The organism is Cognatiyoonia sp. IB215182, assembly GCF_033963905.1.
In the GTDB taxonomy this organism is placed as follows: domain Bacteria; phylum Pseudomonadota; class Alphaproteobacteria; order Rhodobacterales; family Rhodobacteraceae; genus Yoonia.
Window position 1 is genome coordinate 392,504 of record NZ_JAXBMB010000001.1, and the last position, 113,611, is coordinate 506,114.

A 113,611-nucleotide genomic window follows, 5' to 3' on the forward strand; every position below is an offset into this window, starting at 1 on the left:
TGACCGTTCACCGTGAACTGCATAGCTCAAAGCGCATTCGGCTGGTCTACGACCATCTGGCGCAGGTGTTGGGGCAGCGGACCCTGCCGGGTCCGCGGCAAACGCAGAAAATCATGGGTGATCAGAGGTTTGGATAGATCGGGAAGCGGTCGCAGAGCGCCTCGACCTCGGCTTTCACCTTTTCCTCGATGGCACCGTTGCCGTCTTCGCCGTTGGCAGCCAGCCCCTCGGTCACTTCGACGATCCAATCGGCGATCTGGCGGAACTCAGGCTCTCCGAAGCCACGTGTCGTCCCCGCAGGAGAGCCGAGGCGAATGCCCGATGTGACCATGGGCTTTTCCGGATCAAAAGGAATGCCGTTCTTGTTGCAGGTGATATGGGCGCGGCCAAGTGCCTTTTCAGTGGCATTCCCTTTCACGCCCTTGGGCCGCAGGTCGACCAGCATCACGTGGCTGTCTGTGCCGCCTGTGACGATGTCCAGCCCGCCTTTCATCAACTGATCGGCCAGAGCCTGTGCGTTCTTGATGACCTGTTCCTGGTAGGTCTTGAATTCGGGGCGCAGCGCCTCACCAAAGGCAACGGCCTTGCCTGCGATCACATGCATCAGCGGACCGCCCTGGATGCCGGGGAAGATGGCTGAGTTGAATTTCTTCGCCATCGCCTCGTCATTGGTCAGGATCATGCCGCCGCGCGGGCCGCGCAGCGTTTTGTGCGTGGTGGTGGTGGCGACATGGGCGTGAGGGAAGGGCGAGGGGTAGAGACCCGCCGCAACGAGGCCTGCGAAATGGGCCATATCGACGAGTAGATACGCGCCAACGGTGTCGGCAATCTCGCGCATCTTCGCGAAATCGATGATGCGGGGGATGGCCGAGCCACCGGCGATGATCATCTTGGGCTGATGCTCTGCCGTCAGCCGGGCGACCTCGTCATAATCCAAAAGGCTATCCTGACGGCGCACACCATATTGGATCGCGTTGAACCACTTGCCTGACTGGTTGGGCTTGGCGCCGTGGGTGAGGTGCCCACCGGCATCGAGCGACATGCCAAGAATCGTATCACCCGGCTGGAGAAGCGCCTGAAACACGCCCTGGTTGGCCTGAGACCCGGAGTTCGGCTGCACATTGGCGAAACCGCAATTGAAAAGCTGTTTGGCGCGGTCGATGGCGAGGTTCTCCGCCACATCCACATGCTCGCAGCCACCGTAATAACGACGCCCGGGATAGCCTTCGGCATATTTGTTCGTCATCACGCCGCCCTGCGCCTCCATCACGGCGGCAGAGACGATGTTTTCCGATGCGATCAGCTCAATCTCTTTGCGCTGGCGTTTCAGCTCGGCCTGCATGGCCGCATGCAGTTCCGGATCGCGGGTATCGAGTGTTTCGGTGAAAAAGCCGTTGTCGCGGACGGTGATATTCATGATGCATCCCCCTTCAGGTGCCGGACTTCTCAAAAATTGCGCTCTGATACCCCAGGATCGCGGCGTTCTAAAGCATCAAAACGACCAAGATGTTTATGAGCACGTCACGCAGGTTTCATATGCGCGTCTTGCGTTTCGGGTGCGATCACCGCACAACGTATCGGAACTGAAAGGTTTTTGCCCAATGTCGCGCCCCAAGATCGCTTTTGTCGCGAGCCCCGTACCGATTGCACAAACCGCACAAAGCGAACTGGCCGCAGCCTATGGCGATGTGGAGGCGCATGAGGCGGATGTGATCGTGGCTCTTGGTGGTGACGGGTTCATGTTGCAGACGCTGCATGCGACCGAAGGGCTGGATGTGCCGGTTTACGGGATGAACCGGGGGACGGTCGGGTTTCTGATGAATGAATTCGCCGCAGACGGCCTGCGAGCCCGTTTGCAGGAGGCTGAGGAAGAGGTGATCAACCCGCTCGCCATGACAGCGCTGACTGCGGATGGCGAGATGTATGAAGCGCTTGCGATCAACGAGGTGAGCCTGCTACGGGCGGGGCCGCAAGCGGCAAAGCTGCGGATCACTGTAGATGGCAAGCTGCGTATGAGCGAGCTGGTTTGCGACGGGGCGCTTGTGTCCACGCCAGCTGGATCCACCGCCTACAACTACTCCGCCCATGGGCCAATCCTGCCCATCGGGTCGGACGTGTTGGCATTGACGGCAGTCTCGGCCTTCCGCCCCCGCCGCTGGCGCGGGGCGCTGTTGCCAAAACGTGCCGTGGTGCGGCTCGACGTGATAGACCCAAACAAGCGGCCTGTCATGGCAGAGGCCGACGGCAAATCCGTCCGCGATGTGGTGAGTGTCGAAATCCGTTCAGAGCCATCGGTGCGGCACCGGATTCTGTTCGATCCGGGGCATGGGTTGGAAGAACGATTGATCAGGGAGCAGTTTGTTTGAGGTGCGGATTTTGGGTCCCGTTTTCACACTTGTGAGACCGGGCCCCCGGCCCGGGCCGCGGTCGTCATTTTCGCGCCATTGGTCCGAGCGACAATGGCGACACCCTCCCACCGGGAGGGCGCATCTGCGATGCCCCCTGTGCTACCGCACCCTTCGGCCTCAAAAGGTCCACTGGACCTTTTGCAAGACGGCCTCCGGCCCAGGGTCGGGGGCGGCCCTCAGTCCTCGAAATCGGAGTCGTTTTCTAAAGCGCGGATTCGAAGTATTTTTGATTTTACTCTACTTCTGTCGCTTCCTGATCATTTGGACCATCTCTATGAGGCTTAGAGTGAGAAAGACGATTGCTCCAATGCGGTAACTTTCACGATTCCAATCGTGAAAAATCACCATGTAGGTACCACCGATCAAAATCATGATACGGAGCACCCAGCCGACATGTTCTTTAATACCCTGTGCCATAGCTCAATCCATTTACACGTTGCTTTTGTGCGGTAGCATGGCAAGCGATGCTCTTGACACTCCAGAGTGTCAGTCGGCGGCAAAACTTAGCTGCCCGCATACCCCAACGGCATCAGCGCCTCTCGGATCTCCTCCAAGATCGCCGGATCATCAATCGTCGCGGGCATCTTGAAATCCTCGCCATCGGCGATTTTCACCATCGTCCCACGCAGAACCTTGCCGGAGCGGGTTTTGGGCAACCGGTCGACGACGGTGACCAGTTTGAACGCGGCGACTGGGCCGATCTGATCGCGGACGCGGGTGACGACCTCTTTTTTGATCTCCTCATGGGGACGATCACATCCTGCATTCAGGCAAATGAGGCCCAAGGGCAATTGACCCTTCAACTCATCTGTCACGCCAATCACCGCGCATTCACCCACATCCGGATGCGCGGCGAGGACTTCTTCCATTGCACCTGTCGAGAGCCTATGCCCGGCCACGTTAATCACGTCATCGGTGCGCGCCATGATGTAAAGGTAGCCGTCCTCGTCGATCATCCCCGCATCCCCGGTCTCGTAATAGCCAGGGAACGTGTTGAGGTAGGATTTGATAAAACGCTCTTCCGCATTCCACAGCGTGGGCAGGGTACCGGGGGGCAGGGGGAGCTTCACGGCAATGGCGCCCAACTCACCAGCGGGAATCGGGTGCCCCGCCTCATCGAGGATCTGCACGTCATATCCGGGCATCGCCACGGTGGGTGAGCCGATCTTGACCGGCAGAGCCTCAATCCCAGCTGGATTGCCGGCGATGGTGTAGCCTGTTTCGGTCTGCCACCAATGGTCGTAGACCGGGACGCCCATGACGCGCTGCGCCCATTCAATCGTGTCGGGGTCCGCGCGTTCGCCTGCCAAATAGAGCGCGCGCAGGCCGGAGATGTCGTAATCCTTGATCATCTCACCTTTCGGGTCCTCACGCTTGATCGCGCGGAAGGCGGTCGGCGCGGTGAAGAAGGATTTGACGTTATGCTCTTCGATAACGCGCCAGAACGTGCCTGCGTCGGGTGTGCCGACAGGCTTGCCCTCAAACACCACGGTCGTGTTGCCGTGGATCAGAGGGGCGTAGCAGATGTAGGAATGGCCCACGACCCAACCCACGTCAGAGGCGGCCCAGAAGACCTCACCCGGATCGACGTTGTAGATCGATTTCATCGTCCAGTTCAGCGCCACAAGATGGCCCGCCGTGGGGCGCACGACGCCTTTCGGCGCGCCGGTGGTGCCGGATGTGTAGAGGATATAGGCGGGATGGTCGCCCTTGACGGGCACGCATTCCGCGGGCGCCACGTCGGCCTGAAAACCGTGCCAGTCGTAGTCGCGACCGGGTGTGAGTGCGGCGACCTCTTGTTCGCGTTGGAAGATCACACAGAAATCGGGCTTGTGGCTGGCCAGATCGATGGCCTCATCCAAGAGCGGTTTGTAATGCACCACGCGCCCCGGCTCGATTCCGCATGACCCCGCGATAATCGCCTTTGGGGTTGCGTCGTCGATCCGCACTGCCAGTTCATTCGCAGCGAAGCCGCCAAAGACAACGGAATGGATCGCGCCGAGCCGGGCACAAGCGAGCATCGCCTCCAAAGCCTCGGGGATCATCGGCATATAGATGATGACCCGGTCGCCTTTTTCGATGCCTTTGGCACGCAGCGCTCCCGCGAGTGAGGCCACGCGCGTCTGAAGTTCAGCATAAGTAATCTGGCGTTTCGTGTTGGTGACGGGGCTGTCGTAGATGATGGCCGCCTGATCGCCCCGGCCATTTTCAACATGACGATCCACAGCATTGTAGCAGGTGTTCACCTCCGCATCGGTGAACCAACGGTAAAGCGGCGCCTTGCTGTCATCCAGAGCCTTGCTGGGCGGTTTCACCCAATCGATGGCTTTGGCCTGCTCCAACCAGAACCCTTCCGGATCATTCTGCCAGCTTGCGTAAACGTCCGCGTAACCCATACATGCCTCCCGTCATCTTCAGACGAAAGTGTTACGCGCAGCCGGTCGGGGCGGCAAGCCGGACCGTGCACTAACCGTAATGCGTGACCGGTGTGCCAGCGACTGCCGACATATTCAGCAAACCGCGTGCGGTGATTGAGGGTGTCACAATATGACAGCGGTTGCCCATCCCCATCAGGATCGGCCCGACCTCCAGCCCGCCGCCTTTCATCTTCAGGATGTTGCGCACGCCAGAGGCGGCATCGGTATTGGCAAAGATCAACGTATTTGCCGCCCCGTCCAGATGCGCGCCGGGAAAGACGCGGTTGCGAAGTTCAACATCCAAGGCTGCATCGATATGCATCTCGCCTTCATAGGCGAAGTCGCGCGGCCGGCTGTCGAGAATTTCCATCGCCGCGCGCATCCGCCGCCCGCTATCGCTGTCGAGATTGCCGAACTGGCTGTGCGAGCAGAGTGCGATCTTGGGTTCAACACCAAACCTGCGCACGTGGCGGGCAGCACCGATGACCGTTTCGGCGATCTGCTCAGGGGTAGGTTCAGGGTGAACCTGCGTATCGGCCAAAAATAGTGGCCCGTCTTCTAGGATCATCAGCGAAAGTGCGGCGACCGGGTGGTATTCATCTGTGCCGAGGATCTGGCAGACATAGTTGAGATGCCACAGGAACTGGCCGAATGTGCCGCAGATCAGGCTATCCGCCTCATCCCGGTGGACCATCACCGCACCAATGGCAGTTGTGTTCGTGCGCATGATGGCTTTGGCCAGATCAGGCGTGACACCCTTGCGGGCCATCAACTCATGATATGTGCCCCAATAGTCGCGGTAACGCGGGTCGTTTTCGGGGTTCACAATACTGAAATCCACACCGGGGCGGATATTCAACCCGGCACGCTCGCAGCGCAGTTCGATTACTTCCGGGCGGCCAATCAGGATAGGTGTGTCGGTGGTCTCTTCCATGATGGCCTGAGACGCACGTAGCACCCGCTCATCCTCACCTTCCGCAAAGACAATTCGCCGGGCAGAGGTGCGGGCGGCGTCGAAAACGGGCCGCATGATCATCGCCGATTTGAAGACGGAGCTGTCGAGGTTGGCTTTGTAGGCTTTCATATCCGTGATAGGGCGCGTGGCGACACCCGTTTCGCAGGCGGCACCTGCAACGGCACTGGCGACCACACCCATCAGGCGGGGATCGAATGGTTTCGGAATCAGGTAGTCAGCGCCAAAGGTGAGTTGTTCGCCTTTATAGGCCGCCGCTGCCTCCGCGCTGGTCGTTGCGCGGGCGAGGGCCGCGATGCCTTCGACGCAGGCGATCTTCATCTCGTCATTGATATCGGTCGCACCAACATCCAGCGCGCCACGAAAGATGAATGGGAAACAGAGGACGTTATTGACCTGATTGGGAAAATCGCTGCGACCCGTGGCGATGATGGCCTGCGGATTCACCTTGCGGGCTTCTTCCGGTGCGATTTCGGGCGTCGGATTTGCCAGCGCAAAGATGATCGGACGGTCGGCCATCTTGGCAACCATGTCGGGCTTCAGCACGCCCGGTCCCGAAAGCCCCAGAAAGAGATCAGCCCCAGCGATCACATCATCAAGTGTCGCGGGTGTCGTCCCTTGGGCGTACTCGGCCTTTTGCGGGGTCATGTCCTTTTCGCGGCCCCGATAAACGAGGCCTTCGATATCGCAGAGCCAGACATTCTCGCGCTTCACGCCCAGTTTCAGGAGCATGTTCAGGCAAGCGATGCCCGCCGCGCCGCCGCCGGTTGAGACGATCTTGATGTCTTCGAACTTCTTGCCCGCAACCCTCAGCGCGTTAGTGGCCGCCGCGCCGACAACAATTGCTGTTCCGTGCTGGTCATCATGAAAGACGGGGATGTTCATCCGCTCGCGGCAGAGTTTTTCGACGATAAAGCAATCCGGGGCCTTGATATCCTCCAGATTGATCGCGCCGAAGGTCGGTTCCAACGCGCAAACGATCTCGGCCAGTTTCTCGGGGTCGGGCTCGTTCAACTCGATATCAAAGCAGTCGATATTGGCGAATTTCTTGAAGAGAACCGCCTTACCTTCCATCACAGGCTTAGACGCCAGCCCGCCGATATTGCCAAGGCCCAGCACCGCCGTGCCGTTCGAGACGACTGCCACAAGGTTGCCCCGCGCGGTGTAATCGCGGGCCACGCTGGGGTCGGCTTTGATCTCTAGACAGGCTTCAGCCACGCCGGGCGAATAAGCGCGCGCCAGGTCGCGTCCATTGGCGAGCGGTTTGGTCGCGCGTATCTCCAACTTGCCGGGTTTGGGGAACTGATGATAGTCCAGTGCGGCCTGTCGCAGGCCCTCTTTCGCGTCGTCTGGCATCTGGTCCTCCCAATATGGTTTAACATTAAACCATTTTCTTTCCGCAGGGGAAAGCGCCCTTGTGGTTAAACATGCTTTGGCGCCTCTTGCAAATCATTCCATGGCCTCACAGGGTGCGTTCTATGACACAAGACCATGACATCCGGGCCGAAATCTGCTTGCCCACGACAGACTTGCGCGCCGATCTAAGTTTCTTCGGCAATGTGCTGCGGATGCGGCTGGACATGATCTACCCGGCGGATGATCCCACAGTCGCGGTCTATTCGGGGCACGGGCTGCGCGTGCGTCTGGAGCAAGGGACAGGCCCGAACCCCGGATTGCGGATCCTAACGGATGATCCCGACTTCGCGGATGGGACCAAGGCGCTCACTTCGCCGGGCGCAATACCGGTCACAATCCTCCCGCTGCACCCGCCGCTGATCCTGCCCGAAACCGATCACGCTTTTGTAGTGCGGCGCTTGGCCGACCAAGCGCCCTGGGTGATCGGCCGCGCGGGAATGCACTACCGCGATCTGATCCCCAGCCGTCTCGGTGGATCGATTATCGCCAGTCACATTCGTATCCCGGATGGCGGGCCGGTTCCGGATATGGTGCATTTCCACAAGGTCGGGTTCCAGCTCATCTTCTGCTATCGCGGCTGGGTTGATGTGGTTTACGAGGATCAAGGCCCGCCGATCCGTCTCACCGCCGGAGATTGCTTTATCCAGCCGCCTGAAATCCGGCACCGGGTGCTGGAGGCGTCCGACGGCATCGAGGTGATCGAAATCGGTGTGCCTGCCGAGCATATCACCGAAATCGATCACGAGATGGAGCTGCCCACGCCTCATCTTCGCCCAGACCGGGAATGGCAGGAGCAGAAGTTCGTGTTCAATCAGGCAGCTCACGCCGACTGGCAGCCGTCGCGCCTGCCCGGTTTCATCGCGCGCGATACGACGATTGCCGAGAACACCAAGAATGTCGCAGGCGTGCAGGTTCTGCGCCGGGGTCAGGGGACGCCCGAATGGATGACCCATGACGCGGATATCCACTTCACCTTCATGATGCAGGGGACCATGACGCTCGAAGGCGAGGGGAAGGCACCCTACACCTTGGAGCCCGGCGACGCATTCGTGATCCCGCCGGGCATGGCGACCCGCTATGCAGCACCTTCCGACGATATCGAACTGCTTGAGGTCACCTTGCCCGGCGCCGTCAGCACCCTTGCATCTGGCCCCATCCCGGATCACTCTGCCTGAAACAAAAAGCGGAGCTTCCATGTCCCTGATCGATGCCGCCCGCGCGGTCCGCGAAAACGCACATGCCCCCTATTCGAAATTCAAGGTTGGTGCGGCTTTGCGCGCGACGTCCGGCAAGGTTTACACGGGCTGCAATGTCGAAAACGTGGCCTACCCTGAAGGGACCTGCGCCGAGGCCGGGGCCATTGCCTCCATGGTCGCCGGTGGGGACACGGAGATCGCCGAAATCGCCGTCATTGCCGACAGCCCCAAACCGATTAGCCCTTGTGGTGGGTGTCGTCAGAAGATCGCAGAATTTGCGAAGGGCGATGTCAAAGTCACATTGACGACGCTGGACGGCGTGACGCTTGAAACGACCGTCTCCGAATTGCTGCCCGGCGTTTTCGACGCCGACTACATGAGCCGCGTCTGAGAAGATGGACGCCCGTGCGATCATCGCCAAAGTGCGAAGGCACCAAACCCCCAGCCGGGAGGAACTGACCTGGTTCGCAAACGGCCTGGCCGATGGCGATGTCAGTGACGCCCAAGCCGGGGCCTTTGCCATGGCAGTGGTGCTGAACGGGCTCTCGGAGGAAGGTCGTGTCGCACTGACGCAAGGGATGCGCGACAGCGGTGACGTGTTGCAATGGGACCTGCCGGGGCCAGTGATCGACAAGCATTCCACCGGCGGCGTAGGCGATTGCGTCTCGCTGATCCTCGCACCTGTTCTGGCGGCCTGCGACACCTACGTGCCGATGATCTCGGGCCGGGGGCTGGGCCATACCGGTGGCACCCTCGACAAGCTCGAAGCGATCCCTGGCGTCAACATCAACGTCACAGAGGCGCGGTTGCGCCAGATCACGCGCGATGTGGGCTGTGCCATCGTGGGTGCAACGGGCAAGATCGCCCCGGCAGACAAGCGGCTTTATGCAATCCGGGATGTGACCGCGACGGTCGAAAGCGTGGACCTGATCACCGCCTCGATCCTGTCGAAGAAGCTGGCAGCCGGTTTGGAGAGCCTGATCCTTGACGTCAAATGCGGGTCGGGCGCATTCATGAAGACGCCTGATGAGGCCCGAACCCTCGCCCGCGCTTTGGTGGACGCGGCAAACGGGGCGGGCTGCAAGACCGAAGCGATGATCACCGATATGAACGAGCCTCTGGCACCGACTTTGGGCAACGCGGTTGAGGTGGCGATCTGTATGGAAGTGCTGGCAGGCAACAAGACAGCCGCCCCCCGGCTTTATGATCTGAGCTTTGCTTTATGTGTTCGGCTGCTCGTCATGCAGGGCGAAAATGAGGACAAGTCCATCGGACGGGTCAGTCGCGCGATTGCCTCTGGCGCAGCGATGGAGCGCTTTGCCTGGATGATCGCCGCTTTGGGCGGACCACCTGACATGGCGCAGGACTGGCATACGCATCTGCCAAAGGCGCCTGTTGTCGGGGCCGTAACTGCTCCGGAAAGCGGGCAGGTTGCCGCGATTGACGGTGAAGCGCTGGGCCTTGCGGTTGTGGGTCTGGGCGGCGGTCGCCGGGTTGAGACGGACACTGTTGACCCTTCGGTGGGATTGACCGAGATGGTGGGCCTTGGCGATCAAGTTACGCGCGGTGATCCGCTTTGCATCCTGCATGCCGCTGATGAAGACAGCGCCGAAGCCGCGGCGCAGGCGGTGCGTGCGGCGATTACAATTGGCGAAAGCGGCGCACGCGGCCCCTTGATTATCGAAAGGGTGGAATGATGCCCCGGGCCTTTCTGATCGTGATTGACAGCGTTGGAATTGGCGGCGCGCCCGATGCGGACCAATTCTTCAACGGCGATTTGCCGGATACCGGGGCGAATACGGTGGGGCACATTGCCGAAACCGCCGGGCTGGATGTGCCGACACTGGATGCGCTGGGCCTCGGTGCCGCAGTCAAACTCGCCTCTGGCGTGGATGCCCCTGGCCTTGGGCAGACGCCGACCGGCGCTTGGGGCGCTGCGACCGAAATCTCGCCGGGCAAGGATACGCCGTCCGGCCATTGGGAACTCGCAGGCGTGCCGGTGCCGTGGGACTGGCATGTTTTTCCTGAACAGATTCCGGCTTTTCCCGATGATCTGACGGAGGAGATTTGCGCCAAGGCCTGCACCGAGGGGATCCTCGGCAATTGCCACGCCTCCGGGACCGCGATCATCGTCAAATACGGTTACGAACACCTGAAAACCGGCTGGCCTATTTGCTACACCTCCGCCGACAGCGTCCTTCAGATCGCGGCGCATGAAGAGCATTTTGGCCTCGACCGGCTGCATCAGCTTTGTGCCGATCTGGCCCCGACCTTGCATGCCATGAAGGTAGGCCGCGTGATCGCCCGGCCGTTTGTCGGCGAGCCTGGCAACTTCACCCGCACCGCAAACCGCAAGGATTTTGCGATAGCGCCGCCTGCTTCGACGATCTGCGACGATGTGCATGATGCGCGGCGGAAGGTCTATGCGGTGGGGAAGATCGGCGACATCTTTTCGATGCGGGGCATCGATGACCTTCGCAAGGGGCGGGACGCGGTGCTGATGGGCCACCTTTATGACCTCGCGGATGAGGCTGATGACGGCACCTTCATCTTCGCCAATCTCGTGGAATTCGACAGCGAATATGGGCACCGGCGGAACCCGCAGGGCTACGGTAAACAGCTCGAATGGTTCGATGAGGCATTGGCCAAACTGCTGCCCAAACTGCGCCCGGATGACCTGCTGATCGTCACTGCCGACCACGGCAATGACCCGACGTGGCGCGGCACGGACCATACCCGCGAACGGGTGCCTGTCTTGGTGCATGGTATCGGGGCGAGGGCGCTTGGGCATCTGGCCTTTACCGACGTTGCCGCTAGCGTCGCTGACCATCTAAAAGTGCCCTATCGCGGCCAGGGAAAAAGCTTTCTATGACATTTCAATCCACACCCAAGATCGAGTTGCACACCCATCTTGAGGGTTGCGCGCCACCCGCTTTCATCCGGGGGCTGGCGGCAGAAAAAAGCATCGATCTAAGCAAGATTTTCACGCCCGATGGCGGCTATGCTTTCCGCAACTTTGACCATTTCCTGCAGGTCTACGAAGCTGCCTGCACCACCTTGCAAAGCCCTGAAGACTTTCGCCGCCTGACCATGGCCGTGCTGGAGGAAACGGCGTCACATGGCGTCGTCTATATGGAAACCTTTGTCTCGCCCGATTTCTGTGGCGGCGGGGACCTCGCGGCCTGGCGCGAATACCTCGCAGCCATCGAAGATGCGGCCAACGAGGCGGAAGAGAAGCTGGGGATCACCCTGAAAGGCATCGTGACCGGCATCCGCCATTTCGGACCGGAGGCTTGCAAGCCTGCCGCCAAATGCGCGGTCGAAACCTTCGGTAGCTTCATCACCGGCTATGGCATGGCAGGTGGAGAAATGGTGGGCCGCCCCGGCGATTACGCCTACAGCTTTGACATGGCGCGCGAGGCGGGGATGCCGTTGACCTGCCATGCGGGCGAATGGGGCGGGGCCGATATGGTCGCCGACACGATCCGCGATCTTGACGTGGTCCGGATCGGCCACGGGATCGGCGCGGCCAGTGATCCGGCACTGGTTGAGGAAATCGCCGAGAAAGGGATCGTGCTTGAGGTTTGCCCCGGCTCAAACGTGGTGCTCAACGCTGTGGGCGGCTGGGCCGATCACCCGATCGTCAAGCTGCGAGACGCGGGTGTCAAAGTCACCGTCTCCACTGACGACCCACCTTTCTTTCACACGACGATGACCGCCGAATACGACACGCTCAACAAGACCTTCGGCTGGGGTGAGGATGACTTCAAAGCCATCAATCAAACAGCCCTTGCCGCCGCCTTTTGCGATGATGACACCCGCGCCCGCGTGGCCAAACGACTGGAGCCTGCCACATGACCGACCACGTCACCCATGTCACCCACCCGCTGGTGCAGCACAAGCTGACGCTGATGCGAAAAAAAGACACCTCGACCGCCAGCTTCCGCCAACTTCTGCGCGAGATTAGTCAGCTTCTGGCCTATGAGGTGACGCGCAATCTGCCCATGACGACCCGCGCCATCGAAACCCCGCTGGAGCCAATGGACGCGCCCGTGATCGACGGCAAGAAGCTGGCGCTCGTCTCGATCCTACGGGCGGGGAACGGGCTGCTTGACGGGATCCTGGAACTGATCCCCTCGGCCCGTGTGGGCTTTGTGGGGCTTTATCGTGACGAAGAGACGCTGAAACCCGTGCAATACTATTTCAAGGTGCCAACCGAGTTGGACGACAGGCTTGTCATCGCCGTAGACCCGATGCTGGCCACCGGCAATTCCTCGGTCGCCGCCATCGATCTGCTCAAAGAGGCTGGGGCCACGAATATCCGGTTCATGTGCCTGCTTGCTGCACCTGAAGGGATCGCACGGATGAAGGAGGCGCATCCCGATGTACCCATCGTGACGGCGGCGATTGACAGCCATTTGAACGAGCACGGCTATATCGTGCCGGGCCTCGGCGATGCGGGCGACCGGATGTTCGGGACGAAGTAGCCGCTCATGCGGGCTCGGTCTGCGCAACCAGTAAGTATGCTGTCGCCGCACTCAACAGCGACAGTGCGACGCCAGCCCAAGCGGCAGCAGCGAAGCCCGCGATCAGATCATCTGCGGCCCCGATCAACACAAGCCCCAGAAATGCGGTGGCAAGCAGTCCTGCAATGCGCGAGATCGCATTGTTGATGCCCGACGCAACACCCGTATAGCGGGCACCTGCGCTGTTGAGCACCGCAGTTGTCAGCGGCGCGACCGAGGCCGCCATGCCAAGCGCCATCACGATCAAGCCGGGAAAAAGGTGCAGCCAATAGACCACCTCATTTGAGGGGATCTGTGCGAACAAGGCAAAGCCCAGAGCCACTAGAGCGGAGCCTGTGACGAGCAGCGTCCGGGTTCCATACCTTTCGGTCATCGCGCCACCCACGAAGCGTGACAACAGCCCCATCACCAGCGGAAATGGCAAGATGGCCGCACCGGCGGCGGTGGCGCTATAGCCTAACTCGCGGATCAACACGTAGGGCAGCAGGACAAGCAACCCGCCCAAGGCAGCGTAAAGGCAAAGCGTCAGCAACGACAGGCCCGAAAAGGTTGGGTTCTGAAAAAGAACAAGCGGTGTCATGGCATCGTCGCCCAGCCGCCGCTCGACCACGACAAAGGTGAAGAGCAGTGCGGCGCCGATGACCAGTGCGGCAAGGACGGGCGTGGTCGGACCTTGATCCGGCAACGCGATCAACCCCCAGATCAGCGCAAACAGCCCCGCTCCGGACAAGGCGGCCCCGGTCCAGTCGAGCGCCGGTGCATCCTCGCGCGCTTTGCTTTCGCGCACCGACTTTCTAGCGACGATCATTGCATAGATGGCTATTGGCGTGACGGCGACAAAGGCCCAACGCCATCCGGCGAGGTCAACGATTATGCCTCCCAGCAATGGGGCCGCTGCGCCTGCGGCTGCACCGGCCGCCGCCCAGGTGCCAATAGCAGCACCCCGCGCGCGTCCGGAAAAACCATCGGCAATAATGGCGAGCGAAGTAGGGGCGAGCATCGCGGCCCCGATCCCTTCCAATGCACGGCCAAAGAGCAAGACAGGCAGGGACCATGCGACAGCACAGATGATGCATGCCACGGAAAAGATGCCCAACCCCCACTGAAAGATCAGCTTGCGCCCATAAATGTCGCCCATTGCTCCGCCAATGAGAACGAGTGCGCCTAGAGGCAGAAGATAAGCATTCACGATCCATTGCAGGCCCGTTGGGCCAGCATCAAAGGTGCTTTGCATCTGCGGCAGGGCCACGTTGATGATCGAGCCGACGATAAAAGCAAGGCTTGAACCAAGGATCGTGGCGAGAAGAGTGCCTTTGGGATCGAGGCAATCGCCTTCCCTGCCTTGCGCGCGCGCGGCCTGAGCTGTGCAGGGAAATGGCAGAGCATTTGTCATGGCGTATCAACGCATTGGTGACGGAGCGGCGGCATGTGGGACCTCTGCTGTTCGTGCTTAGACGCGACCTTAGTGCCTTGTATATGACATGTCTGCCTTCAACGCGGCAGTGATGACATTCAGTATCCAGGTGCGCGTTTTTGGAAACCGGTCTTGGTCTGCAAGAAGCCCGCATTGGCGTAAAACCGCAAGGTTTCAGGGCGTTTGGAACCAGTCATCAGCATCACCTTGTAGCAACCTGCCGCCCAGGCGCGATCACAGGCGGCATCGAGGACGTGTGTCGCATACCCCCGGTTTCGGTGATCTTCATGCGTGACGACATTTTCGATCAGCGCATATGGGTGGCCAGAGCGCGAAAGGTTCGGAATAACGACCAGAACACAGGAAGTGACGAAAATGTGGTCCTTGGTCCCGACAAGGATTGCATTGCCGTCATAGCGCAGAAAACGAGCAAAATTGTCCTCCGCACAGGTGGGCGAACAGGGCGGATCATCCGGGCTAAGATGTCCATAGAGTTCCAGCAGTTGCGGCAAGTCGTCTGCTGTGATCGGCCTAATGGTCAGCTCGGTCCTCTCATTGCCTGGCATCAGAAGCTCTAAACATCACAGATGTTCTGCAGGCTGACCCAGTCGCTGTCGGTCAGAAGCGCGGGAACATCGGCGCCTTGCAAAGGATCGCTGCCCAGATCAGGCATCGTGCCGGTGCGTTCATCCGCGACAGCCAGAAATGGCGCCTGAGGTACTTGCGCATTGGCGAGCGCGTCGCGCAGCAGGTCTGCTGGCGCGTCTTGCGCGTTTTCCGTTAGCAGCGCCGCAGCAGCGTCTTGCAGAATGGTCGCGGGGATCTCTCCGGTGGTCAGCAGCCGAAATGTGACGCCAAGCCCGGCGTTGTGGAGTAATTCCTCTAGCGGGTCCATATGGGTCAACGCGGCACGACTGCCCAGAATGAAGCCTGCGGCTGCGGCCGGGTCGTCAGACGACCGCAAGAGCGCGTAATCCACAACGACCAAATCGCCGGGGAGGGCCAACGCGCCGGCGGGCAAGTCCGGCACTACCAAGATCTGGGTGGGTGTCTGTGGACCAAAAAGTTGCTCTGCCAGCCGTTTGCTGGCGTCATTGGCGCGGGGTTCATTGCACACAGCACCAGTTTGCACTTGCAGATACCCCAGCATCGTCGCCCCGATCTCCACGCGTTTGGGAAAGGGCACGACAGCCAGCGTTTGCCGCGTCAGGGCGCCGGGCAACCAGAAAACAGCGAGCAGCAGAGCGCCAACAACGATCCCGCCGGTAATCCAATGGCGCAGTTTGCCCGGTTTGGGCCGTGCTTTGTCCAGTGCCGCGCGAACCTCTTCAATTGCGTCGATCATCAGATCGTCGGAAATCTCGACAAGCTCGCCGCCATCGTCGTCCGGTGCATAGAGGGCCGGGTGCTCTCCGGGGTTTCGGCGCACAATGGCAGGCAAAGACCAATGCGCCAGCGGTCGTGCAGTGCCATCGGCGATCACCAAGGTCGCATCGCCAAAGGAAATCACCACATCACGACGCTGCGCCTCGGCATCAGCGCGCCAGATGCCACCACTCTCAAGCCGCTGATACTTATCAAGCGCTGTCATTGCCCAAGCTGCCCCTTTTTATGCCAGATTATCTGGTCAAGAGGCGCTTGTCATGTCGGGTTTGATGAAGACCGTTCCCTACTTCATGTCGCGCAAGCGAAATTGCAATGAGCGGTCTTCTGTTACCTGGGAGTGCTATCTGAGCTAGAAAGTTCTCGTTCAAACACGAATTCGGACACGTCCTTGGCGGAGTTCGACATCCAAATCTTCCAGCGCGACGCTGCCACTGGCCAGGCCGGTTGATCTGCAGCGCGTTTCGCTGCCAACAAGACCAGCGTCCAGCAATTCATCGGAAGCCTTCTGGAAATAGGCTAAGTTCCGCATCACTGCTTCGCCGTTCACAGTGACAGCAGAACGCCGCAATAGCTCACGGTTGAATTGCGGGGTATAAGATAGGCCCTCACCAGAATATGCGCCGCAGACAAAAATTTCGCCAGCGCGCTCAATCGCGGTAAACCGATAGACCATGACGCTGTCGTCATTCCAACGGACACTTCCGCCATCAAAACTTGCAGCGACCACCGGATCGCTTGCAGCAACTACGCCTGTAGTTGCATTGCCCGAGGCGACGCCCTGTGATGCCGTGTCGGCAGGGGTACACGCAGAGAGCGAAAGCCCGACGGTGATTGAACAGAGTGTTTGTAAAGCTTTGAGTGCCACAGATCGTTTCCATTTTTTGTCAATGTGTTGGGTGGTTAGCGGTGACGGGTTTCATTGCCAAGGCGAATTTGAACAATAACATCCATTTCTTTCAAGGTGGTGCGAAGGCGCCAGATTGAGAACCCTATTTCCGTCTTAATGAGGCTTCAGCGTCGAAATTCTCGTGCGCAATGCAATCGCGCTTTCGAATATTCGGTTCTCTCAAAAGTAGATGAGAAGTGTCTTTTTCAGCTATCGATATCGGTCAATCACTTGCATCTGAAGGTTGTGCACCAGGTGTATCCAACGGAGACATGACGCCGCATGATCGGGATCTGCCATGTCGGAAACAGACTTGACCGGGCGCAGCGGCGGCGGGCCAACTGAACTGAGTACGTTTGCAGAGGTGTGCCGATGTCCAGCGATCCATTGCTTCAGCCCTTTCAGTTGAAGCATCTGACCTTGCGCAACCGGGTCATGACCACCAGTCATGAGCCCGCCTATCCTGAAGATGGGATGCCGAAAGAACGTTACACGGCCTATCATGCGGAGCGGGCCAAGGCCGGCGTGGCGCTTACGATGACTGCGGGCTCTGCCGTTGTGTCGCGTGACAGCCCGCCATCGTTCAACAATGTGCTGGCCTATAAGGATGAGGTGGTGCCGTGGATCAGGCAGTTGACCGACGCCTGTCATGATCACGGCTGTGCCGTCATGATCCAGTTGACCCATCTGGGGCGTCGGACGGGGTGGAACAAGGGGGATTGGTTGCCCTCCATTTCGTCCGGCCCGCATCGGGAACCGGCCCACCGCGCTTTTGCGAAGATCGTCGAGGATTGGGATATCGCGCGGGTGATCGCCGATTTTGCCGATGCTGCCGAGCGGATGAAAGAGGGCGGTATGGATGGGGTAGAGATTGAGGCTTACGGCCATCTGATCGATCAATTCTGGTCGCCCCTGACCAACGCGCTCGACGGCCCCTACGGGGCCTCCTCGCTTGAGACCCGGATGCGGTTTGGCCTCGATATCATCGATGCCGTGCGGGAGCGGGTGGGGCCGGATTTCATCGTCGGCATTCGCTATACGGCGGACGAGGCTGCGAAAGGGGGGATCACGCCTGAGGTGGGGCTTGAGATGGCGCAAGTCCTGACGGCCACGGGCAAGATCGACTTTTTCAACGTGATCCGTGGGCGAGTGCATTCTGACCCGGCGCTGACAGATGTGATCCCGTTACAGGGTATGGCTTCGGCGCCCCATCTCGATTTTGCAGGGGCCGTGCGCGCGGCGACGGGTCTGCCGACCTTTCATGCAGCGCGCATTCCTGATGTGGCGACAGCGCGCCATGCGATCTCAGCCGGGTTGCTGGATATGGTGGGGATGACGCGCGCCCATATGGCCGATCCGCATATTGTGCGGAAGGTGATGGAAGGGCGCGAGGATGATATCCGGCCTTGTGTGGGCGCCACCTATTGCCTCGACCGGATTTATCAGGGGGGCGAGGCGCTTTGCATCCACAACGCCGCTACGGGCCGCGAATTGCAGATGCCGCAGGTGATCACCCCTTCCGGGACGCGCAGGAAGGTTGTGATTGTTGGTGCGGGCCCCGGCGGGTTGGAGGCCGCGCGGGTCTGTGCCGAACGCGGGCATGATGTGACGGTATTTGAGGCTGCGGATCAGCCCGGCGGGCAGATTCGGCTAACAGCGCAGTCGCCGCGCAAACGTGAGATGATCGGGATCATTGATTGGCGCATGGCGCAATGTGCCGCGCGTGATGTGCGTTTTCGTTTCAACACCTACGCCGAGGGGTCGGATGTCACCGCTCTTGCTCCGGACGTGGCGATTATTGCAACCGGTGGATTGCCGAACCTTGAGCTCTTCGAAACGTGTGGTGAGGCTGCGCATGTGATCAGCACCTGGGATATCCTCTCTGGCGATGTGAAGCCCGCCGGGCGCGTGCTGATCTATGATGAAAGCGGCGACAATCCGGGGCTGCAGGCGGCTGAGATGGCGGCAGAGGCGGGGGCCGATGTTGAGGTGATGACGCCCGACCGCAGCATCGCGCCTGAGGTGATGGGGATGAATCTGACCCCTTACTTGCGCAATTTGCAGAGATTTGGGGTGCGTTTGACGGTGGCGGAGCGGCTCTTGGGCGTGTTGCGTGACGGGAACCAGTTGGCGGCCACGATCGGGACGGATTACAGCGATTTCACCAAGGTTCAGCATTACGATCAGGTGGTGGTGAATTACGGGACGCGGCCTTTGGATGATCTCTATTTCGATTTGCGGGACGGGTCATCCAATGGCGGGCAATTGGATCACGACGCTTTCATTGCGGTCAGGCCGCAGGCCTTGCGGGTGAACCCGGATGGGGCCTATCAGCTGTTTCGGATTGGCGATGCGGTGTCGTCGCGCAATACGCATGCGGCGATTTATGATGCGTTGCGGTTGTGTCATGTGATGTGATGCCGGGTGTCGCTGTTTCGCTCTCGCGAAAGGCGCCCCACCCGCCATCCCGCAGCGTTTGTCACAACTCTTTCGCGCGTTTGCGCAGCTCGAATTTCTGGATTTTGCCGGTCGATGTTTTGGGCAGTTCTTGAAACACCACTTTTTTCGGCGTCTTGAAGCCCGCCAGACGTTCGCGGGTGAAGGTGATGATTTCGGCCTCATCGGCATCGGCGCCGTCTTTCAACTCGATAAAGGCACAAGGCACCTCGCCCCATTTCTCATCGGGCTTGGCGACCACGGCGCAGAGGTTGACGGCGGGGTGGTGCATCAGCGCGCCTTCCACCTCGACCGAACTGATGTTTTCGCCGCCTGAGATGATGATGTCCTTCGCGCGGTCGGAAATCTGGATTGAACCGTCAGGATGCTGGATTGCCAGATCCTCGGAATGGAAGTAGCCGCCGGCAAAAGCTTTCTCTGTCGCGTCGGGGTTTTTCAGATAGCCTTTCATCACTGCATTTCCGCGCATTACAATCTCGCCTTGCGCGGTACCATCCATGGCCACTTGCGCCATCTGATCATCAACGACCGTCACATCCTCCATCATCGGAAATGCGACGCCCTGGCGGGCCTTGATCGCGGCTTGTTCCTCACCCGGCAGCGTGTCCCACCTCGCATCCCAGATGCATTCGGCCACGTGGCCATAGGTCTCAGTCAGCCCGTAGACCTGTTTGACGTTGAAGCCGAGTTTGCCGATCGCGGCGAGTGTGGCCGGGGCAGGGGGTGCGCCTGCCGTGAAGACCTGAACGATGTGGTCGAACGCGCGGCGGTCTGCGTCGTCGGCATTGACGATCATGTTCAGCACAATCGGCGCGCCGCCGAAATGGGTCACGTCCTCATCGGCGATGGCGTCATAGATGGCCTTGGCGCTGATATCGCGGCAGCAGATGACCGTACCGCCAAGGCTCGGCATCATCCAGGTATGGTTCCAGCCATTGCAGTGAAAGAGCGGCACGATCTGCAGATAGCGCATGAAAAGCGGCAATTCCCATGAGATCGGTGTGCCCATGGTCATCAGGTACGCCCCGCGATGGTGGTAGACGACACCTTTGGGGCGGCCTGTGGTGCCGGAGGTGTAGTTGAGCGCGAGGCTTTCCCATTCATCTTCTGGCATGATCCATTTGAAATCCGGATCGCCGGTGGCCAGAAAATCCTCGTAATTCTGCTGTTCGGCCATGGCGTGTACGCCCGCCTCGTCATCGGGAACTTCGATGATCAGGGGCGCGGGCCCTTCCATCAGATCAATCGCGGCCATGGCGAGCGGCAGGAACTGGCTGTCGACCAGGGCCACCTTGGCCTCGCCATGATCGAAGATATAGGCGACCGTATCCACATCGAGCCGTGTGTTGATCGTGTTCAGCACCGCACCGCAGGCGGGCACGCCAAAGGCGGCCTCGGACTGGGCTGGGACGTTGGGCAGGATGGTGGCGACCACGTCGCCGGGTGTAATGCCCACCTTTGTAAGGGCAGAGGCAAGTTGCGAGACACGTTTGTAGTACTTTGCATAGGTCCGGCGAATGCTGCCGTAGACCAGAGCCTCGCGCTCTGCAAAGACCAGTGCAGCCCGTTGCAAATGCGAGAGCGGAGTGAGCGGAACATAATTCGCCGCCCGTTTGCCGAGGCCCGTTTCATCACGCATCCAACCCATCTGTCGATCCTCCCAAATCTTTCGCCATAAGAGAGGATGTTAGGCGGGTCTGACAAGTCTCAATTGTCAGACATTTGCAGGTGAGCGGTGATATCTTCTCGCTCATTACGCCTATTCTTTGCCGAAGGGGGCTTGGGATAAGGCCACCGAGAAACTTAGCCGATTGGGTAAGCATTTCGACAGCCTAGAGATTTGTTGCGCGCCGAGATGGAAAAAAGCGGGCAAGGATATTGCCCGCTTTGAGTTCAGCTTGGATTGCCGGCCCTAGGCGGCTTTGGCTTCTTGTCCGAAGCGACCATAGAATGTCTGACCCTTCTCGGCCATCTCGCGCAGCAGGTCCGGTGTCTTGAACCGCTCGCCAAAGGCTTCTGTCAGCTGATCGCAGCGTTCGACGGCATAAGGCGCGCCGATGATGTCGAGCCAGCTGAACGGCCCACCCGACCAAGGGGCGAAGCCCCAGCCGAGGATCGCGCCCACGTCGCCTTCGCGGATGTCTTCCAGCACGCCTTCTTCCAGCGCACGGACGGCTTCGAGCACCTGCGCGAAGAGCAGACGATGCTGCACGGTGGTCAGGTCGGGCTGCTCATCGGCGGCGGGATACGGCGCGGCGAGGCCCTCCCACAGACCCTGGCGTTTGCCTTTTTCATCATAGGCATAGAAGCCGGAGTTGGATTTGCGGCCCAGACGCTCCTGGTCGAACATCCAGAACAGCACCTCGTCCACAGCCTCGTTCGGGTAGGCGTCGCCCATCGCGGCTTTGGTCGCTTTGGCGATTTTCACGCCAAGGTCGATGGAGGTCTCATCGGTCAGTTGCAGCGGACCCAAAGGCATTCCAACGAGCTTAGCGGCGTTCTCGATCAGCGCAGGCTCGACGCCTTCCTTCACCATCCGAATGCCTTCGTTGATGTAAGGGATGATGCAGCGGTTGGCGTAGAAGAACCGTTCGTCATTGACGACAATCGGGGTCTTCTTGATCTGGCGGACATAGTCGAGCGCTTTGGCCACGGCCACAGGGCCCGTCTCATTGCCCTTGATGATCTCAACCAGCAGCATCTTGTCCACGGGGCTGAAGAAGTGGATGCCGATGAATTTCTCGGGATCGTTTGACGCCTTGGCGAGCTCTGTGATCGGCAGGGTTGATGTGTTGGTCGCGAAGATGCAATCGGGGCCGGTGACGGCCTGCACCTTGGCGGTGACGTCGGCCTTCACGCCCACATCCTCGAACACGGCCTCGACGATCAGGTCGCAGCCTTTCAACGCGTCGTAGTCGGCAGTCGCATTGATCAGGCCCAGCACGGCCTCTTTCTTTTCCTCGGTCGCTTTCTTGCGGGCGATGCCCTTATCCATGTAGGCGGTCGTGTACGACTTGCCCTTGTCCGCCGCTTCCTGGCTGGAGTCGATCAGCACGACCTGAATGCCGGCCAACGCAGAAACCAACGCAATCCCCGCGCCCATCATACCGGCGCCAATGACGCCAACTTTGCTGACCTTCTGGTCTGGCGCCTCGGGGCGGTTGGCGCCCTTCTCCAAGGCCTCCTTGTTAATGAAGATGCTGCGGATCATGGCGCTGGACGATGGGTTCATCAGCACATTGGTGAACCAGCGTGCCTCGATCTTCAGCGCCTGATCGAAGGGCACAAGCGCGCCTTCGTAGACGGCGGAGAGAAGCGCCTTGGCCGCCGGATAGACTCCTTGGGTCTTGCCGTTGACCATGGCCGACGCGCCGACAAAGGTCATGAAACCTGCAGGATGGTAAGGCGCACCGCCAGGCATCTTATAGCCCTTTTCGTCCCATGGCTTGACGATCTTGGGCTCAGAGAGAACCCATTCCTTGGCTTTGGCCAGCAGCTCATCCGCTGGGACAACTTCGTCAATGACACCAGCAGCTTTCGCTTTCATCGGGTCGTTCAGCTTACCTTCCAGCAATAGGGGCGAAGCGGCCATCGCACCCAGTTTGCGGACCAAACGGGTCGTGCCACCTGCGCCGGGGAAGATGCCGACCATGATCTCAGGCAGGCCGATCTTGGCCTTGGGATTGTCGGCGGCAAAGATGCGGTGACAGGCCAGCGGGACTTCCAGACCGATGCCGAGCGCCGTGCCGGGCAGGGCGGCGGCAATCGGTTTGCCGCCTTTGTTGGTCTTGGGGTCCATGCCCGCACGCTCGATCTTACGGAGCATATAGTGACCCGCCATCGTGAAATCGAACAGACCTTGCGCCGGGTTCTCACCGCTTTCATCGCGGATGCTGGCCAGCACATTGAGGTCCATCCCGCCAGCAAATGTATCCTTGCCAGATGTGATGATGATGCCCTTAACCGCATCATCGGCCAGTGCCTCATCTACAAGCTTGTTGAGAAGCTGCATGGAATCACGGCTCATCACGTTCATGGATTTGCCGACAGTGTCCCAGGTGATTGTCGCGACGCCATCCGCGTCGACGGCCATGGTGAAATCAGTCATTGGAGGTCCTTTCAGGATCGATAACAAGATCGGGCAGCGTCGGCGTTTCCGCCACTTCAGCCCAGAGATGGAAGCGACCTTCGCCATTCATCATGGCGTTGGTCGAATGAGTTTCGCGCCAGAGGCCGTCAGCACAACGCTTGAGCCGAACGCGGTTCGGATAAGGTGGGATCAGGCGCGTGCCGTTGCGGATGAGATGGCTTTCGTGCACGCCGCGAATGTCGTCATCGGCATGAAAACAAGCCTCTTTCGCGATGCGCACGAAGTCAGTGACGCCGATGCCCCGATATTTGTCCGCGAATTTGTAGAATGTGCGTTCCATATCCGCGACATCTGTGACGAGCTGCGTCGCGGTCTCAGTTTGCATGCTGTGTGGCAAGGAGATGGTCATCCGAAACGCGTCGAAATCCGCAGCCATGAGAGAGGCCGTCGTGCGGTCAAGATGCTCTTGATAGATCAGCATCGCCCGTTGGTTCGTCTTTTTGTGCGGATCAAGGGCTTTCGCCTGAGGCTGATCACCGGCAAGGGCGTAGTCCGAGCCGGTGATTTTCCACTGTCCATCCAGCCGCTCAAGAACAGAAAAAACCGGATAGGGCGGCACGATGTCTTTGCCATGTGCGAGCACGTGGCTGGTATGTGTGGCCTCGACCCGATCAGGGCCGCAGAAGGCGGCAGCTTCGCAAACCCGCCGCAATTCCGTCATACCCATGGATTGGAAACAATCGCACATCTGTTCAAACGCCATTCGCAGATCATCACGCGTCAAAAGCCGGATTTCGCTTTCGATCGTGGTCATGGTCTGCGGCAATCCGAAGGCTGAGGCGAAGCTTTCAAAATCGTGCTGCATCAGAGCGTCGGCCGTCACTTTCAGCAAGTGCTCTGAGATTTCCTTGGCCGTCTTCAGTTCGGGTTGCCGCATACAAAACCTACACGCGTTCGATAATCGTTGCCGCCCCCATACCAGATGCAATGCAGAGTGTCGCGAGGCCTGTGCCCTGACCGGTGCGTTCTAGCTCATCAAGCAGCGTGCCGATGATAATTGCACCTGTCGCGCCCAAAGGATGACCCATCGCGATAGAGCCGCCATTGACGTTGACCTTGCTGTCATCGACGTCAAAACGCTGCATGAAGCGCAGGACGACCGACGCGAAGGCTTCGTTGACTTCGAAAAGGTCGATGTCGCTGATCGACATGCCTGAATCGGCCATGATCTTCTCAGTCACGGGGACCGGGCCGGTCAGCATGATTGTTGGGTCCGTACCGATCTTTGCTGTGGCCTTGATCCGCGCGCGGGGTTTGATGCCATGCGCCTCGCCCCATTCCTTATTCGCGATCAGAACGCCAGCGGCGCCGTCCACGATGCCAGACGAGTTGCCCGCATGGTGGATATGGTTGATCTTTTCCAGATGCGGGTACTTCATAAGGGCGACCTTGTCGAAGCCGGGCATGACCTCACCCATCTGCTGGAACGACGCGTTGAGCGACCCCAGCGCCTGCATGTCGGTTCCGGGGCGCATGTATTCGTCGTTGTCCAGAATGGTCAGGCCATTGACATCTTTGACCGGCACGATGGATTTTTCGAACCGGTTGTCTTCCCAAGCGGCAGCAGCGCGCTTTTGGCTTTCAACGGCCAGCGCGTCGGCGTCATCGCGGGTGAACCCGTATTCGGTGGCGATGATATCCGCTGAAATCCCTTGTGGGACGAAGTATGTCTCCATCGCGATGGACGGGTCAACGGCAATCGCAGCACCGTCAGAGCCCATGGCAACACGGCCCATCATCTCGACCCCGCCAGCGATATAGGCCTGACCGGCCCCGCCTTTGACCTGGTTGGCGGCGAGGTTCACGGCTTCCATGCCAGAAGCGCAGAAGCGGTTGATGGCGAGACCTGGAATGCGCTCATCCAAGTCAGAGGCCAACACAGCCGTCCGCGCCAGACAACCACCCTGTTCGCCAACCTGCGTGACATTCCCCCAGATCACGTCTTCGACGACATGGCCTTCCAGATTGTTACGCGCTTTCAACTCGTTCAGCACGCCAGCAGACAGGCGCGCGGACGTCACCTCGTGCAGACTGCCATCCTTGCGGCCCTTACCGCGCGGCGTGCGCACGGCGTCATAGATATAGGCTTCGGTCATGAACTCCTCCGTTCAATTAAATCAGAATTCGTGTTCTTTGCGTTTGGGTAGCCGCTAGCCGCAACTGCAGACTTCACAACCGCTAGCGGGACAATCGCCTGGGCTGCAATCGGTACCCCCTTTGCCAGCGCCGGGCCGGAAATCTCCTGTCGAGCAACCGCCGCCACAGCAATCGGTCCAATGCAACCAGCCCTCTTTCTTGCGGCGTTTGCGGTTCTTTTCCGGTCCTTCGTCACGCAGTGTGAAATGCGCAGCCTTGCAGTCGCGGAATCTGTTCCGGATATGTGGTATTGCCCCAAATGCGCCATGCTCTTGAATGGCCTGTTTGGCGTATCCTGAGCAGCCGGTTCCACCGTGCAGGACAGAATAGGCGCAGCGGAACCCTTTGCGCGGCGATATATAGGTTTGATATATCCAGATGCCGCCCAGGGCTGCTCGTCCAAGCATAACTTTCGTCCTTTCAAACGAGACGCAGCTTTTACCAACCGAGATTTTTTGGAAGGCCTTGATATGTGTCTACCTTCATTCATGCGGGCAAGGCACGCGGCATCAGATCATAAGGGTGTTTCCAGCCGGGCTGGGCCGCGATGCGGTCGAGCCAGGCGTCGATATTCGGATACTGTTTACGGTTGAAGGCGAAGTCTTCTTCGTAGAACAGGTAACCACAGCAGGCGATGTCGGCGATCGTGATCTCGTCGCTGGCGAGCCAGTCGCGGCCCGCAAGCTGGGCCTCAAGAACCTTGAGAGCTGAGGCGAGGCGCATGGCCATGAAGGCATTCACATCCGCATTGCGTTTCTCTTCAGGTAGGAAGTTCATGTTGAAACGCAATGGGCCGGCGACACCCGACACTTTATGATTGTCAAAGAACATCCAGCGCAGCACCTCACGCCGTTCCGCAGCAGATCTCCCGCCGAGCTTGCCGGTTTTTGAGCTGACATAGTCCTGAATGACTCCGGACTGGGTTAGCACCGTATCTCCATCTTCCAGTACCGGCACTTCGGCCATGACGGTCAGCGCCTTGAACTCCGGCGACCTTGTGGCGCCTTTGAAAAAGTCCACGAAAACGGGCTCCCACGCCTCGCCGGCGAGGGTCAGGGTCAAAGCGGCCTTGTAAGCGTTTCCGCTTTCGCCAAAGCAATGCAGTTTCATGGACATGTGAAAGGCCTCCCCAACCAATCAGTGACGCAAGGCGCGTCGGCAGAGGGCGCGATTGCCGCGCCCTCTCGATCAGCTTAGAAGTTTGCCGCTTCCAGCGCCATCACAGTATCGGCACCGGTGTTGATACGGGCCAGATGCATGGATGTGGCAGGCAGTTGGCGCGCCATGTAGTAGCGCCCGGTCGCGATCTTGGTTTCGTAGAACTCGGTGTCGGACGCGCCGCCCTCCAGTGCTTCCATCGCAGCCTTCGCCATGCGTGCCCACATCAGGCCAAGGCAGACATGGCCCATCATGTGCATGAAGTCGTAAGAGCCGGAGAGGGCGTTGTTGGGGTTCTTCATGCCGTTCTGCATGAAGTACATACCAGCGGCCTGCAGGTCTTTGGATGCGGCTTTCAGTGGCTCGAGGAAGTCAGCCTTCAGCGCTTCATTGCCTTCGTTTTCCTTGATGAAGGTCTTCACCATTTCGAAGAACGCCATAACATGCTTGCCGCCGTCCTGCGCGAGCTTGCGGCCCACGAGGTCCAGCGCCTGAATGCCGTTGGCGCCTTCATAGATCATCGCGATCCGGGCGTCGCGGGCGTACTGCGACATGCCCCATTCCTCGATATAGCCGTGGCCGCCATAGACTTGCTGGGCCGCCGTGGCATATTCAAAGCCCTTGTCGGTCAGGAAGCCCTTGATGACAGGCGTCATCAACGAGATCAGGCCGTCCGCGTCTTTGTCTTCGTTCTTATGCGCCTGGTCGATCAGCATCGCGCCCCAATAGGTGAAGGCGCGTGCCCCTTCGACAAAGCTTTTCTGATCCATCAAGTTCCGGCGGATATCTGGATGCACGATCAGCGGATCGGCAGGCCCGTCAGGGTTCTTGGCACCCGTCACATCGCGCCCTTGCAAGCGGTCATTGGCATAAGCCACAGCGTTCTGGTAGGCGCTTTCGGCCTGGGCATAGCCTTGCAGGCCCACACCCAGACGCGCCTCGTTCATCATCGTGAACATCGCACGCATGCCCTTGTGCTCTTCGCCCACAAGGAAACCGGTGGCTTCGTCATAGTTCATCACACAGGTCGAATTCCCGTGGATGCCCATCTTTTCTTCGATCTTGCCGCAGGCGACGCCGTTGCGCTGACCCAGTGAACCATCATCGTTCACCATGAACTTCGGCACGATGAAGAGCGACACGCCCTTAATCCCCTCGGGCCCGCCCTGAATCTTCGCCAGCACCAGATGGATGATGTTGTCGGCCATGTCGTGTTCGCCAGCCGAGATAAAGATCTTCTGGCCCGAAATTTTGTAGGACCCATCACCGTTTGGCACAGCCTTCGTGCGCATCAGGCCCAGATCGGTGCCGCAATGCGGCTCGGTCAGGTTCATGGTGCCGGTCCATTCGCAGGTCACCATTTTGGGCAGGTATTTTTGTTTCTGGTCTTCAGAGCCATGCGCATAGATCGCCGAATAGGCGCCATGGGTCAGGCCCTGGTACATATTGAACGCCATATTGGCGGAAACGAACGGCTCCTGAGCGGCGGTATGCATGACATAGGGCAAGCCTTGACCGCCATACTCAGGGTCGCAGTCCATGGCGGTCCAGCCGCCGTCTTTCATCTGCTCGAATGCTTCTTTGAAGCCTTTGGGAGTGCGCACAACGCCGTTTTCCAGCACACACCCTTCCGTGTCGCCCACAACGTTCAGCGGGTGCAACACTTCGGTCGCGACCTTGCCGGCTTCTTCTACAACAGCGCCTGTGAACTCGCGATCGAGGTCGTCAAAACCTGGGATATCCTGTTCGCTGACCTTTAGAAGGTCGTGCAGCACGAATTGGATGTCTTTGACAGGGGCGTGGTAGATCGGCATCTGGTGTCTCTCCGTTTCAACATTTGGGCGTCGCGCCCGCGTTCTTAGGCCGCGACGGTTTTTGCCTTGGCCAGTTGGTCCAGCTTTTCAGCACCCCAGGCCATTTGTTCTTTCAGTTCGGTGATCGCCTCTTCGAGCTCAGCCTTCTGGGCTTCCATATCGGCGAGGTGCTTTTCGGCGAGTTCATAGGTCTTGGCGAGCTGCGTCTCTTGCCCGTCATCCATATGATAGAGGTCAAGCAGCTGACGGATTTCTTCCAAAGAGAAGCCAAAGCGCTTGCCGCGCAGGATCAGCTTCAGGCGGGCGCGGTCGCGCTTGGTGAACAGGCGTTTCTGCCCTTCGCGAATGGGGAACAGCAATTCCTTGGCTTCATAGAAGCGCAGGGTGCGTGGTGTTACTTCAAATGCGTCACACATTTCGCGAATATTCAGCGTCTCAGTCGTCATTGTTACATTCCTTATGCGTGTTTCGAATGGCCCGCACTTGAGGAACTTGGACGCACCATACAAGCAAAGCTGACGTTAACGTAAACGGAACGTGGCGTCATTTTTCGACTGACGAAAGGTCAGCAAATGTAACGCTAGGTCAGGCGCAATAAAAAAACGGGGGAAAATTTCATTTTGTCACCACAAACGTTTTGAAACGCACCTCAAAGCGCTTTGAGTCGGGAGTCCAGATGGCGAGAACGATGAGAGATTGGTCGCAATCGTGATGTGTCCAGAGGTCCAACTGGTGCGGATGTCAGGCTGAATCCGCGAAGGACCTTACGTAAGCTTAGCTTCACCACCTGGCAGATTGCCACCAAGCTGCTGTCACGCGCTGATAATTGTCACAACCATTGCTTTATCTTTCTAGATCTCTTGCCACTCGAAAACCAATCATTGGAAGTCTTACATCGGTTGCAATCCGGACGCGGACCGCCACACGAGACTGATCCATCAATAAGTTGAATGAACCACCTTTCGAAATGCGAAATCTGCAAGACATCTCGCCAGTCACTTCATCAAGGTAATCACTCGATCTGGCCCATCCCTTGTGCCTGTTGGACCAGCAGGACGAAACAACTTCCCTAAGATTTCCAGACATATGCTGGAAACCCCAGGCATTTGCAGCGTCAAGCGCATCGACAGGCACGGTCATCCATCTCTGAACATAGCCTAAATCGGGAATATCCAGATTTTCTGCAGTGGCTTTGCCATTGAAATTAACCTGCTCAGGTGTGACCCAATCGCCTTGAGCAAAGGGCGTTTGTGTACCCGCACGCGCTGCATACTCCCACTCCGCCTCGGTCGGTAGGCGGTAGACGTCAATGCCAAGTTTTTCATTGAGCCATGTGACATAGGCTGATGCATCTTCAATGGAAACGCGCATCACAGGATGGCGCCCGACGGCGTCAACTTTATGAATTGAGCCGTCGTCTAATAGGACACGTGCTGTGGGGTCAGGCACATATCCGTTGCATCCCCCATCATCCACGCATGCCATCCATTCATCATAGGTGACTTCGTTCACGCCCAGTGCGTAGGGCACATCTATTTCGACCCGGTGAACTGGGCCTTCGTGGTAAGCGATGTAAGGGTTTTCTTCATTTGCGCGCTGCCACTCTCCATCAAAGAAGTGGAATTGCTGACGCGCCTCTCTTTCAGGCGCACCCATCATGAGTTCGCCCAAAGGCAATTCGATCATCTCGGGGCAAACATCGCAGTCCCGAAACCGTTCAAGAGGCTCCGACCAGACCGGGGCGGCAAAAAATGCCAGCAGTAAAATGAGGAAAAAAGGCGGTTTCATGCGCGTTCTCGCCTGTCATGGAATAGGGATTATTTTTGCCTATTGTGACACGGATTTGACGCTGGGTCCGAGAGCGACCTTACGTCAGCCGAGTGTCTTGGCCGTCTCGTCGCGCAGGGTCCGCAGCTCTTGCATGGTCTCTTCCAGTTGCTTTTTCTGCTCGCTCAGTTCGATCATCTGACGATCGGCGAGGCTGATCCACTCGCGCATCTGCGCCTCGGTCCCTTCTTTTTCGTAGATCATCAACCATTGGCGAATGTCTTCGAGCGCGAAACCAAAGCGGCGGCCACGCAGGATCAACGTCATCCGCGCCAGTTCACGCGGGCCATAAAAGCGGGAGCGTCCTTCCTTTTCGGGTTGCAGCAATTCGATGTATTCGTAATAGCGCAAGGTCCGCGGGGTCACATCGAATTCCGCGCACATCTCTTTGAATGTCAGACGTTTTTCAGACATTGCGACCTCCCTTTTCGTAGCGTAGCGCCAACAGAAGTGCGGGGCAACCGCAGGATGTGGCATGCATTCACACAATGTCACACAGGCGGGTGCCTTTGCCGTGGTCAGCGGCTGATCAATATGGAATACCCTAAGAAAAGTGCCGTTCCGGCACCGCCAAAGCTGATAAGGATCGCCATGGCAGATGATCAAAAGACCCGTCGCGACAAGATTGCGCGCCAGTTTATTGCGGCCATTCCGCATGCGCAGGAGCTTGGCATGCAGATGACCGAAATCGGGGATGGCAAGGCGGTGATCGCGATGGATTATGATAGCCGCTTGGTCGGCGATCCGGAAACAGGTGTCATTCACGGCGGCGCGGTTTCTGCGCTGATGGACACATGTGCAGGTGCTGCCGTGATGGCGCACCCTGCGGCTGCAGTTGCGACCGCAACACTGGATTTGCGCATTGACTACATGCGCCCCGCGACGCCGGGAGAGCGGATTACGGCGACAGCCGAATGCTATCATGTGACGCGCTCGGTGGCCTTCATCCGCGCAACTGCGGTAGATGCCGACCCGGACCGGCCCGTAGCAACGGCAACAGGTGCGTTTACAATCGAAAGGGCCACAAGATGAACCGCCCCGAACCTGTCCAGGTGATCAAGCAGCGGCGGGATGCAATGCTGGACCGATTGATCGGCGGCGTGCCCTACATCCAGTTCCTCGGTATCCGCTTTGACCGCCGGGGTGATGAGCTGACCGGTGTCCTGCCTTATGCGGATAAGCTGATCGGCAATCCTACATTACCGGCTCTGCATGGTGGCGTTACTGCAGCCTTTCTTGAAGTGACGGCCATTATCGAACTCAGTTGGGCTATGATCTGGGAAGATATGGAGAGCGGAAAGCTCGACCCGGATGCGGAGCTACGCCCGAAGCTGCCCAAGACCATCGACTTTACCGTGGACTATCTGCGCTCCGGCCTGCCGCGCGATGCCTATGCGCGTGCACGGATCAATCGCTCTGGTCGGCGCTATGCCTCTGTTCATGTGGAAGCATGGCAGGACAATCGCACACGCCTTTTCGCGCAAGGTACCGGTCATTTCCTGATGCCGCAACGCAATGGCTGAGACCGCGATGACCCATCGCAGGGTGCTGGCTATCGCGCTGCCGATTGTGCTGTCCAATGCGACGGTGCCGATTCTTGGGGTGGTCGATACAGCAGTCGTCGGGCAATTGGGCACAGCGGCGCCAATCGGAGCGGTAGGCATCGGCGCGATCATTCTGTCGGCCATCTATTGGGTCTTCGGGTTTTTGCGCATGGGGACCACCGGCCTTACGTCTCAGGCGGCTGGTGCGGGAGATGCGGATGAGGTGCAAGCGCTCTTGTCGCGCGCGCTATTGATCGGGCTGACGGCCGGTGCGGTGATTATCGCCGCACAAATCCCGCTTTTCGCGGGTGCTTTCTGGGTGTCACCCGCCAGTGCCGAGGTGGAGACACTCGCCCGCGACTACATGATGATCCGCGTTTGGTCGGCCCCTGCGACCATCGCGCTTTACGGGATCACCGGTTGGCTGATCGCGCAGGAGCGCACGCGGGCGGTGCTGGCCATTCAAGTCCTGATGAACGGGGCCAATATCGCTCTCAGCTTTTATCTGGGTCTGGAGCTTGGCTGGGGTGTCGAGGGCGTTGCGTGGGCCACATTCATTGCCGAATGGGGTGGCCTTCTGCTGGGGCTCTATCTCTGTCGGGATGTATTTGCCGGGGCCGCCTGGCGCTCGGCGGCGCGGGTCTTTGATATGGCCCGCCTGAAACACATGGCAGTTGTGAACACTGACATCCTGATCCGCTCGGTGCTATTACAAGCGATCTTTGTCAGTTTTCTGCTTTACGGCTCAGACTTTGGTGATGCGCAACTGGCCGCGAACCAGATCTTGATGCAATTCCTGCATGTGACCGCCTATGCGCTGGATGGTTTCGCTTTCGCGGCCGAGGCGCTGGTGGGACAGGCGCTGGGCGCACGGGCGCGGGCCGCATTGCGGCGCAGCGCATTGCTCAGTTCGCTTTGGGGGGCGGGGATTTGTGCTGTCTTGTCGCTGTCATTTGCCCTCTTCGGCCCCGCGATCATCGACGTGATGACCACGGCACCCGAGGTGCAGGAGACGGCACGCATTTACTTGCCGTATATGGTGGCCGCCCCGATCATTGGTGTGGCGGCCTGGATGCTGGATGGGATTTTCATCGGGGCAACGCGGACCACCGATATGCGCAATATGATGATCCTGTCGACGATCATCTACTTTGCAACAGTCATTCCGCTGATGGCGGCCTATGGCAATCACGGGCTTTGGCTGGGGTTGCTGATCAGTTTTGTGGTGCGGGGTGCCACGTTGGGGTGGAAGTATCCCGCGCTTGAGGCGGAGGCTGACACGCCGTCAAAGCCACTCACTGCGACCTGACCCGACCGCTTCGCCGACATTTGCAAATCCGTCGCGCGCGAGCAGTTCGTCAAGCCCGTTGGCGATCTCGCCGACCAGCGACAGGCCCCCATAAACGAGCGCGGTGTAAAGCTGGACCGCTGAGGCGCCCGCGCGGATCTTCTGATAGGCCTGTTCCGCGTTGCCGACGCCACCCACGCCAATGATCGGCAGATCGGTCAGGGTCGAGAGTTGCGCAAGCACCCGCGTTGATTTCTCAAAAAGCGGTTGACCGGACAGGCCACCGGCCTCGGCCCGATGCGGGCCATGCAGGCCGCCGCGGTCCAAAGTCGTATTCGTCGCGATGATCCCGGCAATTGTGGCGGCATTCGCGACCTGGGCCACTTCTGTGATTTCGTTACCCGTCAGATCAGGCGCGATCTTCAGGAATACCGGGATCGGATTGGTCAGTGCTTCACATGCCTGCATGACACCGTCAAGCAGTGCCGCCAATGCCGCCTTGCCCTGCAGATCGCGCAGCTTTTCCGTGTTGGGGGAAGAGACATTGACCGTGGCAAAATCGACCTCAGCGCCGCACCGCGCCAGCACTGTCGCAAAGTCTTGCGCCTTGTCGGTGCTGTCCTTGTTCGCACCAAGGTTCAGGCCGATAACCGTACCTTTGGGTCGCGCGGCGAGACGACCCGCAATCGCCTCCATCCCGTCATTGTTGAAGCCAAAGCGATTGATCGCCGCCTGATCTTGCGTCAGCCGAAAGAGGCGCGGTTTCGAATTGCCCGGTTGCGGGCGCGGGGTAGCGGCGCCGACCTCCAGGAAACCGAAACCCGTTTTGGCCAGAGCATGCAGTGCGGTTGCGTTCTTGTCGAACCCTGCAGCGAGGCCCACTGGGTTGGGCAGGTCGAGCCCGGCCAACTGCGTGCGCAACCGATCTGATGTCACAGCCCCGCCGCGCGGCCCTAGCCCGGCATTCAGCGCCTTTAACGCCAGCCCGTGGGCCGTTTCCGGGTCAATCCGGCGCAGGGCCGTCAGGCCAACCCGTTCCAGGGCCTTCATGCTAAATCGGGAAACTGATGCACGCCATCCACCAGCGGCAGCGTCATGCTCCAAACCACGTCATCCATCTGTAAATTACGATAAAGATGAGGGAAGAGCACGCCGGCGCGCGCAGGCTCCCATTTCAATGGCTCCAGCCCATCGGCTTCCACGGCCAGTAACATTAGGCCGTCGACCCCGGCAAAGTACTTTGCCGCCGTCTCAGCTACCGTCTCAGCAGTTGAAAAGTGGATATAGCCGTCGGTCACATCAATCGGCGCGCCGACAGTTTCGCCATCGGCCTGCAGCGCGGCCCATTCATCCGAACGAAAGATCTTGTAAATCAGCATGGCCGCGTCATGGCGGCTCCACAAAAGATGGTCAAGCGGTTGCGTGCGGCAAAACTGACGTAAGGTCGGCCAACCGGTGCTGGCTAGCTGTTTGACTCTGTCAAAGTACGCCGCCAATCTTCAAGCATTCCAACCTGGGGGACCCCATTCCATGAAAACAAGAATCCTGACAACAACCTGCGCGCTGGCCATGACGGCGGGCATGGCGCAGGCCGACTATACATTGCACATCATTCACATCAACGACCTGCACAGCCGGATCGAGCCGATCAATCGCTTCGATTCCACCTGCAATGCCGAAGACAACGCCGCTGGCGAATGCTTTGGCGGCGTCGCGCGTGTGATCACCAAGATCAACGAATTGCGCGAAGAGCTGGCGGGCGAGAATGTGATCGTGCTGGATGCGGGCGACCAGTATCAGGGCAGCCTGATGTACACGACTTACAAAGGGGATGTCGAAGCCGAATTTGCGGAACTCATCGGCTTTGACGCGATGGCCGTGGGCAACCATGAGTTTGACGACGGCGACGAGGGGCTGCGCAAGCTGGCCGACAACGTCTCATTCCCGATCATTTCGGGCAATATCGACGTGTCGCAGTCGAACGTGCTCGCGGGGCATGTTGAAAACCATGTGGTGCTGGAAGTGGGTGGTGAGCGGATTGGGATCGTCTCGGCCCTGGCGGCTGACACGGTCGAAACCTCCAGCCCTTCTGATGCTGTGATCTTCACGAATGAAATGGAAAGTCTGGCCGCCGATGTCGCCACGCTTGAGGCGGAAGGTGTCACCAAGATCATCGCCTTGAACCACGTGGGGGTGGACAAGGATCGGATGATTGCCGCCGAGGTTGCCGGCCTTGACGCCGTTGTCGGTGGGCATTCCCATACGCTCTTCTCCAATACGGATGAAGACGGTCTCGACTACCCGATGATGGTGGGTGATGTGCCTGTCGTGCAGGCCTATGCCTATTCCAAATATGTCGGGCATCTGACTTTGGAGTTCGACGCGGATGGCAATGTGACATCTGCGACCGGTGACACGATCCTGCTTGATGCCAGCGTCGCCGAAGATGCCGCCGCCGTGGCCCGTGTTGCTGAACTCGCCGGACCCATCGAAGAGATGAAGACGCGTGTGGTTGCTGAAGCAGCCGCCCCAATTGAAGGCGACCGTTCGGTGTGCCGCGCGATGGAATGCCCGATGGGTAACCTCGTGGCTGATGCGATGCTGGACCGTGTGAAGGATCAGGGCATTCAGATCGCGATCCAGAACGGTGGCGGCTTGCGTGCCTCCATCGACGCAGGTGAGATCACGATGGGCGAAGTGCTGACGGTGCTGCCGTTCCAGAATACGCTCTCCACCTTTGAGGTGAAGGGCGAGGCGATTGTCGCGGCCCTTGAAAATGGCGTTGGCCAGATTGAAGAGGGCGCAGGTCGCTTCCCGCAAGTCGCGGGCATGACCTTTACGGTGGATACGGCCGCCGAACCCGGCTCTCGCGTATCGGATGTGATGATCGGTGATGCGCCGATTGATCTGGCTGCGGTCTATGGTGTTGTGTCGAACAACTACGTGCGCAATGGCGGCGACGGCTATTCGATGTTCGAAGATGCGATGAACGCCTACGATTATGGTCCTGACCTGGCGGATGTGACGGCTGAGTTCATTGCCGCGAATGCGCCTTACAGCCCCTACACGGACGGTCGCATTACGATGAAGTAAGCCGCAAGGACCTCACAAAGAACGCGCCGCAATTCTGCGGCGCGTTTTCTATTAATGCGGATTTGCGGTGTAGTCGTGTAACGGTGTTGTGGACCAGTCTATGAGGCGTGAACCGATTTTCGCATCCGGGCCAGATGATCATCCCAACCCTCATCAAGCGCGAGCATGAGCCCGAAAGCCTCTTCCCCTTGCGGAAGGCCCTCGTGGCGCAGTGATAGCCGGGTGCCTCCGGCCACCTCTTCCAATGCCCACTTCACCGTGCTGATCCGGTCACCCATCGGGGCAATTGTGAAGGTATACTCCAGGCGGTGGAACGGCTCTGCCACCAGAACCTCGCCCCACATCAGCCTGTCACCGCTTTCAACGCCGAACATTTCGTAAGGCCCATCAACCAGAACGCTATTGGGTTTGTGAAACCAGATCGCCAGTTTCTCCGGCTCTGTCAGATAGGCCCAGACCTGCGCGGGCGTGGCTTTGAGGTAGATGGATTTTTCGAGCGCGTTGTCGGTCATTGTGTATCTTTCTCAATTTCGGATTTGAGGGTGTCGAGGCGGCTATCCCAGAACGCATCGAAGTAGCTGAACCAGTCGAAGACGCCTTTCAGGCCGATTGGATTGAGCCTGTTGATGCGCGATCTGCCGTCAGTCTCGACCGAGATCAGATTGCCTTCGTCCAGAATTGTCAGGTGTTTCTTGACGGCGGCCCTGGTCATGTCGAAGTTTTCGGCCACTTCGGCAATTGTCATGTCTTGGCTTGCAAGCAGGCGCAGAATGCTACGTCGGGTCGGGTCAGCCAGTGCGCGAAAGCCCAATTGCTCCGGCTCTGTCATTGCTGAACCGGCAGAAAATCAAAGGCACCGTCCTGATAGAGATAGGCAATACAGGGCGTATCCGACACGCAGGCCGACACATGCGCGGTGCCCGCCGCAATGCTGTAGTAAGAGCCGGGGCCTATCTTCCGCGCCGTGTCGGGATCAGTGTCGCTAGAGTAATGGACCATTTCGCCCTGCAGCATGACACCGTACATATTGGCGGTTTTGATATGGGGCGGGCTGACGGTGCCAGCAGGAAGCCTGACCAAAGCCTGATACGGTTCGGTGAGCCGATCACCTTGCAAAGCGGCGAAGGCAACGCCTTCCGGGGTTGTGTTCCAAGCAAAATCATCCGTGTCCAGCAGTTGAATTGGATCGGCCCAAGCCGCCGTCGCTGCGGTCAAGGCGGCGATGATTGATGATGTAATTGATCGTCTCATTGGATGCTCCAGTTGTGATACCTTTTGGTATCATATAGATATGAAACCAAAAGGTATCATGTCAAGCGCCAAGATGAATGTGGCTGTGCATCATCCTTGTGGATGCCAGTCCAACGGCTTGCAGGTTTCGAAAGCGCATGCGCCCTGGGCATTCAAGGGGCAGTTGCACATTTTTTCAGCTTGTGAGTGATGCGCATGAATGATCAGCGGCGTCATCCATGCAGCCAGTCGGATGACCTGACAGATACGGGGCATGAGCGCGAATTTACGTATCCTTGTTGTTGAACCCGACCAGAACCGCGTGCGCGAGATTGTGGACGCACTGGGGGAAGCCGGCTGGCGCGACGTGAAGGCACTGGGCAATGTCTCGGCCCTTGATCGGACCGTCAAAGACTTTGCCCCCGATATCGTGCTCATCGATCTGGCCAACCCGGATCGCGACATGCTGGAACACATCTCTTATGTGACCGAGACCGAAAAGCGCGCGGTCGCGCTCTTCGTCGATCAGACGGATGAGAACCTGACGCAAGCTGCGCTGAACGCGGGCGTCAGCGCCTATGTGGTCGACGGGCTGCAGATGAACCGGATCAAGCCGGTGCTGGAAACGGCTATCGCGCGGTTCAAGATCATGCGCCAGATGCAGTCGGAACTTGATGCCGCCAAACAGGCGTTGGAGGATCGTAAGACCATCGACCGCGCCAAGGGCATCCTGATGCGCCAGCGCGGCCTGACGGAGGATGAGGCCTACACGCTCTTGCGCAAGGCCGCGATGGATCAGGGCCGCAAGGTGATCGAAGTGGCGCAGGCGCTGGTGACGGCGGCGGATCTTTTGTCATGAGTGGGACAGTCTTGAATTGCGGCTATGTCCCCCTGGTGGATTGTGCGCCGCTGGTGCTGGCGAAAGAGTTGGGGTTCGCGGCGGAAGAGGGGCTTGACCTCAACCTTGTCCGCCAACCCTCCTGGTCGGCTTTGCGCGATATGCTGGCACTTGGGCATCTGGATGCGGCGCAAATGCTCTCGCCCATGTCGGTTGCCATGTCGATTGGACTGGGCGGGCTGGCTGCGAAGATCGACACGCTGATGGTGCTGTCCGTCAATGGCACTGTCTTCGGGGTGTCAAACGCGGTGGCGGAGGCGCTTGGCCCCGTGCCGTTCGGCGATGCCAGTGCAGTTCTGAAAAAGATCGCCGCGCGCGATGGGACCCCGCTCCGCATTGGGGTGCCGTTTCACTATTCCATGCACCGGTTACTCTTGTCCTACTGGACCTCTGCTGCGCCGGATCTGCAGATTGAAGAAGTAACCGTGCCGCCGCCCCGCATGGCCGATGCGGTGGCAGATGGCCATGTCGATGCATTCTGGGTGGGCGAGCCATGGGGCAGCGTTGCCGTGGGCCGCGATGTGGCGCAATTGATGATGACGGGCCGCGATGTCTGGCAATTCGCGCCTGAAAAGGTGCTCGCCGCCCGCCACGATTGGGTGCGTGAGAACGATGATACGGTCCGCCGCCTGATGCGTGCGGTCTTCCATGCCGCCAAATGGCTGGACGTGAAACGCAACAAGCCGCTCGCGGTAGAGATCTTAAGCCGCAGTGAGCATCTGAGCCTGCCTGCCGACCTGATTGATCCAGCCGTGAGCGGACATCTTTTGCCGCAAATCGGTGGACACCCGGTTGAGGTCGAGCGTTTCCTGCAATTCCACAGATATGCCGCCAGCTTCCCCTGGCGCAGCCAGGCGGCATGGATCGCGCATCAGTTGGGGGCTGAAGGCGAAGACCTCGAAACGGCCAAGGCCTGCTTTCGGACCGATCTTTATCGCGCGAATCTGGCGGCGGTTGGGGCGGATATGCCCGGCGCATCTGAAAAAGTGGAAGGTTCCTTGCAGTTTGAAACGGCTGTCGCTTCCTCTCGCGGGCATATGATTCTTGCCCCTGATGCCTTTTTCGACGGCAGAACCTTTGATTATGCCGGGAAAGAGCGATGAATTTTTGGGCGTTCTCTGCATCGCCGCATGAAAAAATGCGGCAGCGCAGAATAACCATTGTCTGATCTGAACTCGCTCGCAATGATGTTTGTGAAGGGCAATGTAGCCCGGTTTTCAGTATCCGCCGATGAAGGCGATACGACTTTAAGAGCAAAGCCGCTCGTATGGATCACGGACCTCCTCCCCCGTGGCACATGCGTGCGGCTTTTTTGTTTTGCCCGGGTACCGGGCCCGAGAAAGGAACCAACAGATGAAGACAAAACTTTCCTTGATGCTGGCAACGACCAGCCTGCTTGCCACAGCCGCCTCGGCGGAACTTCTCGATCTTGAGAAAGACGAGCTGACCCTTGGCTTTATCAAGCTGACCGACATGGCGCCCTTGGCCGTTGCTTATGAGCTGGGCTATTTCGAGGATGAAGGCCTGTTCGTGACGCTTGAGGCGCAGGCGAACTGGAAGGTTTTGCTTGATGGCGTGATCAGCGGCCAGTTGGACGGCGCGCATATGCTTGCCGGTCAGCCGCTCGCCGCGACCATCGGTTACGGGACCGAGGCGCATATCATCACGCCCTTCTCAATGGACCTCAACGGCAACGGTATCACCGTTTCCAACGAAATCTGGGAAGAGATGAAGCCCAACGTGCCATTGATGGACGATGGTCGCCCGCAGCACCCGATCAGCGCCAGTGCATTGGCCCCGGTCGTTGAGGATTACAAGGATCAGGGCATCCCCTTCAATATGGGTATGGTCTTCCCCGTATCGACCCACAACTACGAAATCCGCTATTGGCTCGCCGCCGGTGGTTTGGAGCCAGGCTATTATTCGCCGCAGGATATCTCGGGCCAGATCGGTGCCGATGTTCTGTTGTCTGTGACGCCACCCCCTCAGATGCCCGCCACGATGGAGGCTGGCACAATCTTCGGCTACGCTGTGGGTGAGCCGTGGAACCAGCAGGCCGTGTTCAAGGGTATCGGTGTGCCGGTGATCACCGATTACGACATGTGGAAGAACAACCCTGAAAAGGTCTTTGGCATCACCGCCGAGTTCGCCGAAGAAAACCCCAACACCACGCTGGCGCTGACCAAGGCGCTGATCCGAGCCGCGATCTGGCTGGATGAAAACGACAACGCCAACCGGCCTGAAGCAGTCGAGATCCTGTCCCGCTCTGAATATGTGGGTGCGGATTATGACGTAATCGCCAACTCCATGACTGGCTTCTTCGAGTTCGAAAAAGGCGATGTACGCCCTGCGCCGGACTTTAACGTCTTCTTCCGCTACAACGCGACCTATCCGTTCTATTCCGACGCTATCTGGTACCTCACCCAGATGCGCCGCTGGGGCCAGATCGCGGAAACCAAGCCCGATGAGTGGTATTTTGAAACCGCTGCCGAGGTATACCGCCCCGATATCTATCTCGAAGCGGCACGCATGCTGGTCGATGAGGGCATGGCGAACGAAGCTGACTTCCCATGGGACAGCGACGGGTTCAAGGAACCGACCCCTGCCGCCGATATCATTGACGCCATTCCTTACGATGGCCGCCAGCCCAACGCCTATATCGACAGCCTGCCCATTGGCCTGAAGAGCGGTCAGACCGTCGTGGGCAGCGAAATCCAAGGCTGACCCTGATCGGCGGGGCGTCGCTCGCGCTTGCGCGCATCGCCCCGCCCGCCGTCCCGTCTTTTTCAAGGAACCTGACCATGACCGCAATTGATCCTGACACACTTGATGCCGAGGCCCGCCGGGCCCGGCTTTTCACCCGTATCAACAAGGCTGACACTTGGTTCCGGGTCCTTGGCCTGTCCTGGGTCACGCCGATCCTGAAGGCGATTGCGGGCGACAATCCGCGCGCGCAGGTCAAAGAGATCTGGCAGCTTCTGGGCGTGCCGGTTTTCGCGATTATCGCGTTTCTTCTGGCCTGGGGCACGCTGGCCCCACAGGTGCAGACGTCACTTGGCGCAGTACCCGGCCCGGCGCAGGTGTGGGAGCAGGTGGGCAACCTGCATGCCGATGCACAACGCGAGAAAGAAAAGGAAATCGCGTTCTACGAACGACAAGACGCGCGCAATGCGGAACACATCGCGAATGGCGATACCGACCGCGTGCGCGAACGGACTTACACCGGCAAACCAACCTATTACGACCAGATCTGGACCTCGATCAAAACCGTCTTCTTCGGGTTCCTGATCGCTTCTGTCGTGGCCATCCCGCTCGGCATCGCCGCCGGCCTCTCGGTCACCGCAAATGCCGCGCTGAACCCGCTGATCCAGATATTCAAACCGGTCTCACCGTTGGCCTGGTTGCCGATTGTGACGATGATCGTCTCGGCCGTTTACACCAGCAATGACGGCATGTTCTCAAAGTCGTTCCTGATCTCGGCCATCACCGTGACGCTCTGCTCGCTTTGGCCCACGCTTATCAATACCGCACTGGGTGTGAGCAGTATCGACAAGGACCTCGTCAGTGTCAGCCGCGTGTTGAAAATGAACACATGGACCAAGATCACCAAATTGGTGCTGCCCTCGGCGCTGCCGCTGATCTTCACCGGTTTGCGCCTGTCGCTCGGCGTTGGATGGATGGTGCTGATCGCCGCTGAAATGCTCGCGCAGAACCCTGGTCTTGGCAAGTTCGTCTGGGATGAATTCCAGAATGGCTCCAGCCAATCGCTCGCCCGGATCATGGTCGCCGTCTTTACCATCGGGATCATCGGGTTCCTTCTCGACCGTGTGATGTATGCCCTGCAATCCATGTTCACATTCTCGAACAATCGGTGATCGTGATGAGCTTTCTTGAACTCAAAAACGTCTCGAAGAGCTATGGTGAAGGCACAAGTGCCGCCCATGTCCTGAATGACATCAATCTGAGCGTAGAGGAGGGCGAGTTCCTCGTGCTCCTCGGCTTCTCGGGCACGGGCAAGTCAACACTGATCAACCTGATGGCAGGGTTGGAGATGCCTACGAAGGGGCAGGTCACGTTCAAAGGACAGCCGGTCAAAGAACCAGGGCGCGAACGGGGCGTGATCTTTCAGAGCTATTCGCTGATGCCCTGGCTGACGGTAAATGGGAATGTGGGGCTCGCCGTCGATACGATCTACCCGGATCTCAGCAAGGCCGAGCGCGCCGCGAAGGTGGCGCATTACGTCAAAATGGTGGGGCTGAGCCACGCTACGACGCGCCGCCCGGCAGAGCTGTCGGGTGGGATGCGGCAGCGGGTGAATGTCGCGCGGGCACTCGCGATGAACCCGGAAATGCTGCTGCTGGATGAGCCACTGTCGGCGCTCGACGCGCTCACCCGCGCCAATCTGGCCGATGAGATTGAGCGGATCTGGGAGGCGGACAAGAAGACCTGTGTGCTGATCACCAACGATGTGGACGAGGCGATCATTCTGGCTGACCGGATCATCGCGCTGAACCCTGACGGGACGTTGGGGCAAGAATTCAAGGTGGATATCGCCCGCCCGCGCGACCGGATGGCGATGAACCACAACGAGACGTTCAAGCGGTTGCGTGCGGATGTGACCAACTACCTGATGGATGTGGGCATCGCGGCGAAGGTCGAAGGGACACGGCAATTGCCAGATGTCACCCCGATCCATGGTGTGCCGACCGCCGTGGCCGAGGCACAGAAGGGCATGATCGAGGAACGCTTCCTCGACTTCTCGCAACTTCACAAGGTCTATCCGACGCCCAAGGGGCCGCTGACGGTTGTTGAAGACTTTGATCTGAAGATCAACAAAGGCGAGTTCATCAGCCTCATTGGTCATTCGGGCTGCGGCAAGTCTACGGTGCTGACGATGGCGGCGGGTCTGAATGAGATCAGCAAAGGCGCGATCAAGCTGGATGGCCGCCATGTGGAAGGGGCTGACCCGGAACGCGCGGTGGTGTTCCAGTCGCCCAACCTGTTCCCGTGGCTAACAGCCAAGGAGAACGTGGCGATTGGTGTGGACAAGGTCTATCCCAAGGCCAGCCAGGTCGAGCGGCAGGACGTGGTCGAATACTACCTTGAGCGCGTCGGGCTGGCGGATGCGATGGATAAGGGCGCGGCTGACCTCTCAAACGGGATGAAACAGCGCGTCGGGATCGCCCGCGCATTCGCTCTGTCGCCGAAACTGCTGCTCTTGGACGAACCCTTCGGCATGCTCGACAGCCTCACGCGGTGGGAATTGCAGGAAGTGCTGATGGAGGTGTGGTCACGTACCAAGGTCACAGCCATCTGTGTGACCCATGATGTGGATGAGGCGATCCTGCTGGCCGACCGTGTCGTGATGATGACCAATGGACCTCAGGCGACCATCGGTAAAATCACGGATGTCAATTTGCCGCGGCCGCGCAGCCGCAAGGCGCTGCTCGAACATCCGGATTACTACAATTACCGCCAAGAGGTGCTTGATTTCCTTGAGGAATACGAGCACGGCGCGAAGCCAAAATCCGCAGCATCCAATGGTGATCAGGCTGCAAAGCCCAAAGCAATTGCGGCGGAGTAAGAAAATGGAAAGAAATTCTCAACACTCTTGCCCCACTCTGCGCCCGACAGCGCAGGAGCAGTGGCATGACACCCAATCAGATCGAAACGGTGAAGGACAGTTTTCAGCGGGTCGCACCAGTTGCGTCTTCGCTATCGCTGACCTTTTATGCAGAGCTGTTTCGGATCGCGCCCAGCGTCCGGCCCTATTTCCCGTCAGAGATGCATTCCCAGCGGGTCAAACTGGTCGACACATTGTCGGCGGTGGTTTTGAACCTGCACCAGCTGCACGCGCTGAACGACACAATCGCGGGTCTTGCGAAACGTCACGTGGAATACGGGGCGCGGCCAGAGCATTTCGCGCCGGTCGGGCACGCCCTGATCTACGCGCTCAAGCAAACAACGCCAAATGGTCTGACGCCCGTCGAGACAGAGGCATGGGTGGCTGCCTACGGCGAAATCACCGACATGATGGTGGATACGATGGTCAATTCCGCCGCATAGACCAAGCGGCATCCCCGCGCGTTGGGGGTTGCCATGACTGAGAAACTGATCGTCATCGGCGCTGGCATGGCCAGCGGTCGCGCGCTGGAGCATCTGTTTGAGGCGGGGGGTGATTATGACGTCACGCTCTTTAACGCGGAACCGCGCGGGAACTACAACCGGATCATGCTGTCGCCGGTTTTGTCCGGGGAAAAGACTTATGAAGAGATCGTTACCCATGATGCTGAATGGTACAACGCCCACAGGGTGACCTGCCGCTTTGGGGAGCGCGTGGCGCAAATTGACCGGGCGGCGAAGACCGTTACCGCTGAGAACGGTGATGTCCTGCCTTACGACAAACTGCTGTTTGGCACCGGCTCGAACCCGTTCATGATCCCTCTGCCTGGCCATGATCTGGAAGGTGTGATCGCTTATCGCGACCTTGAAGACACCGAGTGCATGATGGCGCTTGGCCCCGACAACAAGGTTGTCGTCATCGGCGGTGGCCTTTTGGGGCTGGAGGCGGCTGCGGGCATGGCGGCACGCGGCGTAGATGTCACGGTCGTCCATATCATGGGCCACCTGATGGAGCGGCAATTGGACGAGGCCGCCGGATATCTCTTGCGCAAGGCGCTGGTTGATAAAGGCATCACCGTCAAGTGTTCCGCCAATTCCAAGGAAATTCTGGGCGATGAGGGCCATGTTAAGGCGCTCTTGTTGGATGATGGTACGGAACTGCCCTGCGATTTGCTGGTCATGGCGGTGGGCATCCGGCCCAATGTGCAGCTCGCGCAAGAGGCAGGGCTGGCCGTGTGCAAGGGTATTCATGTGGATGACCAGATGGTGACCTCTGACCCGGATATCTTGGCCGTCGGTGAATGTGTTGAGCATGACGGTGCCATCTTCGGCCTCGTTGCCCCGCTTTACGATCAGGCCAAAGTGGTTGCGAAAACACTGATGGGCGAGGACGACACATTCGTTCAGAAGGAACTCTCAACCAAGCTGAAGGTCACTGGCTGCGACCTCTTTAGCGCTGGCGATTTCGCCGACGGGGAAGGCCGGGAAGACATCGTCTTCCGCGACCCGGCGCGTGGCGTCTATCGCCGCCTGATCATCGAAAACAACGTGGTCATCGGGGCCGTCATGTATGGCGATACCGCTGACAGCAACTGGTTCTTTGGGCTGATCAAGGACAAGACCGACATCGCCGAGATGCGCGACACGCTCATCTTCGGGCCGGCCTATCAAGGGGGGACCCCCCTGGACCCTTTAGCAGCTGTTGCAGCCTTACCGCGTGACGCGGAGATCTGTGGCTGCAACGGAATCTGCAAGGGCCAAATCGAAGACGCAATCGCGGCGGGCGCCTCTGATCTGGGTGCTGTGCGGGCGGTGACGAAGGCGTCGGGGTCTTGTGGTACTTGTACGGGGTTGGTCGAACAGGTGCTGGCGGTCACGCTGGGAGATGACTTTGTCATGCCCACCGCGCAACCGATGTGTGGCTGCACTGATATGACGCATGAGGATGTGCGGCGCATGATCAAATCCCGAAGACTGACCTCAATGCAGGCGGTGATGCAGGAATGCGGCTGGAAAACCTCTTGCGGCTGCCATGTCTGCCGCCCGGCGCTGAACTTCTACCTGCTCGCCGATTGGCCGCTGGAATATCAGGACGATCCACAAAGCCGATTCATCAACGAACGCAAGCACGCCAATATCCAGAAAGACGGCACCTTCAGTGTGGTGCCCCGCATGTGGGGCGGGATCACGACACCGGATGAGCTGCGGGCGATTGCCGATGCCGCTGACAAATACATGGTGCCGACCGTCAAGGTCACCGGTGGTCAGCGGATCGACCTTCTTGGTGTGCGCAGTGAAGATCTGCCGAACATCTGGGCCGATCTGAACAAGGCAGGCATGGTGTCGGGCCATGCCTATTCCAAGGGGCTGCGGACGGTGAAAACCTGTGTGGGCACCGATCATTGCCGGTTTGGGACGCAGGACAGCACCGGGCTGGGGATCAAGATCGAGAAAGAGATGTGGGGGTCATGGACACCGCACAAGCTGAAAATGGCGGTCTCGGGCTGCCCGCGCAACTGTGCGGAGGCGACCTGCAAGGATATCGGCGTCGTCTGCGTCGATAGCGGCTATCAGGTGAGCATAGGCGGCGCCGCGGGCATGGATGTGAAGGAAACTGAGCTTCTGGTGCAGGTCGCGACCGAGGAAGAGACGATTGATGTGATCAAAGCGGTCACGCAGCTTTATCGCGAAAATGCCAAGTATCTCGACCGTATCTATAAGTGGATGGCGAAGGTTGGTCTGGACTGGATCAAGGAACAGATCGACGATCCGCAGACCCAGCAGGCACTGGTCGACAGGTTCGAACTGAGCCAATCCATCTATCGCAAGGACCCATGGGCCGAGCATGCGGCGAAGAAAGCCGAGAGTTATCAGCCCCTTGCAAATCTCTCCTTGGAGGCTGCGGAATGAACAACTGGATCGATATCGCGGCCCTTGATGACATCCCGAAACGCGGCGCGCGGGTGGTAAAGACCTCTGAAGGGTGCGTGGCTGTCTTCCGCACAGCCGAGGATGAGGTGTTCGCCCTCAACAATGCCTGCCCGCACAAAGCCGGGCCCTTGGCCGAGGGCATCGTGCACGGCAAATCGGTGACCTGCCCCCTGCATAATTGGGTGATTTCGCTGGAAACGGGCGAGGCGCAAGGGGCGGATGAGGGGCGGGTCGCGACGTACCCCGCCCGGGTCGAAGCGGGCCGCATCCTGCTCGACCGGTCGTTTCTGCGCGCAAGGGCCGCTGCATGACCCTGACCCGCACCACCTGTCCGTATTGCGGCGTCGGGTGCGGTGTGCTGGCCGGGCCTGACGGCACGATCAAGGGTGACCCGGACCATCCGGCGAACTATGGGCGGCTCTGCTCAAAAGGGTCGGCCTTGGGGGAGACCATTGATCTCGAAGGGCGGCTTTTGCACCCGAAAGTGGGAAGCCAGCGCGCCAGCTGGGATATGGCACTTGATCTGGTGGCCGACGAATTCAACGCCGCCATCGCCGAATACGGCCCTGACAGCGTGGCTTTCTATGCCTCAGGCCAGTTGCTGACCGAGGACTACTACGTCGCCAACAAGCTGATGAAAGGCTTCATCGGGTCGGCGAATATCGACACGAATTCAAGGCTTTGCATGGCCTCATCCGTGGCGGGGCACAAACGCGCTTTTGGGACGGATACCGTGCCGGGTACGTATGAAGACCTGGAAGAGGCTGATCTGATCGTTCTCGTCGGATCAAACCTCGCCTGGTGTCACCCTGTGCTGTTTCAGCGCATCGCTGCTGCAAAAGAGGCGCGGCCAGACATGCGGATCGTCAATATCGATCCGCGTCGGACGGCCACAACCGATCTGGCTGATGTGCATCTGCAGATCGCGCCGGATGGGGATGTCGCCCTATTCAACGAGCTTTTGACATACATCGCCGATCACAATCGCATTGATGCAACGTACACCCATCATCACGTCAACGGACTGGCCGATGCGCTTGCGGTCGCACGTCAGTCGAACCCGGCGGATTCGGGCCTTTCACAGCAGGAGATCGCCAGTTTCAACGCCATTTGGTCCGGAACTGAAAAGGTTGTCACGATCTATTCCCAAGGCGTGAACCAGTCCCAGTGCGGGACGGATAAGGTCAACGCGATCCTGAACTGTCATCTGGCAACGGGTCGGATCGGCAAACCCGGGATGGGCCCGTTTTCGGTCACTGGCCAGCCCAACGCCATGGGTGGGCGCGAGGTTGGTGGCCTCGCCAACATGCTCGCCAACCATCTGGAGCTTGGCAATGCCGATCACCGGCAGGCTGTGCAGGATTTCTGGAAGAGCCCGACGATCTGCATGCGACCTGGGCTGAAAGCGGTCGATCTCTTCAAGGCCTGTGCGGAGGGTGACATCAAGGCCTTGTGGGTCATGTCCACCAACCCTGCCGTGTCGCTCCCTGATGCAGACGGGGTCGCAGCGGCCATTCGGAACGTGCCCTTCGTCGTGACATCCGACATCATGGATCGTACCGATACGAGCGATCTGGCGCATGTCTGCCTGCCCGCAACAGGCTGGGGCGAAAAGGACGGGACGGTCACGAACTCCGAACGACGGATTTCGCGCCAGCGGGCGTTTTTGCCTGCGCCGGGATCAGCCCGTCCTGACTGGTCGATCATCAGCGACGTGGCCACCCGTATGGGCTTTGGCGCTGCCTTTGCCTACGAAGAGCCTGCCGATGTGTTCGCCGAATACGTGGCGCTGGATGCGGCAGTCTCACATTTCCCGCGCGATCTGGACCTGAGCATCTTTGCTGACGCCGACTACGCGAACCTGATCCCGACCCAGTGGCCCCACAATGACAAACGCTTTTTCGCGGATGGCCAATTCTATCACCCGGACGGCAAGGCGCGGATGATCCCGGTGACCGCACCGGCATTGACCAGCCCGCGCTTTACCCTCAATACAGGTCGCAATCGCGATCAGTGGCACACGATGACGCGCACCGGCAAATCCGCGCGCCTTGGTCCGCATCTGGCCGAACCGTATCTCGAAATCCACCCTGCCGATGCCGCGTCACTCAAGGTTGCCCCCGGTGATCTGATCGAAGTTGAGAACATCTACGGCAGCGCAGTCTTGCGCGCACTGGTAACGTCGCGGGTAGCACCCGGCCAGCTTTTCGCGCCGATGCACTGGACGCGGCAGCGGACCAAGCACGGGGTGATCAACGCAGTGACAATGCCTGTGACCGATCCGTTTTCGGGGCAACCGGCGCTCAAGGCCGGGGCGGTGAATGCCAGTGTCTATCGCCCGAAATGGTACGGGTTTCTGGCTGCGGCAGCCTCCCTGACCCCGCAAACGCCTTACGCGGCCATTGCCCGGACACAGACAGGCTGGCAGGCGGAACTGGCCGGGCGCAAGATCCCGGATGATTGGGTGGCGGCAGCACGCGAGCTGAGCGGTTTAACCGCGGGCGAGGTGGCGTTGCAAACCGATCCGGCCACCGGTGATGTCCGCGTTGCCATTGAGGTGGACGGGAAGGTCGCGGCCTTGTTCTTTGCTTCGCCCAAACCCGTCATCCTCTCCCGCGCGGCGGTCGTCGCAGTGATCGGGACGACGACCGCACCGCTACAGGCGCTTGCGGGGCGCACGCCCGCCGATCAGCCTGATCCTGGCCCGACGGTCTGCGCGTGCTTCAATGTGGGCCGTAACACATTGCTCGTGGCCGCAGCCGAGGGTGCGCGCAGTGTTGCCGTATTGGGGGAAGTCACATGTGCGGGTACCAATTGTGGGTCCTGCAAGCCCGAACTCGCGGCCCTATTGGAGGAGGCATCGGTTCCGATGGCCGCCGAATGAGCCTCGCGCCCTTTGTCCAGATCGTTGCACGCGGCAAAGGCCGCGCCCGGTCCATGACGCTGGATGAGGCGCAGCAGGCGATGACGCTGATCCTGCAAGGGCAAGCCGCGCCTGAGGCCGTTGGCGCACTCTTGATGGTCATGCGTTTGCGTGGGGAAACAGCAGAAGAGATCGCCGGCTTCACCGCCGCCTTGCGCGCGCATGTGCAAGGAAAGCTCACGCAGGCTGATCTTGATTGGCCGTCTTATGCCGCCGGGCGCAGCCGGGGTGCCCCGCTCTTTCTGCTGGCCGCGCGGCTTGTGGGGCAGGCGGGCTATACGATTTCGATGCATGGCTGGAACTCTCATCAATCCGTCACCGCATCCGTCCGCGACGCGTTGGCACTCGCCGGGCCGCATGTGCGCTACACGCCACTCGAAGCGCTCAGCCCCGCCGCGTTTTCGCTTCTGAAGCTGCGCGACACGTTTGGCCTGCGGTCCTGCTTCAACACGGTTTTGCGCATGTGGAACCCGTCAGGTGCGCCGGCGACGGTGCAAGGCGTGTTTCACCCCTCGTACCGTAGCCTGCAGGCGCAAGCGGCTGAAATGCTGGGGCAGCGCGATCTGAGCATCATCAAGGGCGGCGGCGGCGAGTTCGAACGGCATCCGGGCAAGGCCATTCAGGTGTTTGGCCTGCGGGATGGCGCGCATATCGAAGCCAGCGCGCCACCCATCTTGGACGCCACGCGCCGCCTGCACGAAGTGGACCACAAAGTCGATCTGCGCGGGCTCTGGCGCGGGACGGTCAATGATCCTTTTGCCGTCGCGACCGTTACGGGAACTGCGGCGTTGGCCTTGTGGACCTTGAAAGCCGCGCCCGATTTTGCCGCCGCACAAGACATGGCCGATGACCTTTGGGCCACCCGCCACCAACAAGAAAGCCTGTCCGCATGAAAACCTTTCCGATGTTTCTTCAGATGGCCGGACGCCGCGTGGTGATCGCTGGCGGAGGCGAGCAGGCCGCGCAGAAGGCGCGACTGATCCTGAAGACCGAAGCCAATGTGACGATTCTTGCGCCTCAGCTTGACGATGAATTGGCCAGTCTGGTGGCCGAGGGCCGCGTCACGCATATGACCGGCCCGATAACGCCCGCGCTTTTCGCTGAAACTGCTTTGGTTTTCGTAGCGACCGGTTGCCCTGGTGCCGATATGGCACTGCATACGCTGGCAAAGGCGGGCGGGGCTACGGTGAATGTGGTCGACCAGCCAGGTCTTTGCGACGCGATCACGCCATCCATTGTGGACCGCGATCCGGTGGTTGTAGCCATTGGCACGGAAGGCACGGCACCGGTTCTTGCCCGGCAGATCAAAACAAAGCTGGAGGAGGTGCTGGAGCCGCGTCTGGGCGATCTGGCCAATCTTGCGGGGCGCTTGCGTAATGCCGCTGCCGCCCGACTTGCCCCGCGCGCCCGACGGGATCTCTGGCGCTGGGTGTTCAACGATGCCCCTCGCCGGGTCTTTGCCAGCGGAGCTGAGCGGGACGCGGCCAAGATGATCAAGGCGGCCATCGAAACCGGTGAGTTCGGCACAAGGCAAGAAGGCAGCGTCAGCCTCGTCGGCGCGGGGCCGGGCGCGAAAGACCTGATCACCCTGCGCGGCGTCCAGCGCCTGCAAGAGGCGGATGTGATCTATTACGACCGGCTCTTGGAACCTGAGATCCTCGAACTGGCCCGCCGCGATGCGGAGCGGGTCTATGTCGGCAAGGCCCCCGGATGCCATAGCTGGCCGCAAGAGAAGATCAGCCAGACACTGATGGCGGCGGCGAAACGCGGACAACGGGTTGTGCGCTTGAAATGCGGCGATCCCGGCATCTTTGGTCGCAGCAATGAAGAGATGCGCCCACTGAAAGAGGCCGGAGTTGCGGTGGAGGTCGTGCCCGGCGTAACGGCCGCCTGCGCCGCCGCTGCCGCGATGGGCGAGAGCCTGACCGAGCGGGATGAGATCAACACGCTGACATTCAGCACCGGACATCTGAAGAACGGCTATGTCGTTCCGGAGGCCGTTCGCGATCTCAAACCCGGCGGCTGTGTGGCACTTTATATGGGGGTAGGTGCCGCGGCGGATATCTCGGACCAGCTCGCGCGAAGCCATCGCGGTATCCCGCTTGAGGTGCAGATTGTTGCCAATGCGCAGCGGCCCGGACAGGTGACTGCAACATGCGGCGTTGCGGATATCGCCGCAACGCTTGCTGCACATCAGATCACGGACACTGCGATCCTGTTCATCCGCTGGCCGCTCAGCGTGGCCAGCGCAGGGGTGAGTACCGCGCCAGCGCCAGTGGCGCTGCTCGCATAAACCGCGACATCTCTGACGCTTGAAACCGTGTCCAAAGGGCTAGCTTGTTGTCCGGGCAAGATGAAAGCGCGAAGATGGCAAACCCGGAGCGGAACAATCTGGCAATCTATGATGATGTGGCCGATCAATGGTGGTCGGACGATATCCGCTGGGTTCGCACGCTGAAGAACATGGTGCCGGGCAGGCTCGCCTGGTTTGATCGCTTCATCGATTGGCCCGGCAAGGACGTGCTGGACCTTGGCTGCGCAGGTGGTTTCATGGCAGAGGCGATCCATGACCTTTGTGCGAAGGTTACTGGAATAGACCCCGCCGCAGATGCAATCGCAGCGGCGCGGGCACATGCAGCAGCGACGGGCCGCGAGATCACCTATGATGTCGGTGTGGGCGAGGCGCTGCCTTACCCGGACGATGCATTTGATGCTGTTGTCTGCGTGGATGTGTTGGAACATGTCAGCGACCTGACGCAGGTCATCTCTGAGGTCGCGCGTGTCCTCCGCCCCGGTGGTGTCCTCCTTTTCGACACCATCAACCGCAATCCTCTTGCCCGCTTTGTGACGATCACGATGGCCGAGGATATCCTGCGCATCCTGCCCAAAGGCACGCATGACCCGGCCATGTTCATCAAACCTGCTGAGTTGCGCCGTGAGTTGGAGAATGCGGGCCTGAGCCCCGGCAAAACCGTTGGACTTGGGCCGCGCGGGATCAACCGGCGCGGAGATTTCCTCTTTGGCAGGTTGCCGGGCACGATGGTGATTTTCATGGGGACGGCACAGAAACCGGCCTGAGAAAGGGAACAAATGACCAAGCGCGTGCTGATTATGGGAGCGACCTCGGGGATTGGGAAATGCGCTGTTGAGGTGGGGCTCGCCAGGGGACTGATCGTGCGCGCCTTTTCCCGTCGCGCGGGCGAGATGGCACCGCGCGACAATCTAGAGAGTGTGGCGGGCGATGCGCTGGTCGCTGCCGATGTGGCGGGTGCGCTCGATGGGGTGGATGCGGTGATCTACGCTTTGGGCGTTGAAAAGACGCTCGGCAAACTGTGGAAAAAGGTGACGCTCTTTTCCGCCTCTACTCAGGTTCTTCTGCCGGAGATGGAGAAGGCCGGCGTCAAACGGCTTCTTGCCGTCACCGGTTTCGGCGCGGGCCGCAGCCAGTCCGCGATGAGCACGATTGAGCGAATGGGCCACCGTGCGATCCTTGGGCGGCCATATGCGGATAAGGATATTCAGGAAGAGATGATCATGCAAAGCGCACTTGATTGGACTATCGTGCGGCCCGTGATCCTGACCGATAACCGCGATGCGCTCAGCTATCAGGTGTTGTGCGACTCCGCCATATGGCGCAACGGCCTGATATCGCGCTGGGCGGTCGCCAAATATCTGATCGCTGCTGCGACAGAGGCGCTAAATATCCGCGAAGACGTCGTTCTGGTCCGTTAGAGTCAGGACCCATTGAATTCCGATAAATGGCATGGTTGACGGCTCGCAAACGAGCGCTGAATTTGTCTGATCTTTTCTGGCTCACAGATGCGCAGATGGCTTGCCTTGAGCCCTTGTTCCAGGGGGCCCATGGGTAAGCCACGCGTCGATGAGCTGCGTGTTCTGAGCGGGGTTATCTTCACCCCCGATCGAAAGCGACTCAAGACAACTGCGAAATACGGTTGGCGGCGGTACAAACGTCGCAACCGGATCGGGATCATGTTCGGCAGGCTCAAGGACTGGCGGGGCGTGGCAACCCGATATGCTAGATGTCCGAAGGTCTTCCTGTCTGCCATCGCACGCGCAGCAAGCGTCGTCTACTGGTCTTTAGGGCCGCCCGTGCAGGCGCCCCACTGCAGCCCTTGACCATATCCCGCGGGTGCTGAGGCAGCGTGATCGACGGCTGAACGACTGCAACCCCTGGGGACGAAGCTCACCCCTGTGTGGATGGCTATCGCGAGTGTAGTAAGCGCTCGAATGTGCGGCAGCTGTCATGCTGCGATGGAATGCAAATCACCGAAACAGTCGTTCGAGATCATGGAGAACGTTAAAACTGAACCGCCCTTGCGCCCATTTCGGCATGATTAATTCTCTAGTACTACACCAAAATTTCCGATAGGAGACATATAGCCCACACGTCGGGAGAACCAGATCGCTGGTGCCGAAGGAGCAACCGCCTCGGAATCTCTCAGGCCACAGGACCGACGCAGTGGGGAATAACTCTGGAGAGTGGTGCAAGCGCACCCGCCGAAGGGATAGCGATCTCAGGCAAATGGACAGAGGAGGCACCAAAGCGGGGGCTAAGCCCTCGGACCAACCGGTGCCGCTTGATGTGAACAATCGCGCGGACCTGCGAAAGGTGATGGTGCGCGATGTCAGATTTGCTTCACACTCCCCTGCATGACCTGCACAGGTCGCTTGGCGCGAGGATGGTGCCTTTCGCTGGCTACGAAATGCCTGTCCAGTATTCCCTAGGGGTGATGAAAGAACACCTGCACACCCGCACCAAGGCGGGCTTGTTTGACGTCAGCCACATGGGTCAAGTGGTCGTGTCGGGCGAAAGCTATGCGGATGCGGCGCTGGCGCTGGAGAGTTTGGTTCCAGTCGGCATTTTGGACTTGCCTCAAAACCGTCAGCGCTATGGGTTTATCACCAACGATCAGGGCGGGATCGTGGACGATTTGATGCTGGCCAATCGGGGCGACCATGTGTTTGTGGTTGCGAATGCGGCCTGCAAAGCAGCGGATATCGCGCTGATGCGAGCGACGCTGGAGCCAGATATCACTGTCACCGAGCTCACCGATCGGGCGCTTCTTGCGCTGCAGGGGCCTGCCGCCGAAGAAGTGTTGGCAAAGATGGATCCACGCGTGCGTGACATGGCATTTATGGACGTGGCCACCCTAACACTGAACGGGGCCGTGGCGTGGGTGTCCCGGTCTGGCTACACCGGAGAAGATGGTTTTGAAATCTCGGTGCCGGCGGGGGATGCTACAGCGCTAGCACAAGCTCTGCTCGATCATCCCGACGTTGAAGCAATTGGTTTGGGTGCGCGGGATTCCCTGCGACTTGAGGCGGGTCTTTGTCTGCATGGGCATGACATTGACGCGGAAACGACACCGGTTGAGGCGACCTTGCATTGGGCCATCCAAAAGGTGCGCCGGTCTGGCGGCGCCCGCGCCGGGGGCTTTCCGGGCGCCGACATCGTTCTGGGCCAACTCGCAGCGGGAGCGCGCAAAAGGCGGGTTGGCCTGATCCCGGAAGGCCGCGCGCCGATGCGTGAAGGTGTCGTGCTTTTTGCAAATGTGGATGACGAAACTCCGATTGGCGTCATCACCTCTGGTGGGTTTGGGCCTACCGTGGGGGGGCCGGTCGCCATGGGATATGTGCCTGCCGCACAGGCCGAGGTCGGCACCACCATCTTTGGAGAGCTACGCGGTAAGCGACAGCCGCTGCGTGTGGCAAAGCTCCCATTCACACCCGCGAATTTCAAACGATAAAAGGGAGATATGCCATGAAATACACCGAAGAGCACGAATGGCTCAGGGCTGATGGGGATGTCTACATCGTCGGCATCACCGATCATGCGACCACCCAATTGGGCGATCTGGTGTTTGTGGAACTGCCGGAAGTGGGGACAAGTGTCACCAAAGATGACGAAATCGTCGTAATCGAAAGTGTAAAAGCTGCATCAGACATTCTGGCACCGGTGGACGGAGAGATTACCGCGGTGAACGAAGCCTTGGCCGAAGACCCGAGTCTGGCCAATTCAGACGCGTTTGGCGATGGCTGGTTCTTCAAAATCAAACCGTCTGACCCCTCGCAACTGGACAACATGATGGATGAAGCCGCCTACAAAGCGATGATCGGGTAACGGAGACGCGCCATGACTTTCACACCCACAGACTATCTGCCTTATGATTTCGCCAACCGTCGCCATATCGGCCCGTCGCCGTCGGAAATGGAAGAGATGCTGGCCGTCGTGGGGGCAAAAGACCTTGGCGCATTGATTGACGACACATTACCGCAACGGATCCGCCAACAAAAACCGCTCGCCTTTGGCAAGGCCAAGTCGGAAAGGGAGCTCTTACACCACATGCGTGTCACGGCCTCCAAGAACAAGGTCCTGACCTCGCTGATTGGGCAGGGTTATCACGGCACGGTGACGCCACCGGTTATCCAACGCAACATTCTAGAGAACCCTGCGTGGTACACAGCCTATACACCCTACCAACCTGAGATCAGTCAGGGGCGACTTGAGGCACTTTTGAATTTTCAGACGATGGTGTCCGACCTAACCGGTCTTGAGATCGCAAATGCGTCCTTGTTGGACGAGGCGACGGCCTGCGCTGAGGCGATGACCATGGCCCAACGCGTGAGCAAATCAAAGGCCACGGCCTTCTTTGTGGACGCGAATTGCCACCCGCAGAACATTGCAGTGATCCAAACGCGCGCCGCACCTTTGGGGATTGAGGTGGTAGTTGGCGCACCTGACGATCTGGATGCCAGCGTGGTCTTTGGCGCGATCTTTCAGTTCCCAGGCACCCACGGCCATCTCCGTGACTTCACCGATCAGATCACGCAGCTTCATGACAACAAAGCGATTGGGATCATTGCAGCCGATCCGCTGTCCCTGACCCTGTTAAAAGAACCGGGCGCGATGGGAGCGGATATTGCCGTTGGCACAACGCAACGGTTTGGCGTGCCCGTGGGTTATGGCGGCCCGCATGCTGCCTACATGGCCACGAAACTGGCATTTGCGCGCTCCATGCCCGGCCGGATTGTCGGGGTTTCAATCGACAGCCACGGCAACCGCGCTTATCGCCTGTCGCTGCAAACCCGCGAGCAACATATCCGACGGGAAAAGGCCACATCCAATGTCTGCACCGCACAGGCCTTGCTGGCGGTGATGGCCGGATTCTATGCTGTCTTTCATGGGCCTGAAGGGCTGAAAGCCATCGCGCAACGCATCCACCGCAAAACCGCGCGTCTGGCCGAAGGTCTGAAGCAGGGCGGGTTTGATGTACGCCCCACGACCTTCTTTGACACAATCACCGTGGATGTTGGGCCCTTGCAGTCAGCGGTCATGAAATCTGCAGTTGATGAAGGGATCAACCTGCGCGCGGTTGGCACAACCAAAGTCGGCATCACGCTGGACGAGCGCACACGGCCCTCAGACATCGAGGCAGTCTGGCGGGCGTTTGGCATCGACCGTGAGGATAAGGACTATACGCCGCATTATCACATGCCGGAAAAGCTGATCCGCACCACGCATTTTCTGACCCATCCAGTATTCCACATGAACCGGGCTGAAACAGAGATGATGCGCTACATGCGGCGCCTTTCTGATCGCGACCTGGCGCTGGACCGTGCGATGATCCCGTTGGGCTCTTGCACGATGAAGCTGAATGCGGCCGCAGAGATGATGCCGGTCAGCTGGCGCGAGTTTTCGCTGTTACATCCTTTCTGTCCCAAAGATCAGGCGGCGGGCTATACTGAGATGATCGATGACCTGTCCGCCAAGCTCTGCGACGTGACGGGGTACGACGCAATCTCAATGCAGCCGAATTCCGGGGCGCAAGGTGAATATGCAGGGCTTCTGACCATCGCGGGATACCACCGTGCCAACGGCGAGGCGCACCGCAACATCTGTCTCATCCCGATGAGTGCCCATGGCACGAATCCGGCCTCTGCCCAAATGGTCGGCTGGAAGGTTGTCCCGGTCAAATCAGATGCGAATGGCGATATCGATCTGGATGACTTCAAAGAAAAAGCCGCACTGCACAAGGATAATCTCGCTGGTTGCATGATCACTTATCCTTCGACCCACGGCGTCTTTGAAGAGACAGTGACTGAGGTTTGCCAGATCACCCACGACGCGGGCGGGCAGGTCTACATCGACGGGGCGAATATGAACGCCATGGTGGGCCTCAGCCGTCCGGGCGATCTGGGCGGCGACGTGAGCCACTTGAACCTGCACAAGACGTTCTGCATTCCTCACGGTGGCGGTGGCCCCGGCATGGGACCGATCGGCGTCAAGGACCACCTGATTGCACATCTGCCCGGTGATCCGAATGGTGGTGAGGGGGCTGTAAGCGCCGCGCCATTTGGCTCGCCCTCATTGTTGCCAATCTCGTGGGCCTACTGCCTGATGATGGGCGGCGAAGGCCTGACGCAAGCGACCCGTGTCGCCATCCTCAGCGCGAATTACATTGCCAAACGGCTCGAAGGTGCATTTGAGGTGCTCTACAAAGGGCCCTCGGGCCGCGTAGCGCATGAGTGCATCATCGACACGCGCCCCTATGCAGAGACCGTAGGGGTGACAGTGGATGACATTGCCAAGCGTCTTTCAGACTGCGGCTTTCACGCGCCCACCATGTCCTGGCCCGTTGCAGGTACACTGATGATCGAGCCTACGGAATCTGAAACCAAGGCCGAACTAGACCGGTTCTGCGATGCAATGCTGGGCATCCGGGAAGAGATCCGCCAGATCGAAACCGGCCAGATCGACGCCGAGAACAATCCGCTCAAGAATGCACCACACACGATGGAGGATTTGGTGAAGGACTGGGACCGGCCCTATAGCCGCGAAACCGGATGCTTCCCACCGGGCGCCTTCCGCGTGGACAAATACTGGCCTCCGGTCAACCGCGTCGACAACGTCTGGGGTGACCGCAACCTGGCCTGCACCTGCCCACCCATGGAGGAGTACCTGGACGCAGCGGAGTGATTTGCCCCAGGTGGCAGCCACATTTGATGAGTATTGGGCTGGGTCCAACGCCCGATGAGGCCAACAAGTTCCGAACGTCCGACGTTTAGTGTCGCGACTCAAATGGCATAACCGAAGCGCATTCCAACTGGGATACTCGGTTCCAAGCATCTGATAAGAAGTGTTTCTGGCAAGGTGGATAGTGCGTACCGGAGACACTGTTTCCTGTTCTGACGGCGTCACAACTATATGCCAAGTTCGAAGCCTGAAAAGTCCTCTGGTGCCTTGGTCTTGTCTGCGGAATCATGATGCAGCCTCTTTGCAACTTCAACGTCTGCTTTGCGGCTAAATCCAAATCCACCAATAACGCAGCAAAGGTCCAGAACCAGCCCTTAAAGCATGTCAGTTGCCGTCTACACCAAAGCGTCTCTTGACCTTGGTTAGAAGGTTCAATATTTCCGCTGTGTCGGTGCGGGCGTTGTGTAATGGTAAGACCTCAGCCTTCCAAGCTGATGATACGGGTTCGATTCCCGTCGCCCGCTCCAGTCTTTCATGTTCATAAACGAATAACGCGCATACGCAGACTTGGCTTGTCTATGTGGCGCACCAGTTTTATGTCAGGCCACCAGATCACAAAGGACGCTTGATGGCAGACCCACAGACGCAAAGCCCAGAGGACCGGCCCGTTGGAAAAAGGGTCAGTGCCTTGCGCGCGCTGTGGCCATATATGGTGCCTTACAAGCTGAACATGTTTGCAGCAGGCTTTGCGCTGGTCTTCACCGCGATGGTGTCGCTGACATTGCCCATTGCGGCAGGACAGATCGTGGATGCGTTTGGCGTGTCGTCGGGGGATATCGAACGGCATTTCACGACGATGCTCACCATCGCCGTCCTGCTCGCCTTTGGGACGGCGTTTCGTTACTACCTTGTGACCCGCTTGGGCGAACGGGTCGTGGCCGATATCCGCAAGGCTGTGTTCAAGCGCATGATCGGGATGAGCCCGGCCTTTTACGAAAGGATCATGACCGGAGAGGTGCTGAGCCGGATTACCACCGACACGACATTGATCCTGTCGGTTATCGGCAGCTCCGCCTCAATCGCGTTGCGCAATATCTTGTTGTTCATCGGCGGCGTGATCCTCATGCTGATGACCTCGGTCAAGATGAGCATCATGGTGCTCTGGCCGATCCCGGTCGTGCTCTTTCCGATCATCTTTCTGGGCCGCCGTGTGCGCAGCCTGTCGCGCGAAAACCAGGACCTGATCGCCGAATCGAGTGGCGGGGCGTCAGAACAGCTCCTCTCGGCCCAAACCGTGCAAGCCTTCACGCATGAAGACCTCAGCCGCGTCAAATTCGACGAAGTGACGGAGCAAAGCTATCGCTCGGCAAGGCGTCGGATCATCACGCGGGCTTTTTTGACGGCCATCGTGATCTTCATGGTGTTTGCGGCAATCGTGCTGTTCTTGCGCATGGGCTCGCAGGATGTCACAGCCGGGGTGATCACCGAAGGGGGGCTCGTCCAGTTCCTGATCTATACGATTATGGTCGGGGGCGCGGTCGCAGCCTTGTCTGAAGTCTGGGGCGAATTGCAGCGCGCGGCTGGCGCCACGGAGCGGTTGGTCGAACTTCTGACGATGGAAGACAGCGTGCAGGATCCTGTGGACCCGCTCCCAGTGCCAAGCCCGGTCAAAGGTGCGCTGACCTTTGATAATGTTCAGTTCAGCTATCCGTCACGTCCAGATATCTCGGCGCTCGCAGGCGTTGATCTGGCGATTGAACCGGGTGAGACAGTGGCTTTGGTCGGGCCATCCGGTGCGGGCAAAAGCACGATTATCCAGATGGTGCAGCGCTTCTATGACCCGCAGGAAGGGGCTGTAATGCTTGATGGCGTTGATCTGCGCCATATGCTGCGAACGGATTTCCGCCAGCACATCGCGCTGGTCCCTCAGGACCCGGTGATTTTTGCTGAAACCGCCCGCGAGAACATCCGCTTTGGACGGCCTGATGCGACGGATGCCGAGGTTGAGGAAGCTGCTAAAGCCGCTGCCGCCCATGATTTCCTGATCGCCTTGCCCGACGGCTACGAAAGCTATGTCGGCGAACGCGGCGTGATGCTGTCAGGCGGGCAAAAGCAGCGGATAGCCATTGCCCGCGCGATCTTGCGTGACGCACCTGTCCTGCTCTTGGACGAGGCGACAAGCGCGCTTGATGCCGAAAGCGAATATGCAGTCCAGCGCGCCGTCGAGGACCTGGCAAAAACCCGTACCACGCTGATTGTGGCACACCGTTTGGCGACCGTGAAAAAGGCCGACCGCATCATCGTCTTCGATGAGGGGCGGATCGTGGCGCAAGGCACGCATGACGCTCTGGTGGCCCAGGGCGGGCTCTATGCGCGTCTCGCACGTCTGCAATTCACCGAAGGATTGGCCGCAGAATAGAATATTTCGTAGCGTCAGCCTTGTGATTGCCTGCAACTTTGCCCAACTTGCGCCGTCAGAGGAGCGCCGCATGTGGGGACGATGCGGCGGACAATAAAAAAGGGGAGGAGACGCCATGACCTACGCGACAATTGCGGACCGCAACGCTATTGAGGACGAAATGCCGTGGGAGGCGCGGCAATTGCCCACCACCACCTACGAGATGGTGAGCCAGACAGCCGCAAAATACGGGGACCGCAAGGCCACGAGTTTCAGCCTTCTCTCTGACCCTGAGGCAAAATGCGAAACGCTGACCTGGAACGAATTGCGCGGTCAGGCGGCGCAGGCGGCGAACATGTTTCGTGCGATGGGCGTCGGTGAAAACGATGTTGTCGCCTACCTCATGCCCAATGCGACCGAGACGATCCTGACCTATCTGGGCGGGCAGATCGCGGGGATCGTCAACCCGATCAACCCGCTCCTCGACGCTGAACAAATTGCCTCGATCCTGCGCGAGACGAATGCGAAGGTGCTTGTCACGCTCAAGGCTTTCCCCAAAACGGATGTGCCGCAAAAGGCGGCTGAGGCTGTGCGCTTTGCGCCGAATGTCAAACATGTCGTTGAGGTGGACTTGCTGCGGTACCTCACCGGCCTCAAGAAATTCATCGTCCCCCTGATCCGCCCGAAGAACCCCACAGATCACGACGCGAAGGTCTATGACTTTCAGGCCGAACTGGCCAAGCACCCAAAAGAGTTGACGTTCGAAGACAGTAAGGCTGACCGTGTGGCGGCCTATTTCCACACTGGCGGGACGACGGGCATGCCGAAGGTCGTCCAGCATCGGTATTCCGGGATTGTCTATAATGGCTGGCTGGGTGCCAATCTGCTGTTCACTCAGGATGACGTGCAGATTTGCCCGCTGCCGCTCTTCCACGTTTTCGCGACAATCGTGTCGCTTGGTGCGTCGCTCGCCTCTGGCGCGCAAATCGTCTTTCCGACGCCGCAAGGCTATAGGGGTGAAGGTGTTTTCGACAATTTCTGGAAACTGGTCGAAAAGCACAAAGTGACTTTCATGATCACCGTGCCCACGGCCATGTCTGCCCTGATGCAGCGCAAGGTGGATGCCGATATCTCGACCCTGCGTCTGGCCTTCTGCGGTTCTGCGCCTCTGCCACTTGAGCTTTATCGGCGCTTTGAAGAGGCCGCTGGCGTCACCATCTGCGAAGGCTATGGGCTCACCGAGGCCACCTGCCTCGTCTCGATCAACCCGCCTGACGGGGAAAAGCGTGTGGGCTCCATCGGCCTGCCATTCCCTTACACCGATGTGCGGATCATTGATCCGGCCACGGGCAAGGATGTTCCTACGGATGAGATTGGCGAGATCTGTGTTTCGAATCCCGGTGTCTACGGTGGCAAGACCTATACCGAGCCGGATAAGAACGTTGATCTGTTCTATGCCGGGGCGATTTCGAACGCGCAATATCTGCGCACCGGCGATCTGGGCCGCAAGGACCCTGACGGCTATCTCTGGATCACCGGCCGGGCGAAAGATCTGATTATTCGTGGCGGCCACAATATCGACCCGGCCGAGATTGAAGAGGCACTGGCCGGACACGACGCCGTGGCCTTTGCCGGTGCCATTGGCCAGCCCGACAAACATGCTGGCGAGGTGCCATGCGCCTTTGTCGAACTGGTCGACGGGGCGTCGGTGTCTGAGAAAGATCTGCTAGAATACGCCAAAGAGCATATCCACGAACGCGCCGCCCATCCCAAGCACCTGCAGATCCTGCCAGAGCTGCCGAAAACCGCCGTCGGCAAAATCTTCAAGCCCGACCTGCGCAAGCACGCGATCACGCGCATCTATAACGAAGCGCTGGCCGATACCGGGGCCGAGATCAAGGAAGTCACCGAGGATAAGAAGCGTGGCCTTGTCGCCCATGTTGCAAAATCCGGCGCGGTGACCGATGAAGTGATCGGCAAGGCGTTGAACGAATACACCATTCCGTGGGAGTTGGCCGACTGATCGTTCCCCGCCCATGAATTTGGAGGACGATGAGACATGGCGAAACTGGCGTTTTTGGGTCTTGGGGTCATGGGCTACCCCATGGCCGGGCATCTGCAAGCCGCAGGGCACGACGTAACCGTCTATAACCGCACAACGGCCAAGGCCGAAAAGTGGGTGGGCCAGCATGGCGGCGCATTGCGTGTGACACCGCGCGAGGCTGCCGAAGGCGCCAGCATGGTCATGTCCTGCGTGGGTAATGACGATGACCTGCGCGCCGTCTGTCTGGAGGATGACGGAGCCTTCGCTGGTATGGCCGAAGGGTCGATTTTTGTGGATCACACGACCGTCTCGGCCGCTGTGACGCGCGAATTGCATGATGTGGCCGCTTCCAAGGGTATTGCCTTTGTCGACGCACCTGTTTCTGGCGGGCAAGCGGGCGCTGAAAACGGCCAGCTATCGGTGATGTGTGGCGGCGCGCAGGAAAGCTACGATGCCGCTGAGAAAGTCATCGACTCCTATGCCAAGCTCTGCCGCCGTCTGGGCGACAGCGGCGCGGGCCAGATGACCAAGATGTGCAACCAGATTGCGATTGCGGGACTAGTGCAGGGGCTGTCAGAGGCGCTACATTTCGCCCAGAAGGCCGGGCTTGATGGCCGTGCAGTGGTTGAGGTGATCAGCCAGGGCGCTGCAGGAAGCTGGCAGATGTCCAACCGCTACGAGACCATGTTGGATGATCATTTCGATCACGGTTTCGCCGTGGACTGGATGCGAAAGGACCTTGGGATTTGCCTGTCAACCGCCAACGAAAACGGGGCCAGCCTGCCGGTCACCGCGCTGGTCGACCAGTTCTACAAAGACGTGCAGAAACTGGGCGGCGGGCGCTGGGATACGTCCTCGCTGCTCAAGCGCTTGCAGGCCATGGGTTGACGGTCTGGTCAATAGTGCCAAAGATGTTCTGACCCTTGGCATCCTCCATCCAGATCTGCACGCGATCTCCCGGCTGCATGAATGGCGTGCGCGGGGCACCTTCGACAATGGTTTCGACCATCCGCTGTTCGGCGATGCAGGCATAGCCCGCGCCGCAATCTGCGATGGTCTTGCCCGGTCCGCCATCCAGCTTGTTGGATACGGTGCCAGAGCCGATGATGGTGCCTGCGGCCAGGTTTCGGGTCTTGGCGGCATGGGCGATCAATTGGCCGAAATCGAAGGTCATATCGACACCGGCATCCACCCGGCCAAAGGGCTGTCCGTTGAGGTCGATCCGCAAGATGCCATGCAGCTTTCCGTCCTGCCATCCGGGCAACGCGTCTGGGCTGACGGCCACAGGCGAAAACGCGCAAGCCGGTTTTGACTGCACGAAGCCAAAGCCCTTGGCCAGCTCATCCGGGATCAGGTTGCGCAGTGAGACATCGTTGCAGAGCATCACAAAGCGGATCGCTTCCAACGCCTCTTCCCGGCTGGCGCCCATCTGCACAGGGCCGGTAATCACGGCGATTTCGCCTTCGAAGTCGATGCCCCAAGCGGGGTCGCCGACAATCGGGTCCGTGGGCGCAAGGAAACTGTCCGACCCGCCCTGATACATCAGCGGATCAGTCCAGAAGCTTTCGGGCATTTCTGCTCCGCGCGCTTTGCGGACCAGTTCGACATGGTTGACGTAAGCCGATCCGTCGAGGAATTGATAAGCGCGGGGCAGGGGCGAATGGCAGGCGGTTTCGTCAAACGGGCCGTATGCGTCGGGCTGTGTAGTCGGGGCACCATCAAGCAAGGCCTGACAGGTCTCTGGTCCCGCAGGCCACATCTCTTTCAGATCATTTGAAACGCAAGCTAACGATCCGTCCGGCCTGCCGTTCTTGAGTGTCGCCACCTTCATTTCTTGCCCGGCGTCCCGTCGAATTTCTTCTCAAGGTCAGCCCAGCAATCGATGTAGTCGTCCTGCAGCGGTGCCTCTTGCGCGGCAAAGGCAGTCAGATGCTGGGGGAAGCGGGTTTCGAACATGAAGGACATCGTGTTCTCAAGCTTCTCAGCTTGCAGATCGGTATTGGAGGCACCCTCAAAAGCCTGCCGATCGGGGCCATGCGGCAGCATCATGTTGTGCAGGCTCATCCCGCCAGGGATGAAACCCTGGGGTTTTGCGTCATAGACGCCATGGATATTGCCCATCAGCTCGGACATGACGTTCTTGTGGTACCAGGGCGGGCGGAACGTGTCTTCGGCCACCATCCAGCGGTCGCGAAATAGCACAAAATCAATATTTGCGGTGCCTTCCACCCCCGATGGCGCGGTCAAAACTGTGAAAATCGAAGGATCGGGGTGGTCGAACAGGATCGCGCCGACCGGACAATAGGTGCGCAGATCGTATTTGCACGGCGCGTAGTTGCCGTGCCACGCGACCACGTCGAGGGGCGAATGTCCGATCCGGGTTTCGTGAAACTGACCGGCCCATTTGACGGTGACGGTGCTGGGCACCTCGCGGTCCTCAAAGGCGGCGACAGGCGTCTTGAAATCACGCCGGTTCGCCATGCAGTTGGCCCCAATCGGGCCGCGACCGGGCAGATCGAACTTCTGGCCGTAATTCTCGCAAACAAAGCCGCGACAGGGGCCGTCCAGCACCTCAACACGGTACACGAGACCGCGTGGAAGAATGGCGATCTCTTGCGGTTCCAGATCGATCACGCCGAGTTCCGTGCAAAATCGCAAGCGCCCCTCTTGCGGCACAACAAGCAACTCGCTGTCCGCGGAATAGAAATAGGCGTCAACCATGCTTTCCGTGACCAGATAGATATGCGAGGCCATGCCTACTTGGGTGTTTACGTCCCCCGCCGTGGTCATCGTGCGCATACCTGTCAGCCAGGTCAGCGGCGTGTCGCTATGGGGCGCCGGATCCCAACGATACTGGCCGAGCGAGACGATATCGGGGTCAACATGCGGCGCTGATTTCCAATAGGGCAGATCGATCTTGGTAAATCGGTGCGTGTGCTTCACTGACGGGCGGATGCGATAGCACCATGTGCGTTCGTTCTGATGGCTGGGCGCGGTGAATGCGGTTCCCGAAAGCTGCTCCCCATAAAGCCCGTAATTCACCTTCTGCGGTGAGTTCATGCCCTGTGGCAAAGCACCCGGAAGCGCCTCGGTCTCAAAGTCATTGCCGAAACCGGGCATATAGCCTTCGGCGGTTCCAACAGGCGTTGCTGCACGCTGCAACGTACCAAGAGAAGTATCCTTGTTCATGTCGCATCCTTTCGGTTGGCCATATCTCGGATATTAGTTGTTTTTGTAACTAACAAGGCCTAACGAGACCTCATGAATGACACTTTCGAGATATCTGACTTCCTGCCATACCTCCTCAATCAGGCGGCCGACGCAGCCGCGCTGGAGTTTCAAGACTATTACAAGTCGCGCTACGGGATGCTTCGCACCGAATGGCGTGTCCTGTTTCATCTGGGCCATTATGGGACGATGACGGCCAAAGATATCTGTGCCCATGCGCGACTGCACAAAACCAAAGTCAGTCGGGCGGTCACGGCACTGGACACGAAGCGGTTTCTGACACGGAGTATACTGCTACAAGACCGGCGACACGAAAACCTGACACTCACCAAGGCCGGGCGCCGCGCCTTTGACGATCTGGCCGCCGAGGCGCAAAGTTTCGATGCCGCGATCATGGAGCAGTTCGACAACAATGAGCGCGACACGTTGCGCAAATGCCTGCGGCAGCTTGCCAAGCTTTGAGAGGCCAGTTTTAGAACACTGAACTGAGTGTGAAACCCACCGAAAACGTATCGCGCTCGAACCGGCTGATATTGCTGTCGGCCGTTCGGGCAGTGATCGCGACGCCGGGGCTGAAGCCAAAATATTCAACCTCTGGAAACCCGACATTCGCGCCAACAAAGACAGTCGTGTCTTCGCGTCCGCCTTCCACCGCATCAAAGACGCTGTATTTCGGGTAATCGCTGATCTGAAGACCGCCATTAACAGAAAGCGAGACCGGGCCAAACGGCTCTGCCCAGGCATAGCTGGCCTGCAGGGTCCAACTATCGAACGTGAAGTTTCCGCTCTCGGCCTCTCCATCGCTATTGGTAAATGATAAATTCGCACTCACACGATCATTGTTATCCAATTGGTAGCTGAGCGTGCTGCTCAAGAACGTGCGATCCACGCGGCCAATACCTATCGCCGAGTATTCCAGCCTTTCGCGCTGCGCTGTCAGAGACATCGTGAGGTCGTCGGAAAGCGGGAACTGCCGGTCGACGCCGATGCGCACAAAGTCGTACTTTTCAAATTCCACATCTTCGGTCGATTGCCGATAGTTGCGGTAGTCGAGCGTGCCCGTCGCAAGTCGTCCCGTGATCAAGCCATTCTCCAACGCGCGATCGTGGCGCAGGAACAGTTCTGCATAATTTGATGTTAGCGCCTCGTCGGGTACCGATACATCGTCTGTGATATGGGCGCGATTGGCCGTGTATTGCAGGCCAATTGCGGTGCGGCTTTGGCTGTTTTCCTGAAACCGATATTGCGTCCGCACACCTAGCGCGGTGCGCCAGCCGGCCAGTGCCACCGCATCCTCTGACAATGTGCCGCCATCCGTCTCACCATTGATGCGTTGTTCTTCGTCGTCGGCGCCACCATTGATGTTGTTGGACGGTACAATGGAAAAGGTCAGTTGAGTGGACCAAGGATTGCGCCGCGCCACGGTGCGCGCATCGCGCAGCGTTTGTGTTCGCGCGGCCTCGTTCGGGGTGTCGTTGAGGGCGATCCGCAGCCAGATCGTCGACAAAGTAAACCGCTCACCATTCGCGGCGGCCAGTGCCGTAACGCGGGCGGCCTCGTATCGTTCGGCGGACGTTTCTGACAGCCGCCAGGCCTTGGCACCCGCCTCCCACCCGGCATCGGCATCGCCCAGTTGCGGCGCGGCCACCGCCAGGAACAGATGCGCGTCACGATCATCCGGGTTCACCTCGATCAGCTTGCGGGCAATCTCGGCGGCCAGCGCAAACTCCCCCGCCGCAATCGCCTGCCGGGCCAGCAGGCGCGCATCGTCCAGCGACAGGTCCACCGGTTGCGCGGCCACGGGCGCCGCCCACAGGGTAAGCGCGACCAGCACCCATCTTATCCATGCTCTCATCGCCTCTTGCGCCCTCGCTTCATCGGCATTGGGCTTTGCCCTGCCGCACCATCCTCTATAGTCGGGCGCACCCGAATCCAAGCTGCCGGAGAAGCATATGCCCATCACCCCCGAACAACAGGCCGAGATCGACGCATTGCGCGCAAACCCGCAACCCACCTTGCGCGTGGTCGCTCCGGGGATGGAGCAGCACCTCTACCATGCATATGACGTGCTGGATCACGGGTTTATTCGCGTGATCGACTATATGGGCGACGATGCGGCGATCTGTCAGGCGGCGCGTGTCAGTTACGGCAAGGGCACCAAGTCGGTCTCCAACGATGCCGGCCTCATCCGCTATCTTATGCGGCACTGGCACTCGACCCCGTTCGAGATGTGCGAGATCAAGCTGCACGTCAAGCTGCCCGTCTTCGTCGCCCGACAATGGATCCGGCACCGGACGGCGAATGTGAACGAATACTCCGCCCGCTATTCGATCCTCGACCGCGAATTCTACATCCCCGCGCCCGAACACCTTGCTGCGCAATCGGTGATCAACAATCAGGGCAGGGGCAAGGCGCTGACGGGCGAGGAAGCCGCGCGCGTGCTCGAATACCTCAAAGGCGACGCTGCGCGCTGCTATGACCATTACGAAGAGATGATCGGGCAGGAGGATCAGCAAGGCCTCGCCCGCGAACTCGCCCGCATGAACCTGCCTGCCAATATCTACACCCAATGGTACTGGAAGGTGGACCTGCACAACCTCTTCCACTTCCTGCGGCTGCGCGCGGACAGCCACGCGCAATACGAAATCCGGGTCTATGCCGAGGAGATTTGCAAAGTCGTCGCCGACTGGGTCCCCGCAGCCTATGGTGCGTTCGAGGACTACCGGATGGGCGGTGCCACACTCTCGTCAAAGGCGATTGACTGCCTGCGCCGTATGCTCAAAGGTGAAGAGGTGACGCAGGAGACCTCCGGCATGAGCAAGGGGGAATGGCGGGAGTTTGAAGGGGTTTTGAACGGCCCCGCATAGCGGGGATGAAACGCTCCAGTGGAGCGTTTCAAGTTCAAAACGGGCGCGCCGTAAGGCGTGGCCAACTCAGAAGGCATTTTCATGTCAGCAAGTGAGATACTTTTAGCGATAATTACAGCCGGTGGGGGCGGAGCAATCGTTGCATTCGCCGCCTTTAGGTTCCTTGCCGTTTCTTGGTTGGAACAAAAGTTTACTCAACAGCTTGAAGCGAACAGGCATGAAAACGCTAAGGAACTTCAAGCTCTCAGCGCAAGTATCGAGGGCTCCCTAAGTAAAACTCTAAAGTCGCAAGAGAAAGAGTTTGAAGTGCTCTCTGAACTTTGGCGGCTTGCAAACGTTGCATTTGGTTTGACCGCTGAGTTTACCAAGCCTGGGCATAGCTACCCAGACCCTCGCAAACTAAGCGAGCAGCGATTTCGCGAAGTCTTGGAAGACTATGGCTTTCGCCCCGTCCATGCTGAAGAGATCATTGCCTCACCGGAGAGTGATCGGGCACTCATAGAGGCGATGTTCTGGACTAGAAGAAACAAAGCTTCATCGGCCCAAACTGATTTTCAGAATTATCTCTACCTCAACGAAGTGTTTGTTGAGGAACAAACTTTCACGGAATTTGAGTCCATATCAAAGGGACTCAAAGAGGTAATTCTTAGTCACGAGCTCGAGCATGAATCTTTTGATCCAAAGTCACCCGCGACTTCGAATGAAAAGGTTCAGGAAGAGATTAGACCAAGGCTGGAAGAAATAGCCCCAACTCTGAGGAAAAAATTCTTTGAGAGGCTATAGTGATCGCCCGGCATCGCCGGGCAGCGCCCTCGACGGGGCTCCGCCCGTTCGCGCCTCAAACGATCCCCCGGATCGTTTGCGAGACGGCGCTCACCCCCCTCACTCCGGGCGCTGCCTTTACGTCATGTGCCGGCATGGCTGCCGCTGCCCCTACGTCAAGCGGTGCGATTAACGATTCGTTAAGTGTCATCGCACAACCTAGGGGCGTTGGCTGGCGGGTGGTCTGGACCATCCAGTGGCCGAAATCTGGTCTGTTTTCGGTGAAAATGAGACCAAAATCTTCATGACCCTACGTCATCGGGGTAAAGGTGACCCTAGGTTCCCCTCTGAGCAGAGGGCATGTTCCAGTATAAAACGTTTTGAGAAACACATGCCGGGGGCCGGACATGACGATCAAGACACAACAGACGAACCAAAGTGACGACACCAAAAGACGGGCATTTGCACCTATTCGGCGTGACCTGCTCGAACGTTTGACCCGCGAGTGTGAAAGCCAGGCGGGCGCGCCCTGGCATCAACCAACACTTGTGGCCTCACCCACTTCTCGGACGCTGCGCACAGGCTGATTTCCCAGTCCACACCACTCACGACAAGACACCCCGCTTGCGGGGTGTTTTGCGTTTTGGCCCTCGTCTTCCACGGCGCAGCGAGACCGGCATCGCTGTCTTAGACGCGCGAAATGACGCGAGCCGGGCGATGAAGGATTTCTGAGAGGAATACTGTGCGGCATGCGACATGCCTGCGAGAACAAGCAGGCCAAGTCCTGGCCTGCTCTGTTGTCTGGTGATGTGGGGTCAGTCGGCCTTGGCCAGGTTTCCCGCCATCTTGCGGCCGTCACGGCCCTCGACGAGGTCGAAAGTCACCTTTTGGTCGTCGGCCAGTCCGGTCATGCCGGATTGTTCCACTGCCGAAATATGTACAAAAATATCCGATCCACCATCGTCAGGTGCAATGAAGCCATAGCCCTTTGTCGTATTGAACCATTTCACGGTACCACTTGGCATGCTCCGCTCTCCTTGTTGTCGCGCCCCGGTTCAGGGGCAGGGCAAGTCTTGGGCCCCGCGACACGCGGTATTCCCTTCGTCTTGTACTTCAACACTTATGTGTTTTAAGCAAAAGGCAAATGACAGTTCGTCGCACACGCGCGATCTGCCGCCTATTTGCTCAATCAGGAGGCATTATGCGTTTTTTTGGTCTGAAAGCCTGCGACACTTGCCGCAAAGCGCTGAAATCTTTGGCAGAAGCGGGATACACGCCGGAGGTGATTGATGTCCGCGCGGATGGGATAGCGGCAGAGGACTTGAAAGAGATCATCTCACAATTCGGTGAAGCGGCGATCAACCGGGCCTCAACCACCTGGCGCGGCCTGACGGAAGCCGAAAAACAAGGTGATCCCGCTGCCTTGCTGGCGGCCTATCCGACGCTGATGAAACGCCCCGTCATCGCTGCAGATGGCGGCTGGTCCATCGGTTGGAAAGCTGACGTGCAGGCAAAATATCTTGGCGGATAGGCTGCGCGCGCTTAAGTGATCTTCAGAGCAGTAAGGAGAAACACCATGCGCAACGCCGCATTGATGCTGGGAATAATTGCGGGCCTCATGGGCATCTTTGTGGGGCTTTTCGGCTATGGCTATGCCGAATTGTCCGAGCGGCAGCCTGAAGTGGGCGAGATTTTCGGGGCCTTTGAAAACCCCGCATTTATCCGGTTGGCGAGTTTCCTGGCCCCCCTTCTGGCGATTGCCGGCGGGGCGATGGCCAAGATGCGCGCGCTCTGGGGCGGCGGGCTGATGCTGATTGCCGCCGCACTCTTCTACACTGCCTTTGGCTTTAACGTGGCCACCATGTTCCCCATCGGCTTTGCGGCACTGGGCGGCTTACTTGCGATTGCCGCAGGTAAGCCGGATGAGCCTAAGGCGCACTTTTGAACAGGAACCGGTCAACGGAAAGCGCACCTGCACCTTTGAATACGAGGATCAGCAGGCACAGGACCCAGAAGGCGCGCTGATCAAGGATCACGCCATCAGGGAACCGGTCAAACCACGCGCCGAGGACGCCATTTGCAAAGCCGTTATGGCCGTAGAGATCGGTCAGTGATTGGACAACGATAAAGCCGATCATGCCAACCGCCGCCAAGCGGGTGAAGAGTCCAATGATGATCAGAAGCGGCAGAACGAATTCTGCGACTGTGCCACCAAACACAACAGCCCAGTGAAAAAAGCTCAACTGCGAGACGTCAAAGCCGACCGCCTCCATCGCTTTGGGCCAGATCTGGGCATAGGCACCAAGAGAGGGATTGAAAATGCCGAAGATGCCGTCGCCAAGTTTTGTGACGCCTGATTTCCAGAAATAGTGGACGAGGACTCCGGCAAACACCAGACGTGCCAAAAGGGGGAGCAGTTCATCACCCGCCTTGTTGATGGGGTTGGTCATGCGGTGCAGCGATGCAAGGACGGTATTCATGTCTTCTGCCTTTCAGTAAATTTCCGTGACCGCGCCCTGTGCCAGAAGCAGCCCAAGCACAGCGCCAAGGTCAAGTGTGTCGTCGGTCACGGCCATGGCCTGACCCAATGGTTTGCCGCCTTGCAGGGCGGTGATGCACTCCGCCGCTGCCGAGTTGATCAGATGGAGTTGCGGATCAAAATCCGCGCGCGTGATCAAGACTGCCTCCGCCTGAATCATAGGCTTTGGGGCGTCCGTTTCGGTGTTGGCGCGGTAGATCGCATGGATCGGGAATTGCGAGGTTATCGTGTGCACTGCCGGGGCGATGCGCAGCTTCGCTGACATCAGCGCGTCGGGTGCAAACGCCGCAAGCGTCTGTCCATCGATGCTCGCGACGTCCGCTGCGTGATAGGCGTGGCGCAGGGCCAACTCGACCTTGGCGATATCCGGCAGGTACGGCACGGATTTGGCCGGTTCGAACCGCGCCAGGAATTGCGGCATGGCATCGCCATAAAACATCATCAGCGGTGAATTGGGGGGATGCTTTCGCAGGTAAACGCCCGCCATTGCGCGGAAAAACTGGTCGCCGACCAGTTTGCGGACCACCGGGAAGGCGGTTTCCAACGCGTCCGACAAGCTTACCGCGACATTGTTCCGGTAGACGTCGAACCGCTTGCCCGCGGTTTGGCCGTCAGGATTGATCAGGCCTGCAGGCACCGGGGCTTGCGGATCAAGGATCGTGTCTTTGAAGGCGGCTTGACTGACGGTCATGACATCACCAACGCCAATGCCTGCTGTGCGCGTTCGGTTTCGGCGGCCAGAACCGGCCATTCGGGAACATCCGTATCCCATTCAATCAGCAATGGCTTCGGACCAGATTTGGCCAGCGTGTAGTCAAGCAGTGCCCATACCGGGTCGACAACGGCTTTGCCATGGCTGTCGATCAGGAGTGGTGCGCCGGTTTCATCCTCATCCTCGTCATGGCCGCCAAGGTGGATTTCACCGACCGCCTCAAGGGGGAAAGCATCGATGTAGGCTTGCGGCGATGTCTTGAGGTTCGTGGCGCTGACAAAGACGTTGTTGACGTCCAGAAGCAGGCCACAGCCGGTCCGCGCAGTGATCTCGCGCAGGAAATCTGTTTCGGACATCGTGGATTCCGCAAAGGCGAGATAGCTTGACGGGTTCTCAAGCAGCATCTGACGGCCCAACATGTCCTGGACCTGATCAATGTGGGTCGCAACGCGGTTTAGCGTCGTCTCGTTGTAGGGCAGCGGTAGCAGATCATTGAAGAAATGCGCGTCATGGGTGGACCACGCCAGATGCTCGGAAAAGCTGGCTGGGTTCAGCCAGCCGACAAGATGTTTCAGGCGCGCCAAGTGATCCGGGTCGAGATCACCCTCGCCGCCAATGGACAGACCAACGCCATGAACGGAAATGGGGAAGCGTTCAGCAAGATGGCGGAGTTGCGCAATCGGGCGGCCACCATCGCCCATGTAGTTTTCAGCATGGATTTCGAGCCACGCCACAGGGCCGGGATCGGCCATGATCGCGCTGTAATGCTGTGGTTTGTAACCGACGCCAGGACGGGAGGGGAGCGATGAGCGGTGCGTTGCGTCAAGCATGAAACTGTCCCTTCGTCGGTGGTGGAAGGTGGGCTTGCACCCACCTTACCATAGTTTGGCTTATGCAGGCAGGTCGCGGTCCAGCTCTTCCAGCGAACCCTGGCGTGGTGTGCCGTCAGCCTGTGCAGGCAGTTCCATGGTTTCGCATGTCCCTTCAGGCACCAGCGTCCAGGCGTTGCCCTGATAGTCAACGGTTGATGTACCGGCGCAGGTTGTGCCTGGGCCCGCAGCGCAGTCATTTTCGCCAGCCAGCGATACGCCAAAGCACTTAACATTGCCTTGCGCGGCGGCAGTGGACGTCATGCCAGCAACAGCAGTTGCAACAGCGCTTGCGAGGATGAGGGTCTTGGTTGCAGTAGACATCGGAATTTCCTTTTGGTTGAGTCAACGTTATCCGTCACCGTTGATCGGCGATGCCCAGACCCTAACGAGTGCGGCCACCTCTGCGCCAGTCACAGACCTGTGCATCGCATTTCCGTGAGGTGAGTTTAGCGACTTGTTGCATGCGGCAGCCTGTCGCGGGCCCAAACCACTGAAAAACAATGGCAAGAGCCCGCATCCGTATGTCTAATGTTACAGGTTCCAGCGCTGGAATGTTACAGAAGATCCGGCGGTGTCGCGGCTTTTCCGAGTTCTGAAACAATCTCATCAAGTGATGTTACAGATGTCTTGTTTTCGCCAAGACGCCGCACTGTCACGGTTTTCTCGGCGACCTCGCGCGCACCCAGCGCCAGAATGACCGGCACTTTGCCCACGGAATGCTCGCGGACCTTGTAATTGATCTTTTCGTTACGGATATCCACTTCGGCCCGCACGCCAGCCGCCTTCAGTGCCGCAACAACTTCACGCGCATAATCATCCGCATCTGACACGATGGTCGCCACGACCACCTGCCGCGGGGCAAGCCAGAATGGCAGTTTTCCTGCATGTTCCTCGATCAGGATACCGATGAATCGTTCGAATGATCCCAGCGTGGCACGGTGCAGCATGTAGGGGCGATGTTTGCCGCCATCCTCGCCAATATAAGTGGCACCCAGCCGTTCGGGCAGGTTGGGATCAACCTGGAACGTACCGCATTGCCATACCCGGCCAAGGGCGTCAGTTAGGTAGAAGTCGAGTTTGGGGCCGTAGAATGCGCCATCACCTTCTTCCAATCGGAAATCGCGGCCCGTCGATTTGATCGCACCTTCCAGCGCCCCCTCGACATGGTCCCAGCTTTCGTCAGAACCGACACGCTTTTCGGGGCGCGTGGCAAAGGCAATCTCGAATTTCTCAAAACCGAGGTCTTTGTAGATATCCGCGAGAAACTCGATGAACTTAGCGCACTCCGCCTGGATCTGATCCTCGGTGCAGAAGATATGCGCGTCATCCTGCGTAAAGCCGCGCACGCGCATGATGCCGTGCAGCGCGCCCGAGGGTTCGTAGCGGTTGCACGATCCGAACTCGGCCAGCCGCAGCGGCAGATCTCGGTACGATTTCAGACCCTGATTGAACACCTGCACATGGCAGGGGCAGTTCATCGGTTTTAGCGCGTTGATCGCCTTTTCCTTGGCATGTTCTTCCTCGACCTCAACGATGAACATGTGTTCCTGGTATTTGTCCCAGTGGCCCGAAGCCTCCCACAGCTTCCGTTCAACCACCTGCGGAGTGTTGATCTCCCGATAGCCACCGGCGCGCTGTTTGCGGCGCATATAATCTTGCAACGTGGTGTAGATCGTCCAGCCATTCGGATGCCAGAAGACCTGACCGGGGGCCTCTTCCTGCATGTGGAAAAGGTCCATCTCACGACCCAGCTTGCGGTGGTCGCGCTTGGCGGCCTCTTCCAGCATGTTGAGGTGCTTGCGCAAGCCTTCCTTGTTGGTGAAGGCGCAGCCATAGATCCGCTGCAACATCGCGCGGTCGCTGTCGCCGCGCCAATAGGCGCCGGCGATGGACATCAGTTTGAAGCCGTCCGCAGGCACCTGACCGGTATGTTGCAGATGCGGCCCGCGGCACAAATCCTGCCAGTCGCCGTGCCAATACATCCGGAGCGGTTCATCACCGGGAATGCTCTCGATCAGTTCGACCTTATAGGGCTCGCCTCGGTCCCTGTAATACTGAATGGCCTTTTCGCGTTCCCAGATTTCGGTCGTGACCGGTTCGCGCTTGTTGATGATTTCTTTCATCTTCTTTTCGATCAGCGCGAGGTCTTCGGGCACGAAGGGCTCGGCCCGGTCAAAGTCGTAATACCAGCCGTCCTTGATGACAGGGCCGATAGTCACTTGTGTGTCGGGCCAGATCTCCTGAACCGCGCGCGCCATGATGTGGGCGAGGTCATGGCGGACCAGTTCCAGCGCGGGCTCTTCGTCTTTCATGGTGTTGATAGCGATGCTGCTGTCGTCCTCAATCGGCCATTGCAGGTCCCAGTGCTGGCCGTTTACGGTCGCGCTGATCGCCTTTTTGCGCAAACTGCTTGAGATATCGGCAGCGACATCGGCAGGGGTGATGCCAGCCGCATAATCGCACGCATTGCCATCAGGAAAAGTCAGGGAAATCTGTGCCATTGGTGGCAAGCTCCTCGTCGGTTTGGCGCCTACGGAACGCCCGGTTGCGGGTTGTATGTGGGCCGCTATCTCGCCGGAGTATGGCCCTTTGTCAAGCTATGTTGTTGCGATGGAAGGGGTTTTATGCAGTATCTAGATTAGGCAGGACTGGGAAACGGCACATTTCCCAAAACCAATCGAGAAGAGGTATCCAAAGATGATACGAACAACGGCTATGATTGCAGTGGTTGCCGGGCTTGCAGCTTGTGGTGATGAACCTGGTGATGATGAATCGCTGGCTGGTGGCGGTGGTGGTACACCCGCACTCACTTTTGACCAGTTAGTAGATGTTGACTCAAACCTTCGAGCGGAAATTGGCTCGGCAAGCGTGACACCCGAAGACGACATTCCCGATAGCGGTTCGTCGATCTATCGCGGTGCACTAACGCTGACATTGCAGGATGGCAGCGGGGATGGCGTAATCGGCGAGGCCCAATTGAATGCGAATTTCGGCACCAATGTCGTTACCGGTGGGGCAGATAACTTCTTTAACCTCGACGGCAGCGCCACAGCCGGCAGTGTAACGATTTCAAACGGTGTCATTTTACCTAGTGTGGGTCAGGTTAATGGTGATATCAATGGCACAGTGACGTTTGACGGCACGCCATTGGCCTTGGATACCACATTGTCTGGAACAATTCTGGGCAATGACGCGGACTATATCACGGGCATTGTATCGGGCACGGCTGCGGATAGCAGCACTGCGACAACGGTCGGCGTGCAGGGTGGCCTTGTCACCGAACGTTAGGTTTTACGCGGTATACCGACATATACGTTGACTGCGACATCTTATCGGCTAAATACGACAGTGTTTCCGATAAGAAACCAACATGTTGGGGAAAGTATATGCCGCGCTACAACCGGAGCTTTGATCTGAGCATCAATGATATCGATATGATCGAAGAGGCCTTGCGCGCCCGCGGGCGTGAGCTTTCCGGGATGCGGCTGGCCCTTTCGGAAGAAAACCCTGCCCATCTGGAATCGATCCGCGTGATTGAGCAGGACCAGCGCGCGAATGAGGAATTGTTGGGGCGTCTGCACGACCAGAAGATTTTTTATCGTCCCAAAACTGCTGTTTACGTCAGCGGTTAGGGTGTCAGACGGATGGCACGCACGCCCCTCATGAGGCGTGCGTCGCATCGTACATCAATGCGCGGCTGCGAACACGGCGTAGGCCATGATCAGGCAGCAAATCCAACCGGCAGAGAAGATGATCGGACGCAAAGGCATGCGTGCCCAGCCTGAGATATACCCGATCGCGTGCGCCACCCTGATCCAAAAGAAAGCGATGGCCGTCCAGTAGGTCAACGCGGTGAACCCGTCAAAGCGGTCCACCAGCAGAACGAGAATTGCGAAGGGCACCAATTGTTCAAGCAGGTTCAGATGCGCACGGTGCGCGCGATGGATCCATTCCGGCAGCAGATGAGGATTTGCCGGGCGGATAAAGCCATCGGGGACGCCCTCTGTTTCGGGCAGCCGCGCGACGCCGATGATATAGGGAAGCCACATCGTGGCGGCGAAAATACCCAGGCATGTCAGAACGCCCAGCTCTGTTGGAAAGCTTCCCATCACGCAGCGCTCCCGAAATTGGCAGGTTCGCCGGTTTCAAGCCAGGTCTTGAGGCCGGACATCATGCGGGCCCAGCCGTCAGCCACACCTTCCTGACCTTCGGGGATGTCGTAATGCTCGACAGTCAGCTTGCATTGTGGCCCTTCGGGTTCGATCAGATAGACGAATGAGGACGTCGCCAGCGGGACATCGGGGCCGGCCCAATGGGGTTCAAACGTGCTTTCAATCCGGGATTTGGGTGTTTCTTCGATGCTGGTGCAGACCAGCATCTTGTTGTCGTCGGGCGTGTAGTAGATCAGTTGATTGCCCTCCAGCTCAATTCGGTTGGCCATGAAATGATAATTGGCCATCCCGTCGGGCTTGGTCAGCGCGTCCCACAGGGCGTCCTGTGAGCAGCGAATGAATGTCTGCATGACGAAATCAGGCTTCTTCGACATCGGTTTCTCCAGTTCCTGTTTCAAATCTGCCATGGCCCTTGCAGCCGAGCGGGCGAGGAGTGGTTCGACCCAACGGTCGATCACCTCCTGCAGGGGCATGGCGTTCAGATAGTGATATTTGAACCGCCCCACCTTGCGCGGGACGATCAGGTTTGCGTCCTCAAGAACCTTGAGGTGTTTCATGACCCCGAACCGGGTCATGTCCAGTTGCTCTTCCAATTCCATCAGGCTTTGGCCGTCCTTGGCGCGCAGACTGTCAAGAAGCGCGCGGCGGGCGGGGTCGTTGAGGGCTTTGAAAATCGCATCCATGGCTGTCTTATACGTGACTAAATACTCACGTGACAAGATAGTCACTTAATAAATCTTGCGCTCGGCGCCTGGCTGTGATCCTGTAAGTGCATGGAAAACAATGGTGAAATCCCGTCATTCATCTCGCCAGAAGGGCGGCGTATTGCCTATCATTTGACGGATGGAACCGGCCCTGCGGTGGTCTTTCTGGGCGGATTCAAGTCCGATATGGGCGGGACCAAGGCCGTTTTTCTGGAAAAATGGGCCCGCGATTCGGGGCGTGCCTTTCTACGTTTCGACTATTCCGGGCATGGGGATAGTGGAGAGGCCTTCACCGATGGCTGCATCGGTGACTGGTTCGCGGATGCCTGCGCCGCGATTGGGCTGCTCGCTGGAAAGGTCGTGCTGGTCGGGTCCAGCATGGGCGGGTGGATATCGCTGCTGGTTGCGCGCGCGATGCCTGAACGCATTGCTGGCATGGTGACCATCGCCGCCGCCCCGGATTTCACCGAGGACAGTATGTGGGCCGGGTTTTCAGACGCGCAGAAGGCGGAGCTGCAAAGCGCGGGGCAGGTGGCCCTGCCGTCAGAGTATGGAGAGCCATACATCATCACCAAACGCCTGATCGAAGAGGGGCGGCAACGCCTTGTCCTGCGCGACCAGCTTTCTTTGCCATTTCCCGTGCGGTTCCTGCAGGGGACGGCGGATGCGGATGTGGATATGTCCGTCGCGCTGCGCCTGCTGGATCATGCGGAAGGGCCGGATATGCGCCTGACGCTAGTCGACGGCGCGGATCATCGGTTTTCGAATGAGACCTGCCTCGATCTGATCAAAGCGTCGGTCGAAGATGTGCTGACAGCACAAGATGGGTGAAATCATCCTTCCTACGCCACGTTTTGCTTTTCTCTGCGGGTCAGCGCGCGTCTAATCGCCCGGAAGGCCGTGGGAGGAATGGTGATGGCGTTGTCGATGGGTCAAAAGGCCGGCTGGGGCCTCGCGGATGCGGGGATCGTTGTCTTTGTCATCGTCAAGCAATTGCTGATTGTCAGCTATCTGACGACATATCTCGGCATCCCCGTTGCGATTGCGGGTTTTGTAACCACCATCGTCCTGATCTTCGACATGATCACCGATCCGTTGATCGGCTATTTCAGTGACCGGACGCAAAGCCGTTTTGGTAGGCGCGCGCCGTGGATGTTTGCTGGTGCCATCGTCATGGCTTTGGGCATGGTGGGGCTGTTCATGGCGCCGGTTGAGGCGGCGATGGGCGCGAAATTGACCTGGGTGATCGCGGCGTTCGGGATGGCCACGATTGGGTTCACCATGTGCGCGATCCCCTATGGCGCGCAGGCGGGTGAGATCACGCAGAACCCGCGCGAGCGGTCGACGATGACCGGCTGGCGGATGGCATTCGCGACAGTCGGCATTCTGGTCGGTGGCGCTGTTTTGCCCGGTCTTGCCGGGGCCTTTGGGTTTCCGATAGCGGCGCTCTATGTGACACCGCTGATGATTGGGGCGATCTGGCTTTCGCTCTGGTCGACGCGGAACGCACCACGTATCGAGACGGCTGCAAAGACCGGGTTTGTCGCCGCATACCGCCTTGTGTTTTCGAACCGGACCTTCGTCGTGCTGGCGCTCGGCTATGGCGTGATGACCTTGGCGGTGGCGCTGATCACCGCCGGGCTGCCCTTTGCCGCCGCTTATCTTGTTGTCGATGACGGGCAAAATGCGCTTTCAGGTGCCGCAGAGGCGCTGACGGTGCTGAGCGTGCTTTTCGGTGCATTCTTTGTTGGTGCCATTCTCAGCCAAGTCTTCTGGGTGCTGATCTCGCATCGTCTGGGCAAGCTTTGGGCGCTGGTCATTGGATTGTCGGGCTATGTGGCGCTGCTTTACGGGCTGTCGGGCATTTTGCCGTCCACGAATGTGACGCTGGTCGCGGGGGTGTTTGTGATCGCCGGGATTACCAATGGCGCCTATCAGCAGATCCCGTGGGCGATGTATCCTGATTTGATGGATGTGACCCGCGAGGAAAGCGGGATCGCGATTGAGGGTGCGTTTTCTGCTGTCTGGTTGTTTGGCCAAAAGCTCGCCAATGCGATTGCGCCAGCACTGTTGGGGCTGATCCTCGCCCGCGCTGGGTGGCAGGAAACGACAGAAGGCTTCGTTGCGCAAATTAATGCGGCGCTGGAGGCCCTGCAACTGGCGATCACACTGATCCCGGCGGGCATTCTGGTGGTGGCGGTTTTCGTCTTGCTGATGGTCTATCGCCCCATGGCGGTGCGCGCCCTTGCCTGAACTTGACCGCATAGAGGCTCAGATCGCCGCAGAAGAGGCGCAGGTGCCAGGGTTGCGACCGGGTTGCGCGCGGCGGATTGTCTGGGCGGGCGAACCGGCAGTGAAGACGTCTGTCGCATTTCTTTACATTCACGGGTTTTCGGCATCGCCGGAGGAGTTGCGCCCGCTGCCTGATCTGGTCGCCAAAGGGCTGGGCGCGAACCTTTATTTCACGCGATTGACCGGGCATGGGCAAGATGGGGATGCGATGGCCACGGCGACGCTCGCCGCTTGGCGACAGGATGTGGCCGACGCGGTCGCTGTCGCGCGGTTCCTTGGGGATGAGGTGATCCTGATGGGATGCTCCACCGGCTGCACGCTCGCCACGCTGGCCTTGGCGGAGGGGCTGGAGGCCAAAGCGGTGATCCATATCTCGCCCAATTTCGGCCTGCGCAACAGGGCGGCGCAGATGGTGATGGACATGCCCTTTGCGCAGCATTGGGGGCATCTTCTGGCGGGCAAAACACGGTCATTCGAGGTGATCAGTGAGGCGCATGCCGCCTATTGGACAACGGAGTATCCGACCGCCGCAGTCCATCCGATGGGGGATGCGGTGCGCGCAGTGCGCCAGGCTGATCTGGGGCAAGTCAAGGTTCCTGCCTTCTTTGCTTACAACCCGGCTGATCAGGTTGTGCATGATGCCGACACACGCAAGGTGATCGCCCGTTGGGGCGGGCCGGTCACGACATTGCTGCTGGAGCAGGGGCCTGGGGATGACGTGATGGGGCATGTGATGGCCGGTGATATCTTCAGCCCCAGGCAGACGGGGTCCCTTGCCGAAAAGATACTCGCATGGGTGAAAAGCGCTTAGTCCGGCCTAAACCCTTGCGGTAATGACCATTGCGGGCCACACTTCAGCAAAATCTCCGTCAGAGAGAGTTTGCGCATGTCCGCCGAGCAGGCCCCCGATGCCCAGTGAAACGCTGGTGATGATTCCGCCCATCCTGAGCGATGCGCGGGTCTTTGACGCGCAAATTCGTGCGCTGTCGCGCCAGCACGCGGTATTGTTTGCACCGACCTGCCGGGGCGAGCGGATGGAGGAAATCGCAAGCCAGATCCTGAGCTGGGCCCCGACGAAATTCGCGGTTGCGGGGATGGGGATGGGCGGCATGGTGGCGATGGAGATCCTGCGCCGCGCGGCGGATCGGGTGACGCGTATCGCGCTGATCAGCACCAGCCCGCAGGCTGACACCCCTGAGGCAGCCGCTGCGCGAGAGCCGCATATCATCGCCGCCCGCGCCGGGCGTTGGGCGGACGTGTTGCAGCATGAGATTAACTCCACCTGGATGGCGCCCACTGCCGACAAGGTCGGGCTGGTGCGGCAATTGACCGAGATGGGCCAAGACATGGGTCCCGAGACCTACGTCAAACAAGCTCGTGCGCTGCAGCGCCGCAAGGACCAGCAAGCCACGATGCGCAACATCACGCAACAGACCGTCGTGATCTGCGGCCGGCACGACGGTCAGTTCCAGTTGAAACGTCATGAATTTCTAGCGGAACTCATCCCCTATGCACAACTTCAGGTCATTGATGAGGCTGGTTATCTGCCCACGTTGGAAGCGCCCGATGAGGTCACTGCATTGCTGCAAGAGTGGATGAAAGCACCGTTGATGCTGCGCTCATAGGTTGACTGGCATGTTGCGCTTCCATACTTTTAAGCGAGGCATGGACCGCCTGCCGCGCGCGCCCGGACAAGGGTTTGGTGAAGGTCTCTGGAAGAAATCTGATCTGCTTTGAACGGGATAAGCCCGTCAGCAATGCGCGCCCTGATGATTTGGTTTGTCCCTGATCAAGGAGATCATGATGAACGCTTCACGCGACCCAAAGGCTATGGCCAAGACCCTGCGCAGTGATGTTGCCGCATATGGGCTGCAGTTGAGTCACAGCCAAAGCTTGGAAATCGTGGCCCATCAACTGGGTCACGCGGATTGGAACACGGCAGCTGCGGCGTTGGCCGGAGGTAACTTCGGACCGCTGCAGTTGCCTCTGGGTTGGCAGGTGGCCGGATCGAACGCCACTGATTATCGGATTGGGATTGATCCGGACGCGCCCGGCGCGCCTGCAACAATCCAGTCGCTCGAGCATCGTGGACCGCATACCGGCTTTGCGACGCTCGTACAGATGGTCGAAGCGGCGCCGTTTCGTGGGAAGCGGCTGCAGCTTTCGGTCGAATTGTCCAGCGCCCATGTCACAGGCGCTGCAACGATCTGGATGCGGATCGATGATGCTGTCGGGCGCAATATTCGCTTTGACAACATGGAGGATCGCCGGAGTGACGGTGTATTGGTTGGTACAAAAGACTGGACCGAGCGGCAGATTGTGCTGAACGTGCCAGAAGGTGCCGACACGCTGCATTACGGGTTTTACCTGCGCGGGGAAGGGCAGTGCTGGTCGCGCGGCTTCAATCTGCGCGAGGTCGATGAAAGCGTGCCGGTTACATCGGATGGACGTAAGGTTCTCGAACAGCCTATGAATCTGAACTTTGCGGAGAAGTCTGTAGTGGCTTGACTGGGTTGGGGCGGCTCTATGCCGCCTCTACTTAAGGCTGACGACGTTGGCTGATTTGCTTTTGGCGGCACCGGAATTCGCATCAATGAAATCAAGCACCAGTGGCCGGATATTGTTGCGCCAGCTGCGGCCCGCGAAAATGCCGTAATGGCCCGCGCCCGGTTCCACATGTGAGGCCTTTTTGTCATCGGGCAGGCCCGTCAGCAGACCGAGTGCGGCAAGGCATTGGCCGGGGGCGGAGATGTCGTCTTCTTCGCCCTCAACGATCTTGACGGCGACAGTCGTTACCTTGCTGAAATCGACCTTGTGGCCCGCGACCGTGAAGTCGTTGCGTGCAATCTCGCGGCCTTTGAAGATGCGTTCGACGGTGGAGAGATAGAACTCTGCCGTCATGTCCATCACGGCAAGGTATTCGTCGTAGAAGTTGTTGTGGCGATCATGCTCTGACGCTTCGCCTTTGGCGACGCGGATGATCTCGTCCCGGAAGGAATTGGCGTGCATCTCGGCGTTCATGGAAATGAATGACGCAAGCTGCAAAAGGCCGGGGTAAACCATGCGGCCTACGCCCGCATATTTGAAGCCTACCCGCTGGATCATCGTTTCTTCCAGCTGGCCCATTGTGACGGTCCGGCCGAAATCCGTGACTTCGGTATGGTTCGCCTCTGGGTCCACGGGGCCGCCGATCAGCGTGAGCGAACGTGGCTGTGCATCGGGGTCGAGTTCCGCCAGATAAGCCGTTGCGGCCAGCGCGAGCGGGACTGGCTGGCAGACCGCGATCACGTGAACGTCAGAGCCGAGCTCGCGCATGAAATCCATCAGATAGAGGGTGTAATCCTCAATATCGAATTTGCCTGCGCTCACGGGAATATCGCGCGCATTGTGCCAGTCGGTGATGTAGACATCGCAGTCGGGCAGCAGGCTGATCACTGTCTTGCGCAGCAGCGTCGCATAATGGCCCGACATCGGGGCGACCAAGAGAACCCGGCGCTTGCTGGGTTTGCGGCCCGGCATTGTGAAGTGGATCAGATCGCCGAACGGTTTTTTGACAACCGTTTCAATCTCAACCGGGTAGTCGCGTCCCTTATCACCGGGAACTGGCGGGATGTTCCAGTCCGGCTTGGCGATCATCCGTTCAAATGTGCGTTCGGTCACCTCGCCCCAGGCTTTCAGCCAGTCGATCGCCGGATTAGCCCCCCAGGACATCACTGGATAAGACGCCAAAGCACGTGCCGATGCGCCCAGCCATTGATTGGTGTTACGCATGGTTTCCATCAGGTCATAGGTCATCATATACTTCATGTACTCGGTCTCCGATGGTCAGCGCGCGGCGGAATGCTGCAGCTGCAGCATACGCCAAGGAAGGTTAATATGACAACAAACGATTCAATTGAGGCGGCGAATGTTAGCCCAAATGTTGCAAAACTTGAGGCAAACCTCGCCCGAGTTGAAGAGTTAACACAGCGTTTGTTGAAGGTTATGGGCCACGGCCGCCATATTGCACTGGCGCTGCAGGGGCCGAGCCAGGAACTCTATCTGAAGGCTGCCACTGCCTACATGACTGAAATGATGCACAATCCTGCCAAGCTGCTTGAGCATCAACTGGAATTCTGGGGCAAATCCGTCAAGCATTATGTCGAAGCGCAGCATCTTCTCGCGCAGGGCAAATTGCATCCGCCTACGGACGAAAGCCCAAAGGATCGCAGGTTTGCGCATGAGTTGTGGGACACAAATCCATACTTCAATTTCATCAAGCAACAGTACCTGATGAACGCTTCTGCAGTGCAGCAGGCCGTGGAGAATATCGAGACGCTTGATTCTGAGGAAAAGAAGCGCCTGCGGTACTTCAGTCAGCAAATCGTAGACATGGTCAGCCCGACGAATTTCCTGCCGACCAATCCCGAAGCATTGGCACTTGCCGCTGAGACCGAAGGCGAAAGCCTTGTGGCGGGCCTTGAGAACCTGATTGCGGATCTGGAGGCGAATGATGGTGATCTGGTGGTCACCTTGGCGGACAAATCAGCCTTCAAACTGGGCGAGAACCTGGCCACGACGCCCGGTTCGGTCGTGTTCCGTAACCACCTGTTTGAGCTGATCCAATATGCGCCAACGACGGACAAGGTCTATACCACGCCGCTCATCATCTTCCCGCCCTGGATCAACAAATTCTACATCCTCGATCTGAAACCGCAGAACAGCCTGATCAAATGGGCGGTTGAGCAGGGCTATACGGTTTTTGTCGTCTCATGGGTCAACCCCGATCCCGGCTATCGCGATACGTCGATGACCGACTATGTAGAGAGCGGTTATCTGACCGCGATCAACGAGGTAAAAGATATCTGCGGCGTCAAAAAGTTGAATGCGGTTGGGTATTGCATCGCCGGAACGACGCTTTCCCTGACACTCGCGTTGATGAAAAAACGCAAGGATACCTCGGTGAACGCGGCGACCTTCTTTACGACGCTTACCGATTTCTCGGATCAGGGTGAGGTCGGCGTGTTCCTCGATGACGACTTCGTCGACGGGATCGAGGCGGAAGTGGAAGAGACCGGTATGCTCGATTCCTTCTTCATGTCGCGGACATTCTCATATTTGCGCTCTAACGATCTGATCTATGGTCCTGCGATCAAAAGCTACATGATGGGCAAGGCGCCGCCTGCCTTCGATCTGCTTTACTGGAATGGGGACGGCACCAACCTGCCAGCGAAGATGTCAGTCGAGTATTTGCGCGGGCTTTGTCAGCACGACAAATTCGCGACAGATGGGTTCGAGATCGCGGGCGAAGTGGTTAAGCTCGAGGAGGTGACCGTGCCGCTTTGCGCCATCGCGTGTGAAACGGACCATATCGCCGCGTGGAAAAGCAGCTATGCCGGTGTTCAGCAGATGGGCGCAAAGGACAAGACCTTTATCCTGTCCGGCTCGGGCCATATCGCGGGCATCGTCAACCCGCCGAGCAAGAATAAATATGGGTTTTACACCAATCCCGAAATGGGGCTGACGGCGGATGACTGGCTGGACGCGGCGGATCAACATGAAGGTTCATGGTGGCCGACCTGGGACAAATGGTTGTCACAAAAGTCTGGTAAAAAGATACCTGCGCGTGAGCCGGGAGATGCGGATCACCCGGTTCTCGCCCCAGCGCCTGGCACATATGTTGTTGCTAAGTAGCGATTTCCTTTAGGTAAATTTGCGCATGCAGAAAAATATGCTGCAGTGCAGAAAAAAGACTTGAAATGCTGCGGTGCAGCATGCATATTGGTGTCACGAGATAAACGCGGAGGGGGCTCCGCTAGTACTGAAAGTGAGACTGATCAAATGGCAAAGACACAAGACTTCACCGCCATCTTCAAAGACATGATGGGTGCATTCCCTGTCGACACAAAGGCAATGGAAGAGCAGTTCAAGAACCAGACAACGCTGGCAGAAAAAATGTCTGCTGTTGCTCTGGACGCAGCTGGCAAGTCGGCTGAATTGTCCGCGAAATGGACACAAGACACCATCGCCAAGATGGAAGCGATGTCCAAAGCAAAGGCAGAGCCTGCTGACTACGCAAAAGCGATGACAGACTTCGCATCGGCTTCTGCTGAAAGCGCTGCAGAGCATATGTCTGCTTTCGCTGAGATCGCGAAAAAAGTGCAGACACAGACCATGGAACTGGTTCTGGCCGCTGGTAAGGATCTGTCCGAGGACATGACTGCCGCTGCGAAAAAAGCGACCAACGAAGTGACAGCCGCTGCGAAGAAAGCAACAGCTGCCGCAAAGTAAGTAACGCCCAAAACAACCCCATCCTCCCTAGGGGTCTGTTTTTCGAATGACGGTCTGCATTGCGCGGGCCGTCATTTGTTTCCACGGTCAGTGGCCGCCGAACGTCCTGTTCCGCTAAGTGACCCGAGCAGGATTTGCTTTCCTTTCTTGCAGACGCAGCATAGGCTTGCCGACAGCGCACTATGTCTTGGGAGGGACGCCCGTGACCGACAATAACAAACCGCTACTGATCAAGCGCTATGCGAGCCGCCGTCTGTATAATACGGAAACGAGCGACTATGTGACCTTGGAAGACATCGCTGTTTTCATCCGTGAAGGACGCGATGTGCAGATTGTCGATTTGAAATCCGGTGATGACCTGACGCGTCAATATCTGTTGCAGATTATCGCAGAGCACGAAAGCCGCGGTGAAAATGTGTTACCCGTTGATGTCCTGACAGATCTCGTGCGTAGCTATACCAGCCAGGCGGCGTCTGTCGTGCCGCAATTCCTGCAAGCCAGTTTCGAGATGCTGCGCGAGGGGCAGTCGAAAGCCATGGAGAACATGACGAAGGCCAACCCTATGGCCGCCATGCCCGGTTTTGAGGCGATGCGCGCCCAGCAAGAGGCGTTCTTTAACGCAATGACTGGGGGCATGATGCCGGGGGTCAGCAAGTCAGAGTCGAAAGATGATGGGGACGATCTGGACCAGATCAAGGATCAGCTCGCTGCATTGCAGGAGAAACTCTCCAAGATCAGCAAGTAACGCTACGCGTTGCTCGCGACTTGCGCTGCTTTTTCACCTGCCGAGTCCATTACCTGCGTGACCGCATTCAGGATGATCTCGGCGATCACATCACATTCCGCCAAAGTCAGCCTTGCAGGTAATCTGACATCACAAGCCCGCATCAGCATCGCGCGGGTCTGCGGCAGGTCGGGAACATCCGTCAGGAACTGCCAGTTCCAGAACGCGCGCGCATTATCCGCGCTTTGCCCAAAGACCTGCACGCTTACCCCAGCGGCCTTGGCAGCGGCGACAAAGCGCGCCGTCTCGTCTGCGGACATGTCGATCAGATTGAACTGGATGGAATCCGGTGCCCGCTCTTCCGGCGGCAGCTTTGCGGGTACTTGCAGCCAAGGCGACTGATTAAGCTGGGCGGCCACATGATCATGATTGCGCCGTCCCTGCTTGATCCGGCGCGGAAGCTCGTCAAGTTGTGGACGGATCACCGCCGCCGACAATACATTGAGCCGCTGGTTATAAAGCGGCAGCTTGTTCTGCCACTTGGCAAAGGCGGCCTGCAGCACAGGATGCTTTTTCCAGTTATGCTCATACGCGCCGGACATGATGACAGCGCGGGCAATCAGGTCCGCATCATCAGTGATCATAATGCCGCCTTCGCCAGCGTTCAAGAGCTTGTAGGACTGAAAGCTAAAGCAACCGATCTTGCCAATTGTCCCAATGTTCTTGCCGCCCCAAGTGGTGCCGAGCGAGTGCGCCGCATCCTCGATCACTGGCGTATCAGCCGCATCGCTAAGCGCCATGATCGCATCCATATCCGACGTATGACCCCGCATATGGCTGATGATAACGGCATCCACCTCAGGCAGCTTCTTCGCGAAATCATCGAGGTCGATCCGGTAGTTATCGCTGCATTCGCAAAGAACCGGTACGCAATCGGCATGGACGATCGATGATGGCACGGCCCCAAAGGTGAAGGCCGGGATCAGTACCTTTGCGTCACGCGGCAGCCCCAACGCCTTAAGCGACAGGAACAGGGCCGCCGAGCAGGACGAGACGGCAAGGGCGTATTTTGCACCCAATGCGCGTGCAAACTCCGCTTCAAGCAAGGCAACAGGCGAATTGTCAGAGGTGTAGCGGAAGAGATCACCCGATTGCAGCAATTGCCGTACGCTCACAAGTGCGGCGTCGGGAATGGGTTCGGCATCATAGACATTGGGCACTTGGGACATGGCACTGCTCCTTGTCGTTGTTGTTGGCCAAAGGGTTAGCAGCCTGCATGTCACAAGCCTGTGACATCGGCGTCAAATACCCAGCCTGTCGCGCAAAGCATACCATGACATGGCCAGTGTCAACAGAGGTGCGCGCATAGCGGGCCCACCCGGGAAGTTGGGCACCTTAAGCGCCGCGAGAGTGTCGAACCGTCCGGCTTGGCCCGCGACGGCTTCGGCCATCACCTTCCCCGCGAGCCCTGATAGTGCGACGCCATGGCCGGAGAAGCCTGCTCCGGAAAGGATGTTTGGTGCCACACGCTGGATCGCGGGCAGGCGGGTCATGGTAATGCCCAAGGTGCCGCCCCAGACATAGTCGACCCCCACACCTTTCAATTGAGGAAACAGATGCGTCATCCGTGCGATGAGCGCCGTGCTGATGTCCTTGGGAAATCCAATGCCGTAGCTTTCGCGCCCGCCAAAGAGAAAACGGTTGTCTTCCGACATCCGGTAGTAACTCACGACGAATTTGCTGTCAGCTACCGCTACGTCGCTGGCCAATATCTCTGCAGCCCTGTCGCCAAGTGGTTCGGTTGCGCAAATGAAGCTGTTGATTGGCATCACCTTGGCTGCGACCGTTCGGGTAAGATTGGGCAGGTAGCCATTGCCCGCGAGGATCGCGTGCTTTGCCCGGACGCATCCGCGATTGGTGCGCAAAAGAACAGTGTCGCCTTCGACAATGTCGTGGACCTCCGACCGATCATAAAGCCGCGCGCCCGCGTCTTCGGCCAATCGGGCCAATCCCAGCGCATAGCGGAGCGGGTGAATGTGGCCTGCACCATGATCCAGGATGCCGCCCCGATAACGCGGCGATTTGACGAGATCGCGAAACGCATCTGCATCCATCGGCGTAACTTGATCATAGCCGTATTGTGCAGCCAGATGTACCGCCTCATCAGCATATTCTGCCGCTTCCCTGGCGCTATAGCAGCCATGGGCAATCCCGGGTTTATACTGCGCCTCGGGAATGTGGTTGGCACAAAGGTCGCGAATATCGGCTTTCGCTTCTTCCGCCAGTGCCCACAGATCTTGGGCCATCTGACGTCCGTAGCGTTTTTCCAGATCGGTCTGACCCGCATTAAAGCCGCTGCCCACCTGCCCACCATTCCGGCCCGACGCGCCAAAGCCGGGCCTATGCGCATCAAGCTCGACAACATCCATGCCCTTTTGCGCCAGATGCCATGCGGCCGACAGCCCCGTAAACCCGGCACCGACAATGCAGACATCCGCCTTGGTCTCACCGTAAAGCGGCGGCCGCTCGGGCGGCACATCCGCGCTGGCCGTGTACCAGCTTTTGGGGAGCTGGCCTGGCGTGTCGTTGCGATAAAGCGGGTTCATCAGTTCAACCCGTTGTGAACTCTAGGTGAATATGATCGTCGTGGCGTGCGGCACTACAGCCCTGAAACCGGATGGCGTCGCTTGAGACACCGAGACGTTCGGCCAGATAGGGTTCGACAAAGATCTTGTAATCGCTTCCGACCGGGTTCTCGGCGAGCCATCGCAACGCCTCACCCGTTCGTGCCGCATCAAGCGGCCAATCCCGCAAGTAGGGTTGCGCCCAAGCGACATCCCACCGCAATGAAATGCCCGTATCGCTGGCGCAGGGTTGCGGGTCACCGGGCCCCGGCTGCTCAAACCCCCAATAGCCGATAAAGGATTTGGTCTGACCTAGCCGGTACTCTCCGCTCTGATCAGTGTAGTAGAAGGCGAGGTCAAGCTTGTTGCCATCATCATGGGACAGGTGCGGCAACATCGCGAAGCCGTCAATAAAGGGAAAGCTGGCATCAAGGGCGCGTGTGCGTGTTCCGGGAAAGCTTTCATGCATATGGGCGGCCAACGCGTCGGCATGCGCCTTCATCTCCGGGTTCACGTAGTGGCGGTTGAGCGCGCAATAAAGCGGGTTGAGCACAGCAATCTGGTTGGGGCCTGCATCAAGGCAGGGCAGGGGTTCCCGCCCGGCCAGCGGGGCTGTGTAGTGAGCAACCACAGTGAGTCCCAGATAGACGACGAGAAAGGATAGGAGAAACCGCCCGAACGCCATCCGCAACAAAAGCGCCAGACCCCAGGCGATGCCGCCGATCTGCGTCAGCGCGGTCAGCGCGATTATGATCAGCCCATGCCAGATCATACGTTCAGCAACAGATGTTCGCGTTCCCACGGGCTGATCACCTGCAGGAATTCGTTGTATTCAGCGCGTTTCACAATCGAATAGACCCGTGCAAATTCCGGCCCCAACACATGATGCATCGCTTCTGCTTCATCAAAAAGATCAAGTGCGGTGTAAAGCCCTTGCGGGATTTCATCCTCGGACTCGTACGCATCACCGCGCCATCTTTTGTCGGGCCGGATCTCGTTCTTCATGCCTAAGTACCCGCAGGCAAGTGAGGCCGCGATACAGAGATATGGGTTGCAATCCATCCCGGCGAGACGGTTTTCAACCCGGCGCGCCTCGGGTGGTGAGACGGGAATGCGGATGCCCGTCGTGCGGTTGTCGCGCCCCCATTCGAGGTTGATGGGCGCAGCATGGTCGCGCACGTAGCGGCGGTAGCTGTTCACGTAAGGTGCGATCATCGCGATCACGCTGGGCATGTGCTCCTGCAGGCCGCCGATAAAGTGAAAGAACGCATCCGTCTCACCACCCTGCGGGCCGGTGAAGATGTTGCGGCCCGTCTCATCCAGGATCGAGTGATGCACATGCATGGCCGAGCCCGGCTCACCCTCAATCGGTTTGGCCATGAAGGTGGCGAAACAGTCGTGTTTCAGGGCCGCTTCCCGGATGAGCCGTTTAAAATAAAACACCTCATCGGCCAGTTTCACCGGATGACCATGGCGCAGGTTGATCTCTAGCTGTCCGGCACCGCCTTCCTGCGCGATGCCGTCGATTTCAAATCCCTGGATTTCAGCGAATTCATAAATGTCATCGATCACCGGCCCGTAATCGTCCACGGCGGACATTGAATAGGCCTGCCGCCCAGCAGCCGGGCGCCCGGTGCGGCCCATCATCGGTTCGATTTCCTTGGCCGGGTCGATGTTGCGAGCGACGAGGTAGAACTCCATTTCAGGGGCGACGACAGGGGTCCAACCTTCGGCTTCGTAAAGCCCGACGACGCGCCGCAGTACGTTGCGTGGTGCAAAGGGGACCGGCTCTCCCTTTTGATCGAAGGCGTCGTGGATAACCTGCAAGGTCCCATCATCGGCCCAAGGGGCCGCTGTGGTGGTCGACAGATCGGGTTTCAGCACCATGTCGGGTTCGAGAAAGCCGTCTGGCCCCGCCGCCTCGCCCCAATCGCCGGTGATGGTCTGAAAGAAGATCGAATTGGGCAGGTGAAAATGCGCCTGTTTTTCCCATTTGCCCGCTGGCACCGCCTTGCCACGTGCGATGCCGGGCAGGTCGGCGATAACGCATTCCACCTCGTCCAGCCGGTTTTCCTGCAGATAGGTTTGGGCGGCAGGCGGGATCTGATCGACCCAGGTCATGAGATGGATCGCGACTTGAAAAATGAAGCGATTTGCGCAGCAAGTCGTTCATTCGCAACGGGCTCGTTGAGGTTCGCAGCCACCTCATCAAGCTGGTTCTGCGGCACGATCCCAGGCCCGCGATGCCGGGCAAGACCTGCCACGAAGTCAGCACCGAACTCCGGATGCGGTTGCACGGTGAATGCTTTCTGGCCGTAGATGAGGGCCGCGTTGTCGCAAAAACCATTCGTTGCCACGATGCGTGCCGCCGCCGGACGCTCCACAACCTGATCCTGATGCCAGGCGTTCAAGGCAATGGTTTCGCCTTCCCAGTCATAGGTCTGACGCCCGACCGCCCAGCCACCGCCAAACTTCTCGACCTTCCCGCCTAGGGCTTGCGCAATGATCTGGTGGCCAAAGCACACGCCGACCAGCGGGATGTCGGCGGCGTAGATGTAACGGATCATCGCCTCGAGCGGTGGAATAAAGGGATGATCCTCATAGGCGCCATGCTTTGAGCCGGTGATCAGCCATCCCTCGCACAGATCAATGGCGGCAGGAAAATCCATATCCACCACAATCCAGGTCTCGAATTCGAAATCATGCCCATCCAGCAATCGCTGAAACAGATGTTCATAATCGCCAAGATCGTCCCGCAGCGCATCTGGCGCGTGTCCCGTTTGCAGGATACCGATTTTCATAGATCACCACATCGTTGGCCTCGCCTCACGCTATCGTGGGACAAGATTGGTCGCAAGCGGGCGCTCTGATAGGCGGGGATCATTGCCGTTTGTGTTCTAGCGGATGATCTGCGGCCTGAGTTTCATTTTTTGGCGTGTTTGCTGCGGCAGGTGCCGGTTAAGACGCCGATTGATCAGCCCGAAGATCCCGATGATCACGAGCGTAAGCAGGATGAAGTACCCGGCAAGGATCGGATAGGGGATGAAGGGGTTGAACGTCTTGTCGGCGAAGTAGTTTGCGTAATAGAGCGCATCGCCCCGTTGTTGCGCCGCCGGGAAGCCGGAAAAGAAGACCAGCGTTGTGGCGTGGAAAAGAAAGATCGCCTCGTTCGTATAGGCGGGCCAGGCGAGGCGCAGCATTGTGGGCCAGATCACGCGGCGGAACCGCGCCCAGCCGGAAAGGCCGTAGGCGTCGGCGGCTTCGATATCGCCCTTGGGGATCGATTTCAGCGCGCCAAAGAAAATCTCACCCGAATAGGCTGCGGTGTTCAGAAACAGGACCAGAAGTGCGCCCGCCCAAGCCGAGGTGAAGGGGTCAAAGAAGTCCGAGACGCCCTTGAGGTTTAGGAACAGGAAATAGGCGAAGAAGAACTGGATAAAGAGCGGGGAGCCGCGGAAGAGAAAGATGAACCACTCTGCCGGTTTGCGGATGAGCGGGTTGCGGGCGGCCTTGCCCACGGCGACGCCGGTGGCCAAGAGAAAGCCGGAGGTCAGCGCGAAGAATCCGAAATAGATATTCCAGATCATGCCGGAGCCGATCAGCGTGAATTGCTGGCACAGCGTGAAATCGCTGCGTGGCAACAGCCGCTCGCCATAGCCGAGGCTGCGGAAGGCGTAATCGGCGATCGTTTCCCAGCAACTCATGCGGCGGCCTTGCGTTGGGCCTCGCCCGCTGCCGCGGCCTGGCCATGGGTCAGGCGCGCCATGATCCGGTCAAGCACGACTTCCGAGATTTTGGTGAAACCGAGATAGAAGACAAGCAGTGCGAGGAAATACCACATGCGCCAGTCGCCATGGGGGTAGTCGGTGAATTGTGGGGTTTTCGTGCCGCCCAATTCGCGGGCCCAGTAGACGATATCCTCGACGCCGAGGAGGAACAGCAAGGGTGTCGCCTTGATCAGCACCATCCAGAGGTTCGACAGGCCCGGCAGCGCATAGACCCACATCTGTGGGACGATCACGCGCCAGAAGGTCTGGCGTGATGTCATGCCATAGGCCTCTGCCGTCTCAATCTGGCCGCGCGGCACGGCCCGCATCGCGCCGAAAAGGACATTGGCAGCAAAGGCCCCGAAAACGATGGCGAAGGTCAGGACGGCGAGGGAAAATCCGTAAGTCTCATGCACCCATTGCGGCGCATTGCCCAAGGGGAGTTTGGCGGCGGCACAGACGATGAAATCGTTGCCCTGCCAGACCTCGGCCTCCCAATCGGGGCATTTGATGCGGTGGCGCAGATACTCAAACGCCTGGTCGAGCGCTATGACAAAGAAGAGGAAAAAGGCGATATCCGGCACACCGCGCACAATCGCGATATAGGTGTTCCCGAACCAGCGCAGGGGCAGGATTTGGCTACGTGCCGCCGTCGCACCACCAAAGCCGAAGGCAAGCGACAAGGGGGCCGTGATCGCCAACAGCAACAGCACCGTGCCGACCGCGTAATAGATCGACATATGTTTGCCGGTTGTCAGATAGCATGAAAACCACGCCAATCCGTCAAGTGCGGCAGGATCAGTGCAATAGCTGAAAATGCGGGATGCCTCGGGCTAGGGTTGCGCCCCGCGCGGGGCGGGGCGCAAAGGGTCTTAGTAAAGCGTGATGTCGTCGCCGAACCATTTGACGAGCATCTCGTTGAGCGTGCCGTCTTCCTTCATCGAGGTGATCGCCGCATCCATCTTTTCACGCAGCTCGGTATCGCTTTCGCGGATACCCATGCCAATGCCACCGCCAAGCGGGACACCTGCGCCCACGAACATCAGCTCACCACCCGAGGCTTCGACGATGGGGGCGAGGAAGTCTTTGTCGGCGAAAACCGCGTCGGCTTCACCGGCGCGGACGGCAGCGATAGTCTCATCCGGGGTAGGGAATTCGAGCAGGGCGGCACCAGTTTCGGTCACGTAACCGGCCTGGATGGTGGCGGTCTGAGCGGCAATCACGCCACCTTCCAGATCGACATCCTCAGATGCTGCGACAAATGCAGACTCGGTTGGTGGATAGTAGTTCTGTGTGAAATCTATGACTTCATCACGTTCTGCGGTGATCGACATGCCCGCGATGATTGTATCGTAGTTGCCCGAAACGAGATTCGGGATGATGCTGTCCCACTCATTGGTGACCCATTCACAGGTCAGCTCGGCACGGGCGCACATCTCATCACCGACCTCACGCTCAAACCCGTCGATTTCGCCATCGTCATTGAGGAAGTTGTACGGAGGGTAGGCGCCCTCGGTGCCCATGCGCACGACGGAATGGCCGTCGGCCAGCGCCATGCCAGCGGTCAGTGCGAGTGCTGCCGTGGAAAGGATCAGGTTCTTCATTGGTAGTCTCCCAGTTGAATGATTAGGATGCCGTTGCGGACAGAAAGCCGCGCAAGCGTTCGGTTTTTGGGTGGCCGAAAAGCACGTCGGGCGGGCCTTCTTCGGCGATCTTGCCTTGATGCAGAAAGACGACATGATCGCTGACATCGGCAGCGAGGCGCATGTCGTGGGTGACGATGATCATGGTGCGGCCTTCGGCGGCCAGATCCTTGATCACTTTCACGACTTCCTGCTCCAGTTCGGGGTCAAGCGCGCTGGTCGGTTCGTCGAACAAGAGCGCCTTCGGTTCCATGCACAAAGCCCGCGCGATGGCGGCGCGCTGTTGCTGGCCACCGGAAAGCTGTGCGGGATAAGCGTCGCATTTATCGCCGATCCCCACTTTGTCGAGGTATTTGCGTGCCGCCGCCTCAACCTCGGCCCGGTCGCGTTTCAGGACCGTCAGCGGTGCCTCCATCACGTTCTGAAGGATGGTCATATGGGCCCAGAGGTTGAACTGCTGAAACACCATCGAAAGGTTGGTACGAATACGGATCATCTGTTGATGATCCCCCGGATGCCTGCGCGACCCCGTGCCTTTCCAGACAACCGGCTCACCGCAAAAAAGGATATCGCCCTGCTGGCTGTCTTCCAGGAGGTTGGCGCAGCGCAAAATGGTGGATTTGCCGGAACCCGATGAGCCGATCAGCGACACGACATGCCCGGCAGCGGCAGTAATGTTGACACCCTTGATCACCTCAAGATCGCCATAAGCCTTATGCAGGTCGCGGATATCGATAACGGGGGTGGAATCGGTCACGTTGGCGGGCAGCTTTTTCTTATTGACCGCGGGATTAGGGCCTATTTCTTAACCATTTGCAATCGCATTCGGCGGATTGACGTGTGGTCAGACGGCATTTGCATGCGGTGCAGGCGGAATGGGCAAATCATAGGCGTCTGGGGGCAGTGCGACGAGGGCGCGCAGTCCAAGCGACTCTCTATCTTCGGGGTCCAAAGCGTCAATCGCAGCGCGCAGTGCTTGGAAAACCGGCAGTGCCGGAACACTTTTCGCCGCGATGAACGGGAGGCCAGGTGTAGGTCGGGTCTGTTCCAGTATTCGGAGCCCATTCGTTTCTCCGGCGTTTGCGAGGCTGTGATATGTCACCGCGTCAATGGCGGCAAAATCCGCCGCACCCCGCTGTACGGCATTCATCGACGCGCGATGCGATCCAGTGATCATCTGTGGGCCTTGCAAAACCTCCGGCCGCTCTAAGGCCAGAGCGGCCCAGCCCGATTGCGATAAGGGATCGTTCAACGCAAAGCGGCTGCTGCAGAAGGCCTCAAGATCATCGCGAGCATCATCTGAACGGGCGATGATGACACTCCGGTAGTAGCCGGGCGGACAGCCCTCAACCCCGTAGTCAGGTGTGCCAATCAGTGTGACGTGATCGCGCAAGCGGCTTCGGTAAGGAAGGCTGCAGGTCTGCGACAGAACAAGGTCCGGCGTGCGCCAATGGTTGAGCAAATCGCCATCGATGTGCGTCAGCGCATCTGGCGCCGCGATCCCAGCCGCCCTCAGATAGTCTCTTACAAGAACCCAAAACCGATCATGTGCTGCCTCTGTGCCGGGCAGCGCATACATCGGCAGGCTGGCAATCATCCGGCGCTGACGCGCAGCCGTGCAGCATGGCTATCCTGATCCGACACGCCAAGAAGTGAGGCCGCCATGCGCATCATGCTGTCTTCCTCATCGTCGCGCACGCCGTCTGCCATGACAACCGCCCACATCGCCTCGACCACGCCGACCCGCTCCTCATAAGCGACAGCATCCTTAATTGCGCGGGTAAAGCGCACGGTGTCCGGCGCCTCGGCTTCTAGCGCCTCGGCCTCCTGACGTAACGCCGCCGCAGCGCCTGCATCAAGTCCATAGCGGCGGGCGAGGCTTTGGTCGATCTGCGCGATTTCGACGGCGGCATAGTCGCCATCCGTGCGCGCAATGCGCACGAGAAGTGCCGCAAGCGCCAGTCTGGCGTCAGTTTGCGCAAGCGGCGCGGGTTCGGGGGCGGTCAGTCGCCTGAGAAGATCACTAAACATCCCCGTTACATAAGCGCCTGTTGGTGATCTTCAAAGAGTTTAGAAAGGCGTGCCGCTTCCCGGGCAAATCCGTAAGGCGCGTTCACGACGAAAAGCCCCGATCCGACCATCCGATGACCTGACCGCGCAGGTGGGAACTTCACTTCGTGCACATGCGCATCAGGGATCGCTGAGGTCAGCGCGCCAATCATCGGCTTGTGCGGTGCGCTGTCCAAGATCGGATACCACAGCACGAGGACGCCGACCCCCCATTTGCGGTGGATCTTGGTCAATGTCGCTGGAATGGTCTGATAATCCGATTTCACCTCATAAGACGGATCCACCAGCAACATGCCGCGCCGTGGTGTGGGCGGGCAAAGGGACAGGGCCATGTCCAACCCGTTTCGTTGTTTGGGCTCGGCGCCATAACCCGCCAAGGCGGTTTCAAGCGCCGCAAACTCCTTTGGATGTAACTCGCAAAGGTGCAACGTATCACTGGCGCGCAATATCTCCGCCGCGATCAGGGGTGAGCCGGGATAGGCATACGGCCTGCGGCTTTGTCGCACCCGCTCCAAAACGCGGCGGTACGGATGGTCCGGCGGGAACCAATCTTTGGTGCGCCCGATCCCTTTGGCCGCCTCACCCGTCTTCACGGATGCCGCATCCGATAAATCATAAAGACCGCGCCCCGCATGCGTCTCAAGATAGCTGAGCGGCTTGTCCTTGCGCGTCATATACGCCAAGGCCCAAGCTAGCAGGCTATGCTTGTGCACATCCGCCAGATTGCCTGCATGATAGATATGTTGATAAGACAGCATGCTTTCGCCCGAACCTCTGCATTCCAGCCCTAACCATTGTGCAGGATACTGCCAAGGGGGCGTTGCCGAGACGCAGGGGCGGGCTACCTGTCGCGCAGTGAAAAGAGAGAGCCGCGATGCGCCAGATACTAATCCCGTTTTTGTGCCTGCCGGTGATGGCGCATGCGCAAGAAGCCAACGGAATTGCCTTCACCCTTGGCCTCGGGGCGCAGTCACAACCGGGCTATTTCGGTGCGGACGACAATGAGGTCGGACCGACAGGAGATTTCGATTTCGAACGGCTACAATTCGGCTCAATAAGCCTGGGCGGTCGTTCGCGTGAAGGGTTGCGCTTTAGCGGCTCGGCACGTTTCATTGGGGAACGTTCGGCGGATGACTATCCCGAGCTGGAGGGGCTCGATGATATCGATTTTTCAGTCGAGGTTGGGGGTGGCCTCGAATTCAATAGACCGGATTACGAGCTGTTCGCAAAACTGCGTTACGGCGTGATCGGACATGAAGCACTGGTTGCGGAACTTGGCGGTGATCTGATCGTCCGCCCCGATGACCAGGTCACATTACGTGCCGGGCCGCGGCTTTTGTGGGGCAGTGAGGACTTTACCCAGACCTATTTCGGCGTCAGCCCTGAAGAGAGTGCCGCAAGCGACTTCGCGACGTTTGAGGCCGGGGCGGGTCTGGTCAGCGCGGGTGTCGAGGCCGAGGCAACATATCAGTTCGACGATACTTGGGGTGTGGCAGGTAAGATACGGTATGACCGGCTGCAGGATGACGCAGCCGACAGCCCCATCACCCAATCCGAAGACCAACTGACCGGCAGCATCGTCGTGACGCGGCGGATCAGTTTCGGATTTTGACTGCGTAGGCATAACCTTGGGCTTGGCTGCCCGAGAGACGGGCTTGCCGGATCGATGCTGCCCTTCAGCTTTGCGGCTCAATGACAGCTTTCTTAATGCGTCGAAAAGCTAACTCCGCAGCGCGCTCCAATTATGACGAAGATAGAACAATCGCATGTCGCTGCGCGGACATTTCAACTTTGTCGGCGGCATCGCTCGCCAAATCGTCGGTATCTTCACCGATTGACGAGGATGGTCTTGGTCACCCATGAGGCAGCGGGCTGATGGCGAATAAGGTGTTTTCCGGACAACTTATGCTATTTTGCTCAATATATGTTCATGTATAGCAAAAAAATTACACTAAAAATTTATATTTAAAACAGTAATTTGTGTGTATTGCTGCAGCAATATCTATTTTTTGCACCTATTTTTTGCACTTTTGTAAAGGTTTTGTGACAATTGCCCTACTTTCTCCGCATTTATGGATACGGTCCAGAGTCGCATTGAGTAGCGCTCATCAAAAAGGGCCATCGTCATGTTGGTCGATGCCCCTCGAGAGCGAAGTTAGGAGGTATAATGACTCAGTTTTCACGACGTATAACGCTTGGCATGCTGACGCTTGTCGGAGCATTTGCCGGCACGGTCCCGGCGCTGTCACAACAGGTGACGCTCACGTCCAGCGATGGCTCTATCAATCTGACGGGCGACCTCAGAGAAGTCCGCGACAATGCTTACCTGATATCCACCGTGATGGGCGATATGCGTGTCTCATCAGAAGGCGTGACATGCACCGGGCAGGCCTGTCCAAAAACGACCACATCCGAGGCAGCGCTTTTGGTCGGAGGATCGGATACCGTTGGCCTTGGTCTGATGCCATTAATTCTAGAAGGCTATGGCAGCTCACTGGATGCCAAAGTCAATATCGATCCCACAGGAACGGTCGACGAGGTTGTCGCCAGTATTGTCCATGATCAGGGATATGGCGATGAGATGGGCAGCATTCTCGTCAACTCGACAACCTCGAGCGACGGGTTTCGCAAGCTTTTGGCCAATGAGATCGAGATTGGTATGGCCTCACGCAGGATCAGACCGGCCGAAGCCCGTGCATTGCGTGACGATGGCGCAGGCAACATGATCAACCCGGCGCAGGAACACATCATCGCAATCGACAGCCTTGTTCTTGTGACAAACCCTGAGAATGACATCGACACACTTACGGCTGATCAGGTCCGTAGGATTTATGCCGGTCTGATCGCGAACTGGGCCGAAGTTGGCGGGGCTGATCTGCCAATCACGGTCGTGACCCGCCCTGACGGGTCCGGAACACGTTCTGTCTTCGAAAGCCGTATTTTCGGCGATAGCGGGCTTGCCCCTTCGCGCAATGCGATCATTGCGCAATCCAACCAAGATGCATCGCGCACAGTGATCGAAAACCTTGGCGCCATCGCTTATGTTGGCTACGCGTTTCAGCGCGATGCCCGCCCTGTCACGCTGATCAATGATTGTGGCATCGCCACTGAACCGACAGCTTTCAGCGCCCGGACCGAGGAATATGCGTTGCAGCGGCGTCTCTATGTTTACTCACGCGAAGACACGCTGTCAGAGGAAGGCAACGCCTTCCTTGACTACGCAACATCCGAAGCCGCAGACACCGTGATCGGCAAGGCGGGTTTCATCGGCTTCGCGGTGGATCGTCGAGAGCAATCTCTCGAAGGGCGGCGCGCACGGGCCTTGCTTGACCCGAATGCGGATGCTTATGAGGCACGTTTCATGCGCAGCATGCTAAGCCAGATGGCAGATTACGACAGGCTGTCTACAACCTTCCGCTTTCGCACAGGTTCGTCGCAGCTCGATGAACGCGGTCGGATCGATCAGGACCGGCTAATCAACTATCTGGCACAGCAACCCGCCAATACAGAGGTCGTCATGGTCGGCTTTACCGATGGCGTCGGACAGTTCGACAGCAATTTGAACCTTTCGGCACAACGTGCAGCGCAAGTTGCTGCAGAAATACGTGAAACCGCTGGCGACAAGCTGCCCCATGTGACAATTCAGTCAGTCGGCTACGGCGAGATCGCGCCTTCTGGTTGCAATAACACAGAGGAAGGTCGCCGGATCAACCGCCGTGTTGAGGTTTGGATCAAATCGTAAGCATGGATCAGCTGGACCCCCTATAATGAACCGACGGACAGTTGCGCGATCATGACTGTCCGTCGATCGCACGAGAAGTGAACAGGTCTGGCCGGTGGACAATCATTCGCACCTTGGCAGTCCTCGCTTCTGCAGGTCTTGGTAGTTCGCCCCTTTGAGCCGTTTCTGCAAAATGTGGTGTTAGTCACTCAGGCAAGCCTGGCGGCCTAGACTAGGCGCGATGTTTCAACCGCGGCCCTTACGAAATCGGCAAAAAGCGGGTGCGGTGCAAAGGGCTTTGATTTCAGTTCGGGGTGGAACTGCACGCCGATAAACCAAGGGTGATCTTTCCATTCCACAATCTCCGGCAGTTTGCCGTCAGGTGACATGCCCGAAAACTGCAGCCCGGCCTTTTCCAACGTGTCGCGATACTTGATGTCGACCTCGTATCTGTGGCGGTGGCGTTCCTCGATCGCGGTCGCGCCATAGACCTCTGCCACTTGTGAGCCGTCGGTCAGCGTGGCGTTATAGGCGCCCAGGCGCATCGTCCCACCTTTGTCATCATCGGCCTTGCGGGCGACCTTGTGATTGCCCTGGACCCACTCCTTGAGGTGATAGACGACCGGTTCAAAACGCTTCTTGCCCGCCTCGTGGTCAAACTCCTCGGACCCCGCCTTTTCCAGACCTGCCACGTTGCGGGCCGCTTCAATTACGGCCATCTGCATGCCCAAACAAATGCCCAAATACGGGATCTTGCGCTCACGAGCGAATTGGGCGGCCTTGATCTTGCCTTCCGTGCCGCGTTCTCCAAAGCCACCGGGGACGAGGATGGCGTGAAAGCCTTGCAGGTGTGGGGCGGCATCGTCGTTATCGAAAAGCTCCGCATCGACCCATTCGATCTGCACCTTGACGCGGTTGGCCATGCCGCCATGGGTCAGTGCCTCGGCAATGGATTTGTAGGCGTCTTCGAGTTGTGTGTATTTGCCGACAATGGCAACCTTCACCTTGCCTTCGGGGTTATGAATGCGGTCATAAACATCGTGCCAGACATCCAGTTTCGGAGCAGGGGCAGGTGAGATGTTAAAGGCATCCAGCACAGCCTGATCCAGCCCCTGTTCGTGATAGGCCAATGGCGCCTCATAGATCGACTTGAGGTCATAGGCCGCGACGACGCTTTGCTTCCGGACATTGCAGAAGAGCGCGATCTTTTCACGTTCCTTGTCCGGAATTGGCTGTTCGGACCGGCAGACGAGAATATCGGGGGCGATTCCGATGGATTGCAGTTCCTTGACGGAGTGTTGGGTGGGCTTGGTTTTCAATTCGCCCGATGCCGCGAGATAGGGCAGCAAGGTCAGGTGCATGAAGATGCATTGGCCGCGCGGTTTGTCATGGGCGAATTGGCGGATGGCTTCAAAGAAAGGCAGGCCTTCGATGTCGCCGACCGTGCCGCCGATTTCGCAGAGCATGAAGTCAACCTCATCTTCACCAATCGCGATGAAGTCCTTGATTTCATTGGTGACATGCGGAACCACCTGAATGGTTTTGCCCAGATAATCCCCGCGCCGCTCTTTTTCGAGCACGTTGGAATAGATGCGCCCGGAACTCACCGAATCCGTTTTACGGGCGGGCACGCCTGTGAAACGCTCATAGTGACCAAGGTCGAGATCGGTTTCGGCCCCGTCATCGGTGACGAATACCTCACCATGCTCAAATGGGGACATCGTGCCGGGGTCGACGTTGAGGTAAGGGTCAAGCTTGCGCAGTCGCACGGAATAACCGCGCGCCTGCAAGAGCGCCCCCAACGCCGCCGATGCAAGTCCCTTTCCGAGAGAGGAGACAACGCCGCCAGTTATAAATATGAAACGCGCCATTGGCTGGGAACTCCCGTGAAAATGTCCAAATCTTGTGGGAAAGCGAAGGTCGAATTTCGCAGTATCACGGGATTTAAGCTCTAGCGGATTCGGACCGCCGAGGCAACCGCTGACCCAACATCATGTTGCTGTTCGTGGCCTTGCGGCCACTGATTGTGGTTATTCGCCCGCTGGGACGAGTGGCGCGTCATCCAGAGATGGCGGCAGGAGGCTGTCCCCAAGCCCAGGCACCGGTGCGCCCTCATCATCCGCCTGAATGCCCAGCCTATCGGTCACGGACGATCCCGCCGTATCGCTCGCTGAAATCAAGGTTAGCGCAATAGACGTGCAGATGAAGGCTGACGCGAGGATCCATGTAAACTTGCTCATCGCCGTGGGAGCCGGGCGTCCGCCGGTCGCGCCACCGCCACCGCCACCCATGCCAAGCCCGCCCCCTTCAGAGCGCTGCAAGAGCACCGTGCCAATCAGGCTGAGCGCCAGGATCAGGTGGATGATGAGAACGACGTTTTCCATAAGGGGCCTTTCAGGGCGTTCGCGAACACGCGGTATCTAAAAGCTGCGCAGACTTCCCGCAACCCCCGAAAGCCCCTTATTCGTCGATGTCATCCACGTCAGTTTGTCCGGTGAGACGGCGCCGCACGATTGACCAGCTCAATCCAATGGCAAGAACAATCGACAACGCAACGATTGCGATCCAGGTATTTACGGTCGGGTTATCGAGGCTGATGACGCCTTGGTCAAAGAGTACCCACAATATCGTGCCCACGACGGCAAGGATCAGCACCATCCCGAATACCCCAATGGAGCGCAACGTTGCGCGCAGATAGATGATGTAGCCCACCAGCAGGATCAGCCCAAAGAGGACGGTCATCGACAGGTTGGTCTCGTAATTGTCCAGGCTCCACCGCACGAAGTTCCATGCGGTCGGGTTGTAAGTGGCGGCCAGCAGTACAAAGGCAAAGACCCACCTGATCAGGAAACCCATGATATCCCTCGCGTCTTGTTTGGGCGACCATGGCGAGGTGGTTTGATCCTGTCCAGTCTGCGCGAACCCAAATTTGCGGTTTCGCGCCGGGCATCGCGCCGATATAGGGGGCACGCTGCTGCGAAAGGGGAACGTGTATATGGCAAACGTGGTCGTCGTCGGCGCCCAATGGGGCGATGAAGGCAAAGGCAAGATCGTGGACTGGCTTTCGGAACGCGCTGATGTGATTGCGCGCTTCCAGGGCGGGCACAATGCGGGCCATACGCTTGTCATTGATGGTGAGGTCTACAAGCTGCATGCCTTGCCTTCAGGTGTCGTGCGCGGCGGCAAACTCTCGGTCATCGGCAACGGCGTTGTGCTCGACCCCTGGCATCTGATCACGGAAATCGGGACGTTGCGTGGGCAGGGTGTGGCGATCACGCCTGAGACGCTGATGATCGCCGAGAATACGCCACTGATCCTGCCGTTCCATGGTGAGCTTGATCGCGCGCGTGAGAGCCAGAACTCCGTGGCCAAGATCGGGACGACCGGTCGTGGGATTGGTCCTTGCTATGAAGATAAAGTCGGTCGTCGGGTGATACGCGTGGCCGACCTCGCTGATGATGCGACGCTTGAGCTGCGCGTTGATCGCGCGCTTGTTCATCATGACGCTTTGCGGCGCGGCCTTGGGCTGGGTGCGATCGACCGTGATGGTTTGTTAAAACAGCTTCGCGAGATTGCGCCAGAAATCCTCGCCTATGCCGCACCGGTCTGGAAGGTGCTGAATGAAAAGCGCAAGGCGGGCAAACGTATCCTTTTCGAAGGCGCGCAGGGTGCGCTGCTTGATATCGACTTTGGCACATATCCCTTTGTCACCTCGTCCAATGTGATCGCGGGGCAGGCCGCAACAGGCGTTGGGATGGGGCCCGGTGCCATCGATTTCGTCCTCGGGATCGTAAAGGCCTACACAACACGCGTGGGTGAGGGGCCGTTCCCGACCGAGTTGGAAGATGCCGACGGGCAACGCCTCGGCGAACGCGGTCACGAGTTCGGCACCACGACAGGGCGCAAGCGACGCTGTGGCTGGTTTGATGCCTGTCTGGTGCGGCAGACCTGCGCGACATCCGGTGTCTCCGGCATATCTTTGACCAAGCTTGATGTTCTCGACGGATTTGAGACGCTGAAGATCTGTGTCGGCTATACGCTTGACGGTGAGATGCTTGATTATCTGCCAACAGCAGCGGATCAACAGGCACGTTGCACGCCAATTTACGAAGAAATCGAGGGCTGGTCGGAATCGACCGAAGGCGCACGCTCCTGGGCCGATCTGCCTGCGCAAGCGATCAAATATGTGCGCCGGATTGAAGAGTTGATCGACTGCCCCGTTGCCCTAGTTTCCACCTCACCAGAAAGGGAAGACACCATTCTGGTGACAGATCCATTTGCGGATTGAGGGTGATGACGTACAAGGCGCGCAAAAAGCTTGCATTATTTGTTCTGGTGGTCGGGCTTCCGGTTTACATCATTATCGCTGTGACGATTATGAGCCAGGCATCGCGCTTTCCGTTGGTTGTAGAGTTCCTGATCTACCTTGCCCTTGGGATCGGCTGGGCCTTTCCGTTGAAATGGGTCTTTAAGGGGATCGGCCAGCCGGATCCGGATCAAGAGAGCGGTTGATCAGGCTCCAAAATTGAGCGCTTATCGTCGGAAACGAAAAAGGCGGGGAAGTACCCCGCCATTTCCCTATCATGTCTAAAGATCAGCCTTGCGCGGCTTGGTTGCCAGGGCGGAAGCGTGTGTCCTCTGCCACCTGAAAACGGCCGTTGTTCAGCTTGATGATCCGGCTTTGGCGCAGCAGACGCCCGAATGACCGCAAGCCATCCTCGCGGGTGAATTCGTTAGGAGAGGCGGTTTGCACCTTTTTCATGACTTGTGGGCGCGAGAAATCCTCGTCCCCTTCCACGAAAGCGATGTAGGCAGCAGCGGCTTCAAGCAGATCGCCCAGTTCAGTGGCACCCTGTTGCGCTGCAAATTCGGCAAACCCGCCTTTGGCGGCGCCTCCGCCATCTTTCTGGGCTGCGATCTGGCGCAGGCGGGCAGAGGCTGCATCAAGCGTGGTCGATGGTTGCTCAACAATCTGCGACGAGACGAGCTTAAGCGGGGCAGGTGCAGCACTTTCCTGAGGTGCATCAGCTTCTTCGACGGCGTCGGCCGCAACCTCGCCAGTCAAATCATCAGCGGATGCATCCAAGGTCTCTTCATCGCCGGAATTGTCATCGGCATCTTCGGCATCAAGCGCGCCAAGATCCTCGCGGAAAACCTCGTTCTTGTCACGGGCTTGCGCACCGGCATCGCCAAGTTGACGTGCGGCCTCCGTTGCGGCAACGGCGGCCTTGAGTTGGGCGAACGCGTCGCGGTGACGGCGCCCCTCAGGCTCATTCAAACGCTCATCGGTTTGCGACATGATCCGTGTCATGCTCTTGTCGACATTGTCGAGAACGTTTTCGTGCTTTGAACGTTCCTCTTTCTCTTCAATGATCTCTTCGATTTCGCGCTGTGCCTCCGCGACCTCTTCCTTGAGGTTGAAATCGCCACCGTAATCGCCGCCGCGCGAGGGCACTTCCTCGGATGCAGTCAGGACAAGCGGGCCATCCGCGTCATCTGCCGATGCTGCGTCTTCGGCGCGATCCTCCGGGGCGAGCTGCAGCACGTCATCATCGGCATCTTCGTCTAGGTCTTCTTCGCCTTCAGCAACGACATCCTCAGCTTCCGCAACGACATCATCTTCCTCTTCGGCGAATTCCGCATCAAGTTCGGCCAGGTCGTCCGCGCTGACCGCGTCCTCTTCGTCCTCGTCCAGATGCAGTTCAACGCCGGCCTCTTCCGCTGCACGCTCCGCATTGCGTTTGGCCAGATCGGCAAGCCGCTGGGCAAGCGGGTTGACACCAGCGACAGGTGCAGCCGGCTTAGCCTGCTCTTCTTCGTCGGCGTCCGGTGTGGCGCTTCCATTGTCGACGACGGCGCGGATGCGCTGCAGTCGTGCGGCGACGCTGTCATCCTCGTCAATCTCTTCGACTTCTGACGCCTCTTCCGCGACATCTTCCATCTCAGCCGCATCGATATCGTCTTCGTCGATGTCATCACCGGATTTCAGAACAATCGTGTCATGCTCATCAACCAGCGCGTCTTCTTTTTCGTCCTCGGCTACCTCAGGTGTCTCGAGATCATCCTCAAGATCTTCCTCGGCCAGATCCAGATCGTCGGCGTCATCCAGATCGAGAAGTTCATCTTCAGCAATATCGCTTTCGGCCTCTGCAGCAGCAACGCGCAAGCTGACAGAGTTTCCTTCACCAGTCGCTTCAACAGGCGTGCCCACCTGCTCTGCGGTCAGTCGCGCAAGCGTGTCCATATCTGGCGCCTGCGGATCCATATCCATGAAACGTTCATGCCCAGCCAATTCGTGAAAATACGACACCACCGCCTTCATGGTTTCGACCGAATCGTCAAAGCCTTCCAGGCGGCAAGAAAAGTTGCCATACGACACGGCAAGAATTTTGGGGGAGTCGTCCATGTTTTTCATATGCTTTCCATTGGTTTTGGCCGCTGTCCGATGGACATCAATTGGTTCTTAATCGAGAACAGCATGACGTTACCTTCGCGATCATTTTGTGACCGTTTTGGGGAATGTTTGTGAATCAGGATGTAATCGATGATACCGGATATCATTGTTTCCAGCGATAGCCCAGTCTGCTTTGTGGGTGGCGGAGAAATCAGTCAGGCGCCGCTCGACACTGTTTTTCCCAGTGTTTCAAGCTTTGTAGGCGTCGACGGCGGGGCAGATCATCTGCTCGACGCGGGAATATCGCCCGCCGCGGTGATCGGCGACTTTGACAGCCTGTCCGACCGCGCGCGTGCCACATTTTCGGACGTCTTGTGCCATGTGGCCGAGCAAGAGACGACGGATTTTGAGAAGGCGTTGATGCGGGTAGAGGCCCCTTTGATCTACGCGGTGGGATTTACCGGTGGGCGGCTCGACCATACGCTTGGGGTGCTCAATGTGATGGCACGGTATTCAGATCGCAGCGTGCTCTTGGTGGATGACCAAGACGTTTCCTTTGTCCTATCTCGCAGTCTGGACAACCTGCTCATGCCTGCCGGGGCCCGTATCTCATTGATGCCGCTCGACAACTTAAGAGTGACAGCAACTGGACTACGTTGGCCGCTGGAGGATTTCGCGATGCATCCCGCAGGACGCACAAGCGGGTCAAATGCTGCGACAGGTGATCCAATTTCCGTTCAGACGAACGGGCCGCTTCTTGTCACGTTGTCGCGGGCGCATCTGGCGTCCGCTGAGACAGCCGCCGCTCACGCAAAATGATGTAAAGCCCCGCGCCAATTGTGATGCAGATGCCTAAGGCCGCCAGACCATTGGGCAGGTCCGCGAAAATCAGCCAGCCGATGGCGGTGCCGAAGGGGATTTCGAGATATTGCATGGGGGCCAGCGTGGCCGCAGGCGCAAAGCGCAAGCTCCAAGTCATGAACAGATGTGCCAGTGTTCCAATGACGCCGAGGCCCAATAGCAATGCCCACGTCGTGGCAGAAGACGCCATATCGGCTTGACCCAGCTGTGTTGGTCCAAAGATCAGGAACGGGGCCAGCATGAGCGTGGCCTGAATGCCGCTGATCGCCTGCAGTTTGATCGGATCGACCGCGCGCGCGATCTTGCGGGTGACCATCATGAAGAGTGCAAAAATCACCGCAACGCCAAGCGGTAAAAGGGCAGGGTATCCGACCTCGATAAAGTTGGGCTGGATGACCAGCAATGTCCCCACAAACCCGATGGCGCAGGCCACCATCCGATGCAAACCAACATGTTCACCCAGCGCAAAATGCCCTAAAATCAGCATGATAAAGGGCATAACGAAAGCGATGGCTAACGCATCAGCCAATGGCAGGTATTGCAGCGCGCTAAACATCAAACCGATGCCGAGGATATGTAAGACCGTTCTCACAAGGCTCCATCCCAGCACCCGAGGTGGAAGTCGAAAGCCCTGACCTGCCCAGACCACAATCGGCACAAGGATGGCCGCCTGGATAGCAAAGCGCGCAAGAACCAGCAGACCAAGTGCAATTGTGCCGCCCAACAGCTTGGCAATGCTGTCGCCCAAGGGCGCTAGCACACAAAACGCGAGCATCAGCATCACGCCAAGAAAGGGACGGTCCTTTGTCATTCGGGCACCTTAGGTCCGCAAATCTGAAACGAAAAGGTCAGTTCCAGTCACGCGCATTCCGCAATCGAATGCCACTGACATGAAGGCTGGTATCCCAGGCCGATTTGAGCGGCGCAAGCGTCGGCAAGGCGCGCAATGTGACGCCGGCACTGGAGAGAGCGATCGGCAAGTTGTTGATGACACGCATATAGCTGGGTTGGATGGGTGTGTCTGCGACGTACATACCAATATCGTCGAGGGATCGAAAGGCCGTGCCGCGAAAACCGTATTGATAAAGCCTGCCGCGCGTGATCTGGGGCATCCAGCGCTTTTCCACAAAGGCGACTTGACGAGCGCCTTGCAGCCAAATGCGCTGATCAACGGTTCGGCTTTGTTTCGTCCGCCACATCAGAATGCGCGGACACTCGCGCGGGAAGAGGTAGAGGAATGCGTGATCAGGTGCTATGGCCCAAACCAACGGTCGCCCCAAACGCGATGGCCGCGGATCAAAGCGGCGAATGTCCGGTCGATCGCTGAAATGACAAAGCATGTGTCACCTTAGCAGTTCGGCACATTCACGGCGAGGCCACCAAGGGCGGTCTCCTTGTATTTCTCACTCATATCCGCGCCGGTCTGGCGCATCGTTTCAATCGCCACGTCGAGCGAAACAAGGTGCACGCCGTCACCGCGCAGGGCCAGTGATGCCGCCGACACAGCCTTGATCGCCCCCAGGCCATTTCGCTCGATACACGGTACTTGCACCAGCCCCTTGACCGGATCGCAGGTCATGCCCAGATGATGCTCCAGCGCGATTTCTGCCGCATTTTCAATCTGTTCCGGCGTGCCCCCGAGAACCGCCGCAAGGCCGGCTGCGGCCATCGCAGAGGCGCTGCCCACCTCCGCCTGACAGCCGCATTCGGCACCGGAGATCGAGGCGTTGAATTTGATCAATCCGCCGATGGCGGCGGCGGTCAGCAGGAATTCCGGCACCTGTATTACCGAGGCACCCGGCACGTGGTCGAGCCAATAGCGGATCGTTGCGGGTACAACGCCCGCGGCCCCGTTGGTGGGGGCCGTGACCACTTGCCCGCCTGCGGCGTTCTCTTCGTTCACAGCCATCGCGTAGGTTGACATGTAGTCGTTGATCGTATGCGGGGCGGTTAGGTTCAGCCCGCGTTCTGCCTGCAGCGCGTCATAAATGCCCTTGGCCCGGCGGCGGACCTGCAAACCGCCGGGCAGGATGCCTTCGCTTGTCAGCCCGCGATCGATGCAGGCATTCATAACGTCCCAGATACGCGCAAGGCCGCGATCAAGATCGGTATGGCCCATGCGCGAGACTTCGTTGGCCCGCTTCATCTCGGCAATGGTCTTGCCCGCCATGGCGGCCATATCCAGCATCTCTTGCGCGGTGTGGAAGGGAAACGGCACCGGCGCGCCGGTATCGGTGTCTTTACCTGCTGCCAGTTCCGCCGCCGTCAGGACAAAGCCGCCACCGATGGAATAGTAGGTAACTTCGGTGATCACATCGCCCTGCGCATCGGTGCCCCGCAGGATCAGCCCATTGGCATGGCCAGGCAAGGCGGGCCCATAGTCAAATTCCAGATCGTCTTTAGGATCAAATTTGAGTGTGCCAAGACCGTCTGGGGAGACAGTATTTTCGGTCTTGATCCGCGCGAGCTCCGCCTCGGCCTTGTCGGCATCATAATCATCGGCGCGAAACCCGGCGAGGCCCAGGATAACCGCGCGGTCCGTCGCATGACCAACGCCCGTGAAGGCGAGGCTTCCATGCAGCGAGGCGCGCAAGCCGACCACGCGAAAAGGCTGGGCGCGCAGATGGTCTAAAAACCGGGCCGCGGCCACCATAGGCCCAATCGTGTGCGAGGATGACGGCCCGACACCCACCTTGAACATATCAAAGACAGACAAGAACATCAGACAGCACTTCCCTCTGGCGGGTCACAGGGTTGCGGTGCGGAAAATGGCTTTGCGCCCAAGCCTTCCGCACTGGCCGCGCGTTGAACGGCCTGCCGCTTTTCAATACGTTCAGCAAATTTCAGGAGGCGCGGCCACCGCGCGAGATCAAACCAATCAGGCGATCCGCCATAGATCGCACACCACCGCAAAAGCGGCCCCAGATAGCAACCCTGAGCGGTGCCCTCATCAGCATCAATCCAAGATGCATGTTTCGCGTCGTTCAGCAGATCAAGCTTGTCGACAAGTCGCCTTCGCGTCGCGGCCCGAAGCGGCTCGACCTCGCCCGTGGTGTATTGGTCCGGGTAGAACAACATGCGTTGGGTCCCGTGCAATGTGTTCGACAACCAGAACAGCCATTGCAGCGCGTGAGCGCGGTCCGGGCTGTCCGGCGGCGGCATCAATTGCTCGGCCGTATCTGAAAGCCAAAGCAAGATGGCCGCGGTCTCAAAGACTGGACCGTGCGGTGTTTCCAGCACGGGGATCAGCCCGTTGGGGTTCAGCGCGAGATAGGCCTCGGATCGCTGGGCCTGCTTGCTGCGATCCACGAGGACCGTCTGATAGGGTGATCCCAATTCTTCCAAAGCGATCCGCACGCAAAGGGACGCGTTGTCAGGTGCGTAATGTAAGCGCAAGGTCTGAGCCATGGCGCCACACTATGACCTTCCAACCGGCCCGCCATGCCAAAAGCGACGCCTCAGGCCGCTTTCACGTTTCATCGATATCCGAGTGACCAACAGATTTTTCACGACGGCTTGCACAGGCAGCGAAATCCAAAGACCAATCACCCCAATGAGATTTGGGGTCTCGCACCCGGCAGATAACTTGCCTATAACGCACAAAGCATCTGCCGGAGCCGCCCCATGTCCAGTGAATTATCGCCCATCGATACGGCAAAGTTCGTCGCTGCAAAGCAGGCCACCGAATATGTCGAAAGCGGGATGAAGGTGGGCCTTGGCACGGGATCAACCGCCGCCTGGCTGGTGCAGTGCCTGGGTGAGATGGTGCGCGATGAAGGATTGCGTATCAAAGGGGTGCCGACATCCACCCGCACGGCAAAGCTTGCGCGTCAGGTTGGCATTGATGTCATCACACTTGATGAGGCGCGGTGGCTGGATATCACGATTGATGGTGCCGACGAATATGACGAAGACCTCTGCCTCATCAAAGGCGGGGGCGGGGCGCATCTGCAGGAAAAGGTGGTTGCGACTGCGAGCGAGCGGATGATCGTCATTGCTGACGCCTCGAAGAAGGTTGATCGGCTTGGCGGATTTCCCCTGCCAGTCGAGGTGCTGCAATTCGGCTATCGCACGACACAGGACCTGATCGCCGAAACATTGATCGGCATGGATGTGCTGAACCGCGATATCAGCCTGCGAATGAACGGGAACACACCTTTTGTGACCGACGAAGGAAACTACATCCTTGATCTGCATCTCAAACGCATCGGCAATCCGCGCCAGTTGAGCCTGACGCTCAATCAAATTCCGGGCGTTGT

107 protein-coding genes, 1 tRNA gene, 1 pseudogene and 1 riboswitch (2 of these 110 cut by a window edge) are annotated in these 113,611 nt (G+C 58.7%); of the genes and pseudogenes, 55 read left to right on the forward strand and 54 right to left on the reverse strand.

Going from position 1 to position 113,611, the window contains the following annotated elements; translation table 11 throughout:
• A protein-coding gene (locus SLH47_RS02075; RefSeq protein ID WP_320237655.1) for a LysR family transcriptional regulator crosses the window boundary here: on the forward strand, window positions 1–137 show its end. It extends 808 nt beyond the left edge of the window; 137 of the gene's 945 nt are visible here — the last part of the coding sequence; its start codon lies off the left edge, out of view; it ends in the stop codon at window positions 135–137.
• On the opposite strand, the gene glyA is transcribed toward SLH47_RS02075, so the two are convergent.
• Window positions 122–1,417 (reverse strand): serine hydroxymethyltransferase, encoded by a 1,296-nt coding sequence (glyA, locus tag SLH47_RS02080; RefSeq protein ID WP_320237657.1) that lies wholly within the window; start codon window positions 1,415–1,417, stop codon window positions 122–124. The two genes, SLH47_RS02075 and glyA, sit on opposite strands and share 16 nt — an antisense overlap.
• 184 nt (window positions 1,418–1,601) lie before the next feature.
• Here glyA and SLH47_RS02085 point away from each other — a divergent pair, with 184 nt between their 5' ends.
• Window positions 1,602–2,366, forward strand: a complete 765-nt coding sequence (locus SLH47_RS02085; protein ID WP_320237658.1) for an NAD kinase — start codon at window positions 1,602–1,604, stop codon at window positions 2,364–2,366.
• 545 nt (window positions 2,367–2,911) lie between these two features.
• Here the strand turns inward: SLH47_RS02085 and prpE are convergent.
• Window positions 2,912–4,804 carry a propionate-CoA ligase PrpE gene (gene prpE, locus SLH47_RS02090; RefSeq protein WP_320237660.1) on the reverse strand — a complete coding sequence of 631 codons (1,893 nt, stop codon included), beginning with the start codon at window positions 4,802–4,804 and terminating at the stop codon, window positions 2,912–2,914.
• Window positions 4,805–4,874: 70 nt separating this feature from the next.
• The gene (locus SLH47_RS02095) at window positions 4,875–7,154 is read right to left on the reverse strand and encodes an NADP-dependent malic enzyme (RefSeq protein WP_320237661.1); all 2,280 of its coding nucleotides are present in this window, start codon (window positions 7,152–7,154) and stop codon (window positions 4,875–4,877) included.
• A 122-nt stretch (window positions 7,155–7,276) separates the two neighbouring features.
• Between SLH47_RS02095 and SLH47_RS02100 the strand changes: the two genes are divergently transcribed.
• The 6 genes from SLH47_RS02100 to upp are packed head-to-tail and all read left to right on the forward strand — an operon-like array spanning window position 7,277 to window position 12,897.
• A complete protein-coding gene (locus SLH47_RS02100; protein WP_320237662.1) occupies window positions 7,277–8,389 on the forward strand; it encodes a cupin domain-containing protein in 1,113 nt (370 codons plus the stop codon).
• Between the two features lie 19 nt (window positions 8,390–8,408).
• Window positions 8,409–8,801 carry a cytidine deaminase gene (locus tag SLH47_RS02105; protein WP_320237663.1) on the forward strand — a complete coding sequence of 131 codons (393 nt, stop codon included), beginning with the start codon at window positions 8,409–8,411 and terminating at the stop codon, window positions 8,799–8,801.
• 4 nt (window positions 8,802–8,805) lie between these two features.
• Complete coding sequence (locus SLH47_RS02110; protein ID WP_320237664.1) at window positions 8,806–10,107, forward strand: thymidine phosphorylase; 1,302 nt, start codon at window positions 8,806–8,808, stop codon at window positions 10,105–10,107.
• On the forward strand, window positions 10,107–11,282 hold the full coding sequence (locus SLH47_RS02115; protein ID WP_320237666.1) for a phosphopentomutase: 1,176 nt from the start codon (window positions 10,107–10,109) through the stop codon (window positions 11,280–11,282). Before SLH47_RS02110 ends, SLH47_RS02115 begins: the two co-directional genes overlap by 1 nt.
• The gene (locus SLH47_RS02120; RefSeq protein ID WP_320237667.1) at window positions 11,279–12,268 is read left to right on the forward strand and encodes an adenosine deaminase; all 990 of its coding nucleotides are present in this window, start codon (window positions 11,279–11,281) and stop codon (window positions 12,266–12,268) included. Before SLH47_RS02115 ends, SLH47_RS02120 begins: the two co-directional genes overlap by 4 nt.
• Entirely contained in the window at window positions 12,265–12,897 is a 633-nt protein-coding gene (gene upp, locus SLH47_RS02125) for a uracil phosphoribosyltransferase (protein ID WP_320237668.1), read from the forward strand. The genes SLH47_RS02120 and upp overlap by 4 nt, the downstream gene beginning before the upstream one ends.
• 4 nt (window positions 12,898–12,901) lie before the next feature.
• Here the strand turns inward: upp and SLH47_RS02130 are convergent, their stop codons facing one another.
• The 4 genes from SLH47_RS02130 to SLH47_RS02145 all read right to left on the reverse strand — a co-directional run bounded on the left by SLH47_RS02130 (window position 12,902) and on the right by SLH47_RS02145 (window position 16,601).
• Window positions 12,902–14,329, reverse strand: coding sequence for an MFS transporter (locus tag SLH47_RS02130; protein ID WP_320237670.1), 1,428 nt, complete (start codon window positions 14,327–14,329; stop codon window positions 12,902–12,904).
• A gap of 119 nt (window positions 14,330–14,448) precedes the next feature.
• Window positions 14,449–14,916 (reverse strand): GNAT family N-acetyltransferase, encoded by a 468-nt coding sequence (locus SLH47_RS02135; protein WP_320237671.1) that lies wholly within the window; start codon window positions 14,914–14,916, stop codon window positions 14,449–14,451.
• A gap of 8 nt (window positions 14,917–14,924) precedes the next feature.
• A complete protein-coding gene (locus SLH47_RS02140; protein WP_320237673.1) occupies window positions 14,925–15,941 on the reverse strand; it encodes a hypothetical protein in 1,017 nt (338 codons plus the stop codon).
• Between the two features lie 159 nt (window positions 15,942–16,100).
• Window positions 16,101–16,601, reverse strand: coding sequence for a hypothetical protein (locus SLH47_RS02145; RefSeq protein WP_320237675.1), 501 nt, complete (start codon window positions 16,599–16,601; stop codon window positions 16,101–16,103).
• A gap of 393 nt (window positions 16,602–16,994) precedes the next feature.
• On the opposite strand from SLH47_RS02145, the gene SLH47_RS02150 reads away from it, so the two are divergent.
• Window positions 16,995–19,040 (forward strand): FAD-dependent oxidoreductase, encoded by a 2,046-nt coding sequence (locus SLH47_RS02150; protein WP_320237676.1) that lies wholly within the window; start codon window positions 16,995–16,997, stop codon window positions 19,038–19,040.
• A gap of 61 nt (window positions 19,041–19,101) precedes the next feature.
• Here SLH47_RS02150 and SLH47_RS02155 read toward each other — a convergent pair whose 3' ends face one another.
• The 10 genes from SLH47_RS02155 to SLH47_RS02195 all read right to left on the reverse strand — a co-directional run bounded on the left by SLH47_RS02155 (window position 19,102) and on the right by SLH47_RS02195 (window position 30,578).
• A complete protein-coding gene (locus SLH47_RS02155) occupies window positions 19,102–20,727 on the reverse strand; it encodes an AMP-binding protein (protein ID WP_320237677.1) in 1,626 nt (541 codons plus the stop codon).
• A gap of 264 nt (window positions 20,728–20,991) precedes the next feature.
• Window positions 20,992–23,187, reverse strand: a complete 2,196-nt coding sequence (locus tag SLH47_RS02160) for a 3-hydroxyacyl-CoA dehydrogenase NAD-binding domain-containing protein (RefSeq protein WP_320237678.1) — start codon at window positions 23,185–23,187, stop codon at window positions 20,992–20,994.
• On the reverse strand, window positions 23,180–24,106 hold the full coding sequence (locus SLH47_RS02165) for a hypothetical protein (protein ID WP_320237679.1): 927 nt from the start codon (window positions 24,104–24,106) through the stop codon (window positions 23,180–23,182). Before SLH47_RS02165 ends, SLH47_RS02160 begins: the two co-directional genes overlap by 8 nt.
• A 7-nt stretch (window positions 24,107–24,113) precedes the next feature.
• Window positions 24,114–25,325, reverse strand: coding sequence for an acetyl-CoA C-acetyltransferase (locus tag SLH47_RS02170; protein ID WP_320237680.1), 1,212 nt, complete (start codon window positions 25,323–25,325; stop codon window positions 24,114–24,116).
• A 54-nt stretch (window positions 25,326–25,379) separates the two neighbouring features.
• A complete protein-coding gene (gene yidD, locus SLH47_RS26365; RefSeq protein WP_413785607.1) occupies window positions 25,380–25,772 on the reverse strand; it encodes a membrane protein insertion efficiency factor YidD in 393 nt (130 codons plus the stop codon).
• A 79-nt stretch (window positions 25,773–25,851) separates the two neighbouring features.
• Window positions 25,852–26,481, reverse strand: a complete 630-nt coding sequence (locus tag SLH47_RS02175) for a glutathione S-transferase family protein (protein ID WP_320237682.1) — start codon at window positions 26,479–26,481, stop codon at window positions 25,852–25,854.
• A gap of 77 nt (window positions 26,482–26,558) precedes the next feature.
• Entirely contained in the window at window positions 26,559–28,337 is a 1,779-nt protein-coding gene (locus SLH47_RS02180; RefSeq protein WP_320237683.1) for an acyl-CoA dehydrogenase C-terminal domain-containing protein, read from the reverse strand.
• A 44-nt stretch (window positions 28,338–28,381) separates the two neighbouring features.
• Complete coding sequence (locus SLH47_RS02185) at window positions 28,382–28,783, reverse strand: MerR family DNA-binding transcriptional regulator (protein WP_320237684.1); 402 nt, start codon at window positions 28,781–28,783, stop codon at window positions 28,382–28,384.
• Window positions 28,784–29,180: 397 nt separating this feature from the next.
• Window positions 29,181–30,125 carry a formylglycine-generating enzyme family protein gene (locus SLH47_RS02190; RefSeq protein WP_320237686.1) on the reverse strand — a complete coding sequence of 315 codons (945 nt, stop codon included), beginning with the start codon at window positions 30,123–30,125 and terminating at the stop codon, window positions 29,181–29,183.
• An 84-nt stretch (window positions 30,126–30,209) separates the two neighbouring features.
• On the reverse strand, window positions 30,210–30,578 hold the full coding sequence (locus SLH47_RS02195) for a MerR family DNA-binding transcriptional regulator (RefSeq protein ID WP_320237687.1): 369 nt from the start codon (window positions 30,576–30,578) through the stop codon (window positions 30,210–30,212).
• 177 nt (window positions 30,579–30,755) lie between these two features.
• On the opposite strand from SLH47_RS02195, the gene SLH47_RS02200 reads away from it, so the two are divergent.
• Genes SLH47_RS02200 through SLH47_RS02210 form a run of 3 tightly spaced genes read left to right on the forward strand, consistent with a single transcriptional unit; the run spans window position 30,756 to window position 33,017 of the window.
• On the forward strand, window positions 30,756–31,196 hold the full coding sequence (locus SLH47_RS02200) for a PaaI family thioesterase (RefSeq protein ID WP_320237689.1): 441 nt from the start codon (window positions 30,756–30,758) through the stop codon (window positions 31,194–31,196).
• Window positions 31,193–31,687, forward strand: a complete 495-nt coding sequence (locus SLH47_RS02205; protein ID WP_320237690.1) for a PaaI family thioesterase — start codon at window positions 31,193–31,195, stop codon at window positions 31,685–31,687. The genes SLH47_RS02200 and SLH47_RS02205 overlap by 4 nt, the downstream gene beginning before the upstream one ends.
• Complete coding sequence (locus SLH47_RS02210) at window positions 31,680–33,017, forward strand: MATE family efflux transporter (RefSeq protein ID WP_320237691.1); 1,338 nt, start codon at window positions 31,680–31,682, stop codon at window positions 33,015–33,017. Before SLH47_RS02205 ends, SLH47_RS02210 begins: the two co-directional genes overlap by 8 nt.
• Here SLH47_RS02210 and SLH47_RS02215 read toward each other — a convergent pair.
• Both SLH47_RS02215 and SLH47_RS02220 read right to left on the reverse strand, forming a co-directional pair.
• Window positions 32,994–34,046, reverse strand: coding sequence for a quinone-dependent dihydroorotate dehydrogenase (locus tag SLH47_RS02215; protein ID WP_320237692.1), 1,053 nt, complete (start codon window positions 34,044–34,046; stop codon window positions 32,994–32,996). The genes SLH47_RS02210 and SLH47_RS02215 overlap by 24 nt on opposite strands.
• Entirely contained in the window at window positions 34,043–34,375 is a 333-nt protein-coding gene (locus tag SLH47_RS02220) for a DUF952 domain-containing protein (protein ID WP_320237694.1), read from the reverse strand. The genes SLH47_RS02215 and SLH47_RS02220 overlap by 4 nt, the downstream gene beginning before the upstream one ends.
• Before the next feature lie 151 nt (window positions 34,376–34,526).
• On the opposite strand from SLH47_RS02220, the gene SLH47_RS02225 reads away from it, so the two are divergent.
• Window positions 34,527–36,089, forward strand: a complete 1,563-nt coding sequence (locus SLH47_RS02225) for a bifunctional metallophosphatase/5'-nucleotidase (RefSeq protein WP_320237695.1) — start codon at window positions 34,527–34,529, stop codon at window positions 36,087–36,089.
• A gap of 98 nt (window positions 36,090–36,187) precedes the next feature.
• Here SLH47_RS02225 and SLH47_RS02230 read toward each other — a convergent pair whose 3' ends face one another.
• The 3 genes from SLH47_RS02230 to SLH47_RS02240 are packed head-to-tail and all read right to left on the reverse strand — an operon-like array spanning window position 36,188 to window position 37,340.
• A complete protein-coding gene (locus SLH47_RS02230) occupies window positions 36,188–36,601 on the reverse strand; it encodes an SRPBCC domain-containing protein (protein ID WP_320237696.1) in 414 nt (137 codons plus the stop codon).
• Complete coding sequence (locus SLH47_RS02235) at window positions 36,598–36,918, reverse strand: metalloregulator ArsR/SmtB family transcription factor (RefSeq protein ID WP_320237697.1); 321 nt, start codon at window positions 36,916–36,918, stop codon at window positions 36,598–36,600. The genes SLH47_RS02230 and SLH47_RS02235 overlap by 4 nt, the downstream gene beginning before the upstream one ends.
• A complete protein-coding gene (locus SLH47_RS02240; protein WP_320237699.1) occupies window positions 36,915–37,340 on the reverse strand; it encodes a DUF4437 domain-containing protein in 426 nt (141 codons plus the stop codon). The genes SLH47_RS02235 and SLH47_RS02240 overlap by 4 nt, the downstream gene beginning before the upstream one ends.
• A gap of 253 nt (window positions 37,341–37,593) precedes the next feature.
• On the opposite strand from SLH47_RS02240, the gene SLH47_RS02245 reads away from it, so the two are divergent.
• From SLH47_RS02245 to SLH47_RS02345, 21 genes and pseudogenes are all read left to right on the forward strand, one after another.
• Window positions 37,594–38,178 carry an ANTAR domain-containing response regulator gene (locus SLH47_RS02245; protein ID WP_320237700.1) on the forward strand — a complete coding sequence of 195 codons (585 nt, stop codon included), beginning with the start codon at window positions 37,594–37,596 and terminating at the stop codon, window positions 38,176–38,178.
• Window positions 38,175–39,320: a CmpA/NrtA family ABC transporter substrate-binding protein gene (locus tag SLH47_RS02250; protein ID WP_320237702.1), complete on the forward strand. Its 1,146-nt coding sequence runs from the start codon at window positions 38,175–38,177 to the stop codon at window positions 39,318–39,320. The genes SLH47_RS02245 and SLH47_RS02250 overlap by 4 nt, the downstream gene beginning before the upstream one ends.
• Before the next feature lie 250 nt (window positions 39,321–39,570).
• On the forward strand, window positions 39,571–40,941 hold the full coding sequence (locus tag SLH47_RS02255; protein WP_320237704.1) for a CmpA/NrtA family ABC transporter substrate-binding protein: 1,371 nt from the start codon (window positions 39,571–39,573) through the stop codon (window positions 40,939–40,941).
• A gap of 77 nt (window positions 40,942–41,018) precedes the next feature.
• Window positions 41,019–42,092 (forward strand): ABC transporter permease, encoded by a 1,074-nt coding sequence (locus tag SLH47_RS02260; RefSeq protein WP_320237705.1) that lies wholly within the window; start codon window positions 41,019–41,021, stop codon window positions 42,090–42,092.
• Window positions 42,093–42,097: 5 nt separating this feature from the next.
• Window positions 42,098–43,801, forward strand: a complete 1,704-nt coding sequence (locus tag SLH47_RS02265; RefSeq protein WP_320237707.1) for a nitrate ABC transporter ATP-binding protein — start codon at window positions 42,098–42,100, stop codon at window positions 43,799–43,801.
• 65 nt (window positions 43,802–43,866) lie between these two features.
• Window positions 43,867–44,283 (forward strand): globin domain-containing protein, encoded by a 417-nt coding sequence (locus tag SLH47_RS02270; protein WP_320237709.1) that lies wholly within the window; start codon window positions 43,867–43,869, stop codon window positions 44,281–44,283.
• 33 nt (window positions 44,284–44,316) lie between these two features.
• Complete coding sequence (gene nirB / locus SLH47_RS02275; RefSeq protein ID WP_320237711.1) at window positions 44,317–46,749, forward strand: nitrite reductase large subunit NirB; 2,433 nt, start codon at window positions 44,317–44,319, stop codon at window positions 46,747–46,749.
• Window positions 46,746–47,081 (forward strand): nitrite reductase small subunit NirD, encoded by a 336-nt coding sequence (gene nirD / locus SLH47_RS02280; RefSeq protein WP_320237712.1) that lies wholly within the window; start codon window positions 46,746–46,748, stop codon window positions 47,079–47,081. Before nirB ends, nirD begins: the two co-directional genes overlap by 4 nt.
• Complete coding sequence (locus SLH47_RS02285) at window positions 47,078–49,654, forward strand: nitrate reductase (RefSeq protein ID WP_320237713.1); 2,577 nt, start codon at window positions 47,078–47,080, stop codon at window positions 49,652–49,654. The genes nirD and SLH47_RS02285 overlap by 4 nt, the downstream gene beginning before the upstream one ends.
• Window positions 49,651–50,586, forward strand: coding sequence for a glycosyl transferase family protein (locus tag SLH47_RS02290; protein WP_320237715.1), 936 nt, complete (start codon window positions 49,651–49,653; stop codon window positions 50,584–50,586). Before SLH47_RS02285 ends, SLH47_RS02290 begins: the two co-directional genes overlap by 4 nt.
• On the forward strand, window positions 50,583–51,986 hold the full coding sequence (gene cysG / locus SLH47_RS02295) for a siroheme synthase CysG (RefSeq protein ID WP_320237716.1): 1,404 nt from the start codon (window positions 50,583–50,585) through the stop codon (window positions 51,984–51,986). Before SLH47_RS02290 ends, cysG begins: the two co-directional genes overlap by 4 nt.
• Before the next feature lie 74 nt (window positions 51,987–52,060).
• The gene (gene ubiG / locus SLH47_RS02300; protein WP_320237974.1) at window positions 52,061–52,771 is read left to right on the forward strand and encodes a bifunctional 2-polyprenyl-6-hydroxyphenol methylase/3-demethylubiquinol 3-O-methyltransferase UbiG; all 711 of its coding nucleotides are present in this window, start codon (window positions 52,061–52,063) and stop codon (window positions 52,769–52,771) included.
• 12 nt (window positions 52,772–52,783) lie between these two features.
• Window positions 52,784–53,425: an NAD(P)-binding oxidoreductase gene (locus SLH47_RS02305; RefSeq protein WP_320237717.1), complete on the forward strand. Its 642-nt coding sequence runs from the start codon at window positions 52,784–52,786 to the stop codon at window positions 53,423–53,425.
• Window positions 53,426–53,608: 183 nt separating this feature from the next.
• Window positions 53,609–53,830 (forward strand): annotated as a pseudogene (locus SLH47_RS02310) (hypothetical protein); the annotation flags it as partial.
• A 263-nt stretch (window positions 53,831–54,093) separates the two neighbouring features.
• Window positions 54,094–54,178: riboswitch (glycine riboswitch) on the forward strand.
• Window positions 54,179–54,336: 158 nt separating this feature from the next.
• Window positions 54,337–55,461: a glycine cleavage system aminomethyltransferase GcvT gene (gene gcvT / locus SLH47_RS02315; RefSeq protein ID WP_320237718.1), complete on the forward strand. Its 1,125-nt coding sequence runs from the start codon at window positions 54,337–54,339 to the stop codon at window positions 55,459–55,461.
• A gap of 14 nt (window positions 55,462–55,475) precedes the next feature.
• Window positions 55,476–55,835, forward strand: a complete 360-nt coding sequence (gene gcvH / locus SLH47_RS02320) for a glycine cleavage system protein GcvH (RefSeq protein ID WP_320237719.1) — start codon at window positions 55,476–55,478, stop codon at window positions 55,833–55,835.
• Window positions 55,836–55,847: 12 nt separating this feature from the next.
• The gene (gene gcvP / locus SLH47_RS02325; protein ID WP_320237720.1) at window positions 55,848–58,691 is read left to right on the forward strand and encodes an aminomethyl-transferring glycine dehydrogenase; all 2,844 of its coding nucleotides are present in this window, start codon (window positions 55,848–55,850) and stop codon (window positions 58,689–58,691) included.
• A gap of 450 nt (window positions 58,692–59,141) precedes the next feature.
• Window positions 59,142–59,215: transfer RNA gene (locus SLH47_RS02330), tRNA-Gly, on the forward strand.
• A 101-nt stretch (window positions 59,216–59,316) separates the two neighbouring features.
• Window positions 59,317–61,107 carry an ABC transporter transmembrane domain-containing protein gene (locus tag SLH47_RS02335; RefSeq protein ID WP_320237721.1) on the forward strand — a complete coding sequence of 597 codons (1,791 nt, stop codon included), beginning with the start codon at window positions 59,317–59,319 and terminating at the stop codon, window positions 61,105–61,107.
• A 115-nt stretch (window positions 61,108–61,222) separates the two neighbouring features.
• Window positions 61,223–63,109, forward strand: coding sequence for an acyl-CoA synthetase (locus tag SLH47_RS02340; RefSeq protein WP_320237722.1), 1,887 nt, complete (start codon window positions 61,223–61,225; stop codon window positions 63,107–63,109).
• Window positions 63,110–63,145: 36 nt separating this feature from the next.
• The gene (locus tag SLH47_RS02345) at window positions 63,146–64,018 is read left to right on the forward strand and encodes an NAD(P)-dependent oxidoreductase (protein WP_320237723.1); all 873 of its coding nucleotides are present in this window, start codon (window positions 63,146–63,148) and stop codon (window positions 64,016–64,018) included.
• Here SLH47_RS02345 and SLH47_RS02350 read toward each other — a convergent pair.
• Window positions 63,993–64,961: a fumarylacetoacetate hydrolase family protein gene (locus tag SLH47_RS02350; protein ID WP_320237725.1), complete on the reverse strand. Its 969-nt coding sequence runs from the start codon at window positions 64,959–64,961 to the stop codon at window positions 63,993–63,995. The two genes, SLH47_RS02345 and SLH47_RS02350, sit on opposite strands and share 26 nt — an antisense overlap.
• Window positions 64,958–66,319, reverse strand: coding sequence for a homogentisate 1,2-dioxygenase (hmgA, locus tag SLH47_RS02355; protein ID WP_413785608.1), 1,362 nt, complete (start codon window positions 66,317–66,319; stop codon window positions 64,958–64,960). The genes SLH47_RS02350 and hmgA overlap by 4 nt, the downstream gene beginning before the upstream one ends.
• 72 nt (window positions 66,320–66,391) lie before the next feature.
• Here hmgA and SLH47_RS02360 point away from each other — a divergent pair, with 72 nt between their 5' ends.
• Window positions 66,392–66,820 (forward strand): MarR family winged helix-turn-helix transcriptional regulator, encoded by a 429-nt coding sequence (locus tag SLH47_RS02360; RefSeq protein WP_320237726.1) that lies wholly within the window; start codon window positions 66,392–66,394, stop codon window positions 66,818–66,820.
• A gap of 10 nt (window positions 66,821–66,830) precedes the next feature.
• Here the strand turns inward: SLH47_RS02360 and SLH47_RS02365 are convergent, their stop codons facing one another.
• Window positions 66,831–68,213 carry a surface lipoprotein assembly modifier gene (locus SLH47_RS02365; protein ID WP_320237727.1) on the reverse strand — a complete coding sequence of 461 codons (1,383 nt, stop codon included), beginning with the start codon at window positions 68,211–68,213 and terminating at the stop codon, window positions 66,831–66,833.
• 97 nt (window positions 68,214–68,310) lie between these two features.
• Between SLH47_RS02365 and thyX the strand changes: the two genes are divergently transcribed.
• Complete coding sequence (gene thyX / locus SLH47_RS02370; RefSeq protein ID WP_320237729.1) at window positions 68,311–69,225, forward strand: FAD-dependent thymidylate synthase; 915 nt, start codon at window positions 68,311–68,313, stop codon at window positions 69,223–69,225.
• Window positions 69,226–69,306: 81 nt separating this feature from the next.
• Window positions 69,307–70,008: a hypothetical protein gene (locus SLH47_RS02375; RefSeq protein WP_320237730.1), complete on the forward strand. Its 702-nt coding sequence runs from the start codon at window positions 69,307–69,309 to the stop codon at window positions 70,006–70,008.
• Between the two features lie 794 nt (window positions 70,009–70,802).
• Here SLH47_RS02375 and SLH47_RS02380 read toward each other — a convergent pair.
• Window positions 70,803–71,012 carry a cold-shock protein gene (locus tag SLH47_RS02380; RefSeq protein WP_320237731.1) on the reverse strand — a complete coding sequence of 70 codons (210 nt, stop codon included), beginning with the start codon at window positions 71,010–71,012 and terminating at the stop codon, window positions 70,803–70,805.
• A gap of 176 nt (window positions 71,013–71,188) precedes the next feature.
• On the opposite strand from SLH47_RS02380, the gene SLH47_RS02385 reads away from it, so the two are divergent.
• Complete coding sequence (locus SLH47_RS02385; RefSeq protein ID WP_320237732.1) at window positions 71,189–71,518, forward strand: arsenate reductase family protein; 330 nt, start codon at window positions 71,189–71,191, stop codon at window positions 71,516–71,518.
• Between the two features lie 45 nt (window positions 71,519–71,563).
• Window positions 71,564–71,932: a hypothetical protein gene (locus tag SLH47_RS02390; RefSeq protein ID WP_320237733.1), complete on the forward strand. Its 369-nt coding sequence runs from the start codon at window positions 71,564–71,566 to the stop codon at window positions 71,930–71,932.
• Here SLH47_RS02390 and SLH47_RS02395 read toward each other — a convergent pair.
• From SLH47_RS02395 to thrS, 5 genes are all read right to left on the reverse strand, one after another.
• A complete protein-coding gene (locus SLH47_RS02395; RefSeq protein ID WP_320237734.1) occupies window positions 71,916–72,467 on the reverse strand; it encodes a DoxX family protein in 552 nt (183 codons plus the stop codon). The two genes, SLH47_RS02390 and SLH47_RS02395, sit on opposite strands and share 17 nt — an antisense overlap.
• A 12-nt stretch (window positions 72,468–72,479) precedes the next feature.
• Entirely contained in the window at window positions 72,480–73,217 is a 738-nt protein-coding gene (locus SLH47_RS02400) for a DNA-binding domain-containing protein (RefSeq protein ID WP_320237736.1), read from the reverse strand.
• Window positions 73,214–74,068 (reverse strand): DUF692 domain-containing protein, encoded by an 855-nt coding sequence (locus SLH47_RS02405; RefSeq protein WP_320237737.1) that lies wholly within the window; start codon window positions 74,066–74,068, stop codon window positions 73,214–73,216. The genes SLH47_RS02400 and SLH47_RS02405 overlap by 4 nt, the downstream gene beginning before the upstream one ends.
• Before the next feature lie 60 nt (window positions 74,069–74,128).
• Window positions 74,129–74,431 (reverse strand): DUF2282 domain-containing protein, encoded by a 303-nt coding sequence (locus SLH47_RS02410; protein WP_320237738.1) that lies wholly within the window; start codon window positions 74,429–74,431, stop codon window positions 74,129–74,131.
• A gap of 233 nt (window positions 74,432–74,664) precedes the next feature.
• Window positions 74,665–76,611 (reverse strand): threonine--tRNA ligase, encoded by a 1,947-nt coding sequence (gene thrS, locus SLH47_RS02415; RefSeq protein ID WP_320237740.1) that lies wholly within the window; start codon window positions 76,609–76,611, stop codon window positions 74,665–74,667.
• A gap of 196 nt (window positions 76,612–76,807) precedes the next feature.
• Here thrS and SLH47_RS02420 point away from each other — a divergent pair, with 196 nt between their 5' ends.
• Window positions 76,808–77,398 carry a hypothetical protein gene (locus SLH47_RS02420; protein WP_320237742.1) on the forward strand — a complete coding sequence of 197 codons (591 nt, stop codon included), beginning with the start codon at window positions 76,808–76,810 and terminating at the stop codon, window positions 77,396–77,398.
• Between the two features lie 98 nt (window positions 77,399–77,496).
• Window positions 77,497–77,742 (forward strand): hypothetical protein, encoded by a 246-nt coding sequence (locus SLH47_RS02425; protein ID WP_320237743.1) that lies wholly within the window; start codon window positions 77,497–77,499, stop codon window positions 77,740–77,742.
• 54 nt (window positions 77,743–77,796) lie between these two features.
• Here SLH47_RS02425 and SLH47_RS02430 read toward each other — a convergent pair whose 3' ends face one another.
• Window positions 77,797–78,219, reverse strand: a complete 423-nt coding sequence (locus SLH47_RS02430) for an MAPEG family protein (protein ID WP_320237744.1) — start codon at window positions 78,217–78,219, stop codon at window positions 77,797–77,799.
• Window positions 78,219–78,965, reverse strand: a complete 747-nt coding sequence (locus SLH47_RS02435) for a metalloregulator ArsR/SmtB family transcription factor (RefSeq protein ID WP_320237746.1) — start codon at window positions 78,963–78,965, stop codon at window positions 78,219–78,221. The genes SLH47_RS02430 and SLH47_RS02435 overlap by 1 nt, the downstream gene beginning before the upstream one ends.
• A gap of 90 nt (window positions 78,966–79,055) precedes the next feature.
• Here SLH47_RS02435 and SLH47_RS02440 point away from each other — a divergent pair, with 90 nt between their 5' ends.
• The 5 genes from SLH47_RS02440 to SLH47_RS02460 all read left to right on the forward strand — a co-directional run bounded on the left by SLH47_RS02440 (window position 79,056) and on the right by SLH47_RS02460 (window position 83,786).
• Complete coding sequence (locus tag SLH47_RS02440; RefSeq protein ID WP_320237747.1) at window positions 79,056–79,817, forward strand: alpha/beta hydrolase; 762 nt, start codon at window positions 79,056–79,058, stop codon at window positions 79,815–79,817.
• A gap of 84 nt (window positions 79,818–79,901) precedes the next feature.
• Window positions 79,902–81,239: an MFS transporter gene (locus SLH47_RS02445; protein ID WP_320237749.1), complete on the forward strand. Its 1,338-nt coding sequence runs from the start codon at window positions 79,902–79,904 to the stop codon at window positions 81,237–81,239.
• Window positions 81,232–82,089 carry an alpha/beta hydrolase gene (locus SLH47_RS02450; RefSeq protein WP_320237751.1) on the forward strand — a complete coding sequence of 286 codons (858 nt, stop codon included), beginning with the start codon at window positions 81,232–81,234 and terminating at the stop codon, window positions 82,087–82,089. The genes SLH47_RS02445 and SLH47_RS02450 overlap by 8 nt, the downstream gene beginning before the upstream one ends.
• A 97-nt stretch (window positions 82,090–82,186) precedes the next feature.
• Window positions 82,187–82,903, forward strand: coding sequence for an alpha/beta hydrolase (locus SLH47_RS02455; RefSeq protein ID WP_320237753.1), 717 nt, complete (start codon window positions 82,187–82,189; stop codon window positions 82,901–82,903).
• A 178-nt stretch (window positions 82,904–83,081) separates the two neighbouring features.
• A complete protein-coding gene (locus SLH47_RS02460) occupies window positions 83,082–83,786 on the forward strand; it encodes a glyoxalase superfamily protein (protein WP_320237755.1) in 705 nt (234 codons plus the stop codon).
• A 27-nt stretch (window positions 83,787–83,813) separates the two neighbouring features.
• Here the strand turns inward: SLH47_RS02460 and phaZ are convergent, their stop codons facing one another.
• The gene (gene phaZ / locus SLH47_RS02465) at window positions 83,814–85,085 is read right to left on the reverse strand and encodes a polyhydroxyalkanoate depolymerase (RefSeq protein WP_320237757.1); all 1,272 of its coding nucleotides are present in this window, start codon (window positions 85,083–85,085) and stop codon (window positions 83,814–83,816) included.
• A gap of 69 nt (window positions 85,086–85,154) precedes the next feature.
• On the opposite strand from phaZ, the gene SLH47_RS02470 reads away from it, so the two are divergent.
• The 3 genes from SLH47_RS02470 (at window position 85,155) to phaR (ending at window position 88,293) form a co-directional block, all read left to right on the forward strand.
• On the forward strand, window positions 85,155–86,951 hold the full coding sequence (locus SLH47_RS02470) for a class I poly(R)-hydroxyalkanoic acid synthase (protein ID WP_320237758.1): 1,797 nt from the start codon (window positions 85,155–85,157) through the stop codon (window positions 86,949–86,951).
• Between the two features lie 147 nt (window positions 86,952–87,098).
• The gene (locus tag SLH47_RS02475; protein WP_320237976.1) at window positions 87,099–87,548 is read left to right on the forward strand and encodes a phasin family protein; all 450 of its coding nucleotides are present in this window, start codon (window positions 87,099–87,101) and stop codon (window positions 87,546–87,548) included.
• 202 nt (window positions 87,549–87,750) lie between these two features.
• Complete coding sequence (gene phaR / locus SLH47_RS02480; protein ID WP_320237759.1) at window positions 87,751–88,293, forward strand: polyhydroxyalkanoate synthesis repressor PhaR; 543 nt, start codon at window positions 87,751–87,753, stop codon at window positions 88,291–88,293.
• A 2-nt stretch (window positions 88,294–88,295) separates the two neighbouring features.
• On the opposite strand, the gene SLH47_RS02485 is transcribed toward phaR, so the two are convergent.
• The 12 genes from SLH47_RS02485 to rlmJ form a co-directional block, all read right to left on the reverse strand.
• The gene (locus SLH47_RS02485) at window positions 88,296–89,501 is read right to left on the reverse strand and encodes a DegT/DnrJ/EryC1/StrS family aminotransferase (RefSeq protein ID WP_320237760.1); all 1,206 of its coding nucleotides are present in this window, start codon (window positions 89,499–89,501) and stop codon (window positions 88,296–88,298) included.
• A 72-nt stretch (window positions 89,502–89,573) separates the two neighbouring features.
• A complete protein-coding gene (locus tag SLH47_RS02490; protein ID WP_320237761.1) occupies window positions 89,574–90,878 on the reverse strand; it encodes an FAD-binding oxidoreductase in 1,305 nt (434 codons plus the stop codon).
• 4 nt (window positions 90,879–90,882) lie between these two features.
• Complete coding sequence (locus SLH47_RS02495; protein ID WP_320237762.1) at window positions 90,883–91,698, reverse strand: hypothetical protein; 816 nt, start codon at window positions 91,696–91,698, stop codon at window positions 90,883–90,885.
• Entirely contained in the window at window positions 91,665–93,017 is a 1,353-nt protein-coding gene (locus SLH47_RS02500) for a glutamine synthetase family protein (protein WP_320237763.1), read from the reverse strand. The genes SLH47_RS02495 and SLH47_RS02500 overlap by 34 nt, the downstream gene beginning before the upstream one ends.
• Window positions 93,014–93,697 (reverse strand): type 1 glutamine amidotransferase, encoded by a 684-nt coding sequence (locus SLH47_RS02505; RefSeq protein WP_320237764.1) that lies wholly within the window; start codon window positions 93,695–93,697, stop codon window positions 93,014–93,016. The genes SLH47_RS02500 and SLH47_RS02505 overlap by 4 nt, the downstream gene beginning before the upstream one ends.
• Before the next feature lie 96 nt (window positions 93,698–93,793).
• On the reverse strand, window positions 93,794–94,600 hold the full coding sequence (locus SLH47_RS02510) for an ABC transporter permease subunit (RefSeq protein WP_320237765.1): 807 nt from the start codon (window positions 94,598–94,600) through the stop codon (window positions 93,794–93,796).
• On the reverse strand, window positions 94,597–95,481 hold the full coding sequence (locus tag SLH47_RS02515) for an ABC transporter permease (protein WP_320237977.1): 885 nt from the start codon (window positions 95,479–95,481) through the stop codon (window positions 94,597–94,599). Before SLH47_RS02515 ends, SLH47_RS02510 begins: the two co-directional genes overlap by 4 nt.
• Before the next feature lie 54 nt (window positions 95,482–95,535).
• Entirely contained in the window at window positions 95,536–96,267 is a 732-nt protein-coding gene (locus tag SLH47_RS02520; RefSeq protein ID WP_320237766.1) for a transporter substrate-binding domain-containing protein, read from the reverse strand.
• A 22-nt stretch (window positions 96,268–96,289) separates the two neighbouring features.
• Window positions 96,290–97,063 carry an amino acid ABC transporter ATP-binding protein gene (locus tag SLH47_RS02525; protein WP_320237767.1) on the reverse strand — a complete coding sequence of 258 codons (774 nt, stop codon included), beginning with the start codon at window positions 97,061–97,063 and terminating at the stop codon, window positions 96,290–96,292.
• Between the two features lie 87 nt (window positions 97,064–97,150).
• Window positions 97,151–97,903 carry a phosphate/phosphite/phosphonate ABC transporter substrate-binding protein gene (locus SLH47_RS02530; RefSeq protein ID WP_320237768.1) on the reverse strand — a complete coding sequence of 251 codons (753 nt, stop codon included), beginning with the start codon at window positions 97,901–97,903 and terminating at the stop codon, window positions 97,151–97,153.
• Window positions 97,900–98,337, reverse strand: coding sequence for a TerB family tellurite resistance protein (locus tag SLH47_RS02535; protein ID WP_320237769.1), 438 nt, complete (start codon window positions 98,335–98,337; stop codon window positions 97,900–97,902). Before SLH47_RS02535 ends, SLH47_RS02530 begins: the two co-directional genes overlap by 4 nt.
• A gap of 5 nt (window positions 98,338–98,342) precedes the next feature.
• The gene (gene rlmJ / locus SLH47_RS02540) at window positions 98,343–99,134 is read right to left on the reverse strand and encodes a 23S rRNA (adenine(2030)-N(6))-methyltransferase RlmJ (RefSeq protein WP_320237770.1); all 792 of its coding nucleotides are present in this window, start codon (window positions 99,132–99,134) and stop codon (window positions 98,343–98,345) included.
• 116 nt (window positions 99,135–99,250) lie between these two features.
• Between rlmJ and SLH47_RS02545 the strand changes: the two genes are divergently transcribed.
• Both SLH47_RS02545 and SLH47_RS02550 read left to right on the forward strand, forming a co-directional pair.
• Window positions 99,251–99,988 (forward strand): MipA/OmpV family protein, encoded by a 738-nt coding sequence (locus tag SLH47_RS02545; RefSeq protein ID WP_320237771.1) that lies wholly within the window; start codon window positions 99,251–99,253, stop codon window positions 99,986–99,988.
• A 555-nt stretch (window positions 99,989–100,543) separates the two neighbouring features.
• Window positions 100,544–102,118 (forward strand): phosphate ABC transporter substrate-binding/OmpA family protein, encoded by a 1,575-nt coding sequence (locus SLH47_RS02550; protein WP_320237772.1) that lies wholly within the window; start codon window positions 100,544–100,546, stop codon window positions 102,116–102,118.
• Window positions 102,119–102,324: 206 nt separating this feature from the next.
• On the opposite strand, the gene SLH47_RS02555 is transcribed toward SLH47_RS02550, so the two are convergent.
• The 3 genes from SLH47_RS02555 to SLH47_RS02565 form a co-directional block, all read right to left on the reverse strand.
• Entirely contained in the window at window positions 102,325–103,968 is a 1,644-nt protein-coding gene (locus SLH47_RS02555; RefSeq protein ID WP_320237773.1) for a CTP synthase, read from the reverse strand.
• Between the two features lie 159 nt (window positions 103,969–104,127).
• Window positions 104,128–104,481: a preprotein translocase subunit SecG gene (gene secG, locus SLH47_RS02560; protein ID WP_320237774.1), complete on the reverse strand. Its 354-nt coding sequence runs from the start codon at window positions 104,479–104,481 to the stop codon at window positions 104,128–104,130.
• A gap of 76 nt (window positions 104,482–104,557) precedes the next feature.
• Complete coding sequence (locus SLH47_RS02565; RefSeq protein ID WP_320237775.1) at window positions 104,558–104,953, reverse strand: DUF6524 family protein; 396 nt, start codon at window positions 104,951–104,953, stop codon at window positions 104,558–104,560.
• A 139-nt stretch (window positions 104,954–105,092) separates the two neighbouring features.
• Between SLH47_RS02565 and SLH47_RS02570 the strand changes: the two genes are divergently transcribed.
• Both SLH47_RS02570 and SLH47_RS02575 read left to right on the forward strand, forming a co-directional pair.
• Window positions 105,093–106,385, forward strand: coding sequence for an adenylosuccinate synthase (locus SLH47_RS02570; RefSeq protein ID WP_320237776.1), 1,293 nt, complete (start codon window positions 105,093–105,095; stop codon window positions 106,383–106,385).
• Between the two features lie 5 nt (window positions 106,386–106,390).
• Window positions 106,391–106,609, forward strand: a complete 219-nt coding sequence (locus SLH47_RS02575) for a DUF2842 domain-containing protein (protein ID WP_320237777.1) — start codon at window positions 106,391–106,393, stop codon at window positions 106,607–106,609.
• An 82-nt stretch (window positions 106,610–106,691) separates the two neighbouring features.
• On the opposite strand, the gene SLH47_RS02580 is transcribed toward SLH47_RS02575, so the two are convergent.
• Window positions 106,692–108,512: a hypothetical protein gene (locus SLH47_RS02580; protein WP_320237778.1), complete on the reverse strand. Its 1,821-nt coding sequence runs from the start codon at window positions 108,510–108,512 to the stop codon at window positions 106,692–106,694.
• Window positions 108,513–108,641: 129 nt separating this feature from the next.
• Between SLH47_RS02580 and SLH47_RS02585 the strand changes: the two genes are divergently transcribed.
• Window positions 108,642–109,310, forward strand: coding sequence for a thiamine diphosphokinase (locus tag SLH47_RS02585; protein WP_320237779.1), 669 nt, complete (start codon window positions 108,642–108,644; stop codon window positions 109,308–109,310).
• Here SLH47_RS02585 and SLH47_RS02590 read toward each other — a convergent pair.
• The 4 genes from SLH47_RS02590 to SLH47_RS02605 are packed head-to-tail and all read right to left on the reverse strand — an operon-like array spanning window position 109,252 to window position 112,760.
• Window positions 109,252–110,163 (reverse strand): DMT family transporter, encoded by a 912-nt coding sequence (locus SLH47_RS02590; RefSeq protein ID WP_320237780.1) that lies wholly within the window; start codon window positions 110,161–110,163, stop codon window positions 109,252–109,254. The genes SLH47_RS02585 and SLH47_RS02590 overlap by 59 nt on opposite strands.
• Before the next feature lie 37 nt (window positions 110,164–110,200).
• Window positions 110,201–110,692, reverse strand: a complete 492-nt coding sequence (locus tag SLH47_RS02595; protein ID WP_320237781.1) for a DUF6886 family protein — start codon at window positions 110,690–110,692, stop codon at window positions 110,201–110,203.
• 8 nt (window positions 110,693–110,700) lie between these two features.
• Window positions 110,701–112,074 carry an L-serine ammonia-lyase gene (locus SLH47_RS02600; RefSeq protein WP_320237782.1) on the reverse strand — a complete coding sequence of 458 codons (1,374 nt, stop codon included), beginning with the start codon at window positions 112,072–112,074 and terminating at the stop codon, window positions 110,701–110,703.
• Window positions 112,074–112,760 carry a glutathione S-transferase family protein gene (locus tag SLH47_RS02605; protein ID WP_320237783.1) on the reverse strand — a complete coding sequence of 229 codons (687 nt, stop codon included), beginning with the start codon at window positions 112,758–112,760 and terminating at the stop codon, window positions 112,074–112,076. Before SLH47_RS02605 ends, SLH47_RS02600 begins: the two co-directional genes overlap by 1 nt.
• Before the next feature lie 216 nt (window positions 112,761–112,976).
• Here SLH47_RS02605 and rpiA point away from each other — a divergent pair, with 216 nt between their 5' ends.
• Window positions 112,977–113,611 carry the 5' portion of a ribose-5-phosphate isomerase RpiA gene (rpiA, locus tag SLH47_RS02610; RefSeq protein ID WP_320237784.1) on the forward strand. It continues 154 nt past the right edge of the window, so only the first 635 of its 789 coding nucleotides appear in the window; the start codon lies at window positions 112,977–112,979; the stop codon falls past the right edge of the window.

Bases quoted from the DNA above. Each gene is read 5' to 3' on its own strand.
- glyA (WP_320237657.1), bottom strand. From the start codon at position 1,417: ATGAATATCACCGTCCGCGACAACGGCTTTTTCACCGAAACACTCGAT.
- SLH47_RS02085 (WP_320237658.1), top strand. From the start codon at position 1,602: ATGTCGCGCCCCAAGATCGCTTTTGTCGCGAGCCCCGTACCGATTGCA.
- prpE (WP_320237660.1), bottom strand. From the start codon at position 4,804: ATGGGTTACGCGGACGTTTACGCAAGCTGGCAGAATGATCCGGAAGGG.
- SLH47_RS02095 (WP_320237661.1), bottom strand. From the start codon at position 7,154: ATGCCAGACGACGCGAAAGAGGGCCTGCGACAGGCCGCACTGGACTAT.
- SLH47_RS02100 (WP_320237662.1), top strand. From the start codon at position 7,277: ATGACACAAGACCATGACATCCGGGCCGAAATCTGCTTGCCCACGACA.
- SLH47_RS02105 (WP_320237663.1), top strand. From the start codon at position 8,409: ATGTCCCTGATCGATGCCGCCCGCGCGGTCCGCGAAAACGCACATGCC.
- SLH47_RS02110 (WP_320237664.1), top strand. From the start codon at position 8,806: ATGGACGCCCGTGCGATCATCGCCAAAGTGCGAAGGCACCAAACCCCC.
- SLH47_RS02115 (WP_320237666.1), top strand. From the start codon at position 10,107: ATGCCCCGGGCCTTTCTGATCGTGATTGACAGCGTTGGAATTGGCGGC.
- SLH47_RS02120 (WP_320237667.1), top strand. From the start codon at position 11,279: ATGACATTTCAATCCACACCCAAGATCGAGTTGCACACCCATCTTGAG.
- upp (WP_320237668.1), top strand. From the start codon at position 12,265: ATGACCGACCACGTCACCCATGTCACCCACCCGCTGGTGCAGCACAAG.
- SLH47_RS02130 (WP_320237670.1), bottom strand. From the start codon at position 14,329: ATGACAAATGCTCTGCCATTTCCCTGCACAGCTCAGGCCGCGCGCGCG.
- SLH47_RS02135 (WP_320237671.1), bottom strand. From the start codon at position 14,916: ATGCCAGGCAATGAGAGGACCGAGCTGACCATTAGGCCGATCACAGCA.
- SLH47_RS02140 (WP_320237673.1), bottom strand. From the start codon at position 15,941: ATGACAGCGCTTGATAAGTATCAGCGGCTTGAGAGTGGTGGCATCTGG.
- SLH47_RS02150 (WP_320237676.1), top strand. From the start codon at position 16,995: ATGTCCAGCGATCCATTGCTTCAGCCCTTTCAGTTGAAGCATCTGACC.
- SLH47_RS02155 (WP_320237677.1), bottom strand. From the start codon at position 20,727: ATGGGTTGGATGCGTGATGAAACGGGCCTCGGCAAACGGGCGGCGAAT.
- SLH47_RS02160 (WP_320237678.1), bottom strand. From the start codon at position 23,187: ATGACTGATTTCACCATGGCCGTCGACGCGGATGGCGTCGCGACAATC.
- SLH47_RS02165 (WP_320237679.1), bottom strand. From the start codon at position 24,106: ATGCGGCAACCCGAACTGAAGACGGCCAAGGAAATCTCAGAGCACTTG.
- SLH47_RS02170 (WP_320237680.1), bottom strand. From the start codon at position 25,325: ATGACCGAAGCCTATATCTATGACGCCGTGCGCACGCCGCGCGGTAAG.
- yidD (WP_413785607.1), bottom strand. From the start codon at position 25,772: ATGCTTGGACGAGCAGCCCTGGGCGGCATCTGGATATATCAAACCTAT.
- SLH47_RS02175 (WP_320237682.1), bottom strand. From the start codon at position 26,481: ATGTCCATGAAACTGCATTGCTTTGGCGAAAGCGGAAACGCTTACAAG.
- SLH47_RS02180 (WP_320237683.1), bottom strand. From the start codon at position 28,337: ATGCCGATCTACCACGCCCCTGTCAAAGACATCCAATTCGTGCTGCAC.
- SLH47_RS02185 (WP_320237684.1), bottom strand. From the start codon at position 28,783: ATGACGACTGAGACGCTGAATATTCGCGAAATGTGTGACGCATTTGAA.
- SLH47_RS02190 (WP_320237686.1), bottom strand. From the start codon at position 30,125: ATGAAACCGCCTTTTTTCCTCATTTTACTGCTGGCATTTTTTGCCGCC.
- SLH47_RS02195 (WP_320237687.1), bottom strand. From the start codon at position 30,578: ATGTCTGAAAAACGTCTGACATTCAAAGAGATGTGCGCGGAATTCGAT.
- SLH47_RS02200 (WP_320237689.1), top strand. From the start codon at position 30,756: ATGGCAGATGATCAAAAGACCCGTCGCGACAAGATTGCGCGCCAGTTT.
- SLH47_RS02205 (WP_320237690.1), top strand. From the start codon at position 31,193: ATGAACCGCCCCGAACCTGTCCAGGTGATCAAGCAGCGGCGGGATGCA.
- SLH47_RS02210 (WP_320237691.1), top strand. From the start codon at position 31,680: ATGGCTGAGACCGCGATGACCCATCGCAGGGTGCTGGCTATCGCGCTG.
- SLH47_RS02215 (WP_320237692.1), bottom strand. From the start codon at position 34,046: ATGAAGGCCCTGGAACGGGTTGGCCTGACGGCCCTGCGCCGGATTGAC.
- SLH47_RS02220 (WP_320237694.1), bottom strand. From the start codon at position 34,375: ATGCTGATTTACAAGATCTTTCGTTCGGATGAATGGGCCGCGCTGCAG.
- SLH47_RS02225 (WP_320237695.1), top strand. From the start codon at position 34,527: ATGAAAACAAGAATCCTGACAACAACCTGCGCGCTGGCCATGACGGCG.
- SLH47_RS02230 (WP_320237696.1), bottom strand. From the start codon at position 36,601: ATGACCGACAACGCGCTCGAAAAATCCATCTACCTCAAAGCCACGCCC.
- SLH47_RS02235 (WP_320237697.1), bottom strand. From the start codon at position 36,918: ATGACAGAGCCGGAGCAATTGGGCTTTCGCGCACTGGCTGACCCGACC.
- SLH47_RS02240 (WP_320237699.1), bottom strand. From the start codon at position 37,340: ATGAGACGATCAATTACATCATCAATCATCGCCGCCTTGACCGCAGCG.
- SLH47_RS02245 (WP_320237700.1), top strand. From the start codon at position 37,594: ATGAGCGCGAATTTACGTATCCTTGTTGTTGAACCCGACCAGAACCGC.
- SLH47_RS02250 (WP_320237702.1), top strand. From the start codon at position 38,175: ATGAGTGGGACAGTCTTGAATTGCGGCTATGTCCCCCTGGTGGATTGT.
- SLH47_RS02255 (WP_320237704.1), top strand. From the start codon at position 39,571: ATGAAGACAAAACTTTCCTTGATGCTGGCAACGACCAGCCTGCTTGCC.
- SLH47_RS02260 (WP_320237705.1), top strand. From the start codon at position 41,019: ATGACCGCAATTGATCCTGACACACTTGATGCCGAGGCCCGCCGGGCC.
- SLH47_RS02265 (WP_320237707.1), top strand. From the start codon at position 42,098: ATGAGCTTTCTTGAACTCAAAAACGTCTCGAAGAGCTATGGTGAAGGC.
- SLH47_RS02270 (WP_320237709.1), top strand. From the start codon at position 43,867: ATGACACCCAATCAGATCGAAACGGTGAAGGACAGTTTTCAGCGGGTC.
- nirB (WP_320237711.1), top strand. From the start codon at position 44,317: ATGACTGAGAAACTGATCGTCATCGGCGCTGGCATGGCCAGCGGTCGC.
- nirD (WP_320237712.1), top strand. From the start codon at position 46,746: ATGAACAACTGGATCGATATCGCGGCCCTTGATGACATCCCGAAACGC.
- SLH47_RS02285 (WP_320237713.1), top strand. From the start codon at position 47,078: ATGACCCTGACCCGCACCACCTGTCCGTATTGCGGCGTCGGGTGCGGT.
- SLH47_RS02290 (WP_320237715.1), top strand. From the start codon at position 49,651: ATGAGCCTCGCGCCCTTTGTCCAGATCGTTGCACGCGGCAAAGGCCGC.
- cysG (WP_320237716.1), top strand. From the start codon at position 50,583: ATGAAAACCTTTCCGATGTTTCTTCAGATGGCCGGACGCCGCGTGGTG.
- ubiG (WP_320237974.1), top strand. From the start codon at position 52,061: ATGGCAAACCCGGAGCGGAACAATCTGGCAATCTATGATGATGTGGCC.
- SLH47_RS02305 (WP_320237717.1), top strand. From the start codon at position 52,784: ATGACCAAGCGCGTGCTGATTATGGGAGCGACCTCGGGGATTGGGAAA.
- gcvT (WP_320237718.1), top strand. From the start codon at position 54,337: ATGTCAGATTTGCTTCACACTCCCCTGCATGACCTGCACAGGTCGCTT.
- gcvH (WP_320237719.1), top strand. From the start codon at position 55,476: ATGAAATACACCGAAGAGCACGAATGGCTCAGGGCTGATGGGGATGTC.
- gcvP (WP_320237720.1), top strand. From the start codon at position 55,848: ATGACTTTCACACCCACAGACTATCTGCCTTATGATTTCGCCAACCGT.
- SLH47_RS02335 (WP_320237721.1), top strand. From the start codon at position 59,317: ATGGCAGACCCACAGACGCAAAGCCCAGAGGACCGGCCCGTTGGAAAA.
- SLH47_RS02340 (WP_320237722.1), top strand. From the start codon at position 61,223: ATGACCTACGCGACAATTGCGGACCGCAACGCTATTGAGGACGAAATG.
- SLH47_RS02345 (WP_320237723.1), top strand. From the start codon at position 63,146: ATGGCGAAACTGGCGTTTTTGGGTCTTGGGGTCATGGGCTACCCCATG.
- SLH47_RS02350 (WP_320237725.1), bottom strand. From the start codon at position 64,961: ATGAAGGTGGCGACACTCAAGAACGGCAGGCCGGACGGATCGTTAGCT.
- hmgA (WP_413785608.1), bottom strand. From the start codon at position 66,319: ATGAACAAGGATACTTCTCTTGGTACGTTGCAGCGTGCAGCAACGCCT.
- SLH47_RS02360 (WP_320237726.1), top strand. From the start codon at position 66,392: ATGAATGACACTTTCGAGATATCTGACTTCCTGCCATACCTCCTCAAT.
- SLH47_RS02365 (WP_320237727.1), bottom strand. From the start codon at position 68,213: ATGAGAGCATGGATAAGATGGGTGCTGGTCGCGCTTACCCTGTGGGCG.
- thyX (WP_320237729.1), top strand. From the start codon at position 68,311: ATGCCCATCACCCCCGAACAACAGGCCGAGATCGACGCATTGCGCGCA.
- SLH47_RS02375 (WP_320237730.1), top strand. From the start codon at position 69,307: ATGTCAGCAAGTGAGATACTTTTAGCGATAATTACAGCCGGTGGGGGC.
- SLH47_RS02380 (WP_320237731.1), bottom strand. From the start codon at position 71,012: ATGCCAAGTGGTACCGTGAAATGGTTCAATACGACAAAGGGCTATGGC.
- SLH47_RS02385 (WP_320237732.1), top strand. From the start codon at position 71,189: ATGCGTTTTTTTGGTCTGAAAGCCTGCGACACTTGCCGCAAAGCGCTG.
- SLH47_RS02390 (WP_320237733.1), top strand. From the start codon at position 71,564: ATGCGCAACGCCGCATTGATGCTGGGAATAATTGCGGGCCTCATGGGC.
- SLH47_RS02395 (WP_320237734.1), bottom strand. From the start codon at position 72,467: ATGAATACCGTCCTTGCATCGCTGCACCGCATGACCAACCCCATCAAC.
- SLH47_RS02400 (WP_320237736.1), bottom strand. From the start codon at position 73,217: ATGACCGTCAGTCAAGCCGCCTTCAAAGACACGATCCTTGATCCGCAA.
- SLH47_RS02405 (WP_320237737.1), bottom strand. From the start codon at position 74,068: ATGCTTGACGCAACGCACCGCTCATCGCTCCCCTCCCGTCCTGGCGTC.
- SLH47_RS02410 (WP_320237738.1), bottom strand. From the start codon at position 74,431: ATGTCTACTGCAACCAAGACCCTCATCCTCGCAAGCGCTGTTGCAACT.
- thrS (WP_320237740.1), bottom strand. From the start codon at position 76,611: ATGGCACAGATTTCCCTGACTTTTCCTGATGGCAATGCGTGCGATTAT.
- SLH47_RS02420 (WP_320237742.1), top strand. From the start codon at position 76,808: ATGATACGAACAACGGCTATGATTGCAGTGGTTGCCGGGCTTGCAGCT.
- SLH47_RS02425 (WP_320237743.1), top strand. From the start codon at position 77,497: ATGCCGCGCTACAACCGGAGCTTTGATCTGAGCATCAATGATATCGAT.
- SLH47_RS02430 (WP_320237744.1), bottom strand. From the start codon at position 78,219: ATGGGAAGCTTTCCAACAGAGCTGGGCGTTCTGACATGCCTGGGTATT.
- SLH47_RS02435 (WP_320237746.1), bottom strand. From the start codon at position 78,965: ATGGATGCGATTTTCAAAGCCCTCAACGACCCCGCCCGCCGCGCGCTT.
- SLH47_RS02440 (WP_320237747.1), top strand. From the start codon at position 79,056: ATGGAAAACAATGGTGAAATCCCGTCATTCATCTCGCCAGAAGGGCGG.
- SLH47_RS02445 (WP_320237749.1), top strand. From the start codon at position 79,902: ATGGCGTTGTCGATGGGTCAAAAGGCCGGCTGGGGCCTCGCGGATGCG.
- SLH47_RS02455 (WP_320237753.1), top strand. From the start codon at position 82,187: ATGCCCAGTGAAACGCTGGTGATGATTCCGCCCATCCTGAGCGATGCG.
- SLH47_RS02460 (WP_320237755.1), top strand. From the start codon at position 83,082: ATGAACGCTTCACGCGACCCAAAGGCTATGGCCAAGACCCTGCGCAGT.
- phaZ (WP_320237757.1), bottom strand. From the start codon at position 85,085: ATGAAGTATATGATGACCTATGACCTGATGGAAACCATGCGTAACACC.
- SLH47_RS02470 (WP_320237758.1), top strand. From the start codon at position 85,155: ATGACAACAAACGATTCAATTGAGGCGGCGAATGTTAGCCCAAATGTT.
- SLH47_RS02475 (WP_320237976.1), top strand. From the start codon at position 87,099: ATGGCAAAGACACAAGACTTCACCGCCATCTTCAAAGACATGATGGGT.
- SLH47_RS02485 (WP_320237760.1), bottom strand. From the start codon at position 89,501: ATGTCCCAAGTGCCCAATGTCTATGATGCCGAACCCATTCCCGACGCC.
- SLH47_RS02490 (WP_320237761.1), bottom strand. From the start codon at position 90,878: ATGAACCCGCTTTATCGCAACGACACGCCAGGCCAGCTCCCCAAAAGC.
- SLH47_RS02500 (WP_320237763.1), bottom strand. From the start codon at position 93,017: ATGACCTGGGTCGATCAGATCCCGCCTGCCGCCCAAACCTATCTGCAG.
- SLH47_RS02505 (WP_320237764.1), bottom strand. From the start codon at position 93,697: ATGAAAATCGGTATCCTGCAAACGGGACACGCGCCAGATGCGCTGCGG.
- SLH47_RS02510 (WP_320237765.1), bottom strand. From the start codon at position 94,600: ATGAGTTGCTGGGAAACGATCGCCGATTACGCCTTCCGCAGCCTCGGC.
- SLH47_RS02520 (WP_320237766.1), bottom strand. From the start codon at position 96,267: ATGAAGAACCTGATCCTTTCCACGGCAGCACTCGCACTGACCGCTGGC.
- SLH47_RS02530 (WP_320237768.1), bottom strand. From the start codon at position 97,903: ATGATTGCCAGCCTGCCGATGTATGCGCTGCCCGGCACAGAGGCAGCA.
- SLH47_RS02535 (WP_320237769.1), bottom strand. From the start codon at position 98,337: ATGTTTAGTGATCTTCTCAGGCGACTGACCGCCCCCGAACCCGCGCCG.
- rlmJ (WP_320237770.1), bottom strand. From the start codon at position 99,134: ATGCTGTCTTATCAACATATCTATCATGCAGGCAATCTGGCGGATGTG.
- SLH47_RS02545 (WP_320237771.1), top strand. From the start codon at position 99,251: ATGCGCCAGATACTAATCCCGTTTTTGTGCCTGCCGGTGATGGCGCAT.
- SLH47_RS02550 (WP_320237772.1), top strand. From the start codon at position 100,544: ATGACTCAGTTTTCACGACGTATAACGCTTGGCATGCTGACGCTTGTC.
- SLH47_RS02555 (WP_320237773.1), bottom strand. From the start codon at position 103,968: ATGGCGCGTTTCATATTTATAACTGGCGGCGTTGTCTCCTCTCTCGGA.
- secG (WP_320237774.1), bottom strand. From the start codon at position 104,481: ATGGAAAACGTCGTTCTCATCATCCACCTGATCCTGGCGCTCAGCCTG.
- SLH47_RS02565 (WP_320237775.1), bottom strand. From the start codon at position 104,953: ATGGGTTTCCTGATCAGGTGGGTCTTTGCCTTTGTACTGCTGGCCGCC.
- SLH47_RS02570 (WP_320237776.1), top strand. From the start codon at position 105,093: ATGGCAAACGTGGTCGTCGTCGGCGCCCAATGGGGCGATGAAGGCAAA.
- SLH47_RS02575 (WP_320237777.1), top strand. From the start codon at position 106,391: ATGACGTACAAGGCGCGCAAAAAGCTTGCATTATTTGTTCTGGTGGTC.
- SLH47_RS02580 (WP_320237778.1), bottom strand. From the start codon at position 108,512: ATGAAAAACATGGACGACTCCCCCAAAATTCTTGCCGTGTCGTATGGC.
- SLH47_RS02585 (WP_320237779.1), top strand. From the start codon at position 108,642: ATGATACCGGATATCATTGTTTCCAGCGATAGCCCAGTCTGCTTTGTG.
- SLH47_RS02590 (WP_320237780.1), bottom strand. From the start codon at position 110,163: ATGACAAAGGACCGTCCCTTTCTTGGCGTGATGCTGATGCTCGCGTTT.
- SLH47_RS02595 (WP_320237781.1), bottom strand. From the start codon at position 110,692: ATGCTTTGTCATTTCAGCGATCGACCGGACATTCGCCGCTTTGATCCG.
- SLH47_RS02600 (WP_320237782.1), bottom strand. From the start codon at position 112,074: ATGTTCTTGTCTGTCTTTGATATGTTCAAGGTGGGTGTCGGGCCGTCA.
- SLH47_RS02605 (WP_320237783.1), bottom strand. From the start codon at position 112,760: ATGGCTCAGACCTTGCGCTTACATTACGCACCTGACAACGCGTCCCTT.